General features: G+C 49.9%; 110 protein-coding genes, 1 tRNA gene and 1 other annotated feature (2 of these 112 running past the window's edge). Of the genes, 101 read left to right on the top strand and 10 right to left on the bottom strand.

The genetic code is table 11. The features are described 5' to 3' along the window. From ACZ481_RS09285 to ACZ481_RS09410, 26 genes are all read left to right on the top strand, one after another. Nucleotides 1-1,646, top strand: the 3' portion of a protein-coding gene (locus tag ACZ481_RS09285; RefSeq protein WP_464769862.1) for a formate--tetrahydrofolate ligase. The gene continues 28 nt to the left of window position 1, outside the view; 1,646 of the gene's 1,674 nt are visible here — the last part of the coding sequence; its start codon lies beyond the left edge, outside the window; its stop codon occupies nucleotides 1,644-1,646. A gap of 187 nt (nucleotides 1,647-1,833) precedes the next feature. Continuing rightward, nucleotides 1,834-3,771, top strand: coding sequence for an anaerobic carbon-monoxide dehydrogenase catalytic subunit (gene cooS, locus ACZ481_RS09290; RefSeq protein ID WP_464769863.1), 1,938 nt, complete (start codon nucleotides 1,834-1,836; stop codon nucleotides 3,769-3,771). Between the two features lie 71 nt (nucleotides 3,772-3,842). Continuing rightward, the gene (acsB, locus tag ACZ481_RS09295; RefSeq protein WP_464769864.1) at nucleotides 3,843-5,972 is read left to right on the top strand and encodes an acetyl-CoA decarbonylase/synthase complex subunit alpha/beta; all 2,130 of its coding nucleotides are present in this window, start codon (nucleotides 3,843-3,845) and stop codon (nucleotides 5,970-5,972) included. A gap of 134 nt (nucleotides 5,973-6,106) precedes the next feature. Then, on the top strand, nucleotides 6,107-7,450 hold the full coding sequence (acsC, locus tag ACZ481_RS09300) for an acetyl-CoA decarbonylase/synthase complex subunit gamma (RefSeq protein WP_464769865.1): 1,344 nt from the start codon (nucleotides 6,107-6,109) through the stop codon (nucleotides 7,448-7,450). A gap of 68 nt (nucleotides 7,451-7,518) precedes the next feature. Further along, the gene (locus tag ACZ481_RS09305) at nucleotides 7,519-9,489 is read left to right on the top strand and encodes an ASKHA domain-containing protein (protein ID WP_464769866.1); all 1,971 of its coding nucleotides are present in this window, start codon (nucleotides 7,519-7,521) and stop codon (nucleotides 9,487-9,489) included. A 44-nt stretch (nucleotides 9,490-9,533) separates the two neighbouring features. Then, nucleotides 9,534-10,289, top strand: coding sequence for an ATP-binding protein (locus tag ACZ481_RS09310; protein ID WP_464769867.1), 756 nt, complete (start codon nucleotides 9,534-9,536; stop codon nucleotides 10,287-10,289). A 21-nt stretch (nucleotides 10,290-10,310) separates the two neighbouring features. Next, on the top strand, nucleotides 10,311-11,279 hold the full coding sequence (gene cdhD / locus ACZ481_RS09315) for a CO dehydrogenase/acetyl-CoA synthase subunit delta (RefSeq protein ID WP_464769868.1): 969 nt from the start codon (nucleotides 10,311-10,313) through the stop codon (nucleotides 11,277-11,279). Between the two features lie 98 nt (nucleotides 11,280-11,377). Next, nucleotides 11,378-12,169: a methyltetrahydrofolate cobalamin methyltransferase gene (locus tag ACZ481_RS09320; RefSeq protein WP_144349628.1), complete on the top strand. Its 792-nt coding sequence runs from the start codon at nucleotides 11,378-11,380 to the stop codon at nucleotides 12,167-12,169. A 32-nt stretch (nucleotides 12,170-12,201) separates the two neighbouring features. Beyond that, nucleotides 12,202-12,795 (top strand): 4Fe-4S dicluster domain-containing protein, encoded by a 594-nt coding sequence (locus tag ACZ481_RS09325; RefSeq protein WP_464769869.1) that lies wholly within the window; start codon nucleotides 12,202-12,204, stop codon nucleotides 12,793-12,795. Then, nucleotides 12,792-13,655, top strand: a complete 864-nt coding sequence (locus tag ACZ481_RS09330) for a CoB--CoM heterodisulfide reductase iron-sulfur subunit B family protein (RefSeq protein ID WP_464769870.1) — start codon at nucleotides 12,792-12,794, stop codon at nucleotides 13,653-13,655. The genes ACZ481_RS09325 and ACZ481_RS09330 overlap by 4 nt, the downstream gene beginning before the upstream one ends. Before the next feature lie 119 nt (nucleotides 13,656-13,774). Continuing rightward, nucleotides 13,775-16,627, top strand: a complete 2,853-nt coding sequence (locus ACZ481_RS09335; protein ID WP_464769871.1) for an FAD-dependent oxidoreductase — start codon at nucleotides 13,775-13,777, stop codon at nucleotides 16,625-16,627. Nucleotide 16,628: 1 nt separating this feature from the next. Further along, a complete protein-coding gene (locus ACZ481_RS09340; RefSeq protein WP_464769872.1) occupies nucleotides 16,629-17,036 on the top strand; it encodes a hydrogenase iron-sulfur subunit in 408 nt (135 codons plus the stop codon). A gap of 21 nt (nucleotides 17,037-17,057) precedes the next feature. Next, a complete protein-coding gene (locus ACZ481_RS09345) occupies nucleotides 17,058-17,726 on the top strand; it encodes a methylenetetrahydrofolate reductase C-terminal domain-containing protein (RefSeq protein ID WP_464769873.1) in 669 nt (222 codons plus the stop codon). Continuing rightward, entirely contained in the window at nucleotides 17,723-18,679 is a 957-nt protein-coding gene (locus tag ACZ481_RS09350) for a methylenetetrahydrofolate reductase (RefSeq protein WP_464769874.1), read from the top strand. The genes ACZ481_RS09345 and ACZ481_RS09350 overlap by 4 nt, the downstream gene beginning before the upstream one ends. Nucleotides 18,680-18,850: 171 nt before the next feature. Next, entirely contained in the window at nucleotides 18,851-19,387 is a 537-nt protein-coding gene (gene nuoE / locus ACZ481_RS09355) for an NADH-quinone oxidoreductase subunit NuoE (RefSeq protein WP_464769875.1), read from the top strand. Beyond that, nucleotides 19,377-21,131: an NADH-ubiquinone oxidoreductase-F iron-sulfur binding region domain-containing protein gene (locus tag ACZ481_RS09360; protein ID WP_464769876.1), complete on the top strand. Its 1,755-nt coding sequence runs from the start codon at nucleotides 19,377-19,379 to the stop codon at nucleotides 21,129-21,131. Before nuoE (ACZ481_RS09355) ends, ACZ481_RS09360 begins: the two co-directional genes overlap by 11 nt. Before the next feature lie 16 nt (nucleotides 21,132-21,147). Beyond that, on the top strand, nucleotides 21,148-24,693 hold the full coding sequence (locus ACZ481_RS09365; RefSeq protein WP_464769877.1) for an FAD-dependent oxidoreductase: 3,546 nt from the start codon (nucleotides 21,148-21,150) through the stop codon (nucleotides 24,691-24,693). 102 nt (nucleotides 24,694-24,795) lie between these two features. Further along, entirely contained in the window at nucleotides 24,796-25,401 is a 606-nt protein-coding gene (locus ACZ481_RS09370; RefSeq protein WP_464769878.1) for an anthranilate synthase component II, read from the top strand. Continuing rightward, entirely contained in the window at nucleotides 25,398-26,804 is a 1,407-nt protein-coding gene (gene pabB / locus ACZ481_RS09375; RefSeq protein ID WP_464769879.1) for an aminodeoxychorismate synthase component I, read from the top strand. Before ACZ481_RS09370 ends, pabB begins: the two co-directional genes overlap by 4 nt. A gap of 17 nt (nucleotides 26,805-26,821) precedes the next feature. Beyond that, entirely contained in the window at nucleotides 26,822-27,667 is an 846-nt protein-coding gene (locus tag ACZ481_RS09380; protein ID WP_464769880.1) for an aminotransferase class IV, read from the top strand. Next, the gene (gene fdhD / locus ACZ481_RS09385; protein ID WP_464769881.1) at nucleotides 27,664-28,473 is read left to right on the top strand and encodes a formate dehydrogenase accessory sulfurtransferase FdhD; all 810 of its coding nucleotides are present in this window, start codon (nucleotides 27,664-27,666) and stop codon (nucleotides 28,471-28,473) included. The genes ACZ481_RS09380 and fdhD overlap by 4 nt, the downstream gene beginning before the upstream one ends. Before the next feature lie 120 nt (nucleotides 28,474-28,593). After that, nucleotides 28,594-29,814: a molybdopterin molybdotransferase MoeA gene (locus tag ACZ481_RS09390; RefSeq protein ID WP_464769882.1), complete on the top strand. Its 1,221-nt coding sequence runs from the start codon at nucleotides 28,594-28,596 to the stop codon at nucleotides 29,812-29,814. A gap of 223 nt (nucleotides 29,815-30,037) precedes the next feature. Then, entirely contained in the window at nucleotides 30,038-32,179 is a 2,142-nt protein-coding gene (gene fdhF, locus ACZ481_RS09395) for a formate dehydrogenase subunit alpha (RefSeq protein WP_464770604.1), read from the top strand. 53 nt (nucleotides 32,180-32,232) lie between these two features. Beyond that, a complete protein-coding gene (locus ACZ481_RS09400; RefSeq protein ID WP_464769883.1) occupies nucleotides 32,233-32,778 on the top strand; it encodes a 4Fe-4S dicluster domain-containing protein in 546 nt (181 codons plus the stop codon). A 12-nt stretch (nucleotides 32,779-32,790) separates the two neighbouring features. Beyond that, complete coding sequence (locus ACZ481_RS09405; protein ID WP_464769884.1) at nucleotides 32,791-34,161, top strand: [FeFe] hydrogenase, group A; 1,371 nt, start codon at nucleotides 32,791-32,793, stop codon at nucleotides 34,159-34,161. A gap of 4 nt (nucleotides 34,162-34,165) precedes the next feature. Continuing rightward, complete coding sequence (locus ACZ481_RS09410; protein ID WP_464769885.1) at nucleotides 34,166-34,681, top strand: 4Fe-4S dicluster domain-containing protein; 516 nt, start codon at nucleotides 34,166-34,168, stop codon at nucleotides 34,679-34,681. Between the two features lie 67 nt (nucleotides 34,682-34,748). On the opposite strand, the gene fdhF (ACZ481_RS09415) is transcribed toward ACZ481_RS09410, so the two are convergent. Next, nucleotides 34,749-37,421, bottom strand: a complete 2,673-nt coding sequence (gene fdhF, locus ACZ481_RS09415; protein ID WP_464769886.1) for a formate dehydrogenase subunit alpha — start codon at nucleotides 37,419-37,421, stop codon at nucleotides 34,749-34,751. A gap of 298 nt (nucleotides 37,422-37,719) precedes the next feature. On the opposite strand from fdhF (ACZ481_RS09415), the gene mobA reads away from it, so the two are divergent. Then, nucleotides 37,720-38,349 (top strand): molybdenum cofactor guanylyltransferase, encoded by a 630-nt coding sequence (gene mobA / locus ACZ481_RS09420; protein WP_464769887.1) that lies wholly within the window; start codon nucleotides 37,720-37,722, stop codon nucleotides 38,347-38,349. A 100-nt stretch (nucleotides 38,350-38,449) separates the two neighbouring features. Here mobA and ACZ481_RS09425 read toward each other — a convergent pair whose 3' ends face one another. Continuing rightward, nucleotides 38,450-39,325, bottom strand: coding sequence for a formate/nitrite transporter family protein (locus tag ACZ481_RS09425; RefSeq protein ID WP_464769888.1), 876 nt, complete (start codon nucleotides 39,323-39,325; stop codon nucleotides 38,450-38,452). Nucleotides 39,326-39,540: 215 nt separating this feature from the next. Then, nucleotides 39,541-39,768: a binding site (T-box leader), on the top strand. A gap of 51 nt (nucleotides 39,769-39,819) precedes the next feature. Between ACZ481_RS09425 and ACZ481_RS09430 the strand changes: the two genes are divergently transcribed. The 43 genes from ACZ481_RS09430 to mrdA all read left to right on the top strand — a co-directional run bounded on the left by ACZ481_RS09430 (nucleotide 39,820) and on the right by mrdA (nucleotide 81,010). Next, nucleotides 39,820-42,480, top strand: a complete 2,661-nt coding sequence (locus tag ACZ481_RS09430; protein ID WP_464769889.1) for a valine--tRNA ligase — start codon at nucleotides 39,820-39,822, stop codon at nucleotides 42,478-42,480. Between the two features lie 56 nt (nucleotides 42,481-42,536). Next, nucleotides 42,537-43,820: a bifunctional folylpolyglutamate synthase/dihydrofolate synthase gene (locus tag ACZ481_RS09435; RefSeq protein WP_464769890.1), complete on the top strand. Its 1,284-nt coding sequence runs from the start codon at nucleotides 42,537-42,539 to the stop codon at nucleotides 43,818-43,820. Nucleotides 43,821-43,964: 144 nt separating this feature from the next. Beyond that, on the top strand, nucleotides 43,965-45,203 hold the full coding sequence (locus tag ACZ481_RS09440) for an O-antigen ligase family protein (protein WP_464769891.1): 1,239 nt from the start codon (nucleotides 43,965-43,967) through the stop codon (nucleotides 45,201-45,203). 195 nt (nucleotides 45,204-45,398) lie between these two features. Next, nucleotides 45,399-45,761, top strand: a complete 363-nt coding sequence (locus tag ACZ481_RS09445) for a DRTGG domain-containing protein (RefSeq protein WP_464769892.1) — start codon at nucleotides 45,399-45,401, stop codon at nucleotides 45,759-45,761. After that, nucleotides 45,758-46,186 (top strand): ATP-binding protein, encoded by a 429-nt coding sequence (locus ACZ481_RS09450; protein WP_464769893.1) that lies wholly within the window; start codon nucleotides 45,758-45,760, stop codon nucleotides 46,184-46,186. The genes ACZ481_RS09445 and ACZ481_RS09450 overlap by 4 nt, the downstream gene beginning before the upstream one ends. A gap of 44 nt (nucleotides 46,187-46,230) precedes the next feature. Beyond that, complete coding sequence (locus tag ACZ481_RS09455) at nucleotides 46,231-47,556, top strand: [Fe-Fe] hydrogenase large subunit C-terminal domain-containing protein (protein ID WP_464769894.1); 1,326 nt, start codon at nucleotides 46,231-46,233, stop codon at nucleotides 47,554-47,556. A gap of 33 nt (nucleotides 47,557-47,589) precedes the next feature. Beyond that, entirely contained in the window at nucleotides 47,590-47,931 is a 342-nt protein-coding gene (locus ACZ481_RS09460; RefSeq protein WP_464769895.1) for a DRTGG domain-containing protein, read from the top strand. Then, complete coding sequence (locus tag ACZ481_RS09465) at nucleotides 47,928-48,671, top strand: PHP domain-containing protein (protein WP_464769896.1); 744 nt, start codon at nucleotides 47,928-47,930, stop codon at nucleotides 48,669-48,671. The genes ACZ481_RS09460 and ACZ481_RS09465 overlap by 4 nt, the downstream gene beginning before the upstream one ends. A 60-nt stretch (nucleotides 48,672-48,731) precedes the next feature. After that, nucleotides 48,732-49,238 carry an NADH-quinone oxidoreductase subunit NuoE gene (gene nuoE / locus ACZ481_RS09470; RefSeq protein WP_464769897.1) on the top strand — a complete coding sequence of 169 codons (507 nt, stop codon included), beginning with the start codon at nucleotides 48,732-48,734 and terminating at the stop codon, nucleotides 49,236-49,238. Nucleotides 49,239-49,248: 10 nt separating this feature from the next. Further along, on the top strand, nucleotides 49,249-49,803 hold the full coding sequence (locus tag ACZ481_RS09475) for an ATP-binding protein (protein ID WP_464769898.1): 555 nt from the start codon (nucleotides 49,249-49,251) through the stop codon (nucleotides 49,801-49,803). Further along, nucleotides 49,800-50,165 (top strand): (2Fe-2S) ferredoxin domain-containing protein, encoded by a 366-nt coding sequence (locus ACZ481_RS09480; protein ID WP_464769899.1) that lies wholly within the window; start codon nucleotides 49,800-49,802, stop codon nucleotides 50,163-50,165. The genes ACZ481_RS09475 and ACZ481_RS09480 overlap by 4 nt, the downstream gene beginning before the upstream one ends. A gap of 36 nt (nucleotides 50,166-50,201) precedes the next feature. Then, on the top strand, nucleotides 50,202-51,992 hold the full coding sequence (gene nuoF, locus ACZ481_RS09485; protein WP_464769900.1) for an NADH-quinone oxidoreductase subunit NuoF: 1,791 nt from the start codon (nucleotides 50,202-50,204) through the stop codon (nucleotides 51,990-51,992). 66 nt (nucleotides 51,993-52,058) lie between these two features. Further along, the gene (locus ACZ481_RS09490; RefSeq protein ID WP_464769901.1) at nucleotides 52,059-53,786 is read left to right on the top strand and encodes an NADH-dependent [FeFe] hydrogenase, group A6; all 1,728 of its coding nucleotides are present in this window, start codon (nucleotides 52,059-52,061) and stop codon (nucleotides 53,784-53,786) included. A 188-nt stretch (nucleotides 53,787-53,974) separates the two neighbouring features. After that, a complete protein-coding gene (locus tag ACZ481_RS09495) occupies nucleotides 53,975-54,616 on the top strand; it encodes a redox-sensing transcriptional repressor Rex (protein ID WP_464769902.1) in 642 nt (213 codons plus the stop codon). Between the two features lie 450 nt (nucleotides 54,617-55,066). Next, on the top strand, nucleotides 55,067-56,575 hold the full coding sequence (locus ACZ481_RS09500; RefSeq protein WP_464769903.1) for an acetyl-CoA hydrolase/transferase family protein: 1,509 nt from the start codon (nucleotides 55,067-55,069) through the stop codon (nucleotides 56,573-56,575). Nucleotides 56,576-56,677: 102 nt separating this feature from the next. Beyond that, nucleotides 56,678-58,297 carry an acyl-CoA mutase large subunit family protein gene (locus ACZ481_RS09505; protein ID WP_464770605.1) on the top strand — a complete coding sequence of 540 codons (1,620 nt, stop codon included), beginning with the start codon at nucleotides 56,678-56,680 and terminating at the stop codon, nucleotides 58,295-58,297. A gap of 21 nt (nucleotides 58,298-58,318) precedes the next feature. Then, entirely contained in the window at nucleotides 58,319-58,711 is a 393-nt protein-coding gene (locus ACZ481_RS09510) for a cobalamin B12-binding domain-containing protein (protein WP_464769904.1), read from the top strand. 36 nt (nucleotides 58,712-58,747) lie between these two features. Next, nucleotides 58,748-59,686: a methylmalonyl Co-A mutase-associated GTPase MeaB gene (meaB, locus tag ACZ481_RS09515; RefSeq protein WP_464769905.1), complete on the top strand. Its 939-nt coding sequence runs from the start codon at nucleotides 58,748-58,750 to the stop codon at nucleotides 59,684-59,686. A gap of 109 nt (nucleotides 59,687-59,795) precedes the next feature. After that, entirely contained in the window at nucleotides 59,796-60,239 is a 444-nt protein-coding gene (mce, locus tag ACZ481_RS09520) for a methylmalonyl-CoA epimerase (RefSeq protein ID WP_464769906.1), read from the top strand. A 27-nt stretch (nucleotides 60,240-60,266) separates the two neighbouring features. Continuing rightward, entirely contained in the window at nucleotides 60,267-61,796 is a 1,530-nt protein-coding gene (mmdA, locus tag ACZ481_RS09525; protein ID WP_464769907.1) for a methylmalonyl-CoA decarboxylase subunit alpha, read from the top strand. Between the two features lie 45 nt (nucleotides 61,797-61,841). After that, on the top strand, nucleotides 61,842-62,114 hold the full coding sequence (locus tag ACZ481_RS09530; RefSeq protein ID WP_464769908.1) for a hypothetical protein: 273 nt from the start codon (nucleotides 61,842-61,844) through the stop codon (nucleotides 62,112-62,114). A 39-nt stretch (nucleotides 62,115-62,153) separates the two neighbouring features. Further along, on the top strand, nucleotides 62,154-62,552 hold the full coding sequence (locus ACZ481_RS09535; protein WP_464769909.1) for a biotin/lipoyl-containing protein: 399 nt from the start codon (nucleotides 62,154-62,156) through the stop codon (nucleotides 62,550-62,552). 134 nt (nucleotides 62,553-62,686) lie between these two features. Beyond that, the gene (locus ACZ481_RS09540; protein WP_464769910.1) at nucleotides 62,687-63,844 is read left to right on the top strand and encodes a sodium ion-translocating decarboxylase subunit beta; all 1,158 of its coding nucleotides are present in this window, start codon (nucleotides 62,687-62,689) and stop codon (nucleotides 63,842-63,844) included. Nucleotides 63,845-63,856: 12 nt separating this feature from the next. Then, nucleotides 63,857-64,006 (top strand): hypothetical protein, encoded by a 150-nt coding sequence (locus tag ACZ481_RS09545; RefSeq protein ID WP_464769911.1) that lies wholly within the window; start codon nucleotides 63,857-63,859, stop codon nucleotides 64,004-64,006. A 121-nt stretch (nucleotides 64,007-64,127) separates the two neighbouring features. Next, nucleotides 64,128-65,429 carry an SLC13 family permease gene (locus tag ACZ481_RS09550; RefSeq protein ID WP_464769912.1) on the top strand — a complete coding sequence of 434 codons (1,302 nt, stop codon included), beginning with the start codon at nucleotides 64,128-64,130 and terminating at the stop codon, nucleotides 65,427-65,429. A 311-nt stretch (nucleotides 65,430-65,740) separates the two neighbouring features. Then, nucleotides 65,741-67,090 (top strand): SLC13 family permease, encoded by a 1,350-nt coding sequence (locus tag ACZ481_RS09555; protein ID WP_464769913.1) that lies wholly within the window; start codon nucleotides 65,741-65,743, stop codon nucleotides 67,088-67,090. Nucleotides 67,091-67,259: 169 nt separating this feature from the next. Next, nucleotides 67,260-67,802 (top strand): hypothetical protein, encoded by a 543-nt coding sequence (locus tag ACZ481_RS09560; RefSeq protein WP_464769914.1) that lies wholly within the window; start codon nucleotides 67,260-67,262, stop codon nucleotides 67,800-67,802. Between the two features lie 361 nt (nucleotides 67,803-68,163). Further along, the gene (locus ACZ481_RS09565) at nucleotides 68,164-68,583 is read left to right on the top strand and encodes a SoxR reducing system RseC family protein (RefSeq protein WP_464769915.1); all 420 of its coding nucleotides are present in this window, start codon (nucleotides 68,164-68,166) and stop codon (nucleotides 68,581-68,583) included. 72 nt (nucleotides 68,584-68,655) lie between these two features. Then, complete coding sequence (rsxC, locus tag ACZ481_RS09570) at nucleotides 68,656-69,978, top strand: electron transport complex subunit RsxC (RefSeq protein ID WP_464769916.1); 1,323 nt, start codon at nucleotides 68,656-68,658, stop codon at nucleotides 69,976-69,978. Nucleotides 69,979-69,995: 17 nt separating this feature from the next. Next, on the top strand, nucleotides 69,996-71,015 hold the full coding sequence (locus ACZ481_RS09575) for an RnfABCDGE type electron transport complex subunit D (protein ID WP_464769917.1): 1,020 nt from the start codon (nucleotides 69,996-69,998) through the stop codon (nucleotides 71,013-71,015). 12 nt (nucleotides 71,016-71,027) lie between these two features. Further along, nucleotides 71,028-71,639, top strand: a complete 612-nt coding sequence (locus tag ACZ481_RS09580; protein WP_464769918.1) for an RnfABCDGE type electron transport complex subunit G — start codon at nucleotides 71,028-71,030, stop codon at nucleotides 71,637-71,639. Nucleotides 71,640-71,654: 15 nt separating this feature from the next. Continuing rightward, nucleotides 71,655-72,341, top strand: coding sequence for an electron transport complex subunit RsxE (gene rsxE, locus ACZ481_RS09585; protein ID WP_464769919.1), 687 nt, complete (start codon nucleotides 71,655-71,657; stop codon nucleotides 72,339-72,341). Next, nucleotides 72,334-72,912, top strand: coding sequence for an electron transport complex protein RnfA (locus tag ACZ481_RS09590; RefSeq protein ID WP_464769920.1), 579 nt, complete (start codon nucleotides 72,334-72,336; stop codon nucleotides 72,910-72,912). The genes rsxE and ACZ481_RS09590 overlap by 8 nt, the downstream gene beginning before the upstream one ends. Nucleotides 72,913-72,963: 51 nt before the next feature. Continuing rightward, entirely contained in the window at nucleotides 72,964-73,911 is a 948-nt protein-coding gene (gene rnfB / locus ACZ481_RS09595) for an RnfABCDGE type electron transport complex subunit B (RefSeq protein WP_464769921.1), read from the top strand. Between the two features lie 141 nt (nucleotides 73,912-74,052). Continuing rightward, nucleotides 74,053-74,433: a NusG domain II-containing protein gene (locus ACZ481_RS09600; RefSeq protein WP_464769922.1), complete on the top strand. Its 381-nt coding sequence runs from the start codon at nucleotides 74,053-74,055 to the stop codon at nucleotides 74,431-74,433. 1 nt (nucleotide 74,434) lies between these two features. Further along, nucleotides 74,435-74,977: a Gx transporter family protein gene (locus ACZ481_RS09605; RefSeq protein WP_464769923.1), complete on the top strand. Its 543-nt coding sequence runs from the start codon at nucleotides 74,435-74,437 to the stop codon at nucleotides 74,975-74,977. Between the two features lie 88 nt (nucleotides 74,978-75,065). Next, nucleotides 75,066-75,356: a DUF4321 domain-containing protein gene (locus ACZ481_RS09610; protein ID WP_464769924.1), complete on the top strand. Its 291-nt coding sequence runs from the start codon at nucleotides 75,066-75,068 to the stop codon at nucleotides 75,354-75,356. A gap of 16 nt (nucleotides 75,357-75,372) precedes the next feature. Then, entirely contained in the window at nucleotides 75,373-75,942 is a 570-nt protein-coding gene (locus ACZ481_RS09615) for a Maf family protein (protein WP_464769925.1), read from the top strand. Next, nucleotides 75,939-76,628: a RadC family protein gene (gene radC / locus ACZ481_RS09620; RefSeq protein WP_464769926.1), complete on the top strand. Its 690-nt coding sequence runs from the start codon at nucleotides 75,939-75,941 to the stop codon at nucleotides 76,626-76,628. The genes ACZ481_RS09615 and radC overlap by 4 nt, the downstream gene beginning before the upstream one ends. A gap of 29 nt (nucleotides 76,629-76,657) precedes the next feature. Then, on the top strand, nucleotides 76,658-77,692 hold the full coding sequence (locus ACZ481_RS09625) for a rod shape-determining protein (RefSeq protein ID WP_464769927.1): 1,035 nt from the start codon (nucleotides 76,658-76,660) through the stop codon (nucleotides 77,690-77,692). A 52-nt stretch (nucleotides 77,693-77,744) separates the two neighbouring features. Next, complete coding sequence (gene mreC, locus ACZ481_RS09630; RefSeq protein WP_464769928.1) at nucleotides 77,745-78,662, top strand: rod shape-determining protein MreC; 918 nt, start codon at nucleotides 77,745-77,747, stop codon at nucleotides 78,660-78,662. Further along, on the top strand, nucleotides 78,659-79,153 hold the full coding sequence (gene mreD, locus ACZ481_RS09635; protein ID WP_464769929.1) for a rod shape-determining protein MreD: 495 nt from the start codon (nucleotides 78,659-78,661) through the stop codon (nucleotides 79,151-79,153). Before mreC ends, mreD begins: the two co-directional genes overlap by 4 nt. A gap of 24 nt (nucleotides 79,154-79,177) precedes the next feature. After that, nucleotides 79,178-81,010, top strand: a complete 1,833-nt coding sequence (mrdA, locus tag ACZ481_RS09640) for a penicillin-binding protein 2 (protein WP_464769930.1) — start codon at nucleotides 79,178-79,180, stop codon at nucleotides 81,008-81,010. A gap of 119 nt (nucleotides 81,011-81,129) precedes the next feature. Here mrdA and ACZ481_RS09645 read toward each other — a convergent pair whose 3' ends face one another. Beyond that, a complete protein-coding gene (locus ACZ481_RS09645) occupies nucleotides 81,130-82,092 on the bottom strand; it encodes a bile acid:sodium symporter family protein (protein WP_464769931.1) in 963 nt (320 codons plus the stop codon). A gap of 175 nt (nucleotides 82,093-82,267) precedes the next feature. Between ACZ481_RS09645 and minC the strand changes: the two genes are divergently transcribed. From minC to ACZ481_RS09765, 24 genes are all read left to right on the top strand, one after another. After that, nucleotides 82,268-82,936 carry a septum site-determining protein MinC gene (gene minC, locus ACZ481_RS09650; protein ID WP_464769932.1) on the top strand — a complete coding sequence of 223 codons (669 nt, stop codon included), beginning with the start codon at nucleotides 82,268-82,270 and terminating at the stop codon, nucleotides 82,934-82,936. Nucleotides 82,937-82,968: 32 nt separating this feature from the next. After that, the gene (minD, locus tag ACZ481_RS09655) at nucleotides 82,969-83,760 is read left to right on the top strand and encodes a septum site-determining protein MinD (protein WP_464769933.1); all 792 of its coding nucleotides are present in this window, start codon (nucleotides 82,969-82,971) and stop codon (nucleotides 83,758-83,760) included. A gap of 23 nt (nucleotides 83,761-83,783) precedes the next feature. After that, entirely contained in the window at nucleotides 83,784-84,062 is a 279-nt protein-coding gene (gene minE / locus ACZ481_RS09660; RefSeq protein ID WP_464769934.1) for a cell division topological specificity factor MinE, read from the top strand. A 121-nt stretch (nucleotides 84,063-84,183) separates the two neighbouring features. Next, the gene (gene rodA, locus ACZ481_RS09665) at nucleotides 84,184-85,290 is read left to right on the top strand and encodes a rod shape-determining protein RodA (protein ID WP_464769935.1); all 1,107 of its coding nucleotides are present in this window, start codon (nucleotides 84,184-84,186) and stop codon (nucleotides 85,288-85,290) included. A 124-nt stretch (nucleotides 85,291-85,414) separates the two neighbouring features. After that, nucleotides 85,415-86,173 carry a M23 family metallopeptidase gene (locus ACZ481_RS09670; protein ID WP_464769936.1) on the top strand — a complete coding sequence of 253 codons (759 nt, stop codon included), beginning with the start codon at nucleotides 85,415-85,417 and terminating at the stop codon, nucleotides 86,171-86,173. A gap of 11 nt (nucleotides 86,174-86,184) precedes the next feature. Beyond that, nucleotides 86,185-87,066, top strand: coding sequence for a M50 family metallopeptidase (locus tag ACZ481_RS09675; RefSeq protein WP_464769937.1), 882 nt, complete (start codon nucleotides 86,185-86,187; stop codon nucleotides 87,064-87,066). Between the two features lie 56 nt (nucleotides 87,067-87,122). Then, complete coding sequence (locus tag ACZ481_RS09680) at nucleotides 87,123-88,982, top strand: TIGR03960 family B12-binding radical SAM protein (protein ID WP_464769938.1); 1,860 nt, start codon at nucleotides 87,123-87,125, stop codon at nucleotides 88,980-88,982. Then, complete coding sequence (locus ACZ481_RS09685) at nucleotides 88,982-89,689, top strand: TIGR03936 family radical SAM-associated protein (protein ID WP_464769939.1); 708 nt, start codon at nucleotides 88,982-88,984, stop codon at nucleotides 89,687-89,689. The genes ACZ481_RS09680 and ACZ481_RS09685 overlap by 1 nt, the downstream gene beginning before the upstream one ends. Before the next feature lie 20 nt (nucleotides 89,690-89,709). Continuing rightward, nucleotides 89,710-91,149, top strand: coding sequence for an Rne/Rng family ribonuclease (locus ACZ481_RS09690; RefSeq protein WP_464769940.1), 1,440 nt, complete (start codon nucleotides 89,710-89,712; stop codon nucleotides 91,147-91,149). A gap of 135 nt (nucleotides 91,150-91,284) precedes the next feature. Further along, complete coding sequence (gene rplU / locus ACZ481_RS09695; protein ID WP_464769941.1) at nucleotides 91,285-91,596, top strand: 50S ribosomal protein L21; 312 nt, start codon at nucleotides 91,285-91,287, stop codon at nucleotides 91,594-91,596. A 9-nt stretch (nucleotides 91,597-91,605) separates the two neighbouring features. Beyond that, entirely contained in the window at nucleotides 91,606-91,926 is a 321-nt protein-coding gene (locus ACZ481_RS09700) for a ribosomal-processing cysteine protease Prp (protein WP_464769942.1), read from the top strand. Nucleotides 91,927-91,949: 23 nt separating this feature from the next. Next, nucleotides 91,950-92,243: a 50S ribosomal protein L27 gene (gene rpmA, locus ACZ481_RS09705; protein ID WP_464770606.1), complete on the top strand. Its 294-nt coding sequence runs from the start codon at nucleotides 91,950-91,952 to the stop codon at nucleotides 92,241-92,243. Between the two features lie 468 nt (nucleotides 92,244-92,711). Next, a complete protein-coding gene (locus ACZ481_RS09710) occupies nucleotides 92,712-92,909 on the top strand; it encodes a Spo0B domain-containing protein (RefSeq protein ID WP_464769943.1) in 198 nt (65 codons plus the stop codon). 207 nt (nucleotides 92,910-93,116) lie between these two features. Beyond that, on the top strand, nucleotides 93,117-94,388 hold the full coding sequence (gene obgE / locus ACZ481_RS09715; protein WP_464769944.1) for a GTPase ObgE: 1,272 nt from the start codon (nucleotides 93,117-93,119) through the stop codon (nucleotides 94,386-94,388). 11 nt (nucleotides 94,389-94,399) lie between these two features. Continuing rightward, nucleotides 94,400-94,708, top strand: a complete 309-nt coding sequence (yhbY, locus tag ACZ481_RS09720) for a ribosome assembly RNA-binding protein YhbY (RefSeq protein WP_464769945.1) — start codon at nucleotides 94,400-94,402, stop codon at nucleotides 94,706-94,708. Between the two features lie 22 nt (nucleotides 94,709-94,730). Further along, nucleotides 94,731-95,858, top strand: coding sequence for a glutamate 5-kinase (gene proB, locus ACZ481_RS09725; protein WP_464769946.1), 1,128 nt, complete (start codon nucleotides 94,731-94,733; stop codon nucleotides 95,856-95,858). Nucleotides 95,859-95,873: 15 nt separating this feature from the next. After that, nucleotides 95,874-97,127 (top strand): glutamate-5-semialdehyde dehydrogenase, encoded by a 1,254-nt coding sequence (locus ACZ481_RS09730; RefSeq protein ID WP_464769947.1) that lies wholly within the window; start codon nucleotides 95,874-95,876, stop codon nucleotides 97,125-97,127. Between the two features lie 59 nt (nucleotides 97,128-97,186). Then, nucleotides 97,187-97,309 (top strand): hypothetical protein, encoded by a 123-nt coding sequence (locus tag ACZ481_RS09735; protein WP_464769948.1) that lies wholly within the window; start codon nucleotides 97,187-97,189, stop codon nucleotides 97,307-97,309. 94 nt (nucleotides 97,310-97,403) lie between these two features. Beyond that, entirely contained in the window at nucleotides 97,404-98,018 is a 615-nt protein-coding gene (gene nadD, locus ACZ481_RS09740; RefSeq protein WP_464770607.1) for a nicotinate-nucleotide adenylyltransferase, read from the top strand. A gap of 110 nt (nucleotides 98,019-98,128) precedes the next feature. After that, nucleotides 98,129-98,380 carry an RNA recognition motif domain-containing protein gene (locus tag ACZ481_RS09745; protein WP_464769949.1) on the top strand — a complete coding sequence of 84 codons (252 nt, stop codon included), beginning with the start codon at nucleotides 98,129-98,131 and terminating at the stop codon, nucleotides 98,378-98,380. Between the two features lie 141 nt (nucleotides 98,381-98,521). After that, the gene (gene yqeK, locus ACZ481_RS09750) at nucleotides 98,522-99,106 is read left to right on the top strand and encodes a bis(5'-nucleosyl)-tetraphosphatase (symmetrical) YqeK (RefSeq protein WP_464769950.1); all 585 of its coding nucleotides are present in this window, start codon (nucleotides 98,522-98,524) and stop codon (nucleotides 99,104-99,106) included. Nucleotides 99,107-99,139: 33 nt separating this feature from the next. Next, nucleotides 99,140-100,132, top strand: coding sequence for an LCP family protein (locus tag ACZ481_RS09755; protein ID WP_464769951.1), 993 nt, complete (start codon nucleotides 99,140-99,142; stop codon nucleotides 100,130-100,132). Nucleotides 100,133-100,266: 134 nt separating this feature from the next. Beyond that, entirely contained in the window at nucleotides 100,267-100,617 is a 351-nt protein-coding gene (gene rsfS / locus ACZ481_RS09760) for a ribosome silencing factor (protein WP_464769952.1), read from the top strand. Between the two features lie 5 nt (nucleotides 100,618-100,622). Then, entirely contained in the window at nucleotides 100,623-101,507 is an 885-nt protein-coding gene (locus ACZ481_RS09765; RefSeq protein WP_464769953.1) for a CvfB family protein, read from the top strand. A 203-nt stretch (nucleotides 101,508-101,710) separates the two neighbouring features. On the opposite strand, the gene ACZ481_RS09770 is transcribed toward ACZ481_RS09765, so the two are convergent. Further along, on the bottom strand, nucleotides 101,711-101,911 hold the full coding sequence (locus tag ACZ481_RS09770; RefSeq protein WP_464769954.1) for a hypothetical protein: 201 nt from the start codon (nucleotides 101,909-101,911) through the stop codon (nucleotides 101,711-101,713). A gap of 133 nt (nucleotides 101,912-102,044) precedes the next feature. Between ACZ481_RS09770 and ACZ481_RS09775 the strand changes: the two genes are divergently transcribed. Then, entirely contained in the window at nucleotides 102,045-102,233 is a 189-nt protein-coding gene (locus ACZ481_RS09775) for a hypothetical protein (protein WP_464769955.1), read from the top strand. A gap of 132 nt (nucleotides 102,234-102,365) precedes the next feature. On the opposite strand, the gene ACZ481_RS09780 is transcribed toward ACZ481_RS09775, so the two are convergent. The 3 genes from ACZ481_RS09780 to ACZ481_RS09790 all read right to left on the bottom strand — a co-directional run bounded on the left by ACZ481_RS09780 (nucleotide 102,366) and on the right by ACZ481_RS09790 (nucleotide 104,859). Then, the gene (locus ACZ481_RS09780; protein ID WP_464769956.1) at nucleotides 102,366-103,673 is read right to left on the bottom strand and encodes a hemolysin family protein; all 1,308 of its coding nucleotides are present in this window, start codon (nucleotides 103,671-103,673) and stop codon (nucleotides 102,366-102,368) included. Nucleotides 103,674-103,897: 224 nt separating this feature from the next. Further along, nucleotides 103,898-104,485 carry a YqaA family protein gene (locus tag ACZ481_RS09785; protein WP_464769957.1) on the bottom strand — a complete coding sequence of 196 codons (588 nt, stop codon included), beginning with the start codon at nucleotides 104,483-104,485 and terminating at the stop codon, nucleotides 103,898-103,900. Nucleotides 104,486-104,783: 298 nt separating this feature from the next. Then, nucleotides 104,784-104,859: transfer RNA gene (locus ACZ481_RS09790), tRNA-Ala, on the bottom strand. 171 nt (nucleotides 104,860-105,030) lie between these two features. Between ACZ481_RS09790 and ACZ481_RS09795 the strand changes: the two genes are divergently transcribed. From ACZ481_RS09795 to ACZ481_RS09810, 4 genes are all read left to right on the top strand, one after another. After that, nucleotides 105,031-106,221: a metal-dependent hydrolase family protein gene (locus ACZ481_RS09795; protein ID WP_464769958.1), complete on the top strand. Its 1,191-nt coding sequence runs from the start codon at nucleotides 105,031-105,033 to the stop codon at nucleotides 106,219-106,221. A 60-nt stretch (nucleotides 106,222-106,281) separates the two neighbouring features. Further along, complete coding sequence (locus tag ACZ481_RS09800; protein ID WP_464769959.1) at nucleotides 106,282-107,154, top strand: AAA family ATPase; 873 nt, start codon at nucleotides 106,282-106,284, stop codon at nucleotides 107,152-107,154. Further along, on the top strand, nucleotides 107,151-108,521 hold the full coding sequence (locus ACZ481_RS09805) for a VWA domain-containing protein (protein WP_464769960.1): 1,371 nt from the start codon (nucleotides 107,151-107,153) through the stop codon (nucleotides 108,519-108,521). The genes ACZ481_RS09800 and ACZ481_RS09805 overlap by 4 nt, the downstream gene beginning before the upstream one ends. Nucleotides 108,522-108,603: 82 nt before the next feature. Further along, complete coding sequence (locus ACZ481_RS09810) at nucleotides 108,604-109,272, top strand: TerC family protein (protein WP_464769961.1); 669 nt, start codon at nucleotides 108,604-108,606, stop codon at nucleotides 109,270-109,272. 11 nt (nucleotides 109,273-109,283) lie between these two features. Here ACZ481_RS09810 and ACZ481_RS09815 read toward each other — a convergent pair whose 3' ends face one another. Further along, nucleotides 109,284-110,228 (bottom strand): metal-dependent hydrolase, encoded by a 945-nt coding sequence (locus ACZ481_RS09815; RefSeq protein WP_464769962.1) that lies wholly within the window; start codon nucleotides 110,226-110,228, stop codon nucleotides 109,284-109,286. A 99-nt stretch (nucleotides 110,229-110,327) separates the two neighbouring features. Further along, nucleotides 110,328-111,746, bottom strand: coding sequence for an amino acid permease (locus ACZ481_RS09820; protein WP_464769963.1), 1,419 nt, complete (start codon nucleotides 111,744-111,746; stop codon nucleotides 110,328-110,330). Nucleotides 111,747-112,212: 466 nt separating this feature from the next. Here ACZ481_RS09820 and ACZ481_RS09825 point away from each other — a divergent pair, with 466 nt between their 5' ends. Continuing rightward, the gene (locus tag ACZ481_RS09825; protein ID WP_464769964.1) at nucleotides 112,213-112,896 is read left to right on the top strand and encodes a TerC family protein; all 684 of its coding nucleotides are present in this window, start codon (nucleotides 112,213-112,215) and stop codon (nucleotides 112,894-112,896) included. Then, complete coding sequence (locus tag ACZ481_RS09830) at nucleotides 112,823-113,974, top strand: sugar diacid recognition domain-containing protein (protein WP_464769965.1); 1,152 nt, start codon at nucleotides 112,823-112,825, stop codon at nucleotides 113,972-113,974. The genes ACZ481_RS09825 and ACZ481_RS09830 overlap by 74 nt, the downstream gene beginning before the upstream one ends. Nucleotides 113,975-114,085: 111 nt before the next feature. On the opposite strand, the gene ACZ481_RS09835 is transcribed toward ACZ481_RS09830, so the two are convergent. Beyond that, nucleotides 114,086-115,343 carry the 3' portion of a (Fe-S)-binding protein gene (locus ACZ481_RS09835; protein WP_464769966.1) on the bottom strand. Its footprint extends 65 nt past the window's final position, so the window shows 1,258 of its 1,323 coding nt (coding positions 66-1,323); its start codon lies off the right edge, out of view; its stop codon occupies nucleotides 114,086-114,088.

The raw sequence follows: 115,343 nt of genomic DNA on the forward strand, positions 1-115,343 counted from the left end.
CCCAAGAGGCGAAAATGGCCAAGATTGTTGATGTTGCAAACGAACTCGCGATCCCTGCAGAAGAGCTTGAGCTCTATGGTAGTTACAAAGCTAAGGTTTCCCTGAAAACCTGGGAGCGCATTAAAGCGCGGCCGGACGCTAAGCTGATCCTTGTAACCGCTATTAATCCGACCCCGGCCGGTGAAGGCAAAACCACCACTACGGTTGGACTTGGCGATGCTCTGCGGAAAAAAGGCAAAAAGGTTGTTATCGCTCTGCGTGAACCTTCCCTTGGGCCCTGTTTCGGCGTTAAAGGCGGTGCTGCCGGCGGCGGCTATGCCCAGGTAGTGCCGATGGAAGATATTAACCTTCATTTTACCGGTGATTTCCATGCGATTACCACCGCCCATAACCTCCTGGCAGCAATTATTGACAATCACCTGCATCACGGCAACGCGCTTGGCATTGATCCCCGCCGCGTAACCTGGCGCCGGGTGCTGGATCTTAACGAGCGGGCCCTGCGTTTCATCGTTTGCGGCCTTGGCGGCAAAGCCAACGGCGTGCCGCGGGAAAATGGCTTTGATATTACGGTCGCTTCGGAAATGATGGCGATTTTATGCCTGGCCAAAGATCTGGATGATATGAAAGCCCGTATTGGCAAGATTATTGTTGCGTATACGCTGGATGGCAAACCGGTAACCCCGAACGACCTGAAAGTCACCGGTGCGCTGACCCTGCTCTTCAAAGACGCCATTAAGCCGAATCTTGTGCAAACACTGGAAAACACGCCGGCTTTTGTACATGGCGGCCCGTTTGCTAACATTGCCCACGGCTGTAACAGCGTATCGGCAACCAGGTATGCCATGAAGCTTGCTGATGTTGTTGTAACGGAAGCCGGTTTCGGCGCCGACCTGGGGGCGGAGAAATTCCTTGATATTAAGTGCCGTTTTGCCGGCTTTAAGCCTGCCGCCGTCGTGATTGTCGCCACCGTCCGGGCTCTCAAAATGCATGGCGGCGTACCTAAAACCGAGCTGGTTGGCGAAAATATGGCTGCACTGGAGAAAGGGCTTGCCAATCTTACCAAACACATCGAAAATATGCAGAAATTCGGGTTGCCCACGGTTGTCGCGATTAATGCTTTCCCGACAGATACGGCCAATGAACTCAAGTTTGTTGAGGAAAAATGCAATGCCATGGGGGCGGAAGTTGCCTTATCTGAGGTCTGGGCCAAGGGCGGCGAGGGCGGCCTTGCGCTCGCCGATAAAGTTCTGGCAGCTTGTGAAAAACCCAACAACTTCAAATTTATTTATGACGAAAAAGCGGCCATCAAGGACAAAATCGCTGCTATCGCCACCGAAATCTATGGCGCTGACGGCGTAAATTATACCCCGGCAGTGGAAAAGACCATTCAGGAGCTGACTGCTCTTGGTTATGATAAAACACCGATTTGTATGGCAAAAACCCAATACTCCCTGAGTGACGACATGTCTAAACTGGGTCGTCCGTCCGGGTTTAAAATCACAGTCCGGGAACTGCGGGTTGCCGCCGGTGCCGGCTTCCTGGTGGCAATCACCGGCGAAATTATGACAATGCCCGGTCTGCCGAAAGCTCCGGCCGCAGAAAGAATGGATATTGACAATACCGGCAAAATTGTTGGTTTATTCTAATTCTACAAAAAATCCTAATATATCGAAAATTTTTTGCAATCTTTGCAGGTATTCGCCCAATCCAGGGCGAATACCTGAATATAGAGTTTGTGAAAAAAACCTCATATCAGTAACCCTGAATAGCCTGCTCCTTGTAAGTGGACTCACTTGAAAAACAACTATGATGAACATAGGGAGGAAAAGAAGAATGTCCGACAAAAGAACAATCGACGTGGCAGCCACCCCAATGCTGGAAAAAGCCAAAGAAATCGGCTTTTTAACAACATTTGACCGGGCCAAAGCCCAGGAGCCTCGCTGCACCTTTGGGAACACAGGTATTTGCTGCCGTATCTGCCTGCAGGGCCCCTGCCGTATTCTGCCTAAGAAACCGGGTGGCAACAAAGGCATCTGCGGTGCCATGGACTACACCATTGTTGCCCGTAACATTGTCCGCTATATCGCCGGCGGCTCAGCTGCTCACTCTGACCATGGCCGTCACATTGCGGAAACCGTTCTTCATGTCGCCGAAGGCAAACTGAAGGATTATCAGATCACAGATACTGCGAAATTAATGGCTGTTGCCAAAAAGATTGGCGTGGAAACAGAAGGCCGCGATGTAATGGCTGTTGCCAAGGATGTCGCCACCGCAGCCCTGAATGAGTTTGGCCGCGTTAATGAGGACGACATTACCTGGATTACTGCCAACAGCAACGAAAGCACACTGGAAGTCCTCCGCAAAACCAACATCCTGCCCAGCGGCATTAATCTGAGCCTGGCCCAATTGTTGCACCAGACCCATGCCGGCAACGACGCCGATCCTGTTAATATTATTTTCGGTGGTCTGAAGGCCGCTCTGTGCGACTATGACGGTATGGCGCTTGCTACCGATCTTTCCGATATTCTGTTTGGTACCGGTGTACCTGTAGTGACTGAGGCCAACCTTGGCGCAATCAAAGCCGACAAGGTTAACATCGCTCTTCATGGCCATAATCCGCTGCTCTCGCAAATAGTAGTTAAAGCTGCCAAGGAGATGCAGGAAGAAGCTAAAGCTGCCGGCGCTGCAGGCATAAACCTGGTTGGTATCTGCTGTACTGGTAATGAAGTCTTGACTCGTGAAGGTGTTGCTATTGCCACTAACTTTGCTACTCAAGAATTGGCTATCCTTACAGGAGCTATGGACGCAATGGTTGTTGACGTACAATGCATTATGCCGAGCTTGCGCAGCCTGGCTGAGTGCTACCATACCAAAATTATTACTACCATGCCGATTATGAAAATTCCCGGATCTTATCACCTGGCCTTTGATGAGCACAATGCCCTGAACAGCGCTAAGGAGATTATCCGTCTGGCTATCGATGCTTACAAGGTTCGCGATAATGAAAAGGTATGCATCCCGGATGTCAGAAACACGGTTGTTGCCGGTTTCACGCTGGAATCAATGCTCAACATCTTTAAGAAGATCAATGCCGATGCCCCCATCCGGGTTTTGACCGATGCCATTGAGGCTGGTGAAATTAAGGGGGTTGCCCTGTTTGCCGGTTGCAACAACCTTAAAGGCACGCATGATGAAAACCATTTCACGATCGCTACCGAGCTGGCTAAAAATGATGTGTTTATTGTCGCTACCGGTTGCGCCGCCCAGGCATTCGGCAAAGAAGGCCTGCTGAACGGCGACGGTGTGAAAAAATATGCCGGTGAAGGACTGAAAAAATTCATTGGCCGCCTCAATGCCGCCGCCGGCTTAACAGCTGAACTGCCGCTTATATTCCATATGGGCTCCTGCGTTGACAACAGCCGCGCCCAGGATCTTGCCAACCTGATGGCTAAGGAAATGGGCCTGGATAACCGGGATGTGCCTTATGTTGCCTCCGCTCCGGAAGCCATGTCGGAAAAAGCGGTTGCCATCGGCTCCTGGAATGTCGCCCTTGGCAATCCGGTCCATGTTGGGGTTGTTGCTCCTACTGTTGGCAGCACCCTTGTCAATGATGTTGTTACCAAGGTTGCGGAAGACGTGTTTGGCGGCTTCTTCTTCTGGGAGACTGATCCTGTCAAGGCCGCCGGCAGACTGGTAGATATCCTTGAAGAGCGCAACTGGAAGAATGCTATGCGTAAGAAAGCCAATCAGGCAAGAGAAGAAGCTAACTAAGTAACTTTTAATAGATATTGCCACCTTTTGTTATTGAGAAATTGACTCTATGAAGGAGGACGAAAAATAATATGTCTATGGAGCTTTTTAAAGGCGCCTATGAAGGTGCTGTTACAGCTACCAGCTATGCGGAAATTCTTCTGGCCAAAGCCATCAAGGAACATGGTGCCGACTGCCCGGTAAAATATCCTGATACTGCTTACAGACTGCCGGTAATTACAGCCCTGAGCGGTGAAGAGGTTAATACCATCGGTGATCTGGCCCCTATTTTGAACCGGGTCCGGACAACCAACATCAAAGAAGCGCTGAATTTTGAAAATGCAAAACTGAACGGCGAGGCCACCCTTTATGCCGCTGAAGTGATCGAGGCTTTACGGTATCTTAAAGGGGCTAAACCTGACAAATATCCTTACTGCGGCTTCATCTCCGACCCGATCCTGCGTAAATTCGGCGTACCCCTGGTTGACCAGACGATCCCCGGCGTTGCCGTTATCGTCGGCAAGGGCAAAGACAGCAAGTCAACCGCCAAACTGGTAAAAGACCTCCAGTCCAAAGGCATAATGATCTTCCTGTGCAATGAGGTCATTGAGCAATGTATTGAGGAAAACGTTAAAATCGGCGCCGATTTCATTACTTTCCCTCTGGGTAACTTTACTCAGGTTATCCATGCCGTTAACTTTGCTTTCCGTGCCGGTCTGGCCTTCGGCGGCATTCCTGCCGGTCAGCGTGAACGGGCCATTGAATACCAGGCTAAGCGCGTACTGGCCTTCGTCATTCAGCTTGGACCCAATGATATTGTTAAATTTGCCGCCGAATTCGGCGCCATCTTTATGGGCTTCCCCATTGTTACCGACCAGCCGGTGGCCGAGGAAATTCCCGACTGGTACCAATCGGAACCGGATTATGAAAAAATCGGCAAGCTTGGTCTGGAAATGCGCGGCATTAAAATCAAGATTGTTGATATCCCTGTGCCGATTACCATCGGGCCTGCTTTCGAAGGCGAAACCATCCGTAAAAAAGACGCCTGGGTTGAGTTCGGCGGCGGCCGCTCCACCAGCTTCGAGCTTGTCCGGATGTGCGAGGCCGACGAGGTGGAAGACGGCAAAATTCAGGTTATCGGGCCGGAAATTGATGAAATGCCCGAAGGCAGCATCTTCCCGCTCGGCCTTATGATTGATGTCTATGGCCGGAAAATGCAGGAGGACTTTGAAGGTGTGCTGGAGCGTCGCGTCCACTACTTCATCAACTATGGTGAAGGCTTGTGGCATGTAGCCCAACGGAATATGATGTGGGTGCGTATCGGCAAGAACGCTCAGGCTGCCGGTTTCAAGATCAAGGACATTGGCGAGATTCTTATTGCCAAATATAAATCCGATTATCCCGCGATTATTGACCGGGTTCAGGTCACGATCATTACCGATAAAGATGTCATTGAAGAAAAAATCAAACTGGCAACCACCAAATACGCTGCCCGTGACGCCCGTCTCAAAGGCCTCACTGACGAAGCAGTCGAAACCTGGTACACCTGCACACTCTGCCAGTCCTTTGCGCCTAACCATGTGTGTATTGTAACGCCGGAACACGTAGGCTTATGCGGTGCTGTTAGCTGGCTGGATGCCAAAGCCTCCAATGAAATTACCCCAACCGGCCCCAATCAGCCGGTTACAAAAGGCGATTGCATAGATCCGGTAAAGGGTCAGTGGCAAAACCTTAATGACTTCTTCTATACAGGCTCCAACCGGACGATAGACAGGGTTAATTTTTATACCATGATGGAAGATCCGATGACTTCCTGCGGATGTTTTGAAGCTATTATGGCGATACTACCGCTGTGTAATGGTGTCATGGTTACCACTCGTGAACACACTGGTGACACCCCTTGCGGCATGACCTTCTCGGCTTTGGCCGGTACTTGCGGCGGCGGTGTTCAAACCCCTGGCTTCATGGGACTGGGCCGTCGTTACCTCTGCAGCGCTAAGTTTATTCCGGCAGATGGTGGTTTGGCACGTGTTGTCTGGATGCCGAAAGAACTTAAAGAATTCCTGGGCCAGGATTTGGTTGATGCGGCTGTAGCAGCCGGTCTGGGCGCTGACTTCGTCGATAAGATTGCCGACGAAACCGTAGGTGAAACCGAAGAGGAAATCCTGCCGTTCCTGGAAGAAAAACAACATCCGGCCCTGACAATGGATCCGATGATGTAATAAAACAGCTCTTGGTTATTTAATTTAAGGAAGAATGAGTGACACATCTTGGTACTGGGAATTATATAAGGATCAGGATGTGTCACAATTCTCATATTTATTTAAAGTGCTTATAATCGAAAGGAGAAGAGAAAATGGCATTAACAGGTTTGGATATCTTTAAACAACTACCAAAGACAAACTGTAAAGACTGTGGTTCACCTACCTGCCTGGCTTTTGCAATGGCAATGGCTAACGGCAAAGCATCCCTCGATATGTGCCCGCACGCAACGGAGGCTGCGAAAGAAACCCTGGGAGCGGCTACTGCACCGCCGGTACGCACTGTAAAAGTTGGCGTAGGGGAGCAAGAGGTTGTAATGGGGGATGAAACTGTCCTGTTCCGTCATGACAAAACCTTCTATCATCCCAGTGCTTTCGCAATTCAGATTTCTGACACCCTGACCGGTGCCGAATTGGATGCTAAAATTGAAAAAATCAACGGCCTGGTCATGGACCGGGTAGGCCAAAAAATAGCCATTGATCTGGTTGCTGTCACCAACTGCTCCGGCAATGCGGCTACTTTTAAAGCTGCCGTTGAGGCTGTGGCTGCCAAAGCCCAATTTGCTCTCCTGCTGGTAGCCAATCTGGAAGGCCTGGAAGCGGCTGTTCCTGCAGTAGCTGCCAAGAAACCGCTGCTGCATGCGGCAACTGCTGAAAACTGGGAGAAAGTCGTAGCTCTGGCCAAAGCCAATAACTGCCCGGTAGTAGTAAAAGGTGACGGCCTTGACGACACTGCCGCCCTGGTTGAAAAAGTGGCCGCCCAATATAAAGAGCTGGTTATTGACTTCGGCAATAAGCAGCAAGCGAAAACGCTGGCTGAAATGGTTAACGCCCGGCGGCTGGCCATCAAGAAAAAATTCCGGCCTTTTGGCTATCCGATGATTGCCTTCACGGTAGCCACCGATTCAAAAGAAGAAATTGTCGAAGCGGCTACTTATGTCGCCAAATATGCCAGCATTGTCTGCATGAAGGTTGATGAAAAAGCTCAATTGCTGCCTTTGATGGCCTGGCGCATGAACATCTACACAGATCCGCAGAAACCAATGGCTGTTGAGGCTAAGGTTTATGAAATCGGTGCTGTTAGCCCTGACGCTCCGGTATATGTGTGCACAAACTTTGCCCTGACCTATTTTGCTGTTGAAGGTGAAGTTGTCGGCAGCAAGATTCCCGGCTATATTGTAGCTGTTGATACCGACGGTGCTTCGGTTCTTACTGCCTGGGCCGCAGGCAAGTTTGTTGCTGAGCCTATTGCTGACTGCATCAAAGCATTTGGTATAATGGATAAAGTAAATCATAACAGCATTGTTATTCCTGGCTATGTTGCCATTATTAGTGGTAAACTGAAAGAGAAATCCGGTTTAGACGTAATCGTTGGGCCACAGGAAGCTGCTGGCATTCCGGCTTTTGCCAAAGCACGTTACCCGCACCTTATGAAATAACACCCCTGTAACTGTTGGCTGAATGCTAATAGCAGCCTTGCTCAACCAATCAGGAGGGTATTTTGAAGATGAACAAACGGTTCGTAACATTTCTTCCCGCAGGAGTCAAAGTTGAGGTAGATGCAGGCACCGACCTGCTTACGGCCGCAGGTAAAGCCAATATTGAGATCAAGGCACCTTGCGGCGGTGACGGTACTTGCGGTAAATGTACCGTAACTATTAAGCGTGGTGCTGTAAAAGCGAAACGGGACAGCCATTTGGCAGCTAAGATTGCTGAGAAAGGATTCAATTTAGCCTGTCAGACTTTAGTTCAGGACGAGGATTTGGTGGTGGAGATCCCGAAAACCTCGATCATGAGCAAAAATCAGGTGCTTGTTGATGACAATCAGATGCATAGTGGCATGTCCGAGGCCCTGAGCAACTATTTGCTGCATGTATGGCAGCTTAAAGAACTGTTGCTGGAGAAACAGGAAAGCCCTCTGCACGGCTATCCGCTCAATCCGCTCTGCCGGCGTATCAGGCTTACCCTGCCTGCCGCCAACCTGCAGGATAACCGTGATGATCTTAATCGTTTGACTTTGGCTCTTAAGAAAGAAACTAAATGTACGGATATTAATATAGCCCTCCCGATCATTCGCAATTTGGGAGAAACCCTCAGGGCTGCCCAGTTTAAAGTGACTGTACTGTTATCCGAGGTTGGTGGCAAGGCGGAAGTCATTGCTGTTGAGCCAGGCCATGGTCATCAGCCTCTGTATGGTATTGCTGTCGACATTGGCACTACTACCGTAGTAGCTTATCTCCTTGACCTGGAAAAAGGCAGGGTTGTGGAAACAGCAGGTACTCATAACCGTCAGGCCCGTTTTGGCGATGATGTCATCAGCCGTATCGTTTATGCAGTAGATGAGCCTGATGGCCTGAAGACTGTTTATCAATCGATTATCGATACGATAAACACGTTGGTGGCCGACTTGCTGATCAAGCAGAAACAGGTTAAAGAAACGGATATCCGGGTCATGATGACAGCCGGCAATACGACGATGGCCCATTTGTTTCTGGGCATTAACCCCAAGTTCATCCGCCTGGAGCCTTATATTCCGACGGCAAACTTTTTTCCTGTGGTTAAGGCGCAGGAATTAGGGCTGCGAGTGAACCCTGACGCGCTGGTATTCAGCTATCCGTCTGTGGCCAGCTATGTCGGCGGTGATATTGTGTCAGGCACTTTGTTTACCGGCATGGGCAATGAGGATGCGCCAATATCCCTGCTGATCGATATCGGGACAAACGGCGAGATGGTGCTAGGTTCCGGCGACTGGCTGGTAACCTGCTCCTGTTCAGCCGGTCCGGCATTCGAAGGCTCAGGGATAACTTTTGGTATGCGGGCTATGTATGGCGCCATTGAACGCCTGGAAATAGACCCTCAAACCTATGAGGTATCTTACACGACAATCAATAACGGCAAACCAGTCGGCATCTGCGGTTCAGGGCTGATTGACTGCCTGGCTAAGCTAAGGCGCACCGGCGTTATTGACCGGGCCGGAAAATTTCAGACCAGTCTGCCGACTGAGCGCATGCGCGTTGGTGAAACCGGGCCGGAATATGTCCTGGTTTGGCAGGACGAGACAGATATTGACCGGGATATTGTCCTTAGTGAAGCCGATGTCAAAAACCTGCTGCGGGCCAAAGGAGCAGTTTTTGCCGGTATCCGCACCCTGCTGAGTGTAGTGGGTTTTGAGCTGGAAAGCATTGAAACCATCTATGTGGCCGGCGGCTTCGGCAACTATCTTAATATACCTGATGCCATCGCTATTGGCCTGCTGCCTGACATACCTATAGAAAAGTATAAGTATGTGGGCAATACCTCGGCCAAGGGCGCCTGTATGGCCCTGCTGTCGCAGGCAGCCTGGGCTGAAGCCAATAGTCTCGCCGGCAAAATGACATATATTGAATTATCGGTCGGCAACCTGTTTATGGATGAATTTGTCTCATCATTGTTTATTCCACATACTGATTTGACCTTATTCCCCAATATCAGCCTTTAACTTCGGAAGCTGTGAGCCGGGCGTATTGAAAGGAGTTTCAAGACATGGCAAAGCATATTGCAGTGGCAGGAAAGGGCGGTACCGGAAAAACTACCTTTACGGCATTACTGATTCGGTATCTTGTTAAAAACAATAAAGGCTCCATTTTGGCAGTTGACGCCGATGCCAACGCTAACTTGAATGAAGCGCTGGGGATGGACGTTGAACAAACAATATCGGAAATGATAACAAGTACCAAAAATCCCAAGACCATTCCTGCCGGTATGACCCAGGAAACGTATATCGAATATAAACTCCAAGCCTCATTAGTTGAATCAGACAATGTTGATATGCTGGTGATGGGGGGACCTGAAGGCCCTGGCTGCTATTGTTTTCCTAATAATCTTCTTAAAGGCTTCATGGATAAGCTTGGCAAAAACTACAGTTATGTAATAATGGATAACGAGGCCGGTTTGGAGCATATCAGCCGCCGCGTAACCCAGGACATTGACTACATGTTTGTTGTAAGTGATGCCTCAGCCCGCAGTATCCGTTCGGCCGGACGGGTGCGGCAGCTTGTTGACACCCTGAAAGCCGACGTAAAAAAAATCTATTTAATTGTAACCAAAACCCAAAATGATGAGGATCTTATTTCCCTGCAAGGGGAGATTGACAAAACCGGTCTGGAGTTAATCGGCGTAATCCCCAATGACCCTTTGGTAGCCAAATATGATTTGTTGAGTCAGCCGCTGTATGATTTACCAGACAGTTCAGTGGCTGTACAGGCGGTAAACGCCATTTGTAAAAAAGTAGAAATCTAAAAGCTTGGAAGGAGCGTAACTATGGCAACTAATATATTGAAAGAAAGATATTCCGGTAAAATCAACACTGTTACCCTCGGTGCAACCAAAGAAGAGGGTGGCACCCGTACCAGCACCGTAACTGTTGGCGGCGAAACGACAATGCCGTTCCTTCATTTTGAAGGCGATATGCCGTTAAAGCCTGTAGTTGCAATGGAAATTCAGGACATTAATCCTGGCTGGCATCCAATTTTGCATGAGGTTTATGCCGATGTCATCGACAATCCTGTTGCCTGGGCCAAGAAATGCGTCGAAGCCGGCGCTGACCTGATTTATCTGAAACTGGCCGGTGCTCATCCTGACAATGGCGATAAAAGCCCTGAAGACTGCGCCAAGGTCGTTAAGGACGTGCTGGCCGCAGTGGGTGTGCCGCTTATTGTTGTAGGCTGCGGCGAGGATGAGAAGGATAATGCTGTGCTGCCTGTTGTTGCTGAAGCCGCCGCCGGCGAAAACCTGCTTATCGGTTTGGCTGAACAGGACAACTATAAATCAGTGGCCGCTGCCGCTATGGTCCATAAGCACAAAGTGCTGGCCCAAAGCCCGCTTGATATCAACATCTGCAAACAGCTGAACATCCTTATCTCCGAGCTGGGCCTGTCGGCTGAAAATGTTCTGATTGATCCCAGTACGGCAGCTCTTGGTTATGGTATCGAGTATACTTACTCTATCCTTGAACGTGGCCGCCTGGGCGCTCTGGCCGGCGATAAAATGCTGTCCCAGCCTGTAATCTGCCAGGTTGGCTATGAAGCATGGCGGGCCAAAGAGGCCGTGGCTACCGAAGAAGACTTCCCCAACTGGGGCAACCAGGCTGACCGCGCCATCCTGTGGGAAGCCATGACTGCTACCGGTCTGTTGCAAGGCGGCGCTCACATTATGGTTCTCCGTCATCCGGAAGCTGTCCGTCTCTTCAAGAAAAATGCGGAAGAGTTAATGCTTAAGCCTGAAATCTAATCCTATATACGCTACCGCCTTATACAGGGGCTTGGTGAGACACTTTCTTTAATTGCGATTTCCCTTAATATAATTATTAAAATCGAGGAGGATTACTAATGCTTATTATTGGCGAGAGAATTAATGGTATGTTCAAGGACATCGGTTTAGCAATTCGGGAGCACGACCCGAAACCGCTTCAGGAATGGGCTGCAAAACAAAAGGAAGGCGGCGCTCACTACCTGGACGTAAACACCGGACCTAACTCGGAAGATCAAACAATTGACCTTCCCTGGATGGTAAGTGTGTTAAAAGAGTGCACTGACCTGCCGCTGGCAATCGATACCACGAACTATGATGCCATGGAAGCCGCTCTTATCGCTTATGGTAAACCGGGCGCTATCATTAACTCTATCGGTTGCGAGCAGGAAAAAATTGACCGTGTATTCCCAATGGCTGCAAAATACCAGGCTGATGTCGTCTGCCTCTGTATTAATAAAGTCGGTATTCCCAAGAGCGCTGAAGACCGGGTGGCAATGGCAATGGAGTTTGTCGCTAATGCCGAAGCTTATGGCCTGCAGCCGGATAACCTGTTTATCGACCCGATTATTTTGCCGGTTAACGTTGCCCAGGAACATGGCATTGAAGCTTTAGAAACGATTCGCCAGATTAAGATGATTTCTAATCCTCCTCCCAAGACCACTGTCGGTCTTTCCAATATCTCGCAAAAAAGCCCGCACCGCCCGCTGATTAACCGCACTTTTGCCGTAATGGCAATGACTGCCGGCCTGGACTCCGCCATCTGCGACGCTAATGATGACGCGCTTGTGGATGCTATCGCCACAGCCCGCTTAATTCTTAATCAGGATATCTACTGCGACTCCTACGCTAAGGTGTTCAGACAGCGTTAATACCGCTGGGTTTACGCCAGGAAAGGAGGTCAATGATGTCAACGGTGAATGAACCTGTAAAGGGAAAAGCTTCTTTCTGCCAGGAAATCGAAGAAAAATCTCATCAGCCGATCACTTCATGCTATCATTGCATGAAGTGTGCCGGTGGCTGTCCGATAAACTTTGTCATGGAGCATAACAATTACGAAATCTTGCGGATGATTCAGCTGGGAGAAAAGGATAAGGTGTATCAATCCAATACTCCATGGCTCTGCGTTGGTTGCAAAACCTGCGCAGTACGCTGTCCGAACGGAATTGACACATCTAAAGTCATGGACACGATTAAGATGGAGACCATTGCTGAAGATAAAATTCCGGCAAGCCATTATAATGTCAAATTGTTTTACGAATTGTTCCTCGACTCCATGAAAGGGTTTCCGATAATCGGCGGCGAAGGCCGGGGTTATGAACTTGGCCTCATGGGACTTTACAAATTGTGCACAGGCACTTATTTTGCAGACATGGATCTCGGCAAAGAAATGACGAAACGGGGCAAAATGCCGTTTTTGCCGCATAATGCCCTTAAGCGGCGCAAAGGTGAAGTCAAGAAAATATTTCAGAGAGCAAAGGAGAAAAAGGCGCGATGAAACTAGGCTATTATCCAGGCTGTTCGCTGCACTCCACTGCGGCTGAATACAATATGGCCACCGAGGCTGTATTTAGTGCGCTGGGATTGGAGTTAGACGAACTTCCCGAGTGGAATTGCTGTGGTGCTACCGCCGGTCACTCTACTGACAAATTTCTTGCACTTGCTTTGCCGCTGCGGAATCTCGTTATTGCTGAAGCCGAACAGCAAAAAGAACTAGTACTGCCATGTGCTGCCTGTTACAATCTTGTAAAAGGTGCGGACCATTATTGCCGTGAAGGTACTCCGGAAGCCAGGGATGCCAACGAAGAACTGAAAAGCATAATGGGATCAGCATACAATGGTACCGTCCATGTCACACATCCGCTGGAAGTTATCATGAGGAAAGAGTATGTCGGTAAGATTGGCGCGCAGGTTAAAAAGCCGCTTAACGGTCTTAAACTTGCACCCTATTATGGCTGCCTCCTTACAAGACCTACTTATGTGGCTTTTGATGATGTTGAGCAACCGCAGGCGATGGATGAGCTGATGAAGCTGGCCGGGGCCGATGTGAAGCGGTGGTCATATAAAACGGACTGCTGTGGCGGCAGTTTAACGGTGCCACGTACCGATGTTGTTTACGAGATAACGAAAAATCTGGTAACTGCCGCACAACGGGCGGGGGCCGATGCGATCGTAACAGCATGTCCTTTGTGTCAGATGACACTAGAAACCCGGCAGAAAGAAATACAGAAACCCATACCAGTCTTTTTCTTCACCGAATTGCTGGGGATTAGTTTCGCTCATCCTGAAGCAAAAAAATGGATGAAGAAACATATCATTAATCCCATACCGCTCTTGACATCATTGCAGCTGTTGTAACCTATCCCGAGAAACCGGCAGAACTATTATATAGCTATGTCCGGTTTCTCGGTGGTTATACCACTTAATTTGCAATGATGGGTGAAGGCAAGATATTTTAGCGAAAGGCAGTGAGAGCCATGCAAAAGGATGTGCTCGTTATTGGCGGTGGCATTGCCGGTCTGCAGGCGGCTCTGGAATTAGCTGGGGCAGGATATCCGGTTCATCTGGTGACAGATGAAGCAAATCTTGGCGGAAAACTAATCGACTCTTCCGGGCAGGGCAGCCAGTCCGCCTGTGTCTGGGGTGATCAGGTAAACATTTCTGCTTTGTATTTAGGTGGTAACCTTCATGCCGCCAGTACGGTGCTGGGGTCACTCATTATCCGTGCCTGCAACAATCCGCTTGTGCATGTTTATACCAGCAGCAGACTGGTTGAATTGCAAGGGGATGTAGGTCATTTCCAGGCTACCATCAGTGATGTGGCAGCAGGCGCAGCAGGCAAGCGCACCCAAAAACTCGTCGTCGGAGCGGTTATTCTGGCAGCCGGTTTCAGCATGTATGATGTATCGCAAAAAGGCGAATACGGCTATGGGTATTATAAAAACGTCATTACCAGTTTAGAGTTTGAACATTTATTATCCGAAAGCCGTTATCGCTCAGACTGTATCAGGCGCCCGTCAGACGGAAAATGTGCGGAAAAAATTGCTTTTATTCAATGTGTCGGCTCCCGGGATGTAGTGTCCAAAGGGGAGTATTGTTCTGCTATTTGCTGTATGTTCACGGCCAAGGAAGCTATCTTGGCCAAAGAGTTTGCTCCGAAAACCGATGTTACCGTGTATTATCTTGACCTGAGAGCCTGCGGCAAGAATTTTGATACCTTTTTGGCCCGGGCGCAGGAATTAGGCACGAACTATGTACGTACTATGATTTCTGAGGTTAAGGAAGATCCTGTAACGGAAAAATTATCAATTAATTATGCTGCGGCCAGTAAGCCGGTTAAAGAAGAGTTTGATCTGGTGGTACTGGCGGCAGGGATTCGTCCTTCTGCCCGTTTACAAGAAACTGCCGCAATTTTACAAATTCCACTCAACCAGTTTGGTTTTGTTGAGGTTGACCCACTTGAACCGATAACTACCAAACGGCCCGGTATTTTTTCAGTCGGCGGCAGCCAAGGCCCGCTTGATGTTCCGGAAACAATGGCCCTGGCCAGTGCAGCAGCAGCAGCTACTACGCGGGCTTTAGGGAAACCGGAAGGCCGTCCGGGCCGGAAACCCACGGCTGAGCGTGATATCAGCCAGGAGCCTGTCCGGGTTGGTGTATTCCTTTGTAAAAGCGGGTTGGCCACTATGGGGGCAGATGCCGATGCTGTAGCTGCAGCAGCGAAGAATCAGGCCGGTGTAACTATAGTTGAATGTGACCAGGCAGCTTGTCAGCCTGAAGCCATAGCAAAGATTCAGAAGCTGATTGCCACCCAGGGGCTTAACCGTATCGTCGTTGCTCCCTGTGTCTTAAAGCATAATCTGAATCTTTTTCAGGAAACAGCGCAAGCGGCCGGTTTAAACCGGATGCTTGTTGAACTGGCGGAGGTTCCGGCCAGGGTTTGGGATAAGAACGCGGAAAAGGCCACAAAAGCGGCCACGGCGGTAACAGCCCGCGCTGTAAGTGATGTCAAAGCCTTTAAGCCACTCCGGTGGCACGCCGAACCAGTGACCCCCCGGGCGCTGGTGGTCGGCGGCGGCGTCAGCGGCATGGCAACGGCGCTGGCCCTGGCAGACCGTGGTTACGGCTGTACGCTTGTGGAAAAATCCTCCCTACTTGGCGGATATGTCAGTAAGTTCACCGGTAGTTTGGAAACAGAGGATCTTAAACAGACGGTGGAGAATCTGACTAAGCAGGTGCAGAAAAACGACAAAATTCAAATACTGCTCAATTCGGAGGCAACAGAGTTCAGCGGCCGCCAGGGTCACTTTACAACAACGGTTGCCACCGGGCTGGGACCTGTGAAAACTGTCAAAAAGATTGAGCACGGCGTGGTAATTCTCGCTACCGGCACGACCACCTATGTTCCGTCCGATTATTTATATGGCCAGGATCAGCGGGTCATTACCGGCGTTGAGGCCATGTACCGGCTGACTGATGGCCGCTTACCGCTTAAGGGCGAGGCTACGTACGTCTTTGTGCAGTGTGTGGGTTCCCGCAATGAGGAGCATAAGTATTGCAGCCGTACCTGTTGCGGTGAGACAATTTATGCAGCCATAAAGATTAAGGAGCAAAAGCCTGAAGCCAAGGTCTATGTATTATCACGGGATATTCGCACCCCCGGCTATCTTGAACTGAAATACCGTGAGGCCCGCAAAGCCGGTGTCATATTTGTTCATTATGATGAATCTGCCCAGCCTGTCCTGGAAAAAGACAATGCCGGCAATCTGTCGATGGCTGTCCTCGATCCCCAGTCCGGTCTGACACTGACCCTGAAGCCGGATCAGGTGATATTGGCAGTGGCCCAGACCGCATCACCGGAGGCCCGGCAAATGGCTGAGTTATTTAAGATTCAGGTCAATGCCGATGGTTTTCTGTCAGAAACGCACTCCAATTTTGGCACAATTGCTTTCCCGGGCGGCGGTATTTTTATCACCGGTGCGGCCCATGGTCCGAAATCAGTGGTGGATTGCCTGACGCAGGCTAAGGGGGTAGCTGGACGGGCCGCCCGCATTCTGGCGCAGCCTGCGCTGATGATGGGGGGCATGGTGGCTGAGGTGGAATGGGAGAAATGCGCAGCCTGTCTGACTTGTGTACGGACTTGCCCGTACACCATTCCGCAGATTACCCGGGAGAAAAAGGAAATGGGGGCTGCTTATATTCCGCCTGCCGATTGCCGTGGCTGTGGAATGTGCGCGTCCGAATGCCCGAATAAAGCAATTTTTGTCCATCATTACCAGGATGATGAGATTCTCGGCCGGGTTGAGACCGCGTTGACGGAGGTAGGTTAAAATGAGTGATGTTAAAGTAGTTGGGTTTGTTTGCCGCTTGTGTGCGCTGATCAGCTCTGACCTGGGTCCTCCGGCCGACGTTACTGTTAAAATCGAGACCGTTGAGTTGCCTTGCGCTGGTAAGGTTGACGGCAGACTGCTGCTGGAGGCGTTTGAAAAAGGCGCTGATGCCGTATTTGTCGCTGGCTGTCCTGAGCATGAGTGCATGAACGTGAAGGGCAGTTCCCGCGCCCGGAAGCGTTTAGAGCATATTAAGGAAATGCTGGATCAGGTTGGGGTTGGCGGAGACCGTTTAGTCATGTATAACGTATCCGGAACTCATGGTCCGCGTTTTGCCCAGATCGCCCGGGATATGGCCGGACTGCTTGAGAATTTAGGTCCGAGTCCGCTTAAGGCCCGGAAGGCCTAGAAAGGAGACGAGTCAAGCGATATGATAGTTGCAGAGATAAAGCCGATTGAGGAGATAGCCGAGGCTATAAAAGGCGCAAAAAAAGTGCTGGTTGCCGGCTGTGGCGGCTGTGTTACCGTATGCCTGTCCGGCGGGCAGAAAGAAACGGATATTATGGCCAGTGCGCTCCGGATGAAAATGAAGGTTGACGGTCAGCCTGTGGAAATTGAAACGGCAACTTATGAACGTCAGTGCGACCCCGAATATGTTGTCAGATTTAAAGAGCATTTGCAGGGCGTAGATGCGGTTGTGTCCATGGCCTGCGGTGTTGGTGTTCAGTTTATGGCCGAGAGTTATCCGGAAATTATTTTTGTACCCGGGCAGAACACTAAATTTGCCGGTGCTGCCATTGAACACGGGATCTGGGAAGAACGCTGTATGTTATGCGGCGAGTGTGTGCTTGCCAAAACCGGCGGTGTATGCCCGGTTATCCGCTGCTCCAAGAGCCTCATGAACGGACCGTGCGGCGGCTCGCAAAACGGAGTGTGCGAGATCAGCAAGGACACTCCCTGCGCCTGGCAGCTTATTTATGACCGCCTCAAAGGTCAAGGCCGTTTGGACATGATGACCGAAGTACTGCCGGCTAAAAACTGGTCCAAGAACAGAGACGGCGGTCCCCGCAAAATTGTGAGGGAGGATGTGCGGTTATGAGCGAAGCAGTAGCAATTGATAAACAAGCTGTATTGAAAACCGAAAGCAAGCTAGAGAAGCTGTACTCCTTAGGCCATTTTGTCGTCACCGGCGAGCTTGGCCCGCCCCAACATTCCGACGGACATGAACTGGAGCACCATGCCCATGAGCTGAAAGACATTGTGGACGGTTTTAACCTTACCGATAATCAGACTGCTATTGTGCGGTTATCCAGTATTGCTGCCGGAATTCATGTCCTCAAAGGCGGCGGTGTGCCGATTATTCAAATGACCTGCCGGGATCGGAACCGGATTGCAATGCAAAGTGATTTGCTTGGTGCCTACAGCCTGGGGATTCGTGATGTTTTGTGTCTGAGCGGCGACCACCAGTCTTTCGGTAATCACCCGACAAGCAAGAATGTATATGATGTTGACTCAGTGCAATTGATTGCCATGGTCAAAAAGATGCGGGATGATAAAAAATTCCTGTCCGATGCGGCCATAAAAGCCAGCGAACCGCGGTTTTTTATCGGCGCGGTGGAAAATCCGTTTGGCGATCCCTTTGAATTCCGGGCCATCCGGCTGGAAAAGAAAGTGAACGCCGGCGCCGATTTTATCCAGACGCAGGCAATATTTGATATTGAAAAGTTTGCCCGCTTTATGGAGCTGGCAGTAGCCCGCGGCATTCATGAGCGGACCAAGATCACTGCCGGCATACTGCCGGTAAGATCGGTAAAAGCCCTCCAGTATATGAAAAAAGATGTAGCCGGCATGGAAATACCGGATAGCCTGATTGAGCGGATGAAAAAGGCGGAGGACCCGAAAAAAGAAGGGATCCAGATCGCCATTGAAATGTGCAATCAGCTCAAGCAAATTCCCGGGGTTGCCGGTATTCACATCATGCCGGTAGGCTGGGAAGCGGCGCTGCCTGAAATTGTCAAGGGGGCCGGATTCCTGCCAAGACCCAAAGTATAGAGGGGCATCGTTGCCGCAATGATAATTTAGATTGTAAGACGCAGCCTTTCGCAAGTTGGTGGGGTCAGCTGAACCCAGCTGATCCCACTAAATGTTTATAGCACCACAGGACTCATGTTTAACAACTAAATAAGACTTGTAGGATACCGGGCATTACGAGGAGGTAGAATTATGTGTAATTCGTGCGAAAAAGAGCTCGAAACGAAATTTGCCGACGATAAAATAGACCTGTCATTGCTCGCGCCAGTATTTAAAGAATACGCTGGCAAGGCCGGCAGTATCATTGGAATATTGCAAAAAACGCAAGATATATATGGATATTTACCCTTAGCTGCTTTACAGGCTATTGCTGATAATACGGACAATAAACGCGCCAAGATTTACGGGATCGCGACCTTCTATTCCCAATTCCGTTTAAATCCTGTTGGCAAATATGTTATCCTGCAATGTCAGGGGACTGCCTGCCATGTGCTTGGTTCCAAAGCGGTCGGCAGCGCCATCTGTGATGAGCTTGGTATTACCCCCGGACAGACAACCGCCGACGGTTTATTTACCCTGGAGGATGTCGCCTGCCTGGGCTGCTGCAGTTTAGCGCCGGTTATCATGATCAACGGTGAGGCGTATGGCAAGCTTACGCCGGACAATGTAAGAAAGATTGTACGGGATATCACAGAAGCCGAGAAAGGCGGTGTTGTCAGTGAAGGTTAGAGTAGGTTTTGGCAGTTGCGGCATAGCCGCCGGCGGCCGCAAGGTTATGGACAGGCTGGCCCAGGAAATCAAAGACTCCGGCAAAGAAATTGAATTGCTGCCGACCGGTTGTATCGGCATGTGCTTCTATGAGCCCATTGTTGATGTTTTTGAGGGCGACAAGGTGTACAGTTATGCCAATGTAACGGCCGATATGGCCACCGAAATTTTTAATACTCATATTATTGGCGGTCAGCCAATTGACAAATATATTGTATCCACAACCGAACAGCCTTATGCCATATTAGCCAACCAGGTAAGGATTGCGTTAAGGAACTGTGGCGTAATTGATCCGGAGAATGTGGATGAATACACAGCCCAGGGTGGATATAAAGCCCTGGCGAAAGCCCTCAAAGAGATGACCCCCGAAGAGGTAATTGAGGAGATCAAGATATCGGGTTTGCGCGGCCGGGGCGGCGCCGGTTTTCCAACCTGGTTTAAATGGAATGCGGCCAGACAATCCAAAGGCGCGGTGAAATATGTGGTATGCAACGCCGATGAAGGCGATCCCGGGGCCTTCATGGACCGCAGTGTCCTGGAAGGCGACCCCCATGCCCTGCTGGAAGGCATGATTATTTGCGGTTATGCCATCGGCGCGCAGGAAGGCCACATTTACTGCCGGGCCGAGTATCCGCTGGCGATAAAACGGCTGGAAATTGCCATCGCCGATGCAAAAGCGCGCAACCTGCTGGGGAAAAACATTATGGGGACTAACTTCTCCTTTGATATGAAAATTAAAAAAGGCGCCGGCGCCTTTGTCTGCGGTGAGGAAACTGCCCTGATCGCTTCCCTGGAGGGCGAGCGGGGGATGCCGCGGCTTAAACCGCCGTTTCCTGCCCAGTCAGGCTTCTGGGGTAAACCAACTAATATTAACAATGTTGAAACCTTCGCCAATGTGCCATGGATCATGTATAACGGCGGCAGTGCCTATGCAGCCTACGGCACGGAAAAAAGCAAAGGCACCAAAGTCTTTGCGCTGGCCGGCAAGATTAAAAACGGCGGCCTGGTTGAAGTGCCGATGGGGATGACGCTGCGGGAAGTCATTTATGATATTGGCGGCGGCATTCTTAATGACCGGGAGTTTAAGGCTGTGCAGATGGGCGGACCCTCCGGCGGCTGCATTCCCCAAAAACTGCTTGACACCCCTGTTGATTATGATTCCATTAATCAAACAGGCGCCATCATGGGGTCTGGCGGCATGATCGTTATGGACGAAACCACCTGCATGGTCGATATGGCAAGATTCTTCCTGGATTTTACGGTCAAAGAGTCTTGCGGCAAATGCATTTATTGCCGTATCGGCACGAAACGGATGCTGGAAATCCTGGAAAGAATCACCGCCGGTGAAGGCCGGGAAGGGGATATTGAAGAGCTGGAAGCGCTGTCCATCAGTGTGAAGGACGGGTCCTTGTGCGGTCTGGGTCAAACAGCGCCTAACCCGGTATTGACCACCATCAGATATTTCCGCGATGAATATGTCGCCCATATTAAGGATAAAAAATGTCCGGCCAAAGGCTGCAAGCCATTGCTGACCTATAGCATCAATCAGGACAATTGTATTGGTTGTACTGTCTGCGCCCGGAAATGTCCGGTGCAAGCCATTAGCGGCGAAAAGAAACAACCGCATGTCGTTGATCAGGCCTTGTGCACCAAGTGCGGAAACTGTGCGAGTGCTTGCCGATTCGACGCAGTTTGTGTCGAGTAGAAGGGAGTGGTGAATAATGAGCAAAATCAGTATTAATATTAATGGCCGGGAGCTTGTTGTACCGGCAGGACAAACGATTTTACAGGCCGCTGCTGAAAACGGCATAGAGATACCCCATCTGTGCTATGATGAAAGAATCCAACCCTATGGGGCGTGTGGACTTTGTGTGGTGGAAGTGGAAGGAAGCCCCAAGCTTGTTCGTGCTTGCGCAACCTCTGTACAAAACGGTCAGGTCATTAAGACTGACACCACCCGGACTGTTGCTGCCCGGAAAACGGCATTGCAATTATTAGCCTCAGACCATCGCGGCGACTGCCGCCCGCCCTGCATGCTGGCCTGCCCGGCTCAGACAGATTGCCAGGGCTATGTCGGCCTTATCGCCAATGGCCAGTATGAAGAAGCGTTAAAGCTCGTCAAAGAGAAAATGCCAATTCCGGCAAGTATTGGCAAGATATGCCCGCATCCGTGCGAAACCGCCTGCCGGCGGGAATTGGTGGAAGAGCCGATCTCCATTGCCCAGCTGAAGAGTTTTGTGGCTGAAATCGATCTGAACGGGAGCCAGTACCAGCCGCCCCTGCAAGCGCCGTCCGGCAAGAAGGTAGCGGTTGTTGGCGCCGGCCCGGCCGGACTGACTGCTGCCTATTTCCTGGCGCGGGCAGGTCATAAGGTTGTTATTTATGAAGCCATGCCTCATCCCGGCGGTATGCTGCGTTATGGCATTCCTCAGTACCGGCTGGATAAAGCCCTGCTGGATGCCGAAGTCGCCCTCATGGAGAAAATGGGCATAGAGATTATCTACAATACCAAGATTGGTGACGACGTCAGCCTGGCTCACCTGCGCGACAGCAATGATGCCGTTTTCCTGGGAATTGGTTCATGGCAGAGCCAGGGCCTGCGCTGCAAAGGCGATGATATGGAAGGCGTCCTGGGCGGCATAGACTTCCTGCGGGAGGTAACCATGAACAGCAATATTACCCTGGGTGGTAAAGTGCTGGTTGTAGGCGGCGGGAATACGGCCATGGATGTGGCCCGTACTGCCAAGAGACTGGGGGCCGAGGAAGTTACCATTATTTACAGAAGAACAATTGATGAAATGCCGGCGGAAAAAATTGAAATTCATGAAGCACAGGAAGAAGGCGTTAAATTCCAGCTGCTGGTTGCCCCGGTCGAGGTGCTTGGCGAAAATGGCAAAGCCAAAGCTTTGAAATGTGAGGTTATGAAGCTGGGTGAAGCCGATCAATCCGGCCGGAGAAAGCCGGAACCGACCGGTGAGGTTGTTGTTTACGAAGCAGACCGGATTATTGCGGCGATTGGCCAAAAAACGGTTATTGGCAATATCAAGGACATCGCAACAGACAGATCCGGTAATATCGTTGTCAACGGCGGTTCATTCACTACCAGTGTGGACAAAGTATTTGCCGGCGGTGATGCTGTTACCGGTCCGAAGATTGCTATTGACGCCGTTGCCCAGGGCAAAAGCGCCGCCCAGGTGATTGACAGCTATCTGAATGGTTGTCTGGTACCGCAGGCGGAGGCTGCCTATATTACCCAACAGGACATAACAGCGGCAGATCTGGCCGACAGAGCCAAAGCCGCCCGGGTAGAGCTGACTGTTGAGGAACCGGAGGTAAGAAACAAGAGTTTCATGCAGGTAGCCCGGACCTTCACGGAAGAAGAGGCCCTGCGGGAAAGCAAGCGGTGTCTGGAATGCGGCTGCCGCGACTATTTTGAATGCCAGCTAATTAAATATATCCAGGATTATGATGTCGATACAGTAAAAGACACGCAAGTGGAATGCCATAAAACCACTGCCTATGACAACCATCCGTTTATCGAACGCAATCCTGACAAATGTGTGTTGTGCGGGTTGTGCGTGCGCGTGTGCGATGAGGTTGTCGGCGCCACCGCTATTGGCTTAGTGGGCCGTGGGTTTGACTCGGTTATCATGCCGGAGTTCAAATTACCGCTGCGTGAGACGTCTTGCATATCCTGCGGCCAGTGTGTTGATATTTGCCCAACCGGCGCCTGCATGGAAAAACAGGCAGCAAGCAAGCAATTGCCGGCCAGCCTGGACAGCACAGCTTCGGTTTGCGGTTACTGCGGTGTAGGCTGTAATGTTAATGTCGAGTATAAAGGGGATGCCATATTCCGCGTTACGCCGGACAAAACCAGAGACGACGGCTGGCTGTGCAAGCGGGGCAAATTCGGCCTTGGGTATGTCAATGACCAATCGCGCCTGACCGAACCGGCCATTAAACGCAATGGCAAGTTTGTTACCGCCAACTGGAGTGAAGCCAATCTGGAAGTGGTTAAACGCCTGCAGGCTATTTCTGCCGTTCATGGCCAGGACAGCATCGGCATTGTCGTATCGCCCCGGCTGACTAATGAAGAACTGTTTGCGGCTGGGAAGCTGGCTGATGCGCTGCAAACCAGCCTTAAGGCTTCGTATAGTGTAAACGGCGGCAGCGGTCTGGATGCTGTATTTGGCTATGATGCGTCCACTAACAGCTTTGCTGAACTGGAAAACAGCGACTTTGTGCTGACTGTGGGCGATATTAAAGAAAACCATCCGGTACTGGATTTCCGGATCAGGCTGGCGGGAATCACCAGCGCGGCCTGGCCTAAAGCCCTGACCAGCACTGCCGACATGAAAGCATTCCTGAAGGCTGTGCTAGATCTGGGCGTTGATGAGAAAAAAATAAGCGCCCAAGCCGAAGGCTTTGCCGAACTGAAAGCCTCCCTGGCCGAGGCCGCGGTTACAGAGCCTGTTAAAGATCTGGCCCAAAGATACGCCAAAGCGGCCAGACCGCTGATTGTAATTGACGAGGATACTATTACGGCCGAGGCTGTTAAGCTGATGGCTTATGCCGCGGTAGTGACAGGGAAGGTCGGCGCTGCTTACCGGGGGCTTATTATTGTCAGAAGCAAGAACAACAGCCAGGGCGCGATTGATATGGGTTTTGTGCTGCCGGCCGGTGTGATTGCCCAAGGAATTGACAGCGGCAAGATCAAGGCTTTGGTGGTTATCGGCGAAAATCCGGCTGCGTATCCGGAAGAAGCAGCCAGGCTGCAACAGCTTGCCTTCCTGGCTGTTTATGATATCTTTATGACCCAGACCGCAGCGGCGGCCGATGTGGTAGTGCCGCTGGTAAGCAGTGCGGAGGTAAGCGGCACCTATACCCGGAGTGACCGCCGCATTCAGCCGGTGCAAGCCGCTATTGCCCCGAAAACCGGCAGAGAGACTCTGCAGATCCTGCTGGAGACTCTGCGCAGCTTAGGCGTTAACTATGCTGGTATTGCTGATGTCAGAGCGGCGATTGCCGGCGAGGTTCCAGGTTATGCAGGCATGGGCCTGGCTGATTTTGACAAAGCTGTCTACTGGCCGAACAGCAAGAAAAATCTTTATGGCAGTAATGTGCTGTTTACTGACGGTTTTGCCACCGCGGGACAAAAAGCAAGGCTCAATGCCGTTGGTGATGCGCCGGTATTCACGGAAAAGAAAAAATACGATTCTGTGGAGTTGTATTTTGCCAATGCCGAGAAGAGTTTGCAGCACTGCTAACTCAGACGTAAGATGGGTCAGGGTTCGCCCCTGGCCCATTTCATTATGCCGATATAATTTTAGCAGTTATTGTGGTACAATAATGCCGAGGAGGAATGACAGATGCTGCTTATGATCGACAATTATGATTCCTTTGTCTATAACCTTGTCCAGTACCTTGGCGAGATGGGGGAGACTGTACAGGTTTTCCGTAATGATAAAGTAACCATCCCGCAGATTGAAGATCTGTCGCCTGAACATATTATTATTTCACCCGGTCCCTGTACTCCGAACGAGGCGGGGATCAGTCTGGAGCTTATTAAGCATTTTAAGGGCAAAACTCCCCTCCTTGGCGTATGTCTTGGCCATCAGGCCATTGGCCAGGCATTTGGCGGTGATGTAATCCGGGCACCGCGTTTGATGCATGGCAAGACTTCCCTGATTCATCATGACGGTAAAGGCGTGTTCCGGGGCCTTAAGAGTCCGCTGACAGCCACCCGCTATCATTCCCTTATTGTTAAGCGGGAAACCCTGCCTGCTTGCCTGGAGATTTCGGCGGAAACAGAACAGGGTGAAATTATGGGCATCCGCCATAAAGAGTACCGGATTGAAGGGGTCCAGTTTCATCCGGAATCTATTCTGACTGAAGACGGACATGCTATGCTGAAAAACTTCCTTGCCATGAACCCTGGGTGGAGAACCAGAAGAGAGGGGCTAGCCGGTAAATGAGACCGACACCAATTATCCGTGAAATCACCATCGCCTTGCCGCCTGCTGAAGTATTTGCTTTATTTGCCCGGCAGCCTTACAGTGTTTTTTTAGACAGCGGCGTAGATATAAACGGGATGGGCCGTTATTCCTTTATCGCCCGTGACCCGTTTCTGTTGTTTTCCAGCAAAGGACAAACTATATATATTGAGGATAAGAACGGTCACCGGACTTTTGCCGGCAATCCTTTTGCTGAGCTTAAACGGCTGCTTTCTATGTATAAAACGCAAAAAGTGCCCGGGCTGCCCCCGCTGACTGGGGGGATTATCGGTTATTTCGGCTATGATATGGGCTATTTACTGGAGGCGATTCCCGGACTAAGCACCGATGATTTGAACAATCCGGACTGTTTTTTAGGCTTTTATGATACGGTTTTGATTTTTGACCACCATGCCGGCAAGGCCTATATTGCCGCCAATGGCTTTCCGGAACAGGATGAACCGGCGCGGGTCCGGCGGGCAAAAGCGCGCATTGACGAACTGGCCGGCCTGGTAGCCGCTGCCAAGCCGCTGCCTGAGCCTAAACCGCAAATTCCGGAAGGGGACTATCAGTCGAATTTTACCCGTGAGGGGCATTGCGCCATGGTGCAGCAAGGTATAGATTATATAGCGGCAGGCGACATATTTCAGGTAAACCTGACCCAGCGCTTTCAGGCTAAAGTGACGGTGCCGCCCTATGAGCTGTACCGTTATCTCCGGCACATTAATCCGGCTCCTTTTGCCTCGTATTTACATTTTGGTGAGGTTATTGTCGCCAGCGCCTCACCGGAACGCTACTTGCTGGTCACCGATCGCCTGGTGGAAACAAGACCGATAAAAGGCACAAGGCCACGGGGTAAAGATGCTGAAGCAGATAAGCGGTTAAGAGAAGAACTGCTTGCCAGTGAAAAGGACCGGGCCGAGCTGGTTATGATTATCGACCTGGAACGCAATGATCTGGGGCGGGTATGCGAGTTTGGCAGTGTCCGGGTGCCTGACTTAATCCGCTTGGAGCAATATGCGACAGTGTTCCATCTGGTATCAACTGTGGTGGGCAAACTGGCTGCCGGCCAGGATATTATCGACTTGGTCAAAGCTTCTTTTCCCGGCGGCTCGATTACCGGCGCCCCCAAGGTACGGGCCATGGAGATCATTGATGAGCTGGAGAAGGTACGGCGCAGCATTTATACCGGTTCGATCGGTTATATTGATTTTAATGGCGATGCCGATTTAAATATTGTTATCCGGACTTTTATTATCAAAGGCGACCGGGCCTATTACCAGGTTGGGGGCGGTATAATCGCCGACTCGGTACCTGAGCTTGAATATGAGGAAAGTCTGGACAAGGCCCGGGCGCTTATGAAAGCTTTGGGTTATCACGTATAAGGATGTTGGGATGAATTATGTTTGTTTATTTTAACGGTCAGCTTGTTGCTGACGATAGTGCCGTTGTCTCGCCGCTGGATCATGGTTTTCTGTATGGGCACGGCTTATTTGAAACTATGCGGGCCTATAAAGGCCGGGTATTTCGGCTGGCTGAGCATGTGGAGCGCCTGGAAGAGGGGGCGCATTGCCTGGGCTGGCCCGACCTTCCCGGCCGGGAGGAACTGAGCCGGGCTATAGACTGGGTTCTCAGGGCCAATCAGTTGGCCGATGCCTCGATCCGCCTCACTGTGTCCCGGGGCGTCGGGGCGGCACGCCCGGATGCCGCCAGCTGCGGCCAGCCAACGGTGGCCGTATATACCTCGCCGCTGCCCCCGCCAGTGCCGCCGGCCGGCTGGCAGGCAGCCACCGTGAGCTTACGGCGCAATTTGTCCTCACCCCTTGTCAGGATAAAATCAGCCAATTACCTTGATAATATATTAGCCAGAGCGGAAGCCCGGCGGCATAACGCCCAGGAAGCCATTATGCTGAATACGGACGGTTTTATTGCCGAAGGGTCGATGAGCAATATATTCTGCGTTGCCGGCGGCCGGCTGATTACACCTGATGAAAATAGCGGGATACTGCCAGGCGTGACCAGGCGGGTTGTCATCGAACTGGCCCGGGCGGCCGGGCTGCCTGCTCTGGTGCGGCAGGTAGCCCCGGCTGAGCTGGCCGGGGCTGAGGAAATATTTTTAACAAGTTCCATTATGGAGATTATTCCGGTAACAGTATGTGATGGCAGACTAATCGGCTCCGGCCTGGCCGCCGGGGCGATTACGGCCAGGCTGCAGGCCCTGTACCGGGAACTGGCCGCAAAGGAGTGAGCGTTACGGACGCGCTGAAAGGAACTAGCCCTTATCAGGTAGTCAAATATCTTGGTCAGACGGTAAAAAAAGCGGTAGAGCCGGTTGTTGAGGAGTTGCCGCTTACTATCTATTTAAATGGCAAGGAGCTTGTAACCATGTTAGCGGCCTATGGCGAGGAAGATTATCTGGTGACAGGTTTTCTTGCCACCGAGGGAATTATTCAGGATATTAAGGATATCCAAACGCTTGAGGTGGATAGTCTCCAGGGCATAGTGCAAGTGACTACCACTGCCGGTGAAACTGTAGCGGAGAAGATGTTTTTGAAGCGCTATCTTACCGCCTGTTGCGGTAAAGGGCGGAGTGCCTTTTATTTCGCCAATGATGTGTTAACCGCAAAGACCATTGACAGCGGGATTACATTAACTGCACAGCAGGCTATGGCTTATTCGGAAATGCTGGAAGCCGCCTCGGAAACCTTCCGGCTGACAGGCGGCGTCCATGGCGGGGCGCTGGCGGCGGCGGGAAAGCTAATTTGCTGGAGTCAGGACATTGGCAGGCATAATGTCTTTGACAAGCTCTACGGGCGCTGTCTGTGCGAGGGAATCAGCACTCATGACAAAGTGCTGGTTTTTTCCGGCCGGGTTTCATCCGAAATTATTTTGAAGGTCAGCAAGATGAACATCGCTGTTATTATTGCCCGGTCGGCACCGACCAGCCTGGCGCTTGATATGGCGGAGGAACTGGGGGTAACCGTGATTGGTTTTGCCCGGGAAGACCGGCTGAATGTTTATACTCATGCAGAACGGATTACAGGCTGTACCTGATTCAGGTTGCCACCAATATTTGCAGTAAGGATGTTGCCGGAATAGAGTACGGCTGTTAGGCCTGCTTTGTCAGGAATGCCTCTATCCGTGCTGTCCGTTGGAAAGTGAGGAGAATGGCTGGTGTCAGTTAAACTAGAGATTGCCCAGGAAATTTTATTGAATTTAGCAACTGTTGTGCCGAAGGAAAAAGTCGTGCTGAGTGATTGCTGGCGCCGGGTGCTGGCGGAAACCGTCATTGCTGATACCGACTTTCCGCCTTTTGACAGATCGCCGCTTGATGGTTATGCATTAATTGCGGCGGAAGCGGCTGCGGCGACCCCGGCAACACCGGTGACACTGCAGCAGACTGATAATATTCCTGCCGGTGAAACCCCGCACCGGCCGGTTACGCCGGGAACCGCCAGCCGTATTATGACCGGGGCGCCCATACCGCCCGGGGCGACCGGGGTCATCCGTCTGGAAGACACGGTTGTGAACGGGGCGGAAGTAACGATTCTCGATGGCCGGGGGGCCGCAAAGAATATTTGTCTGCGCGGGGAAGAGATTGCCTGCGGGGAAGAGGTTATCTTTCAGGGAACAGTGATTAATGCCGGCGTGATGGGAATGCTGGCTGTGCTTGGCAGGAGCCGTCCCTATATATACTGTAAACCACGGGTAGCACTGATTGCGACAGGCAGCGAAATTGTCCCTGTTGATTTTCCTCTGGCACCCGGCAAGATCCGGAATTCCAACAGCTTTATGCTGAGTGCCCAGGCTGCTGAAGCCGGGGCGCAGACTGTTTTGCTGGGAAACGCGTCCGACAATGTGGATGAGATTGCGCATTTGCTGGAAACTGCGTCCGACTGTGATGTCTTTATCACGACCGGCGGCGCGTCGGTGGGGGATTGTGACTTTATCGGTGAAGTGTATAAAAAACTGGGCATCACGCTGCTGTTCGACCGGGTAAGCATTAAGCCCGGCATGCCGGTATTAGCCGGTACCCGCGGTGGCAAGCTGTATTTTGGCTTATCCGGCAATCCCGCAGCGGCCGCCATTTCTTTTGAACAATTGGTCCGGCCTGTCCTGATGAAGATGGGGGGGCGCAAGGTATGGTGGCGGCCGCGGATTAAAGCCATACTGGCCGCACCGTTTAATAAACAGACAAGTACCAAACGCTTTGTGTGGGCCCGGTGCTGGCAGACGGAAAATGACATCCTGGTTGAGCCCTCACGGGCTCAAGGCAACGGGATGCTTAAGTCGGCAATGGGCGCCAATGCCATTATTGTTATTCCCGAAAACTCTCCCCCTTTGCCGTTGAATGCAGAAGTAGAGGTTATTTTATTAGTGGATGCCTGTTTTTAGTCCAACAATAAGACGAGGCCACTGGCGACAGTTAACTGCCAATGGCCTCATCTTATTGTTGGTGTAATACTTTGTGAATTTTTTTTCTCAATCAGGCAGGAGTTCTTTTTAAAAAGATGGAATAAGGTCAGAGGATTACAATTAACGGTTCCAAAACGCACTAAACAGCTTCTGAAATGCAGTAAAAAGCTGCTCAACTGCGAAATGATTTGGAGGGAGAGCTTTGGAGAGAGTTTTAACCGTATGTCCCTATTGCGGCGCCGGCTGTCAAATGTACCTGCTGGTTGAGAATGACCGGGTTGTTGGCGCCGAACCGGCCAACGGCCATATTAATGAAGGCGAGCTGTGTTTAAAAGGCCACTATGGCTGGGATTTTCTGAACGACACTAAAATTTTGAGCAAGCGCCTGACCAAACCGCTGCTCAGGTATGACCGGACTGCGGATTTCCAGGAAGTGGAATGGGATGAAGCGCTTGATTATATTGCGGATAGACTTAAGTCCATTAAGGAAAAATACGGCCCTGATGCCATTATGGGCACCGGCTCGGCCCGGGGTATGGGCAATGAACCCAATTACCTCATGCAAAAATTTATGCGCGCGGTGATTGGTACCAACAATATCGATCACTGCGCCCGTGTTTGACACGCTCCCTCTGTAGCCGGTCTGGCTACTACATTTGGCAGTGGCGCGATGACAAACTCGATAATCGAAATTGAAGATGCCACCTGTTTATTGATATTTGGCTATAATGGGGCTGATTCCCATCCGCTGGTGGCCCGCCGCATTCTCAAGGCTAAAGCAAAAGGGGCTAAAATTATTGTTGTTGATCCCCGCAAAACCGAATCAGCCAGGATTGCTGATATCTGGCTGCCAATCAAAAATGGCTCCAATATGGCGGCAGTTAATAGTTTTGCCCATACGATACTCGCAAAAGGCTGGGCCAACCAGGCTTATATCGACAAGTATACTGAAGGTTTTGAGGAATATAGAAAAATTATTGCCAAATACACGCCTGCGTACGCACAGGCAATTTCAGGCCTTGATCCTAAGCTTGTGGAGCAGGCTATGGAGATTTACGCCAACTCAGAAAGATCGTTTATTCTTTATGGGATGGGCGTCTGTCAATACAATCAGGCGGTGGATGTAGTCAAGGGTTTGGGCGGATTATGCCTGCTGACCGGACAAATTGCCAAACCCAGCTCTGGGATTGGCCCTGTACGCGGACAGAATAATGTGCAGGGAGCTTGCGATATGGGCGCATTACCTAATGTCTTTCCTGGTTATCAGCCGGTCACAAACCCCGATATCCGCAAAAAATTTGCCCAGGCCTGGGGTGTGGAGAGTTTGCCGGACAAAGTGGGCTATATGCTGACCGATGTTCCGCATTGTGCCGAGGAAGGGAAACTCAAGGCTTTCTATATTATTGGCGAAGATCCCGTGCAGAGCGACCCGGATGCCGCTGGTGTGAGAAAAGCCCTGGCGGAGCTTGAATTGGTGGTTCTGCAGGATATATTCATGAACAAGACGGCGTTGTACGCTGATGTTATATTGCCGGCTACCTCCTGGGGTGAGCATGGTGGCGTATTTAGTGGTGCCGACCGCAGGTTCCAGCGCTTCCGCCAGGCTGTGGCTGCAAAAGGTGACGTTAAAGATGACTGGGTTATTATCTGCGAACTGGCAAAACGTTTCGGTTATGAAATGAACTATAATAATACGGAAGAAATCTGGAGTGAAATGATTAGTCTGAGTCCGAGTTTTGCCGGTGCTACGTATGCCAGAATTGAAGAATTAGGCAGTATCCAATGGCCGTGTCCTACTGTGGAGCATCCGGGTACATCGTATCTGTTTAAGGGTAATGTATTCCAAACTCCCAGTATGAAAGGGAACTTTTTTGCGGCAGAATGGCGCCCCCCGGTCGAGCAGCCTGATGCCGAATATCCGCTGGTATTGTCTACAGTACGGGAAGTCGGCCACTATTCATCCCGCACAATGACAGGCAACTGCTGGGGGCTTGCCAAATTGGCCGATGAGCCCGGGTATCTGCAGATTAATCCGGCCGATACGGATAAACTTGGCATTGCTGACGAAGACCTCGTACGTGTTACAACACGACGCGGCTCGGTTGTAACCAGGGCGCTGGTGACTGACCGGGTGCGGGCGGGTGTTGTATATATGACTTATCAGTGGTGGCTTGGGGCTTGTAACGAACTGACGATTCATGCTGTTGATCCCATATCTAAAACGCCTGAATATAAGTACTGTGCAGTCAGGGTGGAGGCCATCACAGATCAGAAGCAGGCTGAAGAGGAGCTCACTGCCGCCTATAATGAGCTTAAACGTAAAATGGGTGCTGTTGTTTCCTGATAGGTAATTAACAGGGATGGAGAAGCATGGCTTCTTAAAAAAAGGAGGTATTTATGGAGAAGTTAAGCCCCTTTGTGGTTGGCGACGGGACAAAATGCATAGGCTGTAAAGCCTGTGAGGTTGCCTGTCATGTGTCCCATAGTGTAAACGGTATTACGGCCGGAAATATTGACACACCGGTATTCCCCAAGTTATTTGTTACCCGTGTGGAAGAAGTGATTGTTCCGGTGCAATGCCACCACTGTGAGGATGCCCCCTGTGCTCAGGCTTGTCTGGAGAAGGCCATTTACTTTGCCGGCGACAAGGTACTCATTGATACAGATAAATGCAAAGCCTGCAAAGATTGCCTGATGGCCTGTCCCTTTGGCGCAGTAGAACTTGTTGCCCAATTTGTCAACGGCGAGGAAGTAGTTCAGGAGAATTTGCAAAAACCACGCATGTATGCCAACAAATGTGATTTGTGCGATACCCGGCAGAAAGGACCAATTTGCGTTGAGGTATGCCCCAAACAGGCCTTGCGTCTGGTAGATCCCCACAAAGAGAAAAAAGAAAAAAATCGAAAAGCTGTTGCCACTATTGCTGGCATGTTTAAAAAATAGGGGGTGAAGGCTATGCAATATACAATTGAGATTGATCAGGAACTGTGTACCGGCTGCCACCGCTGTATTGACGCCTGCCCGGTTGGCGCTATTGGCGGACCGGCAGGCATGGCAGTCGATATCAACTATGATAAATGCTGTTTCTGCGGCCAGTGTGTGCAGATCTGCAGCGCTTATCAAGAGTATAAATCAGAAACCTCGGCCCCGCGTGCAACCAAGATGAAGGACCGTGGTCTATTGGATAGTGTCAGGGAACCGCTATTTGCGGCCCACAATATGGGACACGCGCCGAAGGTCTGGGAGGCACTCCATAACCCCAATGTTGTAACAATGGTCCAATGTGCACCAGCTGTCAGGGTTGGTTTGGCCGAAGATTTTGGTGTCGAGTCTGGTGAACTGGTTGCAGGGAAAATGATTACTGCTTTAAGAAAATTAGGCTTTGATCGAGTATATGATACTAATTTCACCGCTGATCTGACAATTATGGAGGAAGGCAGTGAGTTAATTAAACGGATCCAGGAAAATGGTGTATTGCCCATGTTTACTTCCTGTTGTCCGGCCTGGGTTAAATATGTAGAACAAGAGCATTTTGAGCTTCATGAAAACCTGTCTACCTGCAAGTCTCCCCAGCAAATGGCAGGTGCTTTATTTAAGACTTATGGCGCTCAGGTTGATAAACTGGAGGCTAAAAAAATAATCAGTGTATCGGTTATGCCCTGTACCGCCAAAAAATTTGAGGCTTCCCGACCGGAAATGAATGCAAGCGGTTGTCAGGATGTCGATCTTGTTCTTACCACCAGAGAATTGGCAAATTTAATTAAACATGCCGGTATTGATTTTAACAGCCTTAAGCCGGGCCAGCCTGACTCTGTACTGGGGGCATATACCGGGGCCGGTCACATATTCGGGGTTACCGGCGGGGTTATGGAAGCTGCCTTGCGTACAGGGTATGAATTGATTACAGGCAAAGCACTGGCTGATATCAATATATTGGAAGTACGGCATAGTCAGGGCGTAAAACGTGCTACGATCCAGGTGGGGGATTTGGCTGTTAAAACAGTTGTCGTGGCCGGACTGGAGAATGCAGCACCAATTATTGATGAGATTAAAAATGGTACGGCCGATTTCCACTTTGTCGAGGTTATGGCTTGCCCTCAGGGCTGTATCAGTGGTGGCGGCCAGCCCAAGGTTCTGTTAGAAACTGAACGCAAGCAGGTTTATGCCAGCCGTATGGCCTCCATGTATAAACATGATGCGGAGTTGCCGCTTAGAAAATCGCATGAAAACCCTGAGATAACAAAAGTCTATAAAGATTTTTTGGGCGAGCCGCTGGGGCACAAATCCCATGAATTATTGCATACTCATTATTGCAAGAGGGGATAAGCTAATGATAAATACTGCTTTTGTTATCGGCAACCCTGATTTATGTATTGGCTGCCGTACCTGTGAGATTGCCTGTGTTTTGGCGCATACCAAGAAAGCGCTGGGGACAGAAGCCATCAAGGAGGTGCCGTTTGTACCCCGCCTGTCGGTGGTAAAAACCGAGGATATCAGCGTGCCTGTGCAATGCCGGCAGTGTGAAGATGCTCCCTGTGCCGAAGCCTGCCCGGAGAAAGCAATTGTACAGCGCGGCCAGACAATCTACGTGCTGGCTGATAAATGCGTCGGCTGCAAAAACTGCCTGATGGCCTGCCCGATTGGTGCGGTTTATTTAACCCGGGTAGAAGATAATCCCTGCCAAACAACCGCCTATAAATGTGATTTGTGCATGGAAGTGGCCGAGGGGCCGCAGTGTGTAAAAAAATGCCCGACCAAAGCATTGGCGGTGGTTTTGCCGGAAGAGATTGCATTAAGTATTAAACAAAAACGAAAGCATGCTGTGAAGGCCGGTCAGGCTGTTTAAGCAGGCCAATAAACAAAACCCTGTGGCGCTCTTGGAGCGCCACAGGGTTTTTTAAACATTTCTCAGGCTACAATTTTTCAACCTGTACCGCACACACCTTGTACTCGTAAGTTTTGGTAACTTTATCGACGGCGTTGCTGGTCAGTTCGTTGGTCGGGCAGGCGGCAAAATGGAAAGACATCCAGACTACCCCAGGAGGGACACGGTCTGTTACCCAGGATTTAGCCTGGACCTGGCCCCGGCGGGAGGAAATCTTAATTGTTTCTCCGTCCACGATCTGCAATCGCCGGGCATCGTCAGGGTGAAGCATAACCCGCTCTTCAGAGCGGAAATCAGTAAGAGTTTTCGAATAGCCTGGTGTTGTAATATTATAATGGTAAAGAATACGCCCGGTACTTAGCAGGAAGGGGTACTCGGCATCCGGTGATTCTCCGGGCGGCTGATGCTCGATAGCCTTGAATACGCCCAGGCCGCTGGCAAATTTTCCGCCCTCATGCAGGAATTGCGTGCCAGGATGTTCTTTGCTGGGGACAGGCCACTGCAAGCCCTGCTGGTCGATGCGTTCATAAGAAACGCCGGCATATATCGGACTTAATGAAGCCATTTCATCCATAATTTCACTGGGATGGCTGTAAGTCATAGGATAGCCCATTTTAGTGGCGAGGTCTCTGATAATCTGCCAGTCCGGGCGGCTGTTGCCAATGGGATTAATAGCTTGGCGGACACGCTGCACCCGCCGTTCTGTATTGGTGAAAGTACCGTCTTTCTCGGCAAAGGAGGCACCGGGTAGAACCACATCAGCCAATTTAGCAGTTTCCGTCATAAACAGGTTCTGAACTACGAGAAACTCAAGGTGTTTAAGGCCTTTGATTACATGATGGGCATCAGAATCGGTCAGCACCGGATCTTCGCCCATAATATACATGGCTTTCAGATCACCGCGAATGGAGGCATCAAACATGTCAGGAATCATCAGGCCTACTTTGTCGGAGAGTTTGACTTGCCAGGCCTGTTCGAATTTTTCCCGGGTCTTGGGGTCGGTGACTTTCTGGTAACCGGAATATACATTGGGCAATGCGCCCTGGTCGCAGGCGCCCTGTACATTATTCTGGCCGCGCATCGGGTTTATACCTGAATTCAGCTTGCCGATATTGCCGGTCATCATGGTCAGGTTAGCGAGACTCATAACATTGTCGGTGCCGCAAACGTGCTCGGTAATCCCCAGGGTATAAAAGATCTGAGCCCGTTCGGCCGTACCATAGATCCGGGCTGCCTCTCTTAATAAATGCTGCGGGACACCTGTGATCTTTTCAACATATTCGGGTGTGTATTTTTCCACTGTTGCCGCTACCTGCTCAAAGTCAACCGTGCAGGTATCAATAAATTTCTGGTCATGCCAGCCGGCTTTGAGGATTATATGCATTAAACCATTAATGAGCGCAATATCTGTGCCGGGTTTTAACCGCAGCCACACATGCGCTTTACCGGCGAGTTCCGTTTTGCGCGGATCTGCGACAATCATCTGGGCACCATTCCGGAGGGCCTGGCGCATTTTAGCCCCGATTACAGGATGGGCTTCTGTGGGATTGGCACCGATTACGAATAGCACCTTACTGTGGGGGATTTCATTAATTGAGTTGGTCATTGCTCCCGAGCCAAATGAGGTGGCCAGACCGGCCACAGTGGGAGCGTGTCAGGTACGGGCGCAATGATCAATATTGTTGGTGCCGATCACTGCGCGCATAAATTTTTGCATCAGATAGTTTTCTTCGTTGACGCAACGGGCTGAACTGAGGGCCGCTAAGGCATCGCCGCCATGGGTATTTTTTATGTCAGTGAATCTGGCGGCAATTAGATCCAGGGCTTCGTCCCAGGTAGCCTCCACCAATTCACCATCTTTTTTGACTAACGGCGTTGTTAAACGCTCCGGGCTATGGACATAATCAATACCAAACCGGCCTTTTACACATGTGAGCCGGCCATTAACCACACTGGTCAGATTTGAGGTTACGCCAATTACTTTATCGTCTTTGACATTCAGATCAAAATTGCAGCCAACGCCGCAGAAGGGGCAGGTTGTTTTAACTTTTTTGGCCGGTAAGCCGCTGGTTTTCATGGGTTTTTCAGTTAGCGCCCCCACCGGGCAGGCCGACACGCAGGTGCCGCAAAATACGCAGCTTGATTCTAGCATCGGTACATCAAAAGCCGGAGCTACTTTAGTATCAAAACCGCGGTTTGTCCATTCCAGGACATCGCAGCATTGTACCTGTTGGCAAACCCGGACGCACCGGCCGCAGAGGATGCACTTGTTATTGTCCCTGATAATAAAGGGGTTGCTGTCGTCAACCGCATAGTTGCGGCGTTCGCCGGCAAACCGGATATCGCGGATACCCAGATTGTTGGCCAGTGTTTGTAGCTCGCAATCCAGGTTACGCTGACAGGAAAGGCAGTCCTGGGGATGGTTAGCCAGCATCAGTTCAATTACACTTTTGCGGGCTTCGCGGATAGCTGCTGAATTGGTCCGTACGACCAGTCCGGCCGAGGCCGGGTAAGTGCACGCCGTAACTAGTCCGCGGGCGCCTTCCACTTCGACAACACAGACCCTGCAGGCCCCTTCCGGGGTTAAGTCGGCAAGGTGGCATAAGGTTGGAATCTGGACGCCGGCTTGGCGGGCCGCTTCCAGCACGGTAGAGCCGGCAGCGGTTTCAATGGTTTGCCCATCAATTGTCAATCTGATCATCGTATTGTATTCACTCTCCTTATGGTGGAATGTACATCATGTTTTTGCTGCTTTGCGCGGTATCTGGCGGAAAATATAATTAAGCTCCGGCCCCCTTTCGTGACCTGAATAACTGTTTATATATTTTACCAAATATTTTGTATAAATGATATAATTTTAGTGATTATTCAGCCGAAACAGTCATTTATTTTATAATTATGATTTTGTTCAGCCGGGCAACGGGTACACCTGTTGACTTATTTGTCCTACTCTTATTATAATAAAGTCAAATTCTGCTTGTATACTGGAGCGCTAAATCTTGAGTGAATGTAAAACAAATCCCCCCTGGTGCAGGCTGGTTACCCCCTTCATATTAGCGGGCGGCAAGAGTCAGCGAATGGGTACCAATAAGTCTTTTGTAAAGCTGGGTTCCCTGCCGTTAATAGAGATTGTCGTACAGAAAGTTACGGATTTTTTTCATAAGCAGCCGGTTCTTATTACTAATCAATTTACTGAGTACCGTTATTTAGGCTGTGATATGGTTGGCGACAGGGTAACAGGCAAGGGGCCGCTGGGGGGGATACAGGCCGGCTTGCTGGCGTCGGCCACGCCCTATATATTTGTTTTTGCCTGTGATATGCCGTTTATTGATAAGAGGCTTGTGCATTATATGCTCAACCGGCTGGGCAGGGAGGATATTCTGATCCCCCGCCTGGGGACAAGGGTGGAACCTTTGCATGCCATTTACTCAAAACAGTGTCTGCCGGCAATTACAGAGCATTTAAAAAATGACAGGCGTAGCGTAAAGTCCTTTTTTGATAAGGTGCATGTTGTTTATATTGATCAGCCCGAGCTGAGCAGGCTGCAGGTAGCGGAATATTGCTTCCTGAATATTAATACAGGGGAAGAACTGGATAGAGCCAAGGCTTATCTTGACAAATTGCGTTGATAAGAGGGAAACTAAGCCCTTTCCCCCCCGGCCGAGGCAAGGCCAGCAAGGCTGGACAGCCTCTAAGGGGGGAGAGGGCTTTAATTATTGTTATTGCAATTTATTTTACGCAAAGCCTGTCGCTGGTTTCTGCTGCGGCGGCCGGTGCGGCACCAGGGGTCCGTAAATAACAGTACCAATAATAGGAGCCGACAAAAAAGGCGCCGCCGACGATGTTGCCCAATGTTACGGGCAGCAGATTGCCAAGGATAATGGTTTCCGGATTCAGCAGGTTTAATTTGGCCCCCAAATGGCTGGCTTCTGCTAAAGCGGGCACACTTTTGGCCAACAGACCTGCCGCCAGATAATACATATTGGCGATACTGTGTTCAAAATTGCTTGTTACAAACAGCATGATCGGGAAGAAAATGCCCCACACCTTGCCGGCAATATCTTTGGCCGAGTACGCCATCCATACCGCCAGACATACCAGCCAGTTGCACATGATGCCCCTGATGAAAGCCTCGTAGAAGGTCAGGCTTACCTTGCCGACGGCGATCTTCAGGACATAAGCGCCATGCAGTGAATTATTAAAAGACCATAAATTTGATGCGTACATAAAATAGGCGACTAAGAGTGAGCCGATTAAATTGCCGCCATATACCCAAAACCAGTTTTGCAGCATGGTGAACAGACTGACCCGCTTTTCCAAAACGCCGATTGTGATCAAAACATTGCCGGTAAACAGTTCGGCCCCACAAATAATTACCATCATCAGCCCGGTGGCGAAAATAGCGCCGGCGAGAAAGCGGCCAAGGCCAAGGCTGGGGATATCGTGTGTTGCCATGGTTGCCCCTTCGGCGCCAAAGCCGATATAAGCCCCGGCCAGCACCCCCAGCAACATCATTCTGGTTATATCCAGCCTGGACTTAACTAAACCAACCTCCAGCGTGTTCTGGGTAATTTCTTTGGGCGTACAGTAGTTATCATTGCTCATCACATTCCTCCTTCATCCAGTCCTATCACAGATACCAATTTATAGTATCTGTGAGTATTGTAGTCATTGCCGCGGCTGAATACCAGCGAATAATTCTGAATGGCAAGAATATTGCGCCGAATAGAAGAGTTTCCGGAACAAGCTGCCGGGAGGGCAAGGCTTGTCAAACCTTGACACTGTCCGCCTGAGCCGGTATAATGAAAATAATTGTATACATCTCAGCAATGAAGAGAAAAGTAGGCTGATACGCCTGGACAGAGAGAAGGCCCTCCGGCTGCAAGGCCTTTCAGAATGTATTAGCAGAAGGTCGTCTCTGAGCTGCCGGGCTGAAGGTTAGTAGGTCCGGCCGCTGTGCCACGTTACGGCATATTAAGAGTCCGGCGCCGAGCAAGGGGCCGGAAATCAAGGTGGTACCGCGGAAGCTAAGCCCTTTCGTCCTTAGGGACAAGAGGGCTTTTTATTTTTGCATGATACCGATAAGTCAAGGAGGATATATGGAAGAAAAACAGGTACATACGATTGCTACTGTGTATGATCCCCAGGCGGTTGAAGCCAAGTGGTATAAATTTTGGGAAGACAACCGGTTATTTCATGCCGAGGCCAATGCGGGGCAGGCCCCGTTCAGCATTGTTATTCCCCCCCCTAACGTAACCGGGCAGCTGCATATGGGGCATGCGCTTGATAATACCTTGCAGGATATTCTTATCCGTTTTAAACGGTTACAGGGCTATAACACGCTGTGGATGCCGGGCACCGACCATGCCGGTATTGCCACGCAGATTAAAGTGGAAGAGGTTCTGGCCGCAGAAGGCCAAACCCGCTATGATCTTGGGCGGGAGGAGTTTATCAAGCGGGTCTGGGAATGGAAAGCCCAATATGGCAGCCGTATCATCAATCAGCTTAAACGTTTAGGGGCTTCCTGCGACTGGGAGCGGGAACGCTTTACCATGGACGAAGGCTGCTCAGCCGCTGTGCGTGAAGTATTTGTTACCTTATATGAGCAGGGCCTGATCTACCAGGGCAACCGCATCACGAATTGGTGTCCACGCTGCAATACCGCCCTTAGTGATATTGAGGTTGAACATGAAGAGCAGCCGGGGCATTTATATCATGTACGGTATCCGGTGGAGGGGAGTGACGGTGAATATGTAACAGTAGCCACCACCCGCCCGGAGACCATTCTGGGGGACAGCGGTGTAGCCGTGCATCCGGATGATGTACGTTATCGCCATCTGGTAGGCAAATACTTGATACTGCCAACGCTGGGGCGCCGCCTGCCGATTGTCGCCGACGAATATGTTGATCCGGCATTCGGCACCGGCGCAGTTAAGATTACCCCTGCCCATGACCCGAATGACTTTGATATGGGCCTCAGGCATAAGCTGCCTGAGATTGTCGTGATAAATCCTGATGGCACTATGGCCGCCGATACCGGCAAATATGCCGGCATGGACCGTTATGAATGCCGCAAAGCCCTGCTTAGTGACCTTAAAGACCAGGGGTATCTTGTTAAGGTTGATGAACACAACCATGCTGTCGGCCATTGCCAGCGCTGCAGCACTGTGATTGAACCCCTGGTGTCCAAACAGTGGTTTGTCAAGATGGAACCGCTGGCTAAGCCTGCTGTCGCAGCGGTAGCCGGAGGCAGAACTCAGTTTGTGCCTGACCGGTTCACTAAAATTTATAGCAACTGGCTGGATAATATCCGCGACTGGTGTATATCCCGTCAAATCTGGTGGGGCCATCGTATCCCGGCCTGGTATTGTGACTGCGGCGAAGTTACTGTGTCGAGGCGCGATATTGCCGTCTGCCCCCAATGCGGCGGTGCTGTTGAACAGGACCCGGATGTGCTTGATACGTGGTTTAGTTCGGCCCTGTGGCCGTTTTCCACCATGGGCTGGCCGGAAAAGACCGCGGAACTTAAACAGTTTTACCCGACAAGTGTGCTGGTTACCGGTTATGATATTATTTTTTTCTGGGTAGCCCGCATGATGATGATGGGCTTGAAATTTCAGCAGGAGATACCGTTTAAGCATGTGTTTATCCACGGTCTGGTGCGGGACAGCCAGGGCCGGAAGATGAGCAAATCGCTGGGCAATGGTATTGACCCGCTGGAGGTTATCGAGAAATATGGTGCGGATACGCTGCGCTTTATGCTGATAACCGGCAATACGCCGGGCAATGATATGCGGTTTTACTGGGAGCGGGTGGAGTCCAGCCGCAATTTTGCCAATAAAATCTGGAATGCCTCGCGCTTTGTGCTTATGAATCTGGAAGGCTTTGACCCTGATTTTTCGCCCGAGCCGCAAGCATTGACAACCGCCGATCGCTGGATTTTAAGCAGATATAACACTACGGTGACGGCAGTGACCGGCAATCTGGAGCGCTTTGAGCTAGGTGAGGCGGCCCGGACGGTTTACGAATTTATCTGGGATGAATTTTGCGACTGGTATATAGAGCTTGCCAAGGGGCGTCTCTATAACAAAGCCGATGCCGCCAGCCGCCAGGTGGCTCAGTATGTTCTGCAGCATGTCCTTGGCAATACCCTAAAACTGCTGCATCCTTTTATGCCTTTTATTACGGAAGATATCTGGCAGAGTCTGCCCCAGCAGGGAATCAGCATTATGACTGCCGGCTGGCCGCAGGAGAATGTCGAATGGGCGAGCACTCAGGATGAACAGCTGATGGGCGTTATTATGGAGACGGTTAAAGCAGTGCGCAATATGCGGGCCGAGGTTAATGTGCATCCGGGCAAAAAGAGTGAGGTCATACTTAAGATTGCCTCGCCGGACCTTAAAGGGCGGATCGAGGCTAACCTTGGGTATATCAAGACCCTGGCGGCGGCTGAACCGGTCGGCTTCCTTGCCGCTGACGGGGCAACACCTGAAAATGCCATGACGGCAGTCAGCAGCGGTGTTGAGATCTATCTGCCGCTTAAAGGCCTCATTGATATCGAGAAGGAAACAGCCCGCCTGCATAAGGAATTGGCTAACCTGGACAAAGAAGTAGCCCGTATTGCCGGCAAACTGAATAATCCGGGCTTTACCGCCAAAGCCCCGGCGGCAGTTATTGATAAGGAAAAAGCCAAGCAGGCCGAGTATCTGGAAAAGCAAACCGCTATCAGGGAACGCCTGGAATATATATCCGGCCTGTAATCGATTTCAGATACAACACTGTCGCTGAGAGTAATTATCTATGGAGGTGCAGCAATATGAATTATGAACAAACATTAGCCTACCTCGAGAATTTAAGTAAGTTTGGGATTAATCTGGGAATGGCCCGCATAGAGCGGCTGCTGGCGCTTATGCAGCAGCCCCAGCGCCGCTTTAAAACCATCCATGTTACCGGTACTAACGGCAAGGGATCAACTACGGCCATGCTGTCAGCAATCCTGACTGCCAGCGGGATTAAAACAGGTATGTATACCTCGCCTCATTTGGTGGATTACCCTGAGCGGATGCTGATTAACGGCCAGGAGATCACCACAGAGGAGTTTGCCCAGGCAATTCACTATACCAGCCGGTTTGTGGAGCAAATGCTGGCAGACGGGTTTGAACAGCCGACCGAGTTTGAGGTCATTACGGCTGCCGCCTTTTATTACTTCGCCGCCATGGGGGTTGAATATGCAGTTATTGAAGTGGGACTGGGGGGGCTGCTGGACTCCACTAATGTTATTGTCCCTGAGCTTGCGGTGATCACTAATGTTACGCTGGAACACACGGATCGCTGTGGTTCCACTATCGCCGAGATTGCCCGGCATAAAGCAGGCATTATCAAAGATAACGTACCGGTCGTAACGGCCGCCCAGGGAGAGGCACTGGCTTTGATCAGGCAGACGGCAGCGGGGAAGCAGGCTGCCGTTTACAGTAAAGACCGGGATTTTACCGGTCAGTTCAAGGGGCTGGCAAACGGTAAGCAGCAGGTTTGTATCGATGCCGGTGAATGGGGCCGGATTGAAGCCGAGCTGAGTCTTATTGGCTGTCATCAGCTGGAAAACAGTGCAGTGGCCGTTACTGCCGCTCTCATCCTGGCAAAACAGGATAACCGGATTACCGCCGGGGCAATCCAACAGGCGCTGGCCAGCGTACGCTGGCCAGGCCGGTTTGAAATAATAGCCGGCGAGCCGGTGATTGTCATTGATGGCGCCCATAATCCCGACGGTGCCAGAGTGCTGCGCCAGAACCTTGATCAGGTTTTTCCCGGCCGGGCAATAACCTTTGCCCTGGGAATTTTGCGTGACAAGGATGTAACAGGTATTATCCGCGAATTGATCCGCCCTGTTGACACGGTTGTTACCGTGCAGCCCTTGTCGTACCGGGCGGCAACGCCGGAGGAAATTGCCCGGGAAATAGAGGCTCGCCATGTGGAGGCAGCGGCGGCTATTGACAGTGGCATTGAACGGGCTAAGGAATTAGCCGGTCCGCAGGGGGTTGTATGTGTGGCCGGTTCGCTCTATCTGATTGGCGAGGCTCGTCAGATCATTCTTAAAAAGTAGACAAAATAGTGTTAATTGTATATAATAGAGCTGGCGCTTGGGGGGGAGATTCAAGCGCCAGTATTGTTTTACATATTGGCATAGGGCAGAATTTCTGTAAATACTAGCTATGAACCAGTAAAATATTGAACCGTAGGTGAAATTGTGCGCATTGCATATACGTGTAGGAGCCAACCCAATTTCCGGCTGGATTATTTAATTGAGCACTGCATTCTGGCTGTGGCCTTTTTTTTACCTTTATCGCTGGATATTGCCACCTTGTTTTTAGGGGCAGGAACAGTTTTGTGGCTGGCCAAAATGGTGCTGTTAAAGAAGCTTTTTTTAAAACGAACGCCATTTGACGAACTGATTGCTTTACTTGTTATATTGTCGGCAGCGTCCATTGGCGTAGCCCCTGACAAAGATTTCAGCTTTTACAATTACTATCATTTAATGGGTCGCTACATTCTTATTTACTACCTTGTTATTAATAACCTGCATACGCTAGGGCAGCTGCAAAGGCTGGTATGGTCAGTCATGGCTTCCGCCGTTGTTGTTACCTGTTACGGTTTTTATCAGTATATTCATGGCGTCGATATATCCGCTTTTCAGTGGGTTGACGGCGAGCAATTTCCCGAGCTTAAAGTCCGAATTTTCTCTACATTGCAAAACCCTAATCTGTTAGCCGGTTTTCTGGTTGTGGTGATGTCACTGGCGGTTGGCATCGGACTGCACACGGAAAATACCGGGAGAAAACTGCTTTTGTTTGCGTTTGTAGCCGTACTGGGCACCTGCCTGGTGCTTACCTATTCACGGGGCGCCTGGCTGAGCGTTGTGGCAGTGACCGCCCTCTGCGGCCGTTTATATAACCGCAAAGTGTTATGGGTATTTCTCGTTATTCCGGCGATTGCCCTGTTTTGCCATGATGGGGTGATGGAACGGCTCCTGTCAATTTTTAACCCTACCGATACTTCGTCAACGCTGAGGATCGCCCTGTGGGAAAGCACAGTTGCGATGATTCTGGACAAGCCGCTGTTAGGTATTGGCTGGGGTTCTTACTGGCTGGTATACCCGGACTACGATTTTTTTCTGAATAATCCGGCGGCAACTATCGTCCATGCCCATAACATGTATCTGCATATTGCGGCTGAAATCGGAATTCCGGGACTGATTGTATTTTTAGCTATCATTTATGGACATGCCAGAAAGGCCATACAGGTTTTGACCCAAACGCAAAATCCCTGGGTGGCCGGGGTAATGCTGGGCACCGTTGCGGCCGTGCTGGGGCTGGCAGTAAACGGGTTTACTGATTATATTATGTTTAATGTGCAAATGTCGATGCTGTTTTGGCTGTTAAATGCCGTCATCATCGCGGTGTGGGAGTCCGGCTGCCGGTATCGTTAGTCTTAGTGCGTCGGCAATTATGCAAATATTAAAATTCAAATAAGTTACATTTTGCAGCAGGAATTATTGCAAATAACGCGAATATACAAACAATATTACTAATTATGAATATTCTTAGGGGGATAATCCCCTTAATTTTTTATATGAAAAATTGTGAAATTTCGCACAAACTAATTGGCGAAGGAGGTAGCCTAATTGAAACTGGCCCAAATACAAAAGGTCCTGGAGGCTGAGGTGCTCTGTGGAATGGAGTGGCTTGACCAGGAAGCGAAAAGCGCTTGCGGATCAGACCTTATGAGTGATGTCTTGGCCTTTACCAAAGAACGGGCTATCTTGTTGACCGGCTTAACCAATATCCAGGTTATCCGCACCGCGGAAATGAGTGATTTGGCGGGCATAATATTTGTCCGCGGCAAACGCCCGGGGCCGGAAGTCATCGTAATGGCCAGGGAGATGGGGATACCGCTGTTGCTGACCCAGCGGCAGATGTATGAAGCTTGTGGGATTTTGTACAAGGATGGGCTGGTAGGATCGTCAGCAAAGGAGGAAGCTCTGTGACACCCGAGCAAGGCATAACGCTGGAGTTTGCACTGACAGGCGCGGATTTTAACAGTGCCGGCGAGGCTTCAAGCAAAATTAAGCGCACACTGCAGCTGTTGGGTATTCGGCCGGACATTATCAGGCGAATTGCAATCAGTGCTTATGAAGCGGAAATGAATGTCATCATCCATGCTTACCGGGGCTCGATCAAGGCTGATATTCACACTGACCGCACCGAGGTAACCGTGTCTGATGAAGGTCCAGGAATTCCGGATGTTGAGCTTGCCATGAAAGAAGGGTATTCAACGGCGCCGGATTATGTCCGGGAGCTGGGGTTTGGCGCCGGCATGGGCCTGCCGAATATGGCGCGTTGTACCGATAAATTTGCTATTAAAACCGAGGCCGGAGTGGGCACACAACTTAGTATGACCATCTATCACTAGTTTCGGTTATGATTAGAGTATGTACAGTTTGGTGGTGAAAAGCGGTGGCAGAACGATATCATTCGGTTCGTCTGACGGATGAGAAATGTCAGGGCTGCGTGAACTGCACTAGGCGGTGTCCTACGGAAGCTATCCGCATTCGCGGCGGCAAGGCGCAAATAACATCTTCGCGATGTATTGACTGTGGCGAGTGTATCCGCTACTGTCCCGGACATGCCAAAACGGCAGTGACCGATGAGCTTGCCGACCTCAAAAAGTATAAATATAATATTGCCCTGCCTGCCCCCAGTCTCTATGGACAGTTTAGTGTGGATATCCCGGTAAGGGCCATCCTGTCAGGACTTTTAAAACTGGGTTTTGACGAGGTGTTTGAGGTTGCCCACGGGGCTGAAATTGTGTCACTGGCCATCAGGGATTATTTGAAACGCAAAGATATCCCCCGGCCGGCCATTTCGTCGGCCTGTCCGGCTATCGTCCGGTTGATTCAGGTAAAATATCCCGAACTTATTGATCATCTGGCCCCGTTTGATGCTCCGGTTGAGGTTGCGGCCAGGCTGGCGCGGGCTGAGGCGGAAGAACTGCCCGGCCTTACCCCGGAAAATATCGGTGTATGGTTCATAACGCCGTGTCCGGCGAAGATGACGGCAGTATATCAGCCGCTGGGCGCAGAAAAATCTAATATTACCGGGGCGATAGCGATTAGCAAAATTTATCCCGATTTACTAAAAGTAGTGACAGCCGAGCTGCAGGATGCCAGGCGCCAGGCATCCTGGGTGGGGGTCGGATGGGCGGTTTCCGGTGGTGAAACCAATGCGGTCGGTGCGGACAATGTGTTAATCGTTCACGATATTCATCATGTTGCCAATGTATTGGAGCAAGTGGCCTTAGGCAAGCTTAAGGATGTCGATTATATAGAGATGCTGGCCTGCGCCGGCGGCTGTATTGGCGGCCCGTTAACTGTTGAAAACCGGTATGTTGCCGAACACCGGATGAAACAGCGTATTGCCAGGAAAAAGCTGGAGGACCCTAAATTCGGCAGGCTGCCGCGGTCCGATTACTCGGAGTTCGAACTGGGGGTGGCCGGACGCCGGGCAATAGAGCCCAAGCCCGTATTGCGCCTTGATGAGGATATTACCAAGGCCATGAATAAAATCGAGTTTATGGACCGGACATTAAAGAGTCTGCCTGGACTGGATTGCGGTTCCTGCGGTTCGCCCAATTGCAAGGCTTTGGCTGAAGATATTGCACAGGGATTAGCCAGTATGACCGACTGCGTATTTATCCTCCGGAAAAAAGTCCGGGATTTGGCGTACGAAATGGTTGATCTGGCGGATAAGCTGCCGCCGCCGCTTGATAAAAACCAGGAATAACGAGTAAAAGGAAAAGGTTGGGAGGATTTACGTGTGACTGTTGAAGAATTAATTACCCTATTGCCGCTGACAGTCGTGGCAGGGCGGTCCAGGCTTGGCAATGAAATTACCGGCGGTTATGTTTCAGACCTGCTGAGCAATGTTATGGGGCAGGCCTGTGCCGGCAATGTCTGGGTTACTATGCAGGGACATCAGAATATTGTGGCTGTTGCGTCCCTGACAGGGCTGGCGGCGGTGATTATTGCCGGTGGCGTTACACTTGACAAAGATGCCGCCAGCAAGGCCGAGGCGGAAGAAATCGTTGTGCTGAGTACGCCGCTTTCCTCGTTTGCGGTGGCCGGGCGCTTATACCAGCTGGGGATTGCCGGAAAATGATGCGCCGGTTTGTGGCGGATCTCCATGTCCATACGCTGTTATCACCTTGTGCGGCTGTCGAAATGACACCGCGCAATATTGTGTGGCATGCGGCAGAACATAAGATTGATATTATCGCCATTACTGACCATAATGCCTGTGATAATATCCCCGCCGCCCTGGAGGCCGCCAAAGGCACGGGTGTTACCGTCCTGTTAGGAATGGAGGTTGAAAGCAGGGAGGAAGTGCACCTGCTGGCTTTGTTTGACAAAATGCGGCAATTGCAAGAATGGGAATTGTTTACAAAAAATCATATGTCGGGACGCCTGAATGATGCGGCCCGGTTTGGCGCCCAGTTCATTGTTGATGCCGATGACAATTTTATCGCCGAAAAAAAAGAACTTTTACTATCATCCCTGACTGCCGGTGTTGCTGAAATATCCGAACAAATAAAACGTTTGGGCGGCATATGTATTGCCAGTCATATCGACAGGCCTGTATATAGCATTATCTCGCAACTGGGATTTATCCCGCCTGATGTTGAGTTGGCAGCAGTCGAAGTATCAAGGCATATGAATGCGCAAGCTGCATCTGTCCGTATTCCTGCTATTGGCGACCTGCCTGTAATAACTGCCTCAGATGCCCATGTGATGGAAGACTTTATCTACGGCCCGAAAACGGCTTTTTATCTTGAACAGCCGACAGTGGGAGAAATCCGGCAGGCATTATTATCTCAAAATTTACGAAGGGTGGTGGTGTAAGCCACTAATAGACCAAGCTTGCCAGTGACTAGTAATTTTTTTTCATAAGGAGGATGTAACATGAACAGCGATAAGGAAACCAAATGCTGCTGTGGCGGCGGTGAAGCAGGCAAGTTAGCACTTGACCAGCTGGACGAAGTGCTTGCAAAATATCAGGGGGTTAAAGGGGCTCTCATCCCTGTTCTGCAGGAAGCGCAACATGCCTACGGCTATTTGCCGAAAGCGGTAATACAGGCTATTGCTGAAAAAATGGCAATTCCTGTTAGCCAAATCTATGGGGTAGTGACTTTTTATTCCCAGTTTCATCTCAATCCCCGAGGAAAAAATATCGTCCGTGTCTGCCAGGGGACTGCCTGCCATGTGCGTGGAGCCAAAGCAATTCTTACTACACTGGAAGAGAATTTGCAAGTTAAAGCCGGCGGCACCACCCCGGATCTGAAGTTCACATTGGAAACGGTAGCCTGCATAGGCGCCTGCGGGCTGGCTCCGGTGTTAATGGTTAATGATGATACTCATGGTCGGCTGACTACTGAAGTAATACCTGAGATCCTGGCAAAATACGCCTGATAATAACGATATGCGTGAACTATCACTTCATATCCTGGATTTGGTGCAAAACTCGCTTGAAGCCGGAGCCAATATTATTAAACTGGAAGTTATTGAAGATCTGTCAGCAGATGTTTTACTTATCCGCGTGGCTGATAACGGGCGGGGTATGGATGAGAAGCTCCGTCAACTCGTAATTGACCCTTTTGTTACTACCAGGATGACTCGGCGCGTTGGCTTAGGGCTGCCGTTAATGGAGATGTCGACCAAGCGCTGTGACGGATATTTAAAGATTGAATCAGCGCCCGGCCAAGGTACGGTAATAGAAGCCAGTTACCGCCATCATCATTTGGACCGACCTCCACTAGGTGACATAGTAGAGACAATTAAGACAATTCTTGTTGCTAACCCCACATTGGACTTTTTGTATCGTCATACTGTCGATGACAGGATTTTTACTGTTTCTTCCCGGGAGTTGGCCGATATACTGGATGGCGTATCCCTGACCCAACCAGATATATTAATCTGGCTCCATAACTATTTGTCCGATCATATAGCTAATTTGTACGGAGGTGTCGAAAAGTGAAAACATTAGAGGATTTAAAACGCCTACGGGAACAGCTTAAAACCAAAAATACCGTGCGCCACGAAGGCGGCATCCAAATTATTGTTGGCATGGGTACTTGCGGAATAGCTGCCGGCGCCCGCCAGGTTATGACTGCTATTTTAGATGAGATTGCCAAACAGAATCTGCAGGGGGTTAAAGTTAGCCAGACCGGCTGTATCGGCATGTGTGAGAAAGAAGTACTGGTGGATGTTGTTCGTCCTAACGAACCGAGAATAACCTATGGCCGGGTTACCGTAGACGACATCCCTAAAATTATTACCGAACATGTTGTTAACGGGAGCATTGTCGCAGAGCTTGCTGTTGGCAAATTCACTGAATAAATATATAATCTTGCTAGATTAACGGGAGGGGATAATATGGAACGCATAAGAGCGCATGTGCTCCTTTGCGCCGGTACTGGCTGTGTGTCTTCAGGCTCGAAAAAGGTTGAAGCGGCCTTCCGCCAGGAACTGGCCAAAAAGGGCTTAGATAAAGAGGTAAAAATTGTCGAAACAGGCTGCCACGGTTTCTGTGAAATGGGACCGTTGGTAATTATTTATCCGGAAGGAACCTTTTATGTCCGGGTTCAGGAAGAGGATGTGGCCGAGCTTGTTGAGACCCATCTGTTCAAGGGGCGGATTGTAGAACGGCTGCTGTACAAAGAACCGATTACCCATGAAAAGATCCCCAGCTATAATGATATTGTTTTCTATAAGAAGCAAATGCGCTATGTACTGGCCAATTGCGGGCACATTGATCCTGAAGATATTAACGAATATATTGCCGAAGGCGGCTATGAGGGCCTCGGCAAGGCGCTTACGGAAATGCAGTCGGCCGATGTTGTGGCGGAAATCAAAAAATCCGGGCTCAGGGGCCGGGGCGGCGGCGGTTTCCCGACCGGCATGAAGTGGGAGTTCACCCGTAATGCTCCCGGTACGAAAAAATATGTGGTATGTAATGCCGACGAAGGGGATCCGGGCGCTTTCATGGACCGCAGTGTGCTGGAGGGCGACCCGCACCGGGTGATTGAAGGCATGGCTATCTGCGGCTATGCTATTGGGGCCGACGAAGGGTATGTATATGTCCGGGCCGAGTATCCGCTGGCGATTAAACGCCTGAGAATTGCAATCAAGCAAGCCGAGGAACTGGGTTTATTAGGGGATAATATACTCAATTCGGGTTTTAATTTCAGACTGAAAATTAAGGAAGGCGCCGGCGCTTTTGTGTGCGGTGAAGAAACAGCCCTGCTGGCGTCAATTGAAGGCAAGCGCGGCATGCCGCGGCCCCGTCCGCCGTTTCCGGCTATTTCCGGGTTATGGGGCAAGCCTACCAATATCAACAATGTGGAGACTTTTGGCAATGTGCCGCAGATTATTACCAAAGGTGCGGACTGGTATGCCTCAATCGGCACTGAGCGCAGCAAAGGCACGAAGGTATTCGCCCTTACCGGCCGGATTAACAATACCGGCCTGGCCGAAGTTCCCATGGGTATCACCATGCGGGAAATCATTTACGAAATCGGCGGCGGCATTCCTAACGGCAAACAATTTAAGGCTGTGCAAATCGGCGGTCCGTCCGGCGGCTGTCTGCCGGAAAACATGCTGGATCTGCCTGTAGATTATGATTCATTGATTAAAGCCGGGGCGATGATGGGGTCCGGCGGCCTTGTTGTTATGGATGAAACCACCTGCATGGTCGACGTTGCCAAGTTTTTCCTTAATTTCACCCAGTCCGAGTCCTGCGGCAAATGTACGCCCTGCCGGGAAGGGACCAAACGCATGCTGGAGATTCTTACCCGCATAACCGAAGGGCTGGGACGTCCCGGTGATATCGCACTGCTCGAATCGATGGCCAAAAATATTAAAACCACCGCCTTGTGCGGCCTTGGCCAGACCGCTCCCAATCCGGTGCTCTCTACCCTGCACTATTTCCGGGACGAGTATGAGGCCCATATCCACGAGCAACGCTGCCCGGCCGGCGCCTGCACCAGCCTGCTGCAATACAGCATTACCGATACCTGTAAAGGCTGCGGCTTGTGCAAAAAGGTGTGCCCGGTGGAAGCTATCAGTGGTGAGGTCAAGGCTCAGCATGAGATTGATTTGTCAAAATGCATCAAGTGTGGTGCCTGCATGGCCAAATGTCCGTTCAAATCAATTATAAAAGCATAGACTGCTTACAGCGCTGCTGCTAATTACCAAACACTAGAATGCTTGAAAAGAGAGGGTGACACGATAATGGAAATGGTTAATATAACAATCGATGGGCAAAAGGTTTCTGTGCCAAAAACATCGACTGTCCTGGAAGCGACAATTTCGCTGGGCATAAAAGTGCCGACTTTGTGCTATCATCCTGAACTGCGTGTGGAAGGGGCCTGCCGGGTATGCATGGTGGAAGTCGAAGGCGCCCGCAGTTTGGTTGCCTCCTGCGTATATCCCGTTAATGAGGGAATGGTTGTCCGGACCAATACCGCCCAGGTGCGGGAAGCCCGGAAAATGGTGGTTGAGCTCCTGTTGGCCAACCATCCGACAGAATGCCTGTCCTGCCAGCGCAACTTACATTGTGAATTGCAGAATATGGCCGCCGATCTGGGGGTCAGGGAAATCCGGTTTGACGGCGAAAAGAAAGAGTATCCCCTGGACGATAAAAACCCGTCTCTGGTCCGCGATCAAAGCAAATGTATTTTATGCGGCCGCTGCATCCGGGCCTGCAGCGAACGGCAGGGGGTTCATGTGTACAGTTTTGCCAACCGGGGCTTTAACACCACCGTTGTCCCGGCCTTTAACCTGGGCCTGGATGAAGTGGCCTGCACGTATTGCGGGCAGTGCGCGGCGGTGTGTCCGACCGGCGCTATTGTTGAAAAAGACGATACCGACGCGGTGTGGCAGGCTCTCAGTGATCCGGCAAAACATGTTATTGTGCAAACTGCGCCTGCCGTACGGGTTGCTTTAGGCGAGGCACTGGGGCTGCCCCATGGGACAATTGTTACCGGCAAGATGGTAGCCGCTTTAAAACGGCTGGGCTTTAACAAGGTCTTTGATACCGACTTTTCTGCCGACCTTACTATCTGGGAAGAGGGGTCGGAATTTATTGACCGCCTGAGCAATGGCGGCAAGCTGCCGATGATTACCTCCTGCAGCCCGGGCTGGGTTAACTTCATTGAGTTAAAATATCCCGATCTGTTAGATCATCTGTCCTCTGCCAAGTCACCGCAACAGATGTTTGGCGCACTGGCTAAAACGTATTATGCCGAAAAGGCAGGCATTGATCCTAAGGATATTGTTTCTGTATCCATCATGCCGTGTACAGCTAAAAAAGCGGAAGCGGCCCGGCCGGAGATGAAATCCAGCGGCTATCAGGATGTTGACTATGTCCTGACCACCCGTGAATTATCCCGGATGATCCGCGCCGCGGGCTTAACCTTTGAAAGTCTGGCAGAGGCCGAGTTTGACGCACCTCTGGGCCTCGGTTCAGGGGCCGGAGTCATTTTCGGTGCTACCGGCGGGGTTATGGAAGCTGCCCTCCGGACAGTTGTCAAACTGGTTACAGGCAATGAGCTTGATAATATTGAGTTCCATGCCGTTCGCGGCATGAATGGCATTAAAGAGGCTGAAGTGCCGGTAACAGAAGGCCTGACTGCCAAAGTCGCCGTCGCCCATACGTTGGCCAACGCCCGTGTGCTGCTTGATAAAATCCGGGCCGGTGAGGCTGATTATCACTTTATTGAAATCATGGCTTGCCCCGGCGGTTGTTCAGGCGGCGGCGGTCAACCGATCATTACGTCGGCCGAACACCGGCAAAAACGTATTGATGCCATTTATGAATGCGATAAGTGCTCCACCCTGCGGAAGTCGCATGATAATCCGGCCATTGCCGAACTTTATGAGACCTGGTTGGGTAAACCGCTGGGGGAAAAGTCGCACCACCTGCTGCATACTCACTATCATCCACAAAAGAAATGTTAACCCCTTCAAAGAAAGGGATGTCCGCAGGACATCCCTTTCTCGTTTTCTTTTAGGATAATTATTTGTTAAATGTGAAAATTAAAAGTAGTAGCAGGAATTAACCGGTGCGAGTGAGAATAAATTACAAATAACATTAAAGGAACATAAGCTGCTGATAAGCGCTTGTACTGCTAGGGAGAGTTGTTTCAATGAAAGAACACAAAGAGAATGCTGTGATCTCTAAAGCAACGATTGATAGACTGCCGCTTTATTATCGGGCCCTTAAACTAAGTCAGGAGGAAGGGATTGAGATTATATCCTCAGACGAACTGGGGCGGAAAATTGGCGTTACACCGGAGCAGATACGCAAGGATTTATCCGCTTTCGGCGAGTTTGGGAAAAAAGGCGTTGGCTATTACGTGCGCGAGCTTATGCGTAATATCGGCGAAATTCTCGGACTTAACCGGAAATGGAATATTGCTATTGCCGGTGTGGGGCATCTGGGCTGGGCTTTGGCCAATTATGCCAACTTTTCACCCCAGGGATTTCAATTACAGGCTATTTTTGATATTGACCCCGATAAAATCGGGCGCTATATTAATGAAATCGAAATTTTTCATGTCGGCAGAATACCGGAAATCGTTGCAGCCAGGAATATTCAAATCGGGATAGTCACGGTGCCGGCCGAATATGCCCAGGACATTGCAACCCGCTATATTGAGGCCGGAATCAAAGGGATCTGGAATTTTGCGCCGATTAAGCTTGAGGTGCCCACAAATGTCCATGTAGTCAGTGAAGACCTGTCAATAGGCTTAAGCAGTATGTCCTATTATCTTTCCCGCCAATTATGATGAGCAGGCCGGCTTGTACCGGAGGTTTGGCACCGGCACAAGCCGCTGCCGCCCGGAGCCGGCATAAACTACTTTACCAAGAACGGAAAATGCAAAAAAAATTAAAAAAATTAGATTATCGTAGCAGGATTTTTATTTCCATCGTAGAATACCTATAGTGTAAAACAATATAATTATAGTATTAATCTATAATTACAGACAGACGGCTTTTTGCTTTCTGAAAGTATACCTGAAAACTACGCCCTTATGGTCTGTTGCCCTGCCGGTAATGGATAATTTAGTAAGTGCGCACCTAGGTTTTTTTGTTTAGTACAAAATAAACCAATAGGTGCTTTTTTATTGCCATAACCAGAGTGGCGTAGAATAATTTTTGCGGTTTCCCGAATAATAACAATGATTATCTCTAAAAATTATATAAAATTTAACCGCATCCTGAAGGGAGAGTACGCAATGATTGACATTAAAGACCGTGTCAGAAACAAAGCTCTGCAGGCCAAAATTGTTAGCGCGGAGCAAGCGGCTGCCAGTATTAAGCCGGGAATGAACATTGGCGCCAGCGGCTTTACGCCCGCAGGCTATCCAAAGGCTGTGCCGCTGGCACTGGCAGAGAGAATGAAACAGGAGCAATTTACCGTAAACCTGTGGACAGGGGCCTCGGTAGGCAAGGAGCTTGACGGGGCTTTGGCCGATGCCAAAGGGATTGCTAAACGGTTGCCCTATCAAACCAACGACAGCATCAGAAAAGCAATTAATAACGGTACGATTCAGTATACCGACCTGCATTTAAGCCATGTGGCCCAAATGTCACGGTATGGTTTCCTGGGCGGCAAGGTGGATGTTGCCATTATCGAAGCTTGCGCGATTACGGAAGAGGGGCATATTGTACCAACCACTTCGCTTGGCAATTCGGCTTCCTTTGTTCAAAGCGCTGATTTTGTAATTGTTGAGATTAATACTTCCCAACCGCTTGAACTGGAAGGCATGCATGATGTCTATGTGCCGCTTGATCCTCCCCATCGGCAGCCGATACCGCTTGTTAAAGCCGATGACCGGATTGGAACGCCTTATATTCCGTGCGACCCGGAAAAAATTGCCTACATAGTTCCTTGCGATATTAAGGATGATGTCCGGCCGCTGGCAGCCATTGATGATGATGCCCGGGCGATGACCGGGCATCTGATTGAATTCCTCAAACAAGAGATAAAAGCAGGCCGTATGCCGGAAAATCTGCTGCCGCTGCAATCGGGAGTAGGCTCGGTGGCCAATGCCGTAGTGGCCGGATTAGCTGATTCGGATTTTGAAAACCTTACTGTATATACCGAGGTTATTCAAGATGGCATGTTTGACCTTATTGACGCCGGTAAACTGACTTTTGCCTCCGGCACCTCCATTACGCCTTCGCCTGACGGCTTAAAACGGCTTTATGATAATATTGGTGAATATCGCAAAAAAATTCTTCTGCGGCCGCAGGAGGTTGCAAACAGCCCGGAAGTGGCCCGGCGCATCGGTGTAATTGCCATGAATACGGCAATTGAATTCGATATATTCGGACATGTCAATTCAACCCATATTATGGGTACGAAAATGATGAACGGGATTGGCGGGTCGGGTGACTTTGCCCGTAATGCCTACCTTACTTTCTTCTTTACGAATTCGATCGCTAAAAAAGGCGATATTTCTTCTGTTGTCCCGATGTGCTCGCATTTTGACCATACTGAGCATGATGTTGATGTATTTATCACTGAACGGGGTGTTGCCGATATCCGCGGCTTAAGTCCCAAAGAACGGGCGCGGGTTATTATCAATAATTGTGCCCATCCTGATTATCAGCCCATGCTGCTGGATTATCTTGACCGGGCTGAAAAAGCCACAGGTTATGCCCATACCCCGCATCTCATAAATGAGGCTCTGTCCTGGCATACTCGCTTCCTGGAAACAGGCAGTATGAAAATAAAATAGGAAGACAGCCTTGGGGCCAGTCTTTCAGCTGCAGTAAGGAATATATACTTAAAGGAGGAATTAGAAATGTGCACAGCTAGCACAAATAGTTTGAAAGAAAAAATGGCTGAGTACACCGGTAAGGTGGAAAAAGCACTTGCAAAATTTCCCGAGCGGAAAAACCTGGCTTACAACAGGCTTTATACTCCGCTTGATATTGAAGGTCTTGACTATGAAAAAGATCTCAGCTTTCCGGGCCAATATCCGTTTACGCGCGGTGTACAACCTACTATGTACCGCGGTCGTTTTTGGACAATGCGTATGTATGCCGGCTTCTCAACGGCCGAGGAATCCAACAAGCGTTACCGCTATCTGTTAGAGTCGGGCGGCACCGGCCTTTCCTGCGCGTTTGACCTGCCAACCCAGATTGGCTATGATTCTGACGATGCCATCTCCGAAGGCGAAGTGGGTAAAGTAGGCGTGGCTATTGACTCGCTGGCCGATATGGAAATTCTGTTTGACAGCATTGATCTTGGTAAGGTTTCCACTTCCATGACGATTAATGCCCCTGCTTCGGTGCTGCTGGCTATGTACATTGCCGTGGCCGAGAAGCAAGGCGTCAGCCCGGATAAACTCAACGGCACCATTCAGAACGACATTCTTAAAGAGTACGCTGCCCGGGGCACCTATATATTCCCGCCCAAACCCTCGATGCGTCTTATTACTAACATTTTTGAATACTGCTCAAAGAATGTCCCTAACTGGAATACCATTTCAATTTCCGGTTATCATATCCGTGAAGCCGGTTCCACCGCTTCGCAGGAAATTGCCTTTACCATAGCAGACGGTATTGCCTATGTGGACGCTGCTATTAAAGCTGGCTTGAATGTCGATGATTTTGCCGGCCGTCTGTCCTTCTTCTGGAATGCGCATAATAATGTGCTGGAAGAAGTGGCCAAATTCCGTGCTTCCCGCCGCGTATGGGCGAAGGTAATGAAAGAGCGTTTTGGCGCTACTAATCCTAAGTCCTGGATGCTGCGGGTGCATACTCAGACTGCCGGGTCCATGCTGACTGCGCAGCAGCCTGACAACAACGTTGTCCGTGTTGCTTTGCAAACGGCCGCCGCGGTGCTTGGCGGCACGCAGTCGCTGCATACCAACTCCAAAGACGAAGCGCTGGCGCTGCCGACGGAGGATTCCGTGCGTGTTGCCCTGCGCACCCAGCAAATTGTCGCCTATGAAAGCGGCTTGGCCGATGTGGTTGACCCGTTGGCCGGATCTTATTATATTGAGGCTCTTACCAATCAAATTGAAAAAGAAGCCTGGGAATATATCGGCAAGATTGACGATCTGGGCGGCGCTGTTGTGGCTATTGAAAAAGGCTATATTCAGCGTGAAATTCAGGAAAGTGCCTATAAATGGCAAATGGAAGTGGAAAACAAACAACGTATTATCGTTGGTGTTAACCAGTTCCAGGTTGAAGAGAAACCGGTTGAAGGATTATTGCGTGTTGATGCGTCTGTCGGTGAGCTGCAAAAGAAAAAGCTGGCTGACCTTAGAGCCCGCCGCGACAATGGGGCGGTTGCCGACAAATTGGCCGCACTGGAAGCAGGCTGCAAAGATGAGAATACCAATCTTATGCCTCTCATCCTTGATGCCGTTAAAGTCTATGCAACCCTGGGAGAAATTTGTGGCGTAATGCGCAAGGTGTTCGGTGAATACGAAGCGCATGTAAGCCTATAAGCTGAGTAGGAGGGACCAACGATGGAAAAACGTATTAGAGTATTGGTAGCAAAGCCTGGCCTGGATGGTCATGACCGCGGCGCCAAAGTCGTAGCCCGCGCTCTCCGCGATGCCGGCTTTGAAGTAATATATACCGGTCTTCGTCAGACGCCGGAGCAAATTGTGGAAGCAGCCCTGCAGGAAGACGTAAACGTGGTGGCCTTAAGTCTGTTATCAGGCGCCCATAATCATCTTTTCCCGCGCATTGTTGCCATGTGCAAAGAAAAAGGCATGAACGATGTATTGATTGTAGGCGGCGGTGTTATTCCTGACGCTGACATTGCCGGTCTGAAAGCTGCCGGCGTATCTGAGGTATTTACCCCGGGAACCCCGACCGGCAATATTGTTGAATTTATTAAAACCAATGTAAAATAAGTGCTTGTCATTGCGTAACTGGGCAGGTGATATAGAATGAATATTGTAGAAGAAGTGCTGGCAGGGTCCAAGCGGGCCCTGGCCCGCGCCATCACTGCTGTTGAAAATGAATATGATGAAGCAGCCGAGATCATGCAAAAGCTCTATCCTCACACCGGCAAAGCCCACGTGATTGGCATTACCGGCCCGCCTGGTGCAGGGAAAAGCACGCTTACCGATAAATTGGCCAAAGAATACCGCCTGCAGGGAAAAACAGTTGGTATTATTGCTGTTGATCCGACCAGTCCCTTTTCCGGTGGTGCCATTTTAGGTGACCGTATCCGGATGAACGAACTGACCCTGGACGAGGGTGTTTTTATCCGGAGCATGGGAACCAGAGGCAGCCTGGGCGGTTTATCGCGCAAAACGGCAGAAGCGGCGAAAATAATGGATGCCGCCGGCAAAGATGTTATTTTTATTGAAACCGTAGGTGTTGGTCAGTCTGAAGTCGATGTCATCAAAGCTACTGATACCACTATTGTTGTATTGGTGCCCGGCCTTGGTGACGATATTCAGGCAATCAAAGCCGGGATACTGGAAATAGCCGATATTTTTGCTATTAACAAAGCAGACCGCGATGGTGTGGAGCGATTAAATAACGAGATCGAAATGATGCTCGAATTGAATCAAACGATGGTTGACTGGCGGCCGCCGGTGAAGCGGACGGTAGCCAGCAAGGGCGAAGGCATTGCCGAGCTCATCAGTGCAGTTGAGGATCATATTACTCATCTTCATCAGTCCGGGCAGTTAGCGGTGCGGCGTACGGAGCGGACAAAAAATGAACTGCTGGCCCTGCTGGATGAGCAAATTGGCCGGCATATTCTCCGGCAGATTACAACTGGCGGCGACTTCGATAAATTGGTAGCCTCAGTGGAAAAACGGGAACAGGACCCGTATACGGTTGTCGCTGCCTTATTGCGACAAATGTTGCGTTAAGGGAAAAATATACCATTGATATGGGAAAATATAGTACCAGATATTAAAATATGGTATCATATATATAGATTGTAATAATCAATCGAATTTATAATAGGAGGTAATGGATATGTCACAAGCTTGTGCCGGCGGCGTTAATGCCCGCAAATTTAAAGTTCTTAGAGTCGACCACATCGGAATTGCAGTAAAAGATATGGAACAGGCTAAGAAGTTTTACACTGATGTGCTTGGTATGACCGCCATGGGAGAAGAAGTTGTTGAAGAACAAAAAGTAAAAGTTTGCTTTATTCCCTGTGGCGACAGCGAGGTTGAGCTATTAGAGTCAACATCTCCCGATGGCCCTGTCGCTAAATTCATCGAAAAAAACGGTGAAGGCATTCAGCATGTTGCCCTGCGTGTCGACAACATTGAGGCTGCTCTTGCTGATCTCAAAGAACAAGGTGTCCGTCTGATTGATCAGGCGCCGCGGTATGGTGCCGGCGGTGCAAGCATTGCTTTTGTTCATCCGAAGGCAACCGGCGGCATCCTGCTCGAACTTTCGGAAAGAAAGTAGTTCTTACGTAATGGAGGTGTTTTTCTAATGGCTACAATCCAGGAAAAAATTGAAGATCTAAAAAAACGCCAGGAGAAAGTAAAGCTAGGCGGGGGCCAGAAGCGTATCGACAAGCAGCATGCCAGCGGTAAGCTCACTGCCCGTGAACGTGTGGAAAAACTGCTGGATCCTGGAACCTTTGTTGAACTTGATCAATTTGTCAGTCATCGCTGCACCAACTTCGGCATGGAGGCAGTCGAAGCTCCGGGTGAAGGTGTGGTAACAGGCTATGGCACAGTTGACGGCCGTTTAGTCTATGTGTTTGCCCAGGATTTCACCGTAATCGGCGGTTCGCTGGGGGAAATGCATGCTGCGAAAATTGTGAAAGTACAGAAACTGGCGCTGAAAATGGGCGCTCCCTTGATTGGCATTAATGATTCGGGCGGTGCCCGGATTCAGGAAGCCGTCGATGCCCTGGCCGGTTATGGCAAGATTTTTTATGAGAATACCCTGGCTTCGGGTGTAATTCCCCAGATTTCGGTAATTATGGGACCCTGCGCTGGTGGAGCAGTATACTCTCCAGCACTGACTGACTTCATATATATGGTGAAGAACACTAGTCAGATGTTTATTACCGGACCTCAGGTTATTAAATCAGTAACCGCTGAAGAAGTGACTGCAGAGGCATTAGGCGGCGCTATGACTCATAACTCAACTTCGGGTGTGGCTCACTTCGCAACTGAAAATGACGATGACTGCATGCAGCAGGTTCGCTATCTCCTGAGCTTTTTGCCAAGCAACAACATGGACGATGCTCCTATTGTTGACACTGGTGATGATGCTAACCGGATGGACGAAGGGCTGAATACACTTTTACCTGATAACCCAAATCAGCCATACAACATGAAAGATGTTATTAAATCTGTTGTCGATAATGGCGAATTCTATGAAGTCCTTGCTCATTACGCGCAAAACATTATTACCTGCTTTGCCCGGTTTGACGGTCAACCGGTAGGTATTATTGCCAATCAGCCTAACGTTATGGCTGGCTGCCTTGATATCAACGCTTCAGACAAGTCTTCACGTTTTATTCGTTTCTGTGATGCTTTCAACCTGCCACTTGTTAATCTTGTTGATGTTCCTGGCTTCCTGCCTGGTACTGATCAAGAATATGGCGGCATTATTCGCCATGGGGCTAAAATGCTATATGCTTATTCTGAAGCAACTGTGCCTAAAATTACAGTTATTACCCGTAAAGCTTACGGCGGCTCATATCTGGCTATGTGCTCGCAAGATTTGGGCGCTGATCAGGTTCTGGCATGGCCGTCGGCCGAGATTGCTGTTATGGGCCCGGCCGGTGCCGCGAATATCATCTTCCGCGGTGATGCTGAGGCTGAAGCGAAAACAGCAAAATATGTCGAAGATTTCGCCACCCCGTATAAAGCGGCAGAACGCGGTTTCGTTGATCAGGTCATTGAGCCGAAGGAAACCCGTCCCCGGATTATTACCGCGCTCAATATGCTCTCTTCCAAGCGCGAACAGCGTCCAGCCAAAAAACACGGTAATATTCCTCTCTAATTCTCTCGCTTAAACTTCCGTACTGGATAGAAAGGGGATAGTGAAGTGGGCTTTTTTGATTCGTTATTTGGCAAACCTGAGCCGCCTAAGGCAAAAAAGAAAAAGAAAGAATCCGTAGCTGCAGCAACGGAATCAGCGGATGAGACCGCCATGGCCGTAGAGGCCCAGGGGGTTAGCCCGGAGATTGTTGCCGCTATTACCGCCAGCATCTATGCCATGATGGGTACCGGCAACCTAGCCATTAAGATTACCCGCACCGGCAACCAGTGGGCAAACGTCGGCCGGCAAAAAATTATGGACAGCCGTCAGTTTGCTTAAGACATATAGAACACCATCAATGAATGGAGGTCTGTTAGAATGAAAAAATTCAATGTAACAGTTAATGGTAATACTTATGAAGTGGAAGTAGAAGAGGTGGGTGGCGCCGTTTCCGCTCAGCCGCGTCCGGCCGCAGCGCCTGTAGCCGCAGCACCGGCAGCAGCAGCTCCGGCTCCGGCTGCCCCTAAAGCACCGGCGGCCGCGCCCGCCCAGGTTTCTGCCGGCGACAGCCCCGTAGCTGCCCCCATGCCTGGAAAAATAGCTAAAGTTGTTGCTAAACCTGGCCAAAAAGTCAAAAAGGGTGATGTCATCCTGATTCTTGAAGCCATGAAAATGCAAAATGAGATTGGTTCGCCTGCTGACGGCACGGTTAAGTCCATTAATGTAAACCCCGGCCAAAATGTAAAGCCAGGCGAGGTTATGGCTGTTATCGGTTAATTCAGCCGGGTAATTGTGTGCGGCTCAGCTTGCGCCGCACCATTACCTCCTCTTGGTGTATGTTAGACCAGGAATATGTTTATCGTTGCTAATGTAATTTTTCACAAACATAACTTAGGAGGTACAAATTACACATGGAAGCATTGATTCACCAGTATCCGTGGCTCGATGAGCTGCTCATGGGTTTCCTCGGCCTTTCCTGGAAACATGCGGTTATGTGGGGCGTAGGGGCCCTGCTCATCTATCTCGCAGTCAAGCATGACTATGAACCGGCACTGCTGTTACCGATTGGTTTTGGTGCAATTCTGGCCAATATTCCCCATTCTTCGGCAGTCTCAACCCATCCCGGTGAGGAAGGGTTCCTGATCGTTCTTTATAATGCGGGCATTGCCAATGAGCTTTTCCCTGTACTTATTTTTATCGCCATTGGCGCAATGTGCGATTTTACACCGCTGATCCGCCGTCCGTCGGTCATGTTGTTTGCCGCTGCCGCTCAGTTTGGTATTTTTGCCACCGCGGTAGGTGCGACTTTGGTAGGCTTCTCCTTTGAACACGCTGCCTCTATCGGCATCATTGGCGCCGCCGACGGCCCGACAACCATTTATGTGGCCAGCCGTTTTGCCAAAGAACTGCTAGGACCACTGTCTGTTGCCGCTTATTGCTACATGTCATTGGTTCCGGTTATCCAGCCGCCTGTTATCCGGGCACTGACCACCGTCAACGAACGTAAAATCAAGATGGGTTTTGAAGGCGAAGAACCTGTTTCTCAAACCACAAAATTCTTCTTCCCGATTATGATTGTTGTTATTGCCGGCATCGTTGCCCCCATCTCTGTCGCTCTGATCGGCAGCCTGATGTTCGGTAACCTGCTGAAAGAAAGCGGTGTTGTTGAGAATCTCTCCAACTGCGCCCAGAATGAACTTGCCAACCTTGTTACCCTGGTATTGGGAATAACCATTGGCGGCACCATGTCAGCGGAACGTTTCTTAACTTTTGATGTTCTTTTGATTATGGCCCTGGGAGCCGTAGCCTTCGTCTTTGATACGGCCGGCGGCGTACTCTTTGCCAAGCTTTTAAACACTTTCAACCCGACTAAGATCAATCCGATGATTGGCGCCTGCGGCATATCGGCTTTCCCCATGTCCGGCCGGGTTATTGCCAAAATGGCACTGAAAGAAGATCCCACTAATTTTATTATCCAGCATGCTATCGGGGTAAACGTAGCCGGGCAGGTTGCATCTGTTGTGGCCGGCGGACTGGTACTTGCTCTGATTCCGGCACTGGCGAAATAGGGAGGTAAATACATGGAAACCGCAACTTCAAAAGCTTTAACTCTGATGGCAATTGCCCTGCCGACAATGTTTGCTGTTATTGGTGTTTTCATTTTTGCAACCAAGGCTCTGCATGCTGCTTTCCCGGCACCGGTGGAAGATGAGGATGAAGAGGAAGAATAAAAGCATAATATTTTGGATACCAGCAAAACGATGATTCCTGTACTAGATTCGCTCACTGATTTTTGCCCGAAATAGACATAGTTTAGCTGGACTATCATATGCAGTAGGGAGAGAGATGTTTATGGAGATCAGTACCGCTGCGCTGGCGTCAATTATTGCGCTGGCCATTGTAGTTCTCATTTCCTGCTTTAAGGAAATGAATGTTGGTATTCTGGGTATTGCTTCGGCATTACTTGTGGGTATCGTGTTCTCCGGCATGAAAGTCGCGGCTATCTTTAAAGGCTGGCCGGTCGGGCTGTTCATGATCTTGATTGGTGTTACCTTTATGTTTGCCTGCGCTCAGGTGAATGGGACGATGGAGAAGTTCAGCGCCTATGCTGTGCGCTTAGCCAAAGGCAATACGGCCTTAATTCCGGTTATCCTGTTTTTGCTGATCACACTTGTTACGACAATTGGTCCTGGCAATATTGCCGCTACTGCGCTTATGGCCCCGGTAGCCATGGCGATTGCCGGCCGTATCGGCTTACCGGCGTTTGCCATGACCTTGCTGGTAGTCGGCGCTGCCAACGGGGCAGCATTCTCACCCTTTGCCCCAACCGGTATTATCTCTAATGGTATTATTGCCAAAATGGCTCCCGGTTTGGGAATACCTGCCGACCAGCTTAACAGCCTCGCCTGGAAGGTGCATTTTAACTCGGAAATCGTTCAGGGCATAGTAAACTTCGGCGGTTTCTTCCTGCTTGGCGGCCTGGCCTGGATGCGCAAGCAGCGGGGAGCTTCGGCCCTTAATATTGATGAAATTGCCCCCAAGCCTGAACCCTTTACAACTCAGCAAATAGCAACTTTGGTCGGCATTGCCGCCTTAGTACTGTCCGTAATTGTTCTTAAATGGGATGTTGGCGCCGTCGCGTTCGGCATTGGCGCAATCTTTATGCTGTTTGGCATTGCCGATGACGCCAAAGCAGTCAAAGCGATGCCCTGGGGTGTAATCCTCATGGTGTGCGGTATGTCGGTTCTGATTGATATCATGGATCAGGCCGGTGGTTTAAGTGCTCTTGTCAAAATGATTGCTGTTGTCTCTAACCCGACAACCGTTAATGGTGTATTAGGTTTCATTACCGGCCTTATCTCAGCCTACTCCAGTTCTTCGGGTGTGGTAATGCCGATGTTTTTACCCATGGTGCCTGGTATTATTGAACAAATTGGCGGCGGCAATCCGATTGCCATTATCTCGTCAATTAACATTGGTTCGCATCTTGTCGATACCTCACCGCTGTCAACTCTCGGTGCACTTTGCATTGCGTGTGCCGCTGAGCATGAAGACAAAGCTAAATTGTTCAGAAATTTGATGTTATGGGGCTTGTCCATGGCGGTCGTTGGTGCTTTGGTATGTTATGTAGCCTTTGGCATCCTGGGACTATAAATTAGAATAAACAAGACGGGGGAGGGGGCTCCCCTCTCCCGTCTTTTTATTTTAATTAGTTTTACTGAAAAAAATAGCAATTTATGTCTAAATAAAAAGGAATATATCATTTATTGTCGAAAATGCAAACGAAGCCATTATGCTTTTTTTTACCGAAAATTTTCAGATAAGTTTGTATTTACCTAATTATGTGAAATAAGAAAATATTTGAAGGGGGGAATTGATGCAGCATAAATGTGGAATAGTAAGTAGTAATTGCAGTTCGTAAATAAACCCATTCATAAAATTCACAATGTGGGGAGGATTGAAAAATGGATATCTCATTAGCCGCAATTATGTCCATAATCGCTCTGGTGATTGTGGTAATTATCAGTTGTGTAAACGAGGACCTTAACGTAGGGTTTTTGAGTATTGGTTTCGCTATCATTGTTGGTGGGATCTGGGGTGAAACCACCGGCGCCAAAGTGCTTGGTTATTTTCCAACAAGCCTGTTTATGATTTTGGTCGGGGTTACTTTTTTATTCGGTATGGCTCAGACTAACGGCACGATGGAAAAGCTAACGGCCTATTCTGTGCGCTTGTGCAAAGGAAATACGGCCATTGTACCTTTGATTATATTTCTGCTGACGACCTTTGTTACTACTATCGGACCTGGTAATATTGCCGGCACTGCCCTTATGGCGCCTGTGGCCATGGCGATTGCCACCCGCATCGGCATGCCTGCCTTTTTAATGACACTTTTGGTTGTTGGCGCCGCTAATGGCGCCGCGTTCTCACCGTTTGCCCCCACTGGTATTATTTCTAACGGCATAATAGCCAAAATGGCTCCCGGCCTGGGCATTCCTGCCGACCAGTTAAGTGGTTTGGCCTGGAAAATCCACTTCAATTCCGAAGTTGCCCAGGGTGTGGTAAATATCGGCGGTTTCTTTGTTCTGGGCGGCTGGGCCTGGATACAGAAGCAGCGGGGGTCAGCTCTGGATATTAACGAACTGGCGCCGCAGCCTGAACCGTTCAATAAGCACCAATGGCTGACACTGGCGGCCGTGGCTGTTCTGATTCTGTTGGTTGTCCTCCCCGGCCTGTCGGCCACAAAAGGCCTATTCGCCCCGTCGGTTATGAATCTCTTATCAAATGTCGGCACGATTGCCTTTATCCTGGCGGGTATTCTGATGCTGACCGGTTCCGGTGACAGTAAAGCGGCGATTAAGGTTATCCCCTGGGGGGTAATCATGATGGTTTGCGGTGTCACTGTGCTGATCGAGGTTATGGATAAAGCGGGCGGCCTTAATGCCATGGTCAAGATGATCGGCGCGATTTCCAATCCCACTACTATTAATGGTGTACTTGGCTTTGTAACCGGTTTGCTTTCGGCCTATTCCAGCTCCTCCGGTGTGGTCATGCCGATGTTCCTGCCAATGGTTCCGGGCCTGATCGAGGAGGTTGGCGGCGGCAATCCGATTGCCCTGATTTCCTCGATTAATATCGGGGCCCATCTTGTGGATACTTCACCGCTCTCCACGCTGGGCGCGCTGTGCATTGCCTGCGCCGGTGAACATGAGGATAAGGCTAAACTGTTCCGTAATCTTCTGATGTGGGGCCTGTCCATGTCGGTTGTGGGCGGTATCGTCTGCTATATCTTCTTTGGCATACTGGGGCTGTAACCAATAACGACAATAGGCCGGGCTGACACCCGGCCTATTATTTTTTAATTTTGGATTCAGTATACAGGAATTTAGACCTGCTGGAGAGAATAAAACAGAGCAGGGAGTGAGTATTATAAACCATTCCCCGCTGGAATATGAATTACAGGATTATGGAGGATGCAGTTAATTGGAAAAAATAGTCGTGGAATCAGAGGCCCGCAAAAAGAATGTAATTGTTATGGCCATTGCCGTAGCGGCTTTTGCCGCTCTGGTTGTTTTTACACTGTATAAATGGTTTGCCCTTAATATATTTCAGCCTTTGGAATTAATGGCCGCGGGCTTGGTGTTATTCGTGCTTGTGGAGCGAATGTCGGCTAAATATACTTATGAAATGGATAAAAAGGTTTTTCGGCTCATTAAACGCGGCTTATTGGGAACGGTGATGCATGAGGTGCCTTATGGCAGTATTTTTGGGGTTTACCGTTATAAACCCCAGCTCATAGGCGTTATCAAATTCCGTCGCACGTATCGCTTTAATTCAGCCCTGGATGGGCGGGATGTATGGACATTAGCCTATACGGTGCAGGGAAATAAGGGAAAATCGCAAAACCGGCGTTTTTACTTTAAGCCTAGCAGTCAACTATTGGCGGCATTACAGGCAAAACTGCCGGGCAAAGTGACGGCGGAAGAACAAATTATCAGAGATGTGCTAAGCACGGAGCAAGATTAAGGTTTATAGCCATTATCTATAAACAGGCAATATTTGCATTGAAAAAAATCTTTTTTGTCTTATATAATAACCTTGAGTATTCTTTCCAAACATTACAAAATGTTACTCGGAAGGAATTTTTTTTTTAAAACATGTAAATTTAATTGGATTTGTACAAAATTTCACAAAAAAACTATAGTAATTTTTTAAAAAATCTGGTATTGTAAGTACAGTTAGAATTTTTTTAATTTACTAATATTGAATTTGCTTAATAATTATAAGTGAGCACAAATGCTTCCCTGAGCAGGAAAATTGAATATAGTAGTAGAAACATATAATCCTGATTGCACAGGCTAAAAAAACGTGGAGGTGAAAGCCTGATATGGATAAGGAGCATGAAGGGATAGTTCTCGAGACTGACGGCGGCGTGGCCCGCATAAAGGCAAGCCGCCATAACGATTGCGAAAGCTGTGGCTCTTGTCCTGGCAACAATGCGATAGTTCTTACCGCGCGCAACCCAGTGGGCGCGAAACGCGGGCAGAGGGTGGTTTTTGAAATCCAGCAGATAAGCATGCTGAAATCGGCTGTTGTTGTTTATGCCGTTCCTCTTTTGGGCACCATTGCCGGCGCTATCGTGGGCTGGTATTTTGGAACCGAGCTGATGGGGATTAACGACCCTTTCTGGTTGCAAATGGGCGGCGGGACTATTGCTTGCGTCCTGTCTCTTTTGTATGTTCGTTATTATGATCGCAAGGCCAGAACCAGGGCAGACATGCAGCCGGTAATCACCCGGATTTTGTAAGTAGTTTGGTTTGGCTGGCCAAAATATTAAATTGCGGTTGAAAAATTTCTAAATAAAAAAGGAGTTGAATTTATGGCAAAAAGCTTTCGCGGCGGGGTTCATCCCAACGACCGCAAGCGATATACGGCGGCTAAATCGATAGAAGTGGCGCCGTTGCCGCAGAAAGTCATCATTCCTACCAGGCAGCATCTGGGAGCGCCTTGCGCACCGATAGTCAAGGTGGGCGATTTGGTCAAGAAAGGACAGGTAATAGCTGAGGCACAAGCCTTTGTTGCCAGTCCGATTCATGCTTCAACATCAGGTAAGGTGGTGGAAGTTGCCGAATATCCTCATCCGGTTTTTGGCGCCTGTCAGGCAGTTGTCATTGAAAGTGACGGCAAGGATGAATGGGCACCCGGTCTGCCGCTTAGCCGCGACTGGCAGTCGCTTGATGTTAAAGAACTGAAAGAGATTGTCCGCCTTGCCGGTCTTGTTGGTATGGGGGGGGCAACTTTTCCGACACATGTAAAAATGTCTCCGCCTCCGGAAAAGCCTATTGACTCATTTATCCTAAACGGCGCAGAATGCGAACCGTACCTGACTGCCGACCACAGGGTAATGTTGGAGCAAACCGAGCGCATTATTACCGGCATGAAGATTGCAATGAAGATTCTTGGTGTAAGCAAAGGCTATGTCGGCATCGAAGAAAACAAGCCTGATGCCATTGAAATTATGCGTAAAGCCTGTACCGGTTCTGCCATCGAAGTTGTACCGCTTAAAACAAAATATCCGCAAGGTGCGGAAAAGACCCTGATTAAGGTTATTCTTGACCGGGAAGTACCATCCGGCGGCCTGCCTATGGATGTAGGAACTGTTGTTCAAAACGTTGGCACGGTGGTGGCTATGGCTGATGCTGTCGAGAAAGGTATCCCCTTGATCGAGCGTGTTGTTACCATTACCGGTGGCGCTATTGCCGAACCTAAAAATATTTTGCTGCGGGTAGGCGCAACTTTTGCCCAGGCAATTGAATTGTGTGGCGGCTTTAAAGAGCAGCCTGTCAAAGTGATTATGGGTGGACCCATGATGGGGATGGCCCAACGCACTGTCGAAGTACCTGTTATCAAAGGTACTTCCGGTATTTTAGCCCTGAGTGCAGCTGACGTAAATATGGGGGATGAACAGCCATGTATTCGCTGTGGCCGCTGTATAGAGGCCTGCCCGATGGGGCTGGTACCCAACATGTTCAGCATTCTTGGCGAACGCGGCGCGTTTGAGATGGCCGTGAAAGAATATAACGTTTTGGACTGCGTGGAGTGCGGCTCATGCGTCTATGTATGTCCCGCCAAGCGCAATATTGTTCAGTATATCAAACTATGTAAAGCCCAAAACGCGGCCCAGGCTGCGGCGAAGAAATAGGAGGTGACGCAAAGAGTATGAGCGCAGAAGTAAAACTTGACACCAGTATGTTGACGGTCTCGGCGTCGCCGCATATCAGATGCGACGAATCCATTTCCAAAATAATGTGGACCGTTAATATGGCTCTGGCGCCCGCGGCTTTATTTTCCGTTTATCAGTTTGGAATTGGGGCTTTTACTACTTTGGCCCTGTGTATAGCGGTATGTGTTTTGACCGAATATCTTATTCAAAAATGGCAGGAAAAACCTATTACCATAAATGACGGCAGCGCGTTTTTGACAGGCCTTTTGTTGGGCATGAATATACCGCCGGATGTGCCGTGGTATATTCCGGTTTTTGGTTCTGTCGTTGCCATCGGCATTGCCAAACACACCATGGGCGGGCTTGGGTTTAATATTTTTAACCCCGCGCTAATCGGCAGAGCGTCGCTGGTTGCTTCCTGGCCGGTTTTGATGACAACCTGGCCGAAGATGGATATGCCCGGCAAGGTTGACGCGCTTACTAGCGCCACTCCTTTGGGTATTTTAAAAATGGAAGGTTATGCCAAGCTGGTGGAGGTTTTCGGCGACCAAGCCACTATGTACAAGGCCATGTTTTTGGGCACACATGGCGGCAGTATGGGCGAAACTTCGGCGGTTCTTCTGATTTTGGGAGGATGTTACCTCGTTTATCGGAGTTATGTAAATTGGCAAATTCCGGTTGTTATGATTTCCACCGTAGCGGTTTTGACTTGGATTTTTGGCGGCTTGTATAATGTTAACGGCTCTACCGGCCTTTTCACAGGCGACCCGATTTTGAGCATACTTTCCGGCGGACTGATTTTGGGGGCGTTTTTCATGGCTACCGACATGGTTACTATCCCCATTACCGTCAAGGGGCAGATTATATTTGCCGCCGGAGCGGGAGCTCTTACTGTTTTGATCAGGCTTCAAGGCGGCTATCCTGAGGGTGTTTGTTACGCTATTTTGCTGATGAACTCGGTAACGCCGCTTATTGACCGCGCTATTAAACCCGTCAGGTTCGGAAAAACGGTGTAAGGAGGTAGGAGCATGTCGCATGATTCTGGTAAAAATGACAGTCTTATAAAAATTGCCCTTAACTTGACGACGGCCTGTCTGATCTCAAGTATAATTCTTTCCGGAGTATATTTTATTACCGCGCCTTACGCGGCTGCAAATGATACGATTAGAAAAGAAAAAGCTATGCAGGCGGTAATTGAAGATGTGCCGAATAAGGAGTTTGCTTTAAATTTAAGCCCGGATGCTTGGGATATAACCCCGATTGAAGACAAGAGCGGCTGGTATAAAGCCGCAATGAAGGCTGACGGCAAGGTGATAGCTTATATTGTCCCGGCTGCGAGCAAAGGTTATTCCGGGGTGGTTTCGATGATTATCGCCGTTAACCCGGAAGGGAAACTATTAAATTTCAAGGTTGTATCCCAAACGGAAACTCCCGGCCTTGGCGACAAATTCTATGAGCAGAAATTTTATCAACAGTTTCCGGGGAAAAAACCTGAAGATTTGGTAGTTGTAAAAGAACCAACCGATAAAAATATTCAGGCGATGACCGGCGCGACTATCACTACAAGGGCAATTGCCAAAGGTATTAGAGAAGCGGCTGAGGAAGTTGTAGTATATATGAAAGAAACCCAGAACAAGTGAGGTGAATAAAATAATATGAGTAACGAAAATATGAGATTGTGGCCTGAATTTAGCAAAGGGCTTTTCGAAATGAATCCCATTTTCCGGCTGGCCTTGAGTTTGTGCCCGGCTTTGGCGGTAACTGCGACCGTGAATAACGCGTTTGCCATGGGCATTGTGGTAACTTTTGTTATTACCACGAATAATATTGTTATTTCTCTCTTGAAAAACTTTATCAATCCCAAAGTGCGCCTCCCTGTTTTTATCACTTCCATCTCCACAATTGTTACGGTAAGCGGGTTGGTACTGCAGGCTGTTTCGCCGGAGATTTATGAGGCGCTGGGCATTTATTTGCCGCTGGTGGTCGTTTTTGCTATTATTATGGCGCGTGCGGAAGTTTTTGCCACAAAAAACAGCGTTATCCCTTCGGCTGTGGACGGCTTAGGCATGGGCATCGGCTTTCTGGGTGCCATGGTTTTAATTGGTGCTATCCGTGAATTGTTTGGCGCCGGGACTTTGTTTAAGATTCCTATATTTCCCGAAGGCTTTTACAATCCGGCACTCATTATGATTTTGCCGCCTGGAGCTTTCATGCTTATTGGACTTTTGATCGGCCTTTTTGCCATCATTGGCCAATATCAAGAGAAAGCGGCGGCTAAGAAACTGCAAGCGGCAAGAATGCAAAAAATGGCGTTGCAAAAAGGAGTGAGTGCGAATGGGTGATTATTTCACTTTATTTATCGGAGCTGTTCTTATTAACAACTTCGTTCTAACTCGTTTCTTGGGCCTGTGCATATTTTTCGGGGTTTCCAAAAACCTTGACGCCTCGCTTGGCATGGGTGTTGCAGTAACTGCGATTATGGTGGTAAGTTCGGTAATGACTTGGCTTGTATACACATTTGCCCTTGTTCCATTTGGGCTTAAGTTTTTGCAAACACCGGTTTTTGTCCTCCTTATCGCCTGTTCTGTGCAGCTCTTGGAGATGATTATCAAGAAACATTCGCCTGCTTTATATAATATGTGGGGTATTTACTTGATGCTGATTGCCGCAAACTGCATCGTATTCGGTTTGCCTGTAATCAATGCCGCAGCGGGTTATGGCTTTGTTATGAGTGTCGTAAACTCTTTTGGTTCCGGTGCGGGATTTGCCCTGGCTATCGTGCTTATGGCGAGCCTTAGGGAAAAATTACAGTATGCGAATGTGCCTAAGACGCTTGACGGTCTGGGGATTTCCTTTATTCTGGCTGGTATGCTGGCGTTGGCGTTTCTCGGCTTCTCCGGCATGATTTCGTAGAAAGGAGGTTTGGCTGAATAAATTATGAAAAAAACTGTAAGGAAATGCGCAATGAAAAAAATAACAGCCGGCATTCTGTTTCTTATGCTGGCCGGATTTGATAAAGCTGTACATGCCGCAGTGGCAGTCGAGTCGTCGATTGACGCGAATGTCGGGGCTGATACCGTAATTGGGGCTATAGTTTTACTAGTCTCCATGGGACTGTTGTTCGGTATTATTATGGCCTATGCCAACAAGAAGTTTGCCGTTGAGGTTAATCCGCTTATTCATATTGTTGAGGACATACTCCCCAAAGGACAGTGCGGCGCGTGCGGCTATCCCGGCTGCATGGGCTATGCCGAGGCCGTGGTGACCAACCCGGATGTCCCGCCCAATCTCTGTACCCCTGGCAAGGACGTTGTCGCCAAACTGGTCGGCGAGCTGACAGGCAAGGCGGCACCGCCCGTTGACCCCCGCATTGCCCAGGTCAGGTGCGCCGGTACGCATGCCAAGGCTGGTAAGGCCAATGAATACGCCGGTGTGAAGGACTGTGTGGCAGCCAACCTGTTATTTGGCGGTCCCAAGAGCTGTAAATATGGCTGCTTAGGTTTGGGCACCTGTGTCAGGGCTTGTCCCTTTGGCGCGATGGCAATGAGTCCGGAAGGGTTACCGGTTATTGATCCTGAAAAATGCACCGGCTGTGCGAAATGTGAAACAGTATGTCCGAAAAAAGTAATCGGCATGATGCCGATTGGGGCTCATGTGCGTGTTAACTGTAACTCCCATGACAAGGGTGCTGTGGCCAAGAAAGCTTGCACCGCCGCCTGCATTGGCTGCACCCTGTGTTTGAAGCAATGCCCGCATGGAGCGATAAAAATGGATAATAATGTCGCTGTTGTTGATGCGAAAGTTTGTATGGAAAAGTGTAGTGATCCGGTCTGTCTGGCAAAATGTCCGACAAAAGCCATCAAACAGGCTGTGCTTGGTGTGGTTCCAGGCAACGAGGAAAGTGTAGCATAATTTAAGTTAACAGAATCAGCCTTTGTGAGCGAGGAGGGAAAACCCTCCTCGCTTTTTTTCCTTTTGCTTAAACCTGGTATTGTTTGCATTAGGCAGTATTTTAATGTAAAATATAATAGAATATAGACAGGGTGGAAAATAATGTTGACAAAAGGTGACAAATGGCTGGTTATAGCGTTGTTGGGGATTGCCCTTGCCGGCGTTGGCTTAAATATGTATTACCTAGCGGCAAACAGGCAGGGGCAGACGGTAATTGTCACTGTCAACGGCCAAACTGTAAAGAAATTTCCTTTGCGTCAGGGGTATATCGGTGAATTTCGCCTTGGTGACGATCATGGGTATAATATTATCGAATACAGGGACGGCCGCGTACGCATCAGAGAGTCAGACTGCCCTGACCAGATCTGTGTCAATTCAGGCTGGATAAGCATGTCGCCACAACAAATTGTCTGTTTGCCCTACCGGGTTGTCGTCAAAGTCGTATCAGACGGCCCTGCTGATGTCGATGATATTGCGAGGTAGCATGAGGAGAACAAAACGGCTGGTACTGCTGGCGCTGTTAGTCGCGATGGCAGCGGCTTTACATGTGATAGAAGGCTGGTTACCCGTACCGATGCCTGTGCCAGGCGCTAAACTAGGCTTGGCCAATACTGTCTCTCTGCTGGCACTTGTTATTTTTGGCTGGCAGGAGGCTGTATATATTGCCATAACCCGTGTTTTGATCGGTTCCCTGTTTGGCGGGGTGTTGTTTGGTCCTGCCTTTATTATGAGTATGGGCGGGGCGCTTATCAGCATTATCATGATGGCTTATACTCATAATAAGTATGCCGGTTTTTTTTCCCTGGCCGGTGTCAGCGTGGCCGGGGCAGTCGCTCATAATTTGGCTCAGGTGACGATTGCCGCAATGATTGTGTCTAGTCCCGGGCTTTTATGGTATGCGCCGTATGTACTGCTGTTTGCCGTACCTACAGGCCTGTTTACCGGGCTGGCAGTCAATTATCTTTTTGCCAAAGCCCCGGCAGGCTATTTGTTTAATATTACAAACGATGATTTGCAAAATAAATAAGATTTTGTTTATCAATAAGGATTTGCTGCTTTGAAACTAAAAATAAGGGATGAATCAGCTAATTTCAGCATCCCGGGGGAGGTTTGGGTTGAAGACCGGAACTAAGAGGAGTAGTTCTGCCGGCCACGGTATCGGGATAATGGCATTGTTTTTAATTACGGGAGCAGTGGTTGGCGGTATTTTAGGCGAGCTTGCCGCCAGCATACCGTTTCTTGCTGACATTGCCCCCTATCTCATAAAGCCGTTTCCTGTATTTGACCTACCGCCTGTGGCTGTTAATCTGTATGTGATCAAAGTTGTTATCGGCTTTGCGTTATATCCGAATCTTATGAGTATAGTAGGGATTATAGCGGCAATTATTTTATTCCGGCGTTTTTAGGGGAGGTTTACCAGGCATGGTGATAGTTCTGGCATCATCGTCACCCAGGCGGCAGCAGCTTTTAGAGTTAGTTGGCCTGGACTTCAATATCATCCCCAGCGGGGTTAAAGAAGATAATACAAAAGACATGCCGCCACAGGAACTGGCGATTGCTCATGCCTGTGCCAAAGCCTTGGATGCCGCCCGCCGCGCGAACCCGGGTGATATTATCATTGGGGCTGATACGATTGTCGTACTGGACGATCAGGTATTCGGCAAGCCTGCAGATGCTGCTGAAGCCGTACGGATGCTGACGGCTTTAGCCGGCAGAGAGCATAATGTCATTTCCGGCGTGGCAGTAGTCAGGGGAGATCAGGTTTTTACCGGCTGTAACGTTACTACCGTCAGGATGAAACCGTTATTGCCGGCACAAATCGAACGCTATGTCAGCAGCGGCGAGCCGCTGGACAAGGCTGGGGCGTATGCTATCCAGGGGCGGGGAACGCTGCTGGTGGAAAATATTAATGGCTGCTACAATAACGTAGTAGGACTGCCGCTTGCCACTCTGGCCGATCTTTTGCGGCAGGCCGGGGTAGAACTGTTATGACAATGGACAAACCGCTGATGATGAAAGAACTGCCGGCAACAGAACGGCCGCGGGAAAAAATGCTTGGCAAAGGAGCTTCGACTCTGAGTAATGCCGAACTGTTAGCCATCCTGCTGCGTACCGGTACCAAAAATCTGCCTGTGCATCGTTTAGCTGAACAGCTGTTGGTAAAATATGACCTGACCGGCCTTGGCAGTATATCACCGCAGGAACTAAGCAAGACGGCAGGTATTGGTCTGGTTAAGGCTGTTACTGTAGTCGCCGGCATTGAACTTGGACGTAGATTGAGTTTTAAGGAGCCTGGTGAACGGCCGGTGATTAAAAGCCCTAAGGATGCTGCCTGTTTAATGATGGGAGAACTGCGGTACCAGACGAAAGAGCATTTCATGGCCTTGCTGTTATCGACCAAAAATCATGTGATTGCCCGGGCTATCATTTCAGTGGGCAGTTTGAATGCTTCCATTGTTCATCCGCGGGAACTGTTCCGGGAAGCCATTATCAATAGTGCCGCTGCTATTATCTTAATCCACAATCATCCCAGTGGTGATCCGGCCCCTAGTCAGGAAGATATCGCTTTAACTAAACAGCTTGTTGAAGCCGGTAACTTGCTTAATATTACAGTACTTGACCACGTAATAATCGGCGATGGCAAGTATGTTAGTTTTAAAGAAAAGGGAATAATATAAACAGGTCGTAATGAAAGGGGCAAAATTGTATGTTTAATTTTTTCAGTTCGCTGTCACGCGACATGGGGATAGATTTAGGTACTGCCAATACACTGGTGCACGTTAAAGGGCGGGGGATTGTTCTCCGTGAGCCATCGGTAGTAGCAATCCAGCGCGACACGGGTGAAGTTCTTGCTGTTGGTGAAGAGGCCAAGCAGATGATTGGCCGTACTCCTGGCAATATTGTGGCTATTAGGCCGCTCAAAGACGGCGTTATTGCCGATTTTGACGTAACCCAGGCCATGCTTAAATACTTTATCAGAAAATCGATGGATTCGAAGTCTTTTATCCGGCCCAGGGTAATTGTCGGTGTTCCCTCCGGTGTTACCGAGGTTGAAAAACGGGCAGTTATTGATGCTACGATCCAGGCCGGGGCCCGGGAGGCCTATTTGATTGAAGAACCAATGGCGGCTGCTATTGGCGCCGGGTTGCCGGTCCACGAGCCCACAGGCAATATGGTTGTTGATATCGGCGGCGGGACAACAGAGGTGGCGGTCATCTCCCTCGGCGGCATTGTTACCAGCCGTTCCATCCGCATTGGCGGCGATGAAATGGATGAAGCAATTGTTCAATATATAAAACGCACTTATAATCTAATGATCGGCGAACGCACCGCCGAAGAGGTGAAAATTAAGATTGGTTCGGCTATCCCACCCCGGGCTGACGAGCAAATGGACGTGCGGGGGCGTGACCTGGTTACCGGGCTGCCTAAGACACTGACTATCAAAGCCGGCGAAGTACAGTTAGCCCTGAGTGAACCGGTGGCCGGAATTATTGAGGCCGTCAAAGTAACCCTGGAAAAAACCCCGCCCGAACTGGCTTCAGACATTATGGATCGTGGTATTGTGATGACCGGTGGCGGCTCGCTGTTAAGAGGGCTTGACATTCTTCTTAATAAAGAAACCGGTATGCCGGTACATATCTCTGAGGATGCCTTATCCTGTGTGGCAGCAGGCACAGGCGGGGCCCTGGAGAGTATCGACCTGTTAAAACGCGTCTTGATGACTCCCAAGAAGCTGGGATAGGAAATATAAGCTTAGCTATTTATGGGGAATATGTAAGAAAGGAGTACCGAAAGTGCGATTCATTCACAAAAAGACGGTCATCCTTGTTGTGGCGGTACTTACCGTCTTTTTGCTGGCCGGTACTATAGCCAAAGGGAAATATCAATTTGCTTTTATGGAACAGGTTGTAATCACGCTGCTGACACCGGTGGAATATGTCCTTATGAAAGTGGGGTATGGTGTCCGCCAAACCGGATCATTTACCGGTCAGCTTATGACCGTTTACAGGGATAACCAGACGCTTAAGGCCGAAATTGAAACTCTGCGCCAAAACAGCGTTAATATTACTGAAATTCAGGCCGAGAATATGCGGCTGCGGGCGATGCTTGATTATAAAAACCGGTCACCGCAGTTTGATTTTGTTGCTGCCCAGGTTATTGCCCGGGACCCGGGTACCTGGACAAGCATAATTATGATTAACCGTGGAACTGCCGATGGCCTGGCCAAGGATATGCCGGTGGTAACTGCTCAGGGCTTGGTGGGCAGCATTACCAGTGTTTACAGTAATGCTGCCAAAGTGCAACTGATTTTAGACCCGCGCAGTGCGGTGGGGTGTCTGGTGCAGCGGCCTGAGTCGCGGGTGGCCGGGATTGTGGAGGGAAGCAGCGGTAGTCCATTAACGCCGCATATGATCAATATTGCCCGGGATGCGGATATCATTAAGAGTGATAAAGTAATTACCTCCGGTTTTGGCGGCATTTATCCCAAAGGGATATTAGTGGGAGAAGTAGTGGACATTATTAATGACGAAGGCGGATTGTTAAAATATGCTGTCTTGAAGCCGGCAGTAGATTTTGATAGACTAGAAGAGGTATTAGTCATTGTACGCTCGCGCGAACCGGCACCTGTGCCGCCGCCCGCAACCCCGCCGGCGGCAGCCGGCGGCCAAACCCCCGGTCTGCCGGGGCCGGCGAGAGGGACGGCACAATGAAGTCAACATTTGCCTGGGCTGTATTATTGATTGTCACGGTCGCCGTGCAGGCGGTCCTGGTGCCGCTTATATTTACCCAAGGGGTTAAGCCTGACCTCATTTTAATTATTATTATGGCTGCCGGTTTGCTGGCCGGGCGGGAGCGCGCCGTCGGTGTGGCTTTTTTCGCCGGTTTGATGCAGGATTTTGCTTCCGGCAATGTTTTTGGTCTCAACACGTTAGCCAAGATGGCCACAGGCTATACTGCCGGTTTAGCCGAACGCAAGGTATTTAAAGAAAGTATTTTACTGCCTGTGTTAGCCGTTGTCATAGCGACTCTTTTTAACAGCGCAGTTATGCAAGCGCTGCTTTTTATACTGGGCTATAAGATTGAACCGGCTTCTATTTTCCTGCATCAGGTCCTGCCGTCCCTGGGTTACAATATCCTGTTCTGTATCCCTGTTCATAGATTGATTTACCGGATGACGTTCGGCAACCGCAGCCAATTTTAATCAACTACATACAAAGAGGTCATTATGCTTACTAAGCGCTTACATGGCAGGATTGAAATACTGGGTTTTGTCGTGATTTTCATATTTATTATATTAGTGGGCCGTCTGGGCTATCTGCAAATGGCCCAGGGACAATATTATGAACGGCTGGCTGACGGCAATCGCATCAGGCTCATTCCTATCATGGCCCCCCGGGGCGTTTTTTATGACCGGAATGGAGTGATGTTAGTATCCAACCGTCCGGGCTTTACCGTCTCTTTGCTGTCGATAAGCGGTCCTGTGCCTGATGCAGTGCTGGATAAACTAGCCGGCATTTTAAGCATGGACGTCCGTGAAATTAAAGCCAAGGTGGCGCAGCATTCGGGTTCCTTCGAGCCTATTCGCATTAAGACCGATCTCGGCCCGGATATTGTGACCAAGATTGAGGAACGCAGGGCCGAGCTGCCCGGTGTGGTTATTGAAATCCAGCCGCTCAGAAATTATGTTTATAACGAGCTCGCCGCCCATATCTTTGGTTATGTCAGTGAGATTAATGAAGCAGAGCTGGAAAAGCGGAAAACCGACGGCTATAAAGCCGGCGACATTGTGGGTAAATTCGGTTTGGAAAGGGTATATGACAAAGAACTGCGGGGTACGGACGGCGGCAACCAGGTTGAAGTGGATGTCAGTGGCCGGCCGGTACAGGTGCTTGGCAAAAAAGACCCGCTGCCCGGGCATAATCTGGTGCTGACAATTGATTACCGGATACAAAAGGCGGCGGAAACAGCGATTGATGACCAGCTTGCCTATCTACAGACGAAAACTGAGTTTAATAAAGCAAAAGCGGCGGCGGCGGTAGTGTTAAACCCTAAGAACGGCGAGATTTTGGCTATGGTCAGCCGGCCTAGTTTTAATCCTAACCTGTTTAACGGCGGCATCTCCGAAAAGGACTGGAAGCTGCTTAATGATAACCCCTATCACCCGATGGATAATAAAGCAATCTCCGGCGAATATCCGCCAGGGTCCACTTTTAAAATAATTACCGGTACGGCGGCGCTGGAGCTCGGAAAGGTAACACCGCAGGAGAAAATCCTGGATACCGGCACCCACTGGCTTATTCCCAAAAGCAATGCCATGGGTGAAGCCTTGGGGTGGATTAATTTCCGGGAAGCTTTATCCAAGTCTGACAACGTATACTTTTATGAAATGGGCAACCGGTTGGGAATCGATAATCTGGAGAAATATGCCCGCATGTTTGGCCTGGGAGCGGTTACAGGCATCAATCTTCCCGGTGAATCGGAAGGCCTGGTGGCAAACAAGCGTTATAAAGAAAAGGTTTATGGTGAAGACTGGTATTTATCTGAGACCTTTGATGCGGCGATTGGTCAGGGGTTTCAACTGACAACACCGCTGCAAATGGCTGTGGTGATCAGCGAGATTGCCAATGGCGGCTATCGTTACCGGCCTAACCTGGTAAGCAAGATTACCAGCACCAGCGGTGAAACCCTTACAACCTTTGGCCCGGAAGAGGTGGGGCGGGTGACTATTTCCGACAGTACGCTAAATCTTATTCGTGAGTCGCTGCGGGAGGTCGCTCAGGCAGGCGGTACAGCTGCCGCCGATTTTCATGATTTCCCTGTTGCCATAGCCGGTAAAACCGGCACGGCGGAAAACTCGCATGGCCATGATCATGGCTGGTTTGTGGCCTATGGACCCTATGAGGATCCGCGCGTAGCGGTGGCTGTTATTGTCGAGCAGGGTGGATTCGGGACATCATCGGCTGCTCCGATTGCGAAAAAAATTCTGGAGGCCGCTTTTAATATTAACCAGACTGTCGCCGAAGCGGCCAAAATTCACCGGCCCCAGACTGCGTTATAGTGTGCCTTTATTTGTGTTTGCGTCAGGCAGAAATCCCGGCAATATAACAGGATCAGGCTTTGTAAAGCCTGATCCTGTTATATTGCGGCGAACCGGAATTCCCGTACCGGGAATGGGCGTCAGGCCAGACGTTTACCAGGGGCAAATTTCTGAAACAGATAAGGGATGACTGCGGCCAATGGCTGTTGGTACAGGATAAACATTGTGATTGGCACGGCAACAGGCGGTGGGAAAAAGGTCAGGGCTAATACCAGGCCAAAGCTTATATTGCGCAGCCCCACGCAGTAAATCATGGCTAAGGCTGTTTCTTTAGACCGGTCACGCAGCAGGCAGGAGCCCAGGAACCCGGTGAGATAGCCGGCCGCTACCAGCAGCATCGTAATAAAAACTATTTTCAGAGTGGCAAGGTCCCAGCTGATGCTTGGCCCGACGATCGCTGCATTGACAAAAATTACGGCAAAAAAGGCGAGTTTGGCGATAAAACCGGCAATGATTTTAACCGCCGGTGTAAGCAGCGTGCTGCTGTAATCATGGAGAGCCATTCCCAGTAAGCTTGGTATGGTTACCATGAGCAGCAATTGAAACATCATCTGCATATAGTCAATTTGCAGCACCTGCCCAATAACAATTTGAAAGAAGAAGGGCAGCATAACAGGTACAACGAGGGTGTCAAGGGTTACGGAAACCAGCGCAATGGATACACTCCCCTGGGTCAGTGCCGTCCATATGACCGAGGTTACGCCAATCGGGGTAGAGGCGCCGATTAAATAGCCCAACTGCACATTCGGATTATCGGCAAACAGACTGAGCCCGGTCAGCCAGGCAATGAGCGGTGAGATAATATGGATTAATATCAGTATCCAAATGGGGATAAGCGGCTTTTTGAGCACCTGGAGGAACTCTTTAAAGCTTATATCAAGGGCGGTAACAAACGTCATATAAGCAAAGGCGCCAATCACCACTGTCCGGAGACTAGCAGAGTCGGCCAGCGGGGAGAAAAAACCAAAGAGCAAGGCCGATAAAACAATTAAAAACATGTGCTGGCTCAGCCAGGCAGTTAATTTTGCCAAACAGTTAATCATAAATCAACCCCCAATAGAAAAACTAAAGTGCTTTAATACCCGGTCCTGATAAGATCTTCTTCTTACTGGTAATTTTAACTGGCGCTCATCCATTGCGCTGCAGGAAATTTGTTAATTAAGGCGAATTTTAGTTGACATACAGCTAATAACATATGGTAAAATTTAGGGAGTAGGTATGCGGGAGGATATAGTATTTAAAGGAAATAAAGGCGGTCTTGAACTGGTAATTAATGAAGCCGTTGACTTTTCCTCGCTGTTGGCGCAACTGAGAGAGAAGCTGGAATCGGCCGCTCATTTTTTTACAGGCAGCGCCGGTGTGAAAGTGGTAGCCGGTTCCAGTTTGTTGACCGGGGAGGAACGGCGGCAGCTTATCAGTCTGCTGGCAGATTATGGACTGGCTCTGGATGATCAGACGATATCGCCGAATTTACCAGACGGTGCAAGCAGCCCGGACGGGGAAATCCCTGTAGAATACCGGCAGGAGCCCGAAGGCGGAAAAACCCTGATTGTGTCGAGAATGCTGCGCAGCGGCCAGCGGATCGTGTTTAGCGGCTCGGTTATTATCATGGGTGACGTGAACCCCGGGGCAGAAGTCATTGCCGGTGGCAGTATCACGGTTGAGGGAACCTGCCGGGGGGTGGCTCATGCCGGGGCCAACGGTGATCAACTGGCGACGATTACTGCTGACAAACTGATTGCCGGCCAGCTAAGAATAGCGGGAATGATTGCCAGAGCCCCCGATAATCAGGATAATCCTACCTGCAGGGAGACTGCACGCATCGTTAGAGGCATTGTTGTTATCGAACCGGCAGATAAGAGGAATTTAGCGTCACTGGAAATGTAAGCTTTCTTTGATAAACTTTAGGAGGTACATAGATGGGGGAAGTAATTGTCATTACATCAGGCAAGGGCGGTGTTGGCAAAACAACAACAACAGCCAATCTTGGCACTGGTTTTGCCCTGCAGGGCAAAAAGGTGGTCCTGGTGGACGCCGATATCGGCTTGCGCAACCTCGATGTGGTTATGGGACTTGAAAATAGAATCGTCTATGATTTAGTGGATGTAACAGATGGCAACTGCCGGTTAAAGCAGGCGCTGATCAGGGACAAGCGCTACGAAACGCTTTATTTGCTGCCGGCTGCCCAGACCAGGGACAAGAATGCCGTAACGCCTGAGCAAATGAAGCAGCTTTGCCAGGAACTGGCCCAGGAATTTGATTATGTTATCATCGACTGCCCGGCCGGTATTGAGCAGGGATTTAAAAACGCCATTGCCGGCGCCGACCGGGCTATTATCGTTACTACGCCGGAAGTTTCGGCCGTCCGGGATGCGGACCGGATTATTGGTTTGTTGGAATCGGAAGGCAAGCATAATCCTAAGCTGATTGTTAACCGCATCCGTCCCCTGATGGTTAAAAAAGGGGATATGATGGATATTGATGATATTATTGAAATCCTGGCTGTTGATTTGCTGGGGATAATACCGGAAGATGAGTATATTGTTATTTCGACTAACCGGGGTGAGCCGGCAATCGCCAATACGACAGCACTGGCCGGTGTTGCCTACCGCAATATTATCCGGAGGCTGATGGGGGAAAATGTGCCGCTTATGACATTTGAGGTTAATGACAGCTTCTGGGGCCGATTCAAAAAAGCGCTAGGGTTTTAAATTGTTGCAGGGAGGGGAAAAAGGTGTTTGAACTTATACAAAAACTGTTTGGCAGAGAGCCTCAGGGTTCGAAAGACATTGCCAAAGAACGGCTCAGATTTGTGCTGGTGCATGATCGTGTCAATGTGTCGCCGCAGTTTATGGAAGTCATCAAGGATGACATGATAAAAGTGATTTCAAACTATATGGACATCAATGAAACCGAGATGGAAATCAGTCTGACTAAGACGAATACCCAGGTGGCGCTGGTAGCTAATATTCCGGTTAACCGCATGAAGCGGGGGGCCATGGCCGGCGAGTAAATTTATGAAAGCAGAGTAAAGCAAAGTACTCTGCTTTTTTCTTTCGGTTTGCAATACTGGACGCAGGCGGGAAATACTATTATAATATATAGGGACATTGTTAGAGAGAAGGATGGTCTGTATGCTTAACCAGCGCCTGCTGCGGAATCTGGACTTTATACTTATTGGTGTTACAGCCCTCCTGGTCCTTATTAGTCTGGTTATAATCGGCAGTGCCACTCACATTAACGGACCGAGTGAGGATCGCTATTGGTATGTGGAGCGCCAGGGGCTATTTGCTTTGGCCAATATTGCTATTATTTTCATCATGCTTAATTTTGATTATAAGTCATTGGAAAAATTTGCCGGATTTTTCTATGTTTTTAACCTGATTATGCTGCTGGCGGTTATGTTTGTCGGCCAGTCGGCTCTGGGGGCTCAGCGCTGGATTCAGATTGGACCGATCAGCCTGCAGCCGTCGGAGTTCTCTAAACTGATTATGATTATTGGCTTGGCCCAGGTTCTGGACAAACGTACAGGCCGGCTTAACAGCTTCAAGGAGATCATCCCGGTGTTTCTTTTTGTCGGGATACCTTTTCTCCTGGTGTTAAAACAGCCGGACTTAGGAACTTCCCTGGTGTTTTTGGCCATATTATTCGGCATGATTTTTGTGGCGGGTATAAGTACACGCCATTTACTGTCAATTATTGGCGCCGGTCTTGCGTTCCTGCCAATTTTCTGGCATTTTTTAAAAGATTATCAGAAAAAGCGCTTAACTGTATTTATTGATCCGAATGTTGATCCCCTGGGGTCCGGCTACCATATCATCCAGTCCAAGATTGCTATTGGTTCCGGTATGTTGTTTGGTAAAGGCCTGTTCAACGGCACGCAGAGCCAGCTTAACTTCCTGCCGGAAAATCACACTGATTTCATTTTCGCGGTGATTGGCGAAGAACTGGGTTTTGTCGGCTCAATCCTGATTTTACTGCTGTATTTTATATTGCTGTATCGCGGTATAAAAATTGCCGGGGCAGCCAGGGATAATTTCGGTATGCTTGTAGCAACGGGGATTACCTCCATGCTGGCATTTCATCTCCTGGTTAATGTGGGGATGACAGCAGGCATTATGCCGGTTACCGGCATTCCGCTGCCACTTATGAGCTATGGTGTAAGCTCACTGACTACTAATCTGGTCAGTATCGGCATATTATTAAATATTCATATGCGAAGGCAAAAGATCTTGTTTTGACTGCAGCGGGCCGATGGGCCCGCTTTACTTTTATTACTTAATCAGCCGGTACAGGTTATAAATCTGCAGTTTTGTCATATATATTCCATAAGAATACTTAGCCGGTGTTTATGGAGGGCTTAACATGACGACAAGGCTGTGGAACCGTTTGAAAAGCCGCTGGCAACTCAGTATGCGGAGCCGCAATTCGGAAAAAAACTGGCAATCCTATTATGAAGACACACCTGATTATACCTGGCTAAAAAAGACGGTTGCCGCCTTGGCGCTTTTTGCCATGATTTATGGGGCCCATGTTTCAGACACCAGGATTGGACAGGAAGTCACAGGCGCTGTGAGGAAAATGCTGGCAACGCAGACTGATTTTGTTTACTATTCGGTGAAAACAGTGGATTATATTAATACTTATTGGCCCAATGCCATTCAAATTTCCCAAATTCCGGTGCTTAAGCAAGTTCAGGCCACTGTTTCCCGGCCGGCCGACCCGCTTATGTATATGACTAAGCCTGTGGACGGTCAGGTGGTGAACGGGTATGGCTGGCAAACAAATGCAGAATTGCAGAAGGAGACTTTACGGGAGGGCATTGATATTTCCGCTCCGGCCGGGAGCAGCGTACATGCCGCTGCTCCCGGCAAAGTCAAGATCGTTACCGATAGTACTCAGTTTGGTAAGATATTAATTATTGAACATGGCCAGGGGCTGGAGACCTTTTACGGGCATTTAGCCGATGTGTTAGTGAAGGATGGCGATGTGGTAAGCCAGGGACAGGTTGTAGGGAGGGTTGGCAAAACAGGGGCGGCTGCGCCTGTACTATATTTTGAGCTAAGAGAAAACGGTAAAGCCATCGACCCTATCCCCAGAATAAAAGGTGAAACTGTAAAATAAGGATGTGAAGTATGCGGGCCGGAAAAGTGGCAGGGGTTGAGATTGTTTTTAACAATTGGTTTTTAGCGTTGCTTGCTTTGTTTACGGCTGCCGGTCTGGGGGGCAAAATACTGCTGGTATTCAGTGCGGTAGTATTGCACGAGCTGGCCCATATGCTAATGGCCGGCGGCCTGGGCTACAAGGTTAAACAGGTTGAATTGCTGCCTTTTGGCGCAATGGCACGGGTTGAGCGCCTCGCTGACGCCGGCGCGGCCAGTGAAATAATGATTGCAGCCGCCGGACCGATGGCAAGCCTGGTTCTGGCGGCTTTATGTTATGCCCGGTGGAATGAAGCCGGTGCCTGGCAGGAGGTAGTACGCTTCTATGGTGAAGTAAATCTTACCCTGGCCCTTTTTAATCTGCTGCCGGCCCTGCCGCTGGACGGAGGGAGAATCCTGCGGGCGCTGCTGTCACGGCGCCGGGATTACCGTGAGTCTACGGCAATTGTTGTTACGATCAGCCATATCATCGGCTGCTTATTGATACTAATGGCCGCAGTCGAATACTGGCTCTCCAGTATTATCAACCTGACAATGCTGATAGCGGCGGGTTTTCTCTTTGTCACCGCCCGGGCCGAAAACAATCTGGCCGGGCTGCGGGGCATGAGGATTCTGGCCGGCAAAAAAGCAGAGCTTTCCCGCCGGGGCGTAATGCCTACAAGCCACCTTACCGCGATGGAGAATACTGCCGTCAGTGATGTTATCCGGCTCTTTGGCCCGGAACAATACTATGTGATCCACATTGTTGACCGCAATTTCCGGCTAAGCGGAGCTCTTACCGAGACGGAGGTGTGGGAACAGCTGCTGGAGCGGGGAATTAAGGGAAAAGTAAATGATTTTCTAAATAAAGCTTGATATTTCCCCTGGAAAAATACATAATATTTTTTATAGCTATTTATTTGGAGGTACATATGCATCCCTTAGATCCTGTCAGCCCTGCTATTTTGAGCAAGGTGATGAAACCAGCCCGCTATACCGGTCATGAATGGAACAGTGTCGTTAAAGAGCTGCAGCCGGCTATGGTAAATTTTGTTCTGGCTATGCCTGACGTATATGAAGTCGGTATGTCAAATCTGGGATTAAAGATATTATATCAGATCCTTAATCAACGGGCTGACACGTTTGCCGAACGTGCCTACGCTCCCTGGGTAGATCTGGAAGCGGAGATGAGAAAGGCCGGTGTTCGGTTATATACACTGGAAACAAAGCGGCCTGTAGCCGAGTGTGATATCATCGGCTTTTCTTTACAGTATGAACTAAGCTACAGCAATGTGCTTAATATGCTTGATTTAGCCGGTATTCCCCTGTTAGCAGCCGAGCGTGAGGCAACCCAGCCCCTGGTGGCATGCGGCGGGCCCTGCGCTTTTAATGCGGAGCCTATGGCCGACTTTGTGGACTTTTTCATCCTGGGTGAGGCGGAAGAGGTTATCAGCGAGGTGGCAGCTGCCGTAGCTCACTGGAAATTATCGGGAAAACAAAATGGCAAAGCAGGTATTTTACGAAAGCTTGCCGAACTACAGGGTGTTTATGTGCCGGCTTTTTATCAGGCCGGGTATCTTGCCGACGGCCGCTGGGCCGGTATCTGCCCGGATATGCCGGAAGCAAAACCGGTCATCTGCAAACGCGTGATCCCTGACCTTGACCAAGTGATGTTTGCGACAAAACCCATAGTCCCGTTTATTGAAATTGTTCATGACCGTATTATGCTGGAGTTGTTCCGGGGCTGTACCCGGGGCTGCCGTTTTTGTCAGGCCGGTGTACTCTACCGGCCTGTACGGGAGCGTAACATAGAAACCCTGCTAAACTACGTCCAGGAGCTTATCGCTAACACCGGCTACAATGAGATATCCCTGGTATCATTAAGCTCGGCTGATTATTCGTGTCTGAGTCCTTTGATCAACCGCCTTACCGCCCGGTTTAAACCGCAGGGAGTCAGTGTATCGCTGCCGTCTCTCAGGATTGACAGCTTTTCTATCGATTTGGCTAATCAGGTACAACAGGTAAGGAAAAGCGGTTTGACTTTTGCGCCTGAGGCCGGGACGCAGCGACTCAGGGACGTAATTAATAAAGGGGTAACTGAGGCCGATCTGACCGAGGCGGTAAGCGCTGCGTTCAGAGCCGGCTGGTCGACGATCAAACTCTATTTTATGATCGGCCTGCCGACGGAAACGGATGAGGATATAGCCGGCATTGCCGCCTTGGCCCAGCATGTTGCCGATCTTTATAAACAGATAAAGGGCCGCCGGGGGGCAAAAGTTACCGTCAGCGTATCCTCGTTTGTGCCTAAGCCGCACACTGCTTTTCAATGGTTTGGCCAGGATTCTGTTGCAGAAATCGAACGCAAACAGCGGCTGTTGCGGTCCCTGATTAAAGACCGCAGTATCTCGCTCAGCTGGCATGATGCCCGCACCAGTTTCCTGGAAGGGGTGTTTTCCCGCGGTGACCGTCGGCTGGGCAAGGTTCTTCTCCGGGCCTGGCAGCAGGGTGTAAAGTTTGACGGCTGGTCCGAACACTTTAAATTTAATGTATGGATGGACGCTTTTTCGGCTGAGAATATTGATCCTGCGGCTTATGCCAGCCGTAACCGGGATATAGATGAGGCGCTGCCCTGGGAGCATTTATCGGCAGGAGTGGACAAGTCTTTTCTGGTACGGGAATGGCAGGCTGCGCAGCAGGCGGTTTTCACACCCGACTGCCGTCATCAAGAATGCTGCGCCTGCGGCGTGTGCCAGAAGCTGGACGTAAAAGTAGTTGACTGGGGGCAGGCATAGTGGCAAAGTTACGGCTGAAAATAACTAAAGGCAATGAAATACGTTATGTGTCACACCTGGATTTTGCCGGCACAATCGAACGGGTTATTCGCCGGGCCGGGCTGCCGGCCGCTTATTCCGAAGGTTTTAACCCGCACATGAAACTGGCCTTTGCCTCAGCCCTGGCAGTGGGGGTGACAAGTGAGGCCGAATACCTTGATCTTGAATTGACGGACGCACCGGACCTTGCCGGTATTGAGTCCCGGCTTAAGGCGCAAATGCCTGCAGGGATCGAACTTAAGGCCGCTAAGTTTATGGCCACCCCCAGCCCGGCCCTGATGGCGGTCGTTAATCTGGCCACTTATGATATTATCCTTCCTTTGCTGCCGGCGGCTACACTGACTGCGGCCAGGGCGAGTCTCAGCCGCTTTAACAGTGAAGCTGAAGTCCTATATATCAAAGAATCACCCAAAGGCCGCCGCGAGATTGACATCACAGAATATCTTGCCGCCCCGGTTACAGCCAAGCCAGATCCGGAGCAGCCAGCTTTAATAACGGTAAGCCTGTCAATTAAGATTACCCCCAGTGGCAGCGTCAAGCCGGCTGAGGTGCTGGCTGTGCTGACAGACCGTTACGGTTTGCCTGCTGATGGCGGCAATGCGCTTATTCACCGTACTGGCTTGTTTATCTGTAACGGACGGCAGCAGAGATCGCCGCTTGAACTATAAATAAATTAAAGGAAACAGGTATGAAAAAGAGTATTATTGCCAGTGTTATGCCGGAGGAAACCCGGGTTGCGCTGCTGGAAGACAATCAGCTTATGGAGATAGCGGTGGAACGCAGCGACAGCGGACACCTGGTCGGGAATATTTATAAAGGTAAAGTCAAAAATGTTTTGCCAGGCATGCAGGCGGCGTTTGTCGATATCGGACGTGATAAAAACGCCTTTTTATATATGGGCGATGCCGGCCGCCAGGCCGCCTGCCGGCATTTGACGGTTGGCCAGGATATCCTGGTGCAAATTGCCAAAGATGCAATGGGCGAGAAAGGGCCACGGGCCACTATCAGCCTGACCTTGCCGGGACGATATATCGTACTTATGCCAACGGTTGATTATATTGGCATTTCCCGGCGTATCGAAGAGGAACCGGAACGGGAAAGATTACGGCAGCTGGCGGAAAGGATACGTCCGGCTGGGATGGGGGTCATTGTCAGAACGGTGGCCGCAGGCAAAAATCAGGAAGAACTGGTTAATGATATGGCCTATCTGACAAATATGTGGTCAAGCCTGAGCGCCCGGGCCAAACGAATTCATGCCCCGGCGCTCATTTACCGGGATGCTGACCTTGTGGTGCGGATTGTCCGTGATTACCTGACCAGTGATATTGCGGAATTTATCATCGACAGCCACGAAGCCTATACCCGAGTTATTGATCTATTGAAATATACATCCCCTGAGCTTATTGACTGCGTCAGGCTGTACGAGCAGGCCGGCGGACCGGACAATGACCTGTTTAGCCGTTTCAATATTGATGCGAAGCTTGACAGCCTGCGTAACCGGCGGGTAGACCTGGCCTGCGGCGGTTATCTTGTTATCGACCATACGGAGGCGTTGACGGTTATTGATGTCAATACCGGCAAGTTTATCGGCAATACCAACCTGTCTGAAACCGTATTTCAGGCCAACATCGAGGCGGCCGCCGAGATTGCCAGACAGCTGAGGCTACGAGACATCGGCGGTATTATTATCATTGATTTTATTGATATGGCCAAGGCTGAGCAGCGGTCAGCCGTATTAACGGCGCTGGAACTTGAACTCAAAAAAGACCGCACGAAATCAAATGTTTTAGGAATAACCAGCCTGGGGCTGGTAGAAATGACCCGGAAAAAGGCCAGACAAAATATTAACGGCATGCTCTATGACCAGTGCCCGTGCTGTGTAGGGACAGGGCGCATAAAGTCACCGGCCACTGTTGTTATCGATATCAAGCGGGAACTGCGAAAACTGAACAAACGGCCCCGTACGGGCGGGAGGCTGATCATTCAGGTTCATCCCCGGGTAGCCGACTTTTTAAGCAGACAGGGAGAACTGAAGCGGCTGGAGCTGGAAACCGGCAGATGCCTTGCTGTCGAAGCTGCGCAAACTATGAAGCCGGAGATGTTTTCATTGCTTTGGAAACCGGATTGACAAACTATTACCATTATGGTAAAATTTCATGATGTAGGCATTAAGTCTATTGTAACCGCGCGGAGAGGTCTTATAAAACAAACTGGAGTTTGTTACCGTATCCGGCGAGTCCTATGCAGGGGAGGTGCAATATTTATGTACGCTATTATTGAAACAGGCGGCAAACAATACCGTGTTACTGAAGGCGATGTTCTTACCATTGAAAAAATTGATGTGGCCGAAGGCCAGACTGTTGATTTTGACCGTGTTCTGACTGTAGTAAAAGACGGCGAGGTTGTTATCGGCAAACCGCTGATCAGTGATGCTAAAGTTACTGCCGAAGTCGTGTCTCACGGCAAGGGCAAGAAGATTTTGGTTTTTAAATACAAAGCAAAATCCAATTACCGCCGTCGCCAGGGTCACCGCCAGCCTTTTACGAAAGTCCGCATTGACAAGATTTTTGCTTAAGGCCGGCTCATGATTACGGTTACCTTAATTCGTGATAACAAGCAGGCAATTACCGGATTTATGGTGAACGGACATGCCCACGCCGCACCGCATGGCCAGGACATTGTTTGTGCCGGCGTATCTGCCCTTACGCAGTCAGCCGTCATGGGGATTGAACGCCACTTGCGGCGGGATATCAACCTGGTGCAGGGCCGGGGCGGGCTTACAGTTGAGCTTAGCGGCCAGCCTGACAGCCTTACGGCGGCAGTCTTTGAAACCATGCTTCTCGGCTTAACAGAAATTGCCAAACTATATCCTAAGAGTGTTCGGATTATTGAGCACAGGAGGTGAAAGCAACAATGGAAAAATTTAAACTGAATTCTTTTGACTTACAGTTATTTGCACATAAAAAAGGTGTGGGCAGCACCCGTAACGGCCGCGACAGTGAAGCCAAACGCCTTGGCGTTAAACGTCACGCCGGCGAAGTAGTTACTGCAGGCAGTATTTTAGTACGCCAGCGTGGTACTCATTTCCATCCAGGTAACAATGTCGGCATCGGCAAAGATGATACCTTATTTGCCAAAGTTCCCGGTAAAGTCGCTTTCGAGCGCAAAGGTCGCTATGACCGGCAAGTAAGTGTATATCCTGCAGCTGAAGAAGCTATCTAATGAAAATGCCTGCGGCCCGCAAAGCCGCAGGTTTTTTAGTCCTGCCAGAAAGGTTAACTTTCCCTGGATAAGGGCAACAGCGGCTTTCGCTTTCGCCACAGGCCCGGCGCAAGCCGTGTTTTTATCTGCCAGAATTTATAAGGTTAGATGCTGTGTACTAAGGATAAGAAAAATCTTTACCTTAAAGGCACAGGCGGCTTCTGCCGGGTGTCCTGATGGACTTGGCAGAAGCCGAGTTTTTCTAACCCGGCAGAATATTAAAGTAATGCAAGGGATAAGAAAAATTTATACCCTAAAAAGCAGGCGTCTTTGCCGGCGCCTAAGGATTTGGCAGAAGCCAGGTTTTTCTAATTTTTGTCCGGCCTGTCACATGGCGACAGGTATTTTGGCTGGCCGGGGCGAAAGACATATCATTCTGCAGTATACCGGAAGGATGATTGTATGACAAACACAAGCTGCTCTGAAGTAATGACATGTACTGACATAGTCAAGCTGCTCCGTATTCAGCGTCATGATTTCTTAAACCACCTGCAGGTTATACACGCGATGATTCAATTGGGACGTGGTGAGAAAGCAATACAATATATAGAAAAGCTTGCCCATGATCCTGACATGATATCAAATGTGCTGGCTGCTTACCAGGATAAGCACTCTGACCTTACCTAGGCAGGAGCTTACATAATATTATAGACTGCTGAGCGAAAGCTGGCCTGCGCCAAGTCCTTCAGGATCCGGCAGATAACAAGCCGCCTGGGACCTTTTAGGGTACAGATTTTTCTTATCCCTTGGAGTTATAGCTATGATTTAACATTTAGCCGGGGTAAAAAGCAGCGCTACAGCGCATATTACTTATAAAACGCAAGGGGATTGTGTATGTTTATCGACAGAGCTAAAATAACAGTAAAAGCCGGCAGCGGCGGTAACGGCATGTCCGGCTTCCGCCGGGAGAAATATGTGCCCAAAGGCGGTCCCAGCGGCGGCGACGGCGGTCGCGGGGCCAATGTTGTATTAATTGGTGATGCCAGTCTCAATACCCTGGTTGATTTCCGTTATAAACGGCAGTTTAAAGCCAATAGTGGCGCCCATGGGCAAACCAGCAATATGCACGGCCGGGGCGCTGAAGACCTTCTGATCAAGGTGCCGCCAGGAACCCTGATAAAAGATGAAGCCACAGGCCAGGTGCTTGGCGATATTACCGAGCCGGGCCAGACCGTTGTGGTGGCTAAAGGCGGCCGGGGTGGCCGCGGCAATGCCCGCTTTGTTAACAGTGTCAACAGGGCGCCTACTTTCGCCGAATTAGGCGAGCCGGGGGAAGAACGCTCGTTGCTGCTGGAACTGAAGCTGCTGGCCGATGTCGGTTTGCTGGGCTATCCCAGTGTGGGCAAGTCAAGTATTTTAGCCAGGGTATCGGCAGCTAAACCGGAAATTGCGGCTTATCACTTCACTACCTTGTCGCCGGTTTTGGGGGTTGTCAGCATTGCCGAGGGGCAGAACTTTGTCCTTGCTGACATTCCCGGGCTCATTGAAGGCGCCCATGAGGGGGTAGGGCTTGGGCATGATTTTCTCCGCCATGTGGAGCGTACCAAGGTTCTTATTCATGTACTGGATGTCTCCGGTCTGGAAGGCCGTGATCCAATTGAGGATTTTCATAAGATCAATAATGAACTCAAACTATATAACGAACGGTTATTTAAGCGCCCCCAGGTTATTGCCGCCAATAAAATGGATTTGCCTGAGGCCCAGGCCAACTACCGGCGGGTGGCAGAGGTTATGACTGGTTTTGGTCATGAAATTTATCCTGTTTCGGCGGCAACCGGCGCTGGCTTGCCGGCTTTGATGCAGAGGGCTGCACAGCTTTTGGCGGACTATGTGGAAGAACCGGAGGAGATCGAGGCTGCTAAAGTGTATGAGGCCGCGCCGGCAGAGGCCTATGCTGTCAAACGGGATGTTGACGGTGCTTTTGTTGTCGAGGGCGAAGGGATCGAAAAGCTTGTGGCGATGACACGCTTTGGCGATGAAGAAGGCTTGCGCCGGTTTCAGGCCATCTGGCGCAAGCTGGGGATTGATGAGGAGCTCAGGCGCCGCGGTATTAAGGAAGGGGATATTGTTCGGATTCTTGATATGGAATTTGAGTTTAGACCATAGGAGGAAAGACTTTGCTGGCAAATGAAACTACACTAACAGGTAAGCAAAAGCGTTTTTTAAAAGCCCGCGGGAGTACACTGGAACCGGTTGTTCAGATTGGCAAAGGCGGTATCATGGCTCCGGTTGTTGAGAGTGCCGTGCAGGTGCTGGCTGCCCGTGAGCTGATTAAAGTCCGGGTATTGCCAAACAGCCTGGAAGAGCCAAAAACAGCCATTGCCGCTCTGGCCCTGGCGACCGGGGCCGAACTGGTCCAGGTAATCGGCCGCAACGGCTTGCTGTATAAGAAAAATGAGGAAAAGCCCAAGATCGAACTGCCGTGAATTATGGGGGAGTATCATTATTATGCTTACCAGAGAAAATTTAGGCAATGCGAACCGGATAGTGATTAAAGTGGGTACCAGTACCTTAACTCACGCTACCGGTAAACTTAATCTTTTGCGAATAGAGAAGCTGGTCCGTGAATTATCGGATTTGGCCAATCAGGGAAAACAGATTGTCCTGGTTACTTCCGGTGCTGTAGGGGCCGGGGTAGACCGGCTGGGGCTGAAAGAGAAGCCAAAAACAATCCCGGAAAAGCAGGCTGCGGCTGCGGTTGGTCAGGGAATTCTGCTCCATATTTATGAAAAATTGTTTGGCGAATATGGTCAGATTGTTGCCCAGGTGTTACTGACCCGGGCCGATTCTGTTAACCGCAAGCGCTATACCAACTCCCGCAACACACTACTGGCGCTTTTGAACCAGGGTGTTATTCCTATCGTTAACGAAAACGATGCTGTGGCTATTGATGAACTGAAAATCGGTGATAATGATACCCTGTCCGCAATGGTCGCCAGCATTATTGATGCTGACCTGCTCATCATTTTATCCGATGTGGAGGGGGTTTATACGGCTAATCCTCAAACCGATCGGGGAGCGATACTGCTGAGCGAGATTACCGATATTACCCCGGCAATTGAAGCCCTGGCCGGCGGTCCGGGAAGTGTCCGGGGAACCGGCGGTATGTACACCAAAATTCAGGCGGCGAAAATTGCCGTTAATTCCGGCGTAGCCATGGTGATTGCCTCCGGCGGGCGGGACGGCGTGGTACGGGAGGTATTGCAGGGAAGTAAAGTAGGCACCATTTTTATCTCCAAAGAAAGCCGCCTGCAAATCAGGAAGCGCTGGCTGGCTTTTGGCGTAAGCGTGAGTGGCCGGGTAACCGTCGACAGGGGCTGTGAGCAGGCTTTGCTAAATGGCGGTTCCAGCCTGTTAGCGGCCGGAATAACTGCTGTCGAGGGAGACTTTGAATTGGGCAATACCATTAGCATAAAAAACGCTGCCGGCCGGGAGATGGGTCGCGGCATTACTAATTATAGCGCGGAAGATATAAAAAAAATTATGGGGGCCCATACCCCTGAAATCAGCGATATATTAGGCTCTAAACCTTTTGACGAGGTTGTGCATCGTGACAATCTGGTACTTTTAGTATAAGAGAGGAGCGGGAGTATGGATTATATAACGGAACTTGCCGACAAAGGCGCAGCGGCCAGGCAGGCCGCGCGTCGGCTGGCTGCGTTGTCAACCGCTGTCAAGGACCAGGCTTTGCTGGCCATGGCTGAGGCTTTGGAGAAGAAACAGGCGGAAATTATTAATGCGAATGCTGCCGATGTCGAGCGGGCCGCCGCCAAGGGGATGGCTAAGCCGCTGATTGACCGGCTGCTGTTAAATGAAGCCCGCATTACAGCCATGGCTGCCGGGTTACGGCAAATTGCGCTGCTGCCAGACCCTGTCGGTGAGGCGGCAGCCGGCTGGATTCGCCCTAACGGTCTTGCTATTACGCAAGTACATGTGCCGCTGGGGGTTATCGGTATTATCTATGAAGCACGGCCTAATGTTACTGTTGATGCCGCGGGCCTGTGCCTCAAAGCCGGCAATGCCGTAATTTTACGCGGCGGCTCAGAAGCCATTGCTTCGAATACGGCAATTACGGCTGTTATTGCCGGGGCGGCGGCTGCTGCCGGGATACCGGCAGCTGCAATCCAGCTTGTTGAAACAACGGACAGGCAGGCCGTTACGGCTATGTTGAAGCTGAATAAATATCTGGATGTGATCATCCCCCGGGGCGGGGCGGGACTCATCAAGACTGTTGTTGAGAATAGCACAGTGCCGGTGATTGAGACCGGTACAGGCGTTTGCCATACCTTTGTAGACGCCAGCGCAGACCTGGTAATGGCCAGTGATATCGCCTTCAATGCTAAAGTGTCCCGGCCCGGTGTATGTAATGCAGTGGAGACTTTGCTGGTGCATAAGAGTATTGCGGCCCCATTCCTGCCGGCTTTGTTAGAACGTTATCATCAGGCCGGTGTTGAGCTGCGGGGCTGTCCTGAGGTTATGAAATATCATCAGTCTGTCAGGCCGGCGAGCGAGGAAGACTGGGCGGCCGAGTTCCTGGATCTGATTCTGGCCATTAGAGTAGTAGACGATCTTGACACTGCACTTGCGCATATTGCGGCCTATAGTACCCGCCACTCGGAAGCCATTGTCACGAATGACTACAATAATGCCAGGCGCTTTCAGCAGGAAGTGGATGCCGCTGCCGTCTACGTTAATGCTTCGACCCGGTTTACCGACGGTTTTGAGTTCGGCTTTGGCGCTGAAATCGGCATCAGCACACAAAAGCTTCATGCCAGGGGGCCAATGGGCCTGCGCGAGCTGACCAGCCTTAAATATCTGGTAAATGGCTCCGGACAAATCAGGTAAGGCAATAACTTGCTATGATGAGTAAATGGAAGCTGATACCAGGTTATTGTTATGCTGTTATGAACTATTTGCGCACGCCGAAAGGCCGCCACGATGCTGTCGACTATGCCCGGGCCGCGGCTATAATCACCAGTGTCTGTCTTGTCGTGCGGCTGACGGCAAATGTGCTGTCACAACCCTAGTGTCTTGACACCAGGCTTTTCATATTGACAGGCATTTGTTATAATAATAGAAAAGTTTTGGCATGTTTTGGATATTGTTGAAAGGCAGATCATTATGGTGCAGGCAAAAGCTAAAATTGGTATTATGGGCGGGACCTTTGACCCCATTCATATCGGTCATTTGGTCACAGCCGAAGCTGTCCGGATTGAATATAATCTGGATAAAGTCTTATTTATCCCGGCCAGTAACCCGCCGCATAAACTGCACTCCCTGGTTACACCGGCCATTCACCGCTATATTATGACAATCCTGGCCACTTATTCCAACCCTTACTTTTTCGTATCCACGCTTGAACTTGAGCGCTCCGGGCCCTCCTATACCGTAGATACCGTCAAGACCTTAATTGACTGTTATGGGGCCAGCGCAGAACTGTATTTCATTACCGGTGCGGATGCTGTAAAAGACTTGCCCAGTTGGCAGGATATTGACGAATTGCTGGAATTGTGTTTTTTTGTGGCAGCTGCACGGCCAGGCTCTATCAGTTATATTGACCAGGTAATTAAACAATTTGGCGCCAGGGGGCGACGCAGTATTCAGCGCTTGGCCACGCCGGAGTTGGAGATCTCCTCGACTGATATCAGAGAGCGGGTTAAAAAGGGCCGTTCTATCAAATATATTGTGCCGGAAAGCGTGGAAGACTATATTTATAAAGAAAGCTTATACCGGTAGGTGCCAAATAAAGGCAAGCCGGGGTAAGCATAAATCTTCTGTTTTTGCAGATAATGTTAACGTAAAACCTGTTTTGGTTTAGTATCCTGATGTAACGGAGGTGATTCCCTATGGCAAAAACTCTCTATGTCGGTAACCTGCCTTGGAATACTACAGACACTGCGCTTGCGGATGCTTTCCGCCCCCATGGTTCTGTGGTATCAAGCCGGATTATTACTGACAAAGAAACAGGCCGTTCCCGTGGTTTCGGTTTTGTGGAGGTTGAGGACGCTGACGCCGAAAAAATGATTGAGGCTATGAATGGCTCTCAAATTGCAGGCCGGCAGATTGTCGTTAATGAAGCTAAGCCGCGCCAAGATTAAGCCCGGTGGCGCCAAGCGTATAATCATACATGTTTTTTGATGTACTCGCCTCCTAGCTTTAGGAGGTTTTTTATTTATATATAAAAAAAGGATATTTTTATGGATTGACGAATTTTAGTAGTAAAGGGCAGGTGATGTCAGATGCTGGAGCTTAGCCGGCTTGCTGAAAAACTGTCGCAAAATTTATCAGCAAAGCGTTTCCGCCATTCACTTGGTGTGAGCGAATCTGCGGCCGAATTAGCTGTCCGGTACGGGGCAGATATAGATAAAGCCAGGCTGGCCGGATTACTTCATGATTGCGGCCGGGCAGTACCCAGCAATCACCTATTGCCAACAGCAGCGGCTTTTGGTATAGTGGTGAGTGATGTTGAATATTGTCAGCCGGTGCTGTTGCATGCGCCGGTAGGGGCCTGTATGGCTCAAGCCGAATATGGGGTTGCAGACCAGCAGATCCTTAAAGCCATTGCCCTTCATACTACCGGCGGCCCCAATATGTCCAAACTGGATAAGATAATCTATTTAGCTGATTTTATTGAACCAGGCCGAAGTTTTCCCGGCGTGGACAGGCTGCGCAGCCTGGCTTTTGCTGATCTGGATGCGGCGATGATTGCCGCCTATGACGAGTCTGTTGCCTATATGCTTGAACAGGGTGTGCTTATCCATCCAGCCTCGATTGAAGGGCGTAATTTTTTATTACAACAAAGACAAAAAACTCAAAGTAAATAAAGGGTGTTGTCTTTCGGGAGAGGAGATGATACCATGAGCGACCCGCAAGGACAATCGCGCAAGGTACGGTGGGACAGGGTTTTGCTGTTGCTTATTTTGTTGCTTGTTGCCGTGGTCGCCTTAGCCGGGGCTACTGTATATGCCTACCTTAATGTTGTGCGCACTGCGCCGGTAGCCCAGGTAGTCAAGCAGAGTGAACGGCCGCCGGAGACCTTAAGCAACAGGGTCAACATCCTGCTCCTGGGGGTGGATGACCAGGATCATGAGAATGCCTATGATCCCGCCAGACGATCGGACACGATGATGGTCGCAAGTATCAGTCCCCAGAATGGGACGGTTAATATACTGTCGTTACCCCGTGACACCAAGGTGAATATTCCAGGCCGTAAAGGCTATGACAAGCTGAATCACGCCTATGCTTATGGCGGGGCTGAGCTGGCCCGCAGCACAGTTGAACAGTTTTTGCATGTGCCGGTCCATTACTATGTGGTCATTGACTGGCAGGCATTTATTAAGGTGATCGACATTCTGGGCGGCGTAGACCTTTATGTTGAACATAACATGAATTACAAGGACCCTTATGCCGATCTTGAGATTCACCTAAAACAGGGCTATCAACACCTGGATGGTGAAAAAGCCGGCGAATATGTCCGTTTTCGCAGCGATGAACTGGGCGATATCGGCCGGGTGCAGCGCCAGCAGCGGTTTATAAAAGCGCTGGCTAAGGAAACGCTGCAGGTAGGTACTATCTTAAAAGTGCCGGCCCTGGTGAATACCCTTCGGGAGTATATCGAGACTGATATGTCGGCAATGACGATGGTTAAGGTGGCCAATAGTCTCAAAGATTTAGATGCGGGGAAGCTGCAGGCCGAGATGCTGCCTGGTGATTTTGCGACAATTGAAGGGTTAAGCTATTGGATTCCAGACAGGGAATTGACAAAACAGCTTGTTGAAACCATGTTTATTGCCACAACCAAAGTGAGCGGGATATATCAGGACAGTCCCGGCTCTACCCGTAACAATTAATATACGGGACAAAGCGTATTTTATTGCGCTTTGTTTTTTTTTGCAGGAAAATTGCTGTTACAGTCCGAATAAAATAAAACCGGAAAGAAAAAGCTAGTTTATAGAACAGTGTTCCAGGAGGTATTTTTTTACAAATGATTCATGCTGACAACAAATTAGCGGAGTTAGTGGCCAAAGCCGCCAGCGATAAAAAAGCCGGCGATATTGTCATTATGGACTTAACCGGTATTTCGCCGGTGACTGATTATTTTGTTATTTGCAGTGCCAACTCAATCACCCAGGTCCAGGCAATTGCCGATTACATTGAAGAACAACTCAGAGAACAGGGAATTAGGCTGTTGCGCCGGGAAGGCTACCGTGACGCAAGGTGGATACTGCTCGATTACGGCAATTGTGTGGCTCATATTTTCCTTGATGAAGACCGGCAGTTTTATAAGCTTGAGCGTTTGTGGGGCGACGCCAAACAAGTAGTATATCAAGGTTAGGTGTAATGATGGATATCCGTAAACATAATTATCAGCCCGGTGATGTGGTTGACCTGACTGTGGTTCGCAAAAATGAAATGGGTGTATTTCTGGATGCCGGTACAGGCAATACCAGCGATGACATATTACTCCACAAAGCACAGCAGTCTGAAGAAGTAGACATAGGCCAGACCCTCAAGGTTTATCTTTACAAAGACCCTAAAGGCCGGCTGACAGCCAGCATGCGCCTGCCGCAAATGCGGGAAGGGCAGGTAGCCAGGGTTGAGGTGATTAATACCACGCGCGACGGAACCTTTGTGGATATTGGGGCAGAACGGGGTGTATTTATGCCCCATGCCGGCCGCCGGGGTTTACCGCGCCGGGGTGAAAAAATATGGGTTAAGCTGTACCGTGATAAATCCGGGCGGCCGGCAGTTACTATGGAGGTTGAAGATGAACTCAGGCGAGCTTCCAGACCGGCTGAAGGCCTAAAAATCGGTGACACCGTCGTAGGTACAGTATATAATTATAGCGATCAGGGCGCTTTCCTGTTTACTAAAGAACGGTTTATTGCCTTTCTGCACAATGATGAAATGACGGAGCGCCCCCGGGTTGGTGCCGAACTGGAGGCCCGGGTTACCTACCTCAGAGAAGACGGCCGCCTTAATGTGTCGATGCGCCCTCTTAAAGAAGAGGCCATGGATACTGACTCGGAAAAGATTCTGGCGCTACTGCGGGCCCGCGGGGGACAAATGCCGTATAGTGACAGTTCCCCGCCGGAAATTATTAAGGAGAAGTTTAATATCAGTAAAGCTGCTTTTAAGCGTGCTATGGGGCGTCTGCTCAAAGAGCGAAAGATCGAACAAAAAGAGGGGTGGACATATTTAAATGAAACGGAAGGCGGCGAATAGGCCGCCTTCCGTTTCTTCTGCCATTAACCGTAGATCATGTGGGGAGTGAGTTTTTACAGGGCATGTTCTTTTTCTGGTCAGATGCATTCCCCTGTTTTGCGGTATCGATGTTTGCCTTTTGTTTGTTTTTTGTGTCTTTGTCAGCCATATCATCACGCCTCCTTAATTTGATTGCGGCAAATTGCTGCCTGGTGCCTGTAAGCTCAGCCGCGGCTATCTGGCTCCCTGCCGTCAGCTTTGCCAGCCGGCTGGAGGTCTGCGGCCGCAAGGGTTTCATTGCTCACATCATACTTTGTCTGGGTGGGCGTTGCCCGCGAGCCTTCGCCAATTAAGTTCTGGGAACCTGCTTGTGATGCGCCCGCAAAATTTTTTCCATTCCAGAAAGCAGATTTTTTGCTTGTCATATTATCACCTCCCATGGTGAAGCATAATTTTAGTTTTCCCGCATGAATGCTTCATATGAGCGGCAATGATTACAATACATGATTTTCAATTTTAGTGGTACACTACAAAAAACAGGAGTGGGAGGTACTCTGCGTGGATCAACAGCTACAGACGATTACTCAGCAAGTGGCAGCGCTTAGACAACAACTGAGCGACCTTATGCAGAATTCTAATTCAGCTGATGCCGAGATTATAACGGCCAGCAGTACGCTGGCTGCCCAACTGGAGGATTATGCCAATACAATCGCGGATAAGCGCATACCGTCAATGCGGACCTTCTAAACCGGAGCATGGCTGAGGCTCATTACGAAAGCCGCCTGCTGCTAACGGCCAAAGATCTTTTTACCCAGAGAAAAAGTATGACGGAAAAAACCCTGCGAGCTTTATCCGCAGGGTTTTTTGGCGTAGGCACTTTTACTCGATTTCAATAAACTCACTGTCTTCATTCATCGCCAGCCGGGTAATAAGAACTTTGTCCACCCGGGCTTTATCCATGTCTACCACTTCAAACCGGTAACCATTCCATTCAAAGCATTCGGCCGCAGTGGGAATATGGCCGAGATAAGAGACGATGAAGCCGCCCAGGGTTTGGAAGTAGCCTCTTTCATCACCGGGGAAATGATCGGTGTCGAGCAATTCTTTCAATTCCTCAACCGACAGCATGCCGTCGACCAGCCAGGAGCCGTCGTCTCTGGCAATTACATCAGGATCGTTGTCTTCCCCGAGGTAAGGCATGTCGCCGACAATGTGCTCAGCAATATCATACAGGCTGATTAAGCCGGAAATACCGCCATACTCGTCAATGACCAGGGCTACATAGACGCCGGTTTCGCGAAATTTCTCCAGCACTTTCAGGGCCGGTGTATTTTTGGGGATGTAGAGAGGCTGGCGGGCCGTTTGCTCAAGCCGCAGCGGAGTGCCTGGCACATAGTTTGATAAAAGCTCGTTCGAATAGACGACACCGATTATATCATCCAAACTGCCACGGGCCAGCGGGAAAAACAGATGGTTGCTACTTTTGATGATGCGGAGATTATATTGGTCGTTATCTTCAATATCAAGCCACTGGAGCTGGGTACGGGGGGTCATCAGCGCACCGACACGCATATCGCCAAGCACAAAGATATTTTCAACCATTTCCCGTTCGGACTTTTCAAATACGCCATGCTGCGCACCCTGGCCAATTAGCACCCGGACCTCTTCTTCGGTAACAGGCGATTCTGCCGGTGGCTTAGCCCCGATCAGTTTCATAACCACATTGGTGGAAGCGCCGAGAAGCTGGACCAGCGGCCGGTTGATACGCACAAAGGCTGTCAGCGGCATGGCCACAGTGGCCGCAATTTTTTCCGGATTATTAAGGGCCAGCTTTTTGGGAACGAGTTCACCGATGATCAGTGACAGGTAGGTAATGGTGCCGACGACGATGGCAAGGCTGATCGCCTCGCTGTAGCCCCTGAGCAAAGGAATGGTATTCAGGGAGGCAGCCAGCAGCATGGCGATGCGGGCGCCGCCGAAAGCACCTGTGAGAATACCGATAAGGGTAATGCCAATCTGAACGGCAGATAAAAACTGTGTGGGTTCTTCGGTTAATCTTAGCGCGGCCTTAGCACCTTTACTGCCGGAAGCGGCCATATTTTCCAGCCGGCTTTTCCGGGAGGACACAATCGACATTTCTGTCAAGGCAAATAACCCATTAGCAAAAATCAGAGCTAAAATAATCATGATTTCGGTACTAATCGAGGGGGTCTCCAAGGTTTAAATAACACTCTCCCTATCATAATTTATTTAAGAATTATTAATTATATCATATCCTGTTATGCCGCAGAGCAAACTTGCGGGCGTACTGAAAATTTGGACAGTACAATAAACACCCCGCTGTATGCGGCCCTGATTGGAATTCTCCGCAAATAAATTGCCCGCTGGCAATAAAGCAGCGAGCAATATGTTCATAATTTATCGGCCACGGTTTCCGTTTTTCTGCTTTTTTTTATAACGTAGGCAATTAGTCCGGTAACTGTTATCAGAATCAGGGAGATAACCAGCAGGTCATCTTTATGCTCGGTAAACATTTCCACAGCCTGAGGACCAAAATAGAAGATCAATATGCCTTCAAGTAAAAAGCGTTTGCCCCGCCCCAGGAAAGAAATGATGACAAACAGGGGCAGGTTTATTTTTAGCGCTCCCGCTGTTATACTGACAAACTTATAGGGAATAGGAGATAAAGAGGCCAAAAATATTGCCCACAGGCCATTTTCTTTTACAACGCAGTATATTTTATCCATATAGCGGGCCGGTATAAACCTGCGGGCGGCCGGCAAGCCAATTTTAAGCCCGAGGACATAACCGATTAAACCGCCGACTACGGAGACCATGGTTGCAGCCAAACCATAGTAGATCGCATTTTGCGGGTTAGCCAGAGCTAAGGGTATAAGCAGCAGGTCTGGTAATACCGGAGAAATAAAAGACTCCGTGAATGCGGCAATCAGCAGACCGGTGAGACCCCATTCCAAAAGTACTTCTACGATTGCGTCCATTGCCACGCTCCCTCTATTATCGTGTGTTAACAATAGCTATAATACTAAATAAAAAACGAAACACCTTAGCATGGTATAGTAATAAATCCATACTAAAGGTCTCGCTAATTGGCAGACACCAATGGCAGGGCCAGGCAAATGCCGTGTGTTGACCCAGCCTTGCAAGCTACTCCCCTTTAGAAAACAACGCGTTCTGATTCTAGTTTAGCGCACGATGGCATATCAGTCAAGTTATTGCATGCGATAAAGAGCGGATTTAAGCAAATAAAAAATAGAACTTATCGACAAGTTCTATTTTTGGTGGAGATAAGCGGGATCGAACCGCTGGCCTCTTGAATGCCATTCAAGCGCTCTCCCAGCTGAGCTATACCCCCATTAACATATTACATTAGTAATTATACTTAGATAGTGACATACTGTCAAGAGCGGCAGCCGCCAATCGGTTTATTAATTTTCTGCCTTGATTTGGCAGGTACTTATAGGTTTTATGCAGAATATTTTTGCATAAAACTAAAACCTGTAATCATGAAAGAAGGACTGGACAGATGCTCATAAAAACCGGGTTATTAATCGATGGTACAGGCCGGGAAGCGCAGGCAGCCTGCTATCTGGACGTTAGAGACGGCTTCATTGCCGGTATTGGCAAAGCAGAGGAATTTGCCGCTGAGCAGGTGCAGGCAGCGGTTGATTATTCTCCTTATACGGCTATGCCGGGTTTGATTGATCCGCATGTACATTTATTCCTGGAAGGGGTTTCCGATCTTAGTGTCCGTTCATTAAGATGGAAAGAAGATAAAGAGTTTACGCTGATCAGGGCGGTCAAGAACCTGGCGCTGGCCCTAAGCAAGGGCGTTACTACCGTGCGCGATCTAGGCGGGCCTTATGGCTTAAATTCTCTTTTAAAAAAAGCCGTCAGGCAGAACGTACTGCCCGGACCGGGGGTGCTGAGCGCCTGTCAGGCCATCTCCGTCACCGGCGGTCATTTCCATTATGCCGGCGGGCGGGAAGCCGACGGCCCGGCCGAGATGGTCAAGGCCGTACGCGAGCAGGCTAAGGCCGGTGCCGACTGGATAAAAATTATGATGACAGGCTGTGTGAATTTTATGCGTCAGGATGCCGGCATTGTGGAACTATCCCTGGCTGAGGCGCAGGCGGCGGCCAACGAGGCGCAGCACCTGCAGAAACCGGTTGCGGTTCATGCCAACGGGGTCGAGGGCGTACGCCAGGCCTTGACTATTGGGGTCAGAACGCTGGAGCATGGTGCGCTGATCGATGCGGCTACGGCGGATTTGATTGCGGAAAAAGGGGTATATTGGATACCCACTCTGGTACCCTTTGAACGGATGCTGGCTTATGGCCGCCAGTATCAGACCCGGACATTGCCTCCGGCCGGGATTGAGGCGGTATACTGCCGGCACCAGGCGATGGTGATGCGGGCCTACCAGGCCGGCGCGCAGATTGTTGCCGGCACCGATGCCGGCGCCCTTGGTGTTGAGCATGGCGATGTATGGCGGGAGATTTGTTTATTGGTGGAATGCGGCCTGCCGCCCCTTGCTGCTCTCCGGGCAGCGACGGGGCTAGCGGCTCAGGCTATGGGGCTGGAAAAGGAACTGGGCACGCTCGAAACCGGTAAAAGGGCAGATTTCCTGATACTGGCAGGAAACCCGCTGACAGATATAACCAGTATTAGAAATATTGTTAAGGTATTTAAAGCGGGGAAGGAGTGCCCTACATGATGGCAGGTATCGCTAGTCTGGCCGGAACTCTTAATAAGTATAGTGATGGAGCTGGTGACAATGAATGAGGCAATTGCTGCAATAAATGACTGCCGGACGGGACTGGCTGCCAACGGTTATCTGACAGACGAAAAGCTGGCAGCCGTCCTGTATTTGGCGGAAAGGCTGGAAAAACCACTGTTACTGGAAGGGCCGGCCGGTGTTGGCAAAACCGAACTGGCCAAAGCCTGGGCCCGCTGGCGCGGTTGTTTGCTGATTCGCCTGCAGTGTTATGAAGGGCTTGATGAAAGTAAAGCTTTGTATGAATGGAATTACCAAAAGCAACTGCTTTATATTCAGATAGAAGCCCTGGCGCAGCAGGGCTGGAATGCGGGACGGCAACAAATTTTCGATCAGGAATTTTTGTTAAAACGCCCATTATTAACAGCTCTTACCAGCCCTGAACCGGTCGTGCTGTTAATTGACGAAGTTGACAAAAGCGATCAGGAGTTTGAAAGCTTTTTGCTGGAGGCTTTATCAGACTGGCAGGTGACAATACCTGAACTGGGAACAATAAAAGCAGCGGCCCGTCCCCATGTTGTGCTGACCTCCAACAGTACCAGAGAACTGGGCGATGCCCTGCGCCGGCGGTGTTTGCATTTTTATATAGATTACCCTGATTTTGAACGGGAACTCGCCATTGTTGAACTCAGTGTGCCTGGCATTGACCCTGTGTTTGCCAGCCGGCTTGTTGAATTTATCCAGACTATTCGCAGGCAGCCGCTGAAAAAGCCGCCTAGTGTTACCGAAAGTATTGACTGGGTACAGGCCATGAATATGCTGGGGGGGGAACTGAATATTGAGGCGGCGCGGCTTACCTTAACTGCTTTGCTTAAATACACCCGAGACCGCGAGCTTGTTACCGACAAGCTGTCTTATTTACTCAAGCCATGAAGCAGATGATCGTTGATTTTGTCCGGCTGTTGCGGGCCGCCGGGCTAACGGTAACAACAATGGAAGCCGCAGATGCCCTGAAGGCAGCTGAAATTACCGGGTTTTCACCGGTACTGCTGCGGGAGGTGCTGGAAGCGACTCTTGTCAAAAGCCTGTGGGAACGTCCGGTATTTGCGGCGTTATTTGATTTGTATTTTGACCTGGCGGCACCGGTGGAAGCGGCCAGGCCTGAGCCGGAGCAGCTGATAATCAAAGGCGCGACCGCCGATGGCAGCGGCCGGAGCGCCGCCGGTGCCGGCGGCAGTGCCGAACAGCTGCTGGAAACAATCGACAGCCAGCCGGTAGCTGTTTTAGAAGCACTGGCCAGGGAAATTACCGCTTCAGTGCAGCTTGCCAATGCCCAGCCTGAGGAAATTTCCGGCAAGCTTCGCCAGGTTCAGGTAAAACTCAGATGGTTTGAGGCTGTCAACAAGATCGAGCGCAGTTATTTGACCGAGCAAATGACGGCAAATGCTTTTCAGCAGTGGCAAAAAACCTTTGCCCGGCTGGAGGCGCTGCTGCGACGGGAACTGGAACGCAAAGCCGTCAGCAGGTTTGGCCGGCAGCATATCGTTAAACTGGTGGAATATGCCAATATCCGCCGCCGTGAATTTGACTGTCTGGCACCGGCTGAGATTGCTGCCGTCGAGCAAGAGATTGTGAAACTGGCGAAGAAACTGGCTGAGCGTCCGGGAATACGGCTGCGCCGGGCTAAAAGGGGCACGCTTGATATGCGGCGCACCTTTCAAGACGTGGTGCGGACAGGCGGCTGGCCTCTGCATCTCAAATACCGGGACAGGGTCAAAAGTAAAGTCGATTTGTGGCTGGTATGTGATGTTTCTAATTCAGTAGAGCGCTTCAGCCGGTTTATGCTGCAGTTAGTGCAGGCCGCTCACCGCCGTTACGCCAATATCCGTTCTTTTGTCTTTGTTGATGAGGCGGTGGAGGTTACCGACTGGTTTAAAACCCAGGACGTTAATGCCTTTTTTGAGGCCAGACACCTGCGGGAGCGGTTTAACCGCCGGGTAGGCCTGTCCCGTTATGATCTGGTGTTTGAGCAGATTGCCAGATATGAGTCAGCCGCCATTACGGCCCGGACCAAGCTGATTATTTTAGGGGACGGCCGCAATAACTGGCATCCGGGCGGGGCGGAGGAACTGGCTAAAATTGCTGACCGGGCCCAGGCCGTTTATTGGCTGAACCCCTTGCCGGCGGATAAGTGGCTGGAAGGTGATTGTCTGATGAAAGAATATCAGCGTTTTTGTAATCAGGTTTTTGAATGCCGCAATCTAGAGCAGCTGACAGATGTAGCCAACCGGATTTTATAAACCGGTTGGCTACATCTGTCAGGCACAATTATCACAAATCCGGTAATACTATCAATGTATAAATCATGATTGAGGTGAAGCTGTGGATTGGGCAGTGGCACTTATCAGTATTATTACTGTTAACCTGCTGTTAAGCGGTGACAACGCATTGGTTATTGCTTTAGCCAGTCGCAAACTGGCGCCGGAACAGCAAAAGAAAGCGATTCTCTGGGGCGGGGCCGGGGCGATCGGCCTGAGGATCATTTTAACTTTCGCCGCTATTGTTTTGCTGCGGATTCCCTACCTGCAGCTGGTTGGCGGCCTGGCTCTCCTCGGGATTGCCATTAAACTCCTCAACGGCGAAGACGAGCCGAAAAAACTGGAAGCCAAAAGCAGCCTGGGCGATGCGGTGAAAACAATCATCTTTGCCGATATGGTGATGAGTATTGATAACGTGATCGCCATAGCCGCCGTTGCCAAAGGGAATATCCCTTTGCTGGTGGTGGGGCTGGCAATCAGCATCCCGATCATTATTTGGGGCAGCAAATTGGTGCACGCGCTGATGAACCGCTGGCCGGTTATTATCACCATCGGCGCTGCTTTTTTAGGCTGGACTGCCGGGGAGATGGCAATTGCGGATAAAAAGATTTCGCCGCTGCTTGCGCCTTATGCATGGTCACACTGGGCCATACCTGCCGTTTTTGCAGTTTGTGTTATTTTTGCCGGTTCGCTGCTTGCCGGCCTCAATAATATAGATCAGGAAAACCACTAGTGGTTTTCCTGTCAGCAGGGAATTTTAATTTTGCGGCCATAGGTCTGGATATATGAGTCGCATGGCTGCTCATCCTGGCCGAAGATGATTGTGGCACTATGGAGGAAGCCATGCTTAAAAAAGTAGCGTAAATCATAAATACGTACGAGTTTTGTCTGCTGCTGCGCCTCGGATTCAGCAAAATAGCTGAAAGGTGTAAAGGCCGAGAAAAATTCACCCAACACTGTTTTTTGTGCACCGGCCAGCATCGGCGATAATGTTTGTTTCCGGAGTTTGCTATGCAGGGTTAAGGCCGGCTGCAGGGCGCCAATACGGCCAACAAAATAATTGGTTTCGGTCTCGATCACGAAATCCCAGTAGAGGATACTGGTAAGCGAGGGCATAACCAGGCTGCGGATAACGCCGCTTTTTATGAAGTGGTGCCGCAGAATAACCCTTGCTCGCAATTTAAGCAGATAGCGCACCAGGATGTATAGCGCGGTTGTTGTGAAAAACAGCAGTGACGTGTCCCGCGGTGCCAGTCCCTGGAGGAATACGATCAGCATAATTGACAGCAGTACCGGGTCGAATACGTTGAGCAGGCTGAAGCTTTTACGCTCCCGGCTGACGGGGAATAAAACCGCAGCCCCGTGCGCGTTAAAGAAGTCAAGGCCAATATGGGACAGGCCGCCTAAAAAGGACCAGAAAAAAACCTGAGTTGGTGCCATTTCCGGCAGACATACCAAAAAGCCGGCGGCAATTAAACCTGACCACAAAATAAGACCGGGCAGCGAATGAGAAAATGCCCGGTGTTGCCTGAGGTAGGAAAAATTGCCGCGCAGCTGGGCAAGTATGTCAAAATCAGGCGCCTGGGCACCGATTATAGCCGCTATATACAGAGGATCGCTCATGCTGAACGGATGACCTGACAAACCGGCAACCGCAATGCCCACTAAGGCATGGGACAAAGTATCCATAAAGAAAAAAGCCTCCCCTATCAAGGTGACATAATGTATCATACCTGAACATTATATCACATCAGCGGGGGAGGCGGTCTAATGGTAATTGGTGGTCGGCTAACGCAAAGGCAGAGTGTTGCTGTTCTGCTGTTTAGCCAGAAACAGCTGATAATAAGCATAAATGGCAAACAAAATCGGAAAGCCGGTGTAGATTACAATCCGTTGTGATTCGTCAAAATAGAGGCTGACAATTACGACCAGATTGAGAACAAAGGCGAGAATCGGGACAAGGGGGTAGAAGGGGGTTTTAAAGCCCAGCGCTTCGATTTTTCCGCCTAATTTTATGTATTCGCGGCGAAAGTTGATCTGGCACCAGGCGATGATCATCCAGATTAAGCAGCCTGTCAAACCCGTACTGGACATCAGCCACAGATATACGGTATCGGCGGCGAAGCTTTCGGTAAGAAGCGACATACAGGCCAGCAGCAGGGTGATTAAGACACCATTGTACGGGACGCCGCCGGCATTCAGCCGGCCGAGCCAGGAGGGAGCCTGCCTATCCTGGGCCATTGACCAGAGCAGCCGTGAACAGGCATATAAGGCGGAGTTGCCGGCCGATAGAGCCGAGGTTAATACAACAAAGCTCATAATGTCTTTGGCAAAGGGGATGCCGGTTTTGCCGAAAACATGCGCAAAGGGGCTTTCCAGTACACTGGCCTCGGCCGCCGGGATACTGCCGGCCAGGACAATCATGGCCAGCACATAGAACATAATAATCCGGATAGAAATGCCTTTAATAACCCGGGGGACATTTTTGCCGGGTTCTTTGCACTCACCGGCGGCAATGCCGACAAGTTCAGCCCCCTGAAAAGAGTAGATAACCGCAATCATCGTCAGGAATACGGCGCCAAAACCATTTGGGAATAAACCGCCGCCGGTGTGGAAGTTAGAAAAACCGAGTCCGGCTTGTCCGCTGCTAAAGCCAAAAATTAAGCCTGAGCCGGCAATAATAAAGGAAACTATGGCAGCAACCTTAATGCTGGCAAACCAAAATTCAGTTTCGCCGTAGGCTTTAACTGACAACAGATTAAGCCCGGCCAGGGCAATCGCAAATACTGTACACCAGATCCAGACCGCCACGTCGGGGAACCAGTTGTGCATAATGATGCCGGCGGCGGTAAAGTCGGCGGCAATACAGATCGCCCAGTTGAGCCAGTACAGCCAGCCGGTGGTAAAACCGGCGCCGGGGGAAATAAAACGGGTAGCATAACTTTGAAAAGACCCTGATACCGGCATGGCGACAGTCAGTTCAGCCAGGCATAATAATACCAGGTACATAATAAGCCCGCCGACCATATATGCCAAAATGGCGCCAAACGGACCGGCCTGATTGATTGTCTGGCCTGAACCCATGAACAATCCGGTGCCGATTGTGCCGCCAATAGAAATCATAAGCAGGTGGCGGGATTTCATATCACGCTTAAGACCTTGCTTTTCCTGGCACATTTCTGCTAATTTAACGGGGTGGCTTGACATGGAAAGTTCCTCCTATGGAAATCAAATTTGTATAATGTCCTCTATCATAATACTCCAAGGTATTATGATTGGCAAGAATTATTGACAGTAGCGGGAAGGTTATTATACGATAATTTGTATTGACTGGATACAATTTCTATACTATGATAGGTTATATAGTCTATTTTGATTTTCACATAGTTAAATATAATATAAGTGCCCTAAGGGGGAGTAACTGACAGACACTGTCAACAATTCTGCATTCGCTGTGCATGGCTGTGTCGTTGGCGTAGTCCAATAGTGAGACCTTTGGTATATCCTTACTATATACTGCACAAGGTTTTATTGCCATTTTACTCGGAAAGGACCTTGCCGTTGCTGCGGACAGGTCCTTAATTATTATTATTGAAGGGGGGTTGGCAGAATTACCATACAGGTCGCATAAACAAGGTATTGTCAGGCAATCTATTTATAGGGGGTTATTTCGATGGAACTATTGATAGCGTTAGGTAGTATTACTCTTATTAACCTAATACTAAGCGGCGATAACGCTGTTGTCATAGCTCTGGCCAGTAGAAACCTGCCCCAGGATCAGCGAAAAAAGGCTGTATTGTGGGGCAGCGCCGGAGCTGTTTTATTGCGGATTTTACTTACTATGGTGGCTGCGCTGCTGCTCAAAATTCCCTACGTACAGTTTCTTGGCGGAGTAGCTCTGGTATATATTGCAATCAATTTGCTCGGTGATGAGCATAAGGAGGTTTCCCTGGAAGGGGCCAGCAGCTTTGGGGAAGCAATAAAAGTTATTATTTTTGCTGATTTAATTATGAGCCTGGATAATGTACTGGCTATAGCCGGTGTCGCTGACGGGCACCTGGGACTGCTAATTTTTGGACTTGCCCTCAGTATCCCGTTAGTGGTGTTTGGCAGCCAGCTGCTGATGAAACTTATGGATAAATATCCGGTCATTATTTATGTGGGGGCCGGGATTCTTGGCTGGACAGCCGCTAAGATGATGGTTGCCGACGCTGTACTTGGTGTCTGGTTTAAACCCTATTCACTGCTGCTCGAAGCAGCTGTAACCCTGGCGGTTCTGGCCATTGGCTATTGGCGTAAAAATCGTGGCCGGCCGGAGGCTGCCGCCCAGCCAGGTGACAAAAATCATGGAGCTTGACCCACGCTTTGCCCAGTCTTTAGTCGATATTGTAGCAGCAGAGCTTAATAAAAATGTTAATATTACCGACAATCACGGCGTTATTATTGCATCTTTCAGCAAAGAGCGCGTGTCTCATATTCATGAGGCGGCAGCCCGGATGCTGATAAGCGGCCCGATCCGCGAATTTTCGGTTACCGCCGAGGAAGAGCTGCAGTTGCAGGGAGTCAGGCAGGGGTTTAATGTTCCGATTATGACCGGCGCCGGTTGTGTCGGGGTCATTGGTGTTTCCGGCGCTCCTGATACTGCTGCCCCTTATGCCCGCCTGGCGGCTAAATTTGTGGAGGCTGCTTTGGAATCGAATGCCAGGCAGGAAAAATTAGTGCGGGCCCTTAAGGAAAAAGAAGAACTGCAGTCCGTTCTGCTCAATAAAATGATTAGCGTCCAGGAAGAAGAACGGAAAAAAATCTCCCGCGAGCTTCATGATGAAACCAGTCAGGCCCTGACGTCAATCATTGTTGGCCTCAGGGTATTATCTGAACATGTGCAGAGTGAAGGTGAGCGGGAAAAAATCCTGGAGATGCGGGATTTGGCGGTAAAGACACTGGAAGATGTTCATCATCTGGCCGTGCAGCTCAGGCCGGCCCTGTTAGACGATCTGGGACTGGTGGCCGCTGCCCAGAAATATGTAGAGAATTATTCCCGCCAATATAGTATCGCCGTGGATCTTAATGTGGTTAATCTGTCACGCCAGCGGTTTTTGCCGGAGATTGAGATTACATTATACCGTATTTTACAGGAGGCCTTAACCAATATTGCCAAACATGCCAAAGCCACGCAGGTCAGAGTGCTGCTTAAAAAGCAGCGCGATAAACTTGTCCTCACCGTCAAGGATAACGGCATTGGGTTTAACGCCGATATTTTAAACGGTGTCGGCAGTGATACCTGTCTTGGCATCCATGGCATGCATGAGCGGATTACCCTGTTGTCAGGTGAATTTTATATTGATTCGGCGCAAGGGAATGGCACCGTAATCACGGTGGAGATTCCGCTTGGCCGCCGTAAAAAAACAGAAAGCGGTTTGGGACAGGCCCATTAACCGCTTTCTGTTTTTTTTTCCACAGGAAACTGCCATATTATGCTTGCCGGAAGCAGGGGGGTGAGTCAGACCATCCCAATCATCGCAAGCATTTATAGTAGGAAGTAAAAATTACTTCTTTTGGCCTGCTTTATAAGCCTTATCCAATAACTGAATGACATGGACAACATCCTGCTGCTGATTGTTCTGGACAAGGCCGTCAGTAATATGCATCCGGCAGGTGCCGCAACTGGTAGCTACCGTGTCAGCCTTGGTGGCGGCAATATTGGCGATTTTACGGTCGTTGATCCGGCGGGAGATTTCATAATTGCCAAGGCTGAAAGAGCCGCCTGAACCGCAACAGCGGTCGGCCTCTTTCATTTCCACAAAATGTAAGCCGGGAATCGATTTCAGCAGCTGGCGCGGCTGGGCCGTAACCTTGATGCCGCGGGCCATATGGCATGGGTCATGCATAGTAACGGTGGCATTAACCGGGCCCAGTTTATTCTTGTCGATTTTAACAACATCAACTAAGAATTCACTGATTTCATAGGTTTTTTTGGCCAGCTTTTCGGCCCGGGCCTGCATGGCCGGATCGTCATGGAATAATTCCACAAACTCAATTTTCCAGGCTTCGGTGCAAGAGCCGCAGGCGGCAATAATATAGTCGACATTATATTGCTCGAACACCTCAATATTGTGTTTGGCCAGGAGTTTGGCGCTTTCCACATCGCCGGACATGTAGATCGGCGTGCCACAGCAGTGCTGCAGGGAGGGAATGACAATTTCAATATTGTTGGCTTTCAGGACATCAATGACAGCCTGGCCGACATCGGTATAGATATAGTTGATGGTACAGCCGGTGAAGAAACCAACCTTAAGTTTTGGTTTGTCGGCTGTAATGACCTCCGGATGGCGGTTTCTTAACGGCGAGGCGGCAAAAGGGGCTGTTACCCGGCGTTTATCAAGACCCGGCATCGGAAAACGGGCTACAGCCGCCATGGGGCGGGGCAGTTTCTTAAAGCTAAGCGGACCGAACAGTCCGGCCATCCGCAGGGCTAAGTCAAACATAGTCCGGTTTTTCAGCAGCTTAAATACCTGTTTCTTAACCGGGTGCAGGCCGCGCGCTTTGACAGCGGCCTGGCGGCCGCGCACAATGAGTGCATCGGCCGGTACGCCGCAGGGACATTTTACGGTACAGGCTTTGCAGGACACGCATTTGCTCATCCATTTATCAAAGTTTTCGCTAATGGGAATCTTGCCGCTTAAGACGGCCTCCATCAGCGCCAGCTTGCCTCTGGCAACTGCGGTTTCGGTGCCCAATTCCTTATAAATCGGGCAGACCTCCATACAGTTGCCGCACTTCATACAGTTGGCCAGCGCGTCCTGG

It is taken from the genome of Sporomusa intestinalis, assembly GCF_055383785.1.

What these genes read in the sequence shown, in the direction of transcription:
- cooS (WP_464769863.1), top strand. Translation starts at nt 1,834, where the DNA reads ATGTCCGACAAAAGAACAATCGACGTGGCAGCCACCCCAATGCTGGAA.
- acsB (WP_464769864.1), top strand. Translation starts at nt 3,843, where the DNA reads ATGTCTATGGAGCTTTTTAAAGGCGCCTATGAAGGTGCTGTTACAGCT.
- acsC (WP_464769865.1), top strand. Translation starts at nt 6,107, where the DNA reads ATGGCATTAACAGGTTTGGATATCTTTAAACAACTACCAAAGACAAAC.
- ACZ481_RS09305 (WP_464769866.1), top strand. Translation starts at nt 7,519, where the DNA reads ATGAACAAACGGTTCGTAACATTTCTTCCCGCAGGAGTCAAAGTTGAG.
- ACZ481_RS09310 (WP_464769867.1), top strand. Translation starts at nt 9,534, where the DNA reads ATGGCAAAGCATATTGCAGTGGCAGGAAAGGGCGGTACCGGAAAAACT.
- cdhD (WP_464769868.1), top strand. Translation starts at nt 10,311, where the DNA reads ATGGCAACTAATATATTGAAAGAAAGATATTCCGGTAAAATCAACACT.
- ACZ481_RS09320 (WP_144349628.1), top strand. Translation starts at nt 11,378, where the DNA reads ATGCTTATTATTGGCGAGAGAATTAATGGTATGTTCAAGGACATCGGT.
- ACZ481_RS09325 (WP_464769869.1), top strand. Translation starts at nt 12,202, where the DNA reads ATGATGTCAACGGTGAATGAACCTGTAAAGGGAAAAGCTTCTTTCTGC.
- ACZ481_RS09330 (WP_464769870.1), top strand. Translation starts at nt 12,792, where the DNA reads ATGAAACTAGGCTATTATCCAGGCTGTTCGCTGCACTCCACTGCGGCT.
- ACZ481_RS09335 (WP_464769871.1), top strand. Translation starts at nt 13,775, where the DNA reads ATGCAAAAGGATGTGCTCGTTATTGGCGGTGGCATTGCCGGTCTGCAG.
- ACZ481_RS09340 (WP_464769872.1), top strand. Translation starts at nt 16,629, where the DNA reads ATGAGTGATGTTAAAGTAGTTGGGTTTGTTTGCCGCTTGTGTGCGCTG.
- ACZ481_RS09345 (WP_464769873.1), top strand. Translation starts at nt 17,058, where the DNA reads ATGATAGTTGCAGAGATAAAGCCGATTGAGGAGATAGCCGAGGCTATA.
- ACZ481_RS09350 (WP_464769874.1), top strand. Translation starts at nt 17,723, where the DNA reads ATGAGCGAAGCAGTAGCAATTGATAAACAAGCTGTATTGAAAACCGAA.
- nuoE (WP_464769875.1), top strand. Translation starts at nt 18,851, where the DNA reads ATGTGTAATTCGTGCGAAAAAGAGCTCGAAACGAAATTTGCCGACGAT.
- ACZ481_RS09365 (WP_464769877.1), top strand. Translation starts at nt 21,148, where the DNA reads ATGAGCAAAATCAGTATTAATATTAATGGCCGGGAGCTTGTTGTACCG.
- ACZ481_RS09370 (WP_464769878.1), top strand. Translation starts at nt 24,796, where the DNA reads ATGCTGCTTATGATCGACAATTATGATTCCTTTGTCTATAACCTTGTC.
- pabB (WP_464769879.1), top strand. Translation starts at nt 25,398, where the DNA reads ATGAGACCGACACCAATTATCCGTGAAATCACCATCGCCTTGCCGCCT.
- ACZ481_RS09380 (WP_464769880.1), top strand. Translation starts at nt 26,822, where the DNA reads ATGTTTGTTTATTTTAACGGTCAGCTTGTTGCTGACGATAGTGCCGTT.
- ACZ481_RS09400 (WP_464769883.1), top strand. Translation starts at nt 32,233, where the DNA reads ATGGAGAAGTTAAGCCCCTTTGTGGTTGGCGACGGGACAAAATGCATA.
- ACZ481_RS09405 (WP_464769884.1), top strand. Translation starts at nt 32,791, where the DNA reads ATGCAATATACAATTGAGATTGATCAGGAACTGTGTACCGGCTGCCAC.
- ACZ481_RS09410 (WP_464769885.1), top strand. Translation starts at nt 34,166, where the DNA reads ATGATAAATACTGCTTTTGTTATCGGCAACCCTGATTTATGTATTGGC.
- ACZ481_RS09425 (WP_464769888.1), bottom strand. Translation starts at nt 39,325, where the DNA reads ATGAGCAATGATAACTACTGTACGCCCAAAGAAATTACCCAGAACACG.
- ACZ481_RS09430 (WP_464769889.1), top strand. Translation starts at nt 39,820, where the DNA reads ATGGAAGAAAAACAGGTACATACGATTGCTACTGTGTATGATCCCCAG.
- ACZ481_RS09435 (WP_464769890.1), top strand. Translation starts at nt 42,537, where the DNA reads ATGAATTATGAACAAACATTAGCCTACCTCGAGAATTTAAGTAAGTTT.
- ACZ481_RS09465 (WP_464769896.1), top strand. Translation starts at nt 47,928, where the DNA reads ATGATGCGCCGGTTTGTGGCGGATCTCCATGTCCATACGCTGTTATCA.
- nuoE (WP_464769897.1), top strand. Translation starts at nt 48,732, where the DNA reads ATGAACAGCGATAAGGAAACCAAATGCTGCTGTGGCGGCGGTGAAGCA.
- ACZ481_RS09475 (WP_464769898.1), top strand. Translation starts at nt 49,249, where the DNA reads ATGCGTGAACTATCACTTCATATCCTGGATTTGGTGCAAAACTCGCTT.
- nuoF (WP_464769900.1), top strand. Translation starts at nt 50,202, where the DNA reads ATGGAACGCATAAGAGCGCATGTGCTCCTTTGCGCCGGTACTGGCTGT.
- ACZ481_RS09490 (WP_464769901.1), top strand. Translation starts at nt 52,059, where the DNA reads ATGGAAATGGTTAATATAACAATCGATGGGCAAAAGGTTTCTGTGCCA.
- ACZ481_RS09495 (WP_464769902.1), top strand. Translation starts at nt 53,975, where the DNA reads ATGAAAGAACACAAAGAGAATGCTGTGATCTCTAAAGCAACGATTGAT.
- ACZ481_RS09500 (WP_464769903.1), top strand. Translation starts at nt 55,067, where the DNA reads ATGATTGACATTAAAGACCGTGTCAGAAACAAAGCTCTGCAGGCCAAA.
- ACZ481_RS09505 (WP_464770605.1), top strand. Translation starts at nt 56,678, where the DNA reads ATGGCTGAGTACACCGGTAAGGTGGAAAAAGCACTTGCAAAATTTCCC.
- ACZ481_RS09510 (WP_464769904.1), top strand. Translation starts at nt 58,319, where the DNA reads ATGGAAAAACGTATTAGAGTATTGGTAGCAAAGCCTGGCCTGGATGGT.
- meaB (WP_464769905.1), top strand. Translation starts at nt 58,748, where the DNA reads ATGAATATTGTAGAAGAAGTGCTGGCAGGGTCCAAGCGGGCCCTGGCC.
- mce (WP_464769906.1), top strand. Translation starts at nt 59,796, where the DNA reads ATGTCACAAGCTTGTGCCGGCGGCGTTAATGCCCGCAAATTTAAAGTT.
- mmdA (WP_464769907.1), top strand. Translation starts at nt 60,267, where the DNA reads ATGGCTACAATCCAGGAAAAAATTGAAGATCTAAAAAAACGCCAGGAG.
- ACZ481_RS09535 (WP_464769909.1), top strand. Translation starts at nt 62,154, where the DNA reads ATGAAAAAATTCAATGTAACAGTTAATGGTAATACTTATGAAGTGGAA.
- ACZ481_RS09540 (WP_464769910.1), top strand. Translation starts at nt 62,687, where the DNA reads ATGGAAGCATTGATTCACCAGTATCCGTGGCTCGATGAGCTGCTCATG.
- ACZ481_RS09545 (WP_464769911.1), top strand. Translation starts at nt 63,857, where the DNA reads ATGGAAACCGCAACTTCAAAAGCTTTAACTCTGATGGCAATTGCCCTG.
- ACZ481_RS09550 (WP_464769912.1), top strand. Translation starts at nt 64,128, where the DNA reads ATGGAGATCAGTACCGCTGCGCTGGCGTCAATTATTGCGCTGGCCATT.
- ACZ481_RS09555 (WP_464769913.1), top strand. Translation starts at nt 65,741, where the DNA reads ATGGATATCTCATTAGCCGCAATTATGTCCATAATCGCTCTGGTGATT.
- ACZ481_RS09565 (WP_464769915.1), top strand. Translation starts at nt 68,164, where the DNA reads ATGGATAAGGAGCATGAAGGGATAGTTCTCGAGACTGACGGCGGCGTG.
- rsxC (WP_464769916.1), top strand. Translation starts at nt 68,656, where the DNA reads ATGGCAAAAAGCTTTCGCGGCGGGGTTCATCCCAACGACCGCAAGCGA.
- ACZ481_RS09575 (WP_464769917.1), top strand. Translation starts at nt 69,996, where the DNA reads ATGAGCGCAGAAGTAAAACTTGACACCAGTATGTTGACGGTCTCGGCG.
- ACZ481_RS09580 (WP_464769918.1), top strand. Translation starts at nt 71,028, where the DNA reads ATGTCGCATGATTCTGGTAAAAATGACAGTCTTATAAAAATTGCCCTT.
- rsxE (WP_464769919.1), top strand. Translation starts at nt 71,655, where the DNA reads ATGAGTAACGAAAATATGAGATTGTGGCCTGAATTTAGCAAAGGGCTT.
- ACZ481_RS09590 (WP_464769920.1), top strand. Translation starts at nt 72,334, where the DNA reads ATGGGTGATTATTTCACTTTATTTATCGGAGCTGTTCTTATTAACAAC.
- rnfB (WP_464769921.1), top strand. Translation starts at nt 72,964, where the DNA reads ATGAAAAAAATAACAGCCGGCATTCTGTTTCTTATGCTGGCCGGATTT.
- ACZ481_RS09600 (WP_464769922.1), top strand. Translation starts at nt 74,053, where the DNA reads ATGTTGACAAAAGGTGACAAATGGCTGGTTATAGCGTTGTTGGGGATT.
- ACZ481_RS09605 (WP_464769923.1), top strand. Translation starts at nt 74,435, where the DNA reads ATGAGGAGAACAAAACGGCTGGTACTGCTGGCGCTGTTAGTCGCGATG.
- ACZ481_RS09615 (WP_464769925.1), top strand. Translation starts at nt 75,373, where the DNA reads ATGGTGATAGTTCTGGCATCATCGTCACCCAGGCGGCAGCAGCTTTTA.
- radC (WP_464769926.1), top strand. Translation starts at nt 75,939, where the DNA reads ATGACAATGGACAAACCGCTGATGATGAAAGAACTGCCGGCAACAGAA.
- ACZ481_RS09625 (WP_464769927.1), top strand. Translation starts at nt 76,658, where the DNA reads ATGTTTAATTTTTTCAGTTCGCTGTCACGCGACATGGGGATAGATTTA.
- mreD (WP_464769929.1), top strand. Translation starts at nt 78,659, where the DNA reads ATGAAGTCAACATTTGCCTGGGCTGTATTATTGATTGTCACGGTCGCC.
- mrdA (WP_464769930.1), top strand. Translation starts at nt 79,178, where the DNA reads ATGCTTACTAAGCGCTTACATGGCAGGATTGAAATACTGGGTTTTGTC.
- ACZ481_RS09645 (WP_464769931.1), bottom strand. Translation starts at nt 82,092, where the DNA reads ATGATTAACTGTTTGGCAAAATTAACTGCCTGGCTGAGCCAGCACATG.
- minC (WP_464769932.1), top strand. Translation starts at nt 82,268, where the DNA reads ATGCGGGAGGATATAGTATTTAAAGGAAATAAAGGCGGTCTTGAACTG.
- minD (WP_464769933.1), top strand. Translation starts at nt 82,969, where the DNA reads ATGGGGGAAGTAATTGTCATTACATCAGGCAAGGGCGGTGTTGGCAAA.
- rodA (WP_464769935.1), top strand. Translation starts at nt 84,184, where the DNA reads ATGCTTAACCAGCGCCTGCTGCGGAATCTGGACTTTATACTTATTGGT.
- ACZ481_RS09670 (WP_464769936.1), top strand. Translation starts at nt 85,415, where the DNA reads ATGACGACAAGGCTGTGGAACCGTTTGAAAAGCCGCTGGCAACTCAGT.
- ACZ481_RS09675 (WP_464769937.1), top strand. Translation starts at nt 86,185, where the DNA reads ATGCGGGCCGGAAAAGTGGCAGGGGTTGAGATTGTTTTTAACAATTGG.
- ACZ481_RS09680 (WP_464769938.1), top strand. Translation starts at nt 87,123, where the DNA reads ATGCATCCCTTAGATCCTGTCAGCCCTGCTATTTTGAGCAAGGTGATG.
- ACZ481_RS09690 (WP_464769940.1), top strand. Translation starts at nt 89,710, where the DNA reads ATGAAAAAGAGTATTATTGCCAGTGTTATGCCGGAGGAAACCCGGGTT.
- rplU (WP_464769941.1), top strand. Translation starts at nt 91,285, where the DNA reads ATGTACGCTATTATTGAAACAGGCGGCAAACAATACCGTGTTACTGAA.
- ACZ481_RS09700 (WP_464769942.1), top strand. Translation starts at nt 91,606, where the DNA reads ATGATTACGGTTACCTTAATTCGTGATAACAAGCAGGCAATTACCGGA.
- ACZ481_RS09710 (WP_464769943.1), top strand. Translation starts at nt 92,712, where the DNA reads ATGACATGTACTGACATAGTCAAGCTGCTCCGTATTCAGCGTCATGAT.
- obgE (WP_464769944.1), top strand. Translation starts at nt 93,117, where the DNA reads ATGTTTATCGACAGAGCTAAAATAACAGTAAAAGCCGGCAGCGGCGGT.
- proB (WP_464769946.1), top strand. Translation starts at nt 94,731, where the DNA reads ATGCTTACCAGAGAAAATTTAGGCAATGCGAACCGGATAGTGATTAAA.
- ACZ481_RS09730 (WP_464769947.1), top strand. Translation starts at nt 95,874, where the DNA reads ATGGATTATATAACGGAACTTGCCGACAAAGGCGCAGCGGCCAGGCAG.
- ACZ481_RS09735 (WP_464769948.1), top strand. Translation starts at nt 97,187, where the DNA reads ATGAACTATTTGCGCACGCCGAAAGGCCGCCACGATGCTGTCGACTAT.
- nadD (WP_464770607.1), top strand. Translation starts at nt 97,404, where the DNA reads ATGGTGCAGGCAAAAGCTAAAATTGGTATTATGGGCGGGACCTTTGAC.
- ACZ481_RS09745 (WP_464769949.1), top strand. Translation starts at nt 98,129, where the DNA reads ATGGCAAAAACTCTCTATGTCGGTAACCTGCCTTGGAATACTACAGAC.
- yqeK (WP_464769950.1), top strand. Translation starts at nt 98,522, where the DNA reads ATGCTGGAGCTTAGCCGGCTTGCTGAAAAACTGTCGCAAAATTTATCA.
- ACZ481_RS09755 (WP_464769951.1), top strand. Translation starts at nt 99,140, where the DNA reads ATGAGCGACCCGCAAGGACAATCGCGCAAGGTACGGTGGGACAGGGTT.
- rsfS (WP_464769952.1), top strand. Translation starts at nt 100,267, where the DNA reads ATGATTCATGCTGACAACAAATTAGCGGAGTTAGTGGCCAAAGCCGCC.
- ACZ481_RS09765 (WP_464769953.1), top strand. Translation starts at nt 100,623, where the DNA reads ATGATGGATATCCGTAAACATAATTATCAGCCCGGTGATGTGGTTGAC.
- ACZ481_RS09770 (WP_464769954.1), bottom strand. Translation starts at nt 101,911, where the DNA reads ATGACAAGCAAAAAATCTGCTTTCTGGAATGGAAAAAATTTTGCGGGC.
- ACZ481_RS09780 (WP_464769956.1), bottom strand. Translation starts at nt 103,673, where the DNA reads ATGATTATTTTAGCTCTGATTTTTGCTAATGGGTTATTTGCCTTGACA.
- ACZ481_RS09785 (WP_464769957.1), bottom strand. Translation starts at nt 104,485, where the DNA reads ATGGACGCAATCGTAGAAGTACTTTTGGAATGGGGTCTCACCGGTCTG.
- ACZ481_RS09795 (WP_464769958.1), top strand. Translation starts at nt 105,031, where the DNA reads ATGCTCATAAAAACCGGGTTATTAATCGATGGTACAGGCCGGGAAGCG.
- ACZ481_RS09800 (WP_464769959.1), top strand. Translation starts at nt 106,282, where the DNA reads ATGAATGAGGCAATTGCTGCAATAAATGACTGCCGGACGGGACTGGCT.
- ACZ481_RS09805 (WP_464769960.1), top strand. Translation starts at nt 107,151, where the DNA reads ATGAAGCAGATGATCGTTGATTTTGTCCGGCTGTTGCGGGCCGCCGGG.
- ACZ481_RS09815 (WP_464769962.1), bottom strand. Translation starts at nt 110,228, where the DNA reads ATGGATACTTTGTCCCATGCCTTAGTGGGCATTGCGGTTGCCGGTTTG.
- ACZ481_RS09820 (WP_464769963.1), bottom strand. Translation starts at nt 111,746, where the DNA reads ATGTCAAGCCACCCCGTTAAATTAGCAGAAATGTGCCAGGAAAAGCAA.
- ACZ481_RS09825 (WP_464769964.1), top strand. Translation starts at nt 112,213, where the DNA reads ATGGAACTATTGATAGCGTTAGGTAGTATTACTCTTATTAACCTAATA.